86 protein-coding genes, 1 pseudogene and 1 riboswitch (2 of these 88 cut by a window edge) are annotated in these 115,343 nt (G+C 70.2%); of the genes and pseudogenes, 38 read left to right on the top strand and 49 right to left on the bottom strand.

Annotated elements, in window-relative coordinates; genetic code table 11:
• A protein-coding gene (locus tag ACFY36_RS01760) for a glycoside hydrolase family 6 protein (RefSeq protein WP_499743965.1) crosses the window boundary here: on the top strand, window positions 1-342 show its 3' end. It extends 1,029 nt beyond the left edge of the window; the window shows 342 of its 1,371 coding nt (coding positions 1,030-1,371); its start codon lies off the left edge, out of view; the stop codon is at window positions 340-342.
• A gap of 355 nt (window positions 343-697) precedes the next feature.
• Window positions 698-849, top strand: a riboswitch (cyclic di-AMP (ydaO/yuaA leader).
• Window positions 850-884: 35 nt separating this feature from the next.
• The gene (locus tag ACFY36_RS01755) at window positions 885-1,658 is read left to right on the top strand and encodes a C40 family peptidase (protein WP_499743964.1); all 774 of its coding nucleotides are present in this window, start codon (window positions 885-887) and stop codon (window positions 1,656-1,658) included.
• Here ACFY36_RS01755 and ACFY36_RS01750 read toward each other — a convergent pair.
• From ACFY36_RS01750 to ACFY36_RS01740, 3 genes are read right to left on the bottom strand one after another with little or no spacing between them, the layout of a single operon-like run.
• Window positions 1,655-1,939: a hypothetical protein gene (locus ACFY36_RS01750; protein WP_499743963.1), complete on the bottom strand. Its 285-nt coding sequence runs from the start codon at window positions 1,937-1,939 to the stop codon at window positions 1,655-1,657. The genes ACFY36_RS01755 and ACFY36_RS01750 overlap by 4 nt on opposite strands.
• Complete coding sequence (locus tag ACFY36_RS01745) at window positions 1,936-2,205, bottom strand: hypothetical protein (RefSeq protein WP_499743962.1); 270 nt, start codon at window positions 2,203-2,205, stop codon at window positions 1,936-1,938. The genes ACFY36_RS01750 and ACFY36_RS01745 overlap by 4 nt, the downstream gene beginning before the upstream one ends.
• A gap of 10 nt (window positions 2,206-2,215) precedes the next feature.
• Entirely contained in the window at window positions 2,216-3,301 is a 1,086-nt protein-coding gene (locus ACFY36_RS01740; RefSeq protein ID WP_499743961.1) for a hypothetical protein, read from the bottom strand.
• 135 nt (window positions 3,302-3,436) lie between these two features.
• Here ACFY36_RS01740 and ACFY36_RS01735 point away from each other — a divergent pair, with 135 nt between their 5' ends.
• Window positions 3,437-3,853, top strand: a complete 417-nt coding sequence (locus ACFY36_RS01735) for a redoxin domain-containing protein (RefSeq protein ID WP_499743960.1) — start codon at window positions 3,437-3,439, stop codon at window positions 3,851-3,853.
• Between the two features lie 146 nt (window positions 3,854-3,999).
• Here the strand turns inward: ACFY36_RS01735 and ACFY36_RS01730 are convergent, their stop codons facing one another.
• Both ACFY36_RS01730 and ACFY36_RS01725 read right to left on the bottom strand, forming a co-directional pair.
• Window positions 4,000-4,992: an MsnO8 family LLM class oxidoreductase gene (locus tag ACFY36_RS01730; protein ID WP_499743959.1), complete on the bottom strand. Its 993-nt coding sequence runs from the start codon at window positions 4,990-4,992 to the stop codon at window positions 4,000-4,002.
• Window positions 4,989-5,867 carry a DMT family transporter gene (locus tag ACFY36_RS01725; RefSeq protein ID WP_499743958.1) on the bottom strand — a complete coding sequence of 293 codons (879 nt, stop codon included), beginning with the start codon at window positions 5,865-5,867 and terminating at the stop codon, window positions 4,989-4,991. Before ACFY36_RS01725 ends, ACFY36_RS01730 begins: the two co-directional genes overlap by 4 nt.
• A gap of 81 nt (window positions 5,868-5,948) precedes the next feature.
• On the opposite strand from ACFY36_RS01725, the gene ACFY36_RS01720 reads away from it, so the two are divergent.
• Window positions 5,949-6,416, top strand: a complete 468-nt coding sequence (locus ACFY36_RS01720; RefSeq protein ID WP_499743957.1) for an Lrp/AsnC family transcriptional regulator — start codon at window positions 5,949-5,951, stop codon at window positions 6,414-6,416.
• Here the strand turns inward: ACFY36_RS01720 and ACFY36_RS01715 are convergent.
• From ACFY36_RS01715 to ACFY36_RS01705, 3 genes are all read right to left on the bottom strand, one after another.
• A complete protein-coding gene (locus tag ACFY36_RS01715) occupies window positions 6,376-9,276 on the bottom strand; it encodes a helix-turn-helix transcriptional regulator (protein WP_499743956.1) in 2,901 nt (966 codons plus the stop codon). The two genes, ACFY36_RS01720 and ACFY36_RS01715, sit on opposite strands and share 41 nt — an antisense overlap.
• Window positions 9,277-9,318: 42 nt before the next feature.
• Window positions 9,319-11,523, bottom strand: coding sequence for a CHAT domain-containing WD40 repeat protein (locus ACFY36_RS01710; protein ID WP_499743955.1), 2,205 nt, complete (start codon window positions 11,521-11,523; stop codon window positions 9,319-9,321).
• Window positions 11,524-11,646: 123 nt separating this feature from the next.
• Complete coding sequence (locus tag ACFY36_RS01705) at window positions 11,647-13,266, bottom strand: hypothetical protein (RefSeq protein ID WP_499743954.1); 1,620 nt, start codon at window positions 13,264-13,266, stop codon at window positions 11,647-11,649.
• A 225-nt stretch (window positions 13,267-13,491) separates the two neighbouring features.
• On the opposite strand from ACFY36_RS01705, the gene ACFY36_RS01700 reads away from it, so the two are divergent.
• From ACFY36_RS01700 to ACFY36_RS01685, 4 genes are all read left to right on the top strand, one after another.
• Window positions 13,492-13,872, top strand: coding sequence for a peptidase inhibitor family I36 protein (locus ACFY36_RS01700; protein ID WP_499743953.1), 381 nt, complete (start codon window positions 13,492-13,494; stop codon window positions 13,870-13,872).
• A gap of 48 nt (window positions 13,873-13,920) precedes the next feature.
• Window positions 13,921-14,568, top strand: a complete 648-nt coding sequence (locus ACFY36_RS01695; protein WP_499743952.1) for a helix-turn-helix transcriptional regulator — start codon at window positions 13,921-13,923, stop codon at window positions 14,566-14,568.
• Between the two features lie 40 nt (window positions 14,569-14,608).
• On the top strand, window positions 14,609-15,115 hold the full coding sequence (locus tag ACFY36_RS01690) for a DUF3291 domain-containing protein (RefSeq protein WP_499743951.1): 507 nt from the start codon (window positions 14,609-14,611) through the stop codon (window positions 15,113-15,115).
• A 113-nt stretch (window positions 15,116-15,228) separates the two neighbouring features.
• Window positions 15,229-15,699, top strand: a complete 471-nt coding sequence (locus ACFY36_RS01685; RefSeq protein WP_499743950.1) for a DoxX family protein — start codon at window positions 15,229-15,231, stop codon at window positions 15,697-15,699.
• Here the strand turns inward: ACFY36_RS01685 and ACFY36_RS01680 are convergent.
• From ACFY36_RS01680 to ACFY36_RS01645, 8 genes are all read right to left on the bottom strand, one after another.
• The gene (locus tag ACFY36_RS01680; RefSeq protein WP_499743949.1) at window positions 15,670-17,934 is read right to left on the bottom strand and encodes a discoidin domain-containing protein; all 2,265 of its coding nucleotides are present in this window, start codon (window positions 17,932-17,934) and stop codon (window positions 15,670-15,672) included. The two genes, ACFY36_RS01685 and ACFY36_RS01680, sit on opposite strands and share 30 nt — an antisense overlap.
• Window positions 17,931-18,848 (bottom strand): hypothetical protein, encoded by a 918-nt coding sequence (locus ACFY36_RS01675; protein WP_499743948.1) that lies wholly within the window; start codon window positions 18,846-18,848, stop codon window positions 17,931-17,933. The genes ACFY36_RS01680 and ACFY36_RS01675 overlap by 4 nt, the downstream gene beginning before the upstream one ends.
• Window positions 18,845-20,239 (bottom strand): alpha-L-fucosidase, encoded by a 1,395-nt coding sequence (locus ACFY36_RS01670; RefSeq protein ID WP_499743947.1) that lies wholly within the window; start codon window positions 20,237-20,239, stop codon window positions 18,845-18,847. Before ACFY36_RS01670 ends, ACFY36_RS01675 begins: the two co-directional genes overlap by 4 nt.
• A complete protein-coding gene (locus tag ACFY36_RS01665; protein WP_499743946.1) occupies window positions 20,236-20,400 on the bottom strand; it encodes a DUF6903 family protein in 165 nt (54 codons plus the stop codon). Before ACFY36_RS01665 ends, ACFY36_RS01670 begins: the two co-directional genes overlap by 4 nt.
• A 2-nt stretch (window positions 20,401-20,402) precedes the next feature.
• Window positions 20,403-21,266, bottom strand: coding sequence for a carbohydrate ABC transporter permease (locus ACFY36_RS01660; RefSeq protein WP_499743945.1), 864 nt, complete (start codon window positions 21,264-21,266; stop codon window positions 20,403-20,405).
• A 10-nt stretch (window positions 21,267-21,276) separates the two neighbouring features.
• Window positions 21,277-22,230, bottom strand: coding sequence for a carbohydrate ABC transporter permease (locus ACFY36_RS01655; RefSeq protein WP_499743944.1), 954 nt, complete (start codon window positions 22,228-22,230; stop codon window positions 21,277-21,279).
• Between the two features lie 4 nt (window positions 22,231-22,234).
• Window positions 22,235-23,527, bottom strand: coding sequence for a carbohydrate ABC transporter substrate-binding protein (locus tag ACFY36_RS01650; protein ID WP_499743943.1), 1,293 nt, complete (start codon window positions 23,525-23,527; stop codon window positions 22,235-22,237).
• A gap of 124 nt (window positions 23,528-23,651) precedes the next feature.
• Window positions 23,652-24,632 (bottom strand): LacI family DNA-binding transcriptional regulator, encoded by a 981-nt coding sequence (locus ACFY36_RS01645; RefSeq protein WP_499743942.1) that lies wholly within the window; start codon window positions 24,630-24,632, stop codon window positions 23,652-23,654.
• A 57-nt stretch (window positions 24,633-24,689) separates the two neighbouring features.
• Here ACFY36_RS01645 and ACFY36_RS01640 point away from each other — a divergent pair, with 57 nt between their 5' ends.
• Together ACFY36_RS01640 and ACFY36_RS01635 are read left to right on the top strand one after the other, a co-directional pair.
• The gene (locus ACFY36_RS01640) at window positions 24,690-26,495 is read left to right on the top strand and encodes a glycoside hydrolase family 35 protein (RefSeq protein ID WP_499743941.1); all 1,806 of its coding nucleotides are present in this window, start codon (window positions 24,690-24,692) and stop codon (window positions 26,493-26,495) included.
• 16 nt (window positions 26,496-26,511) lie between these two features.
• Window positions 26,512-27,750 (top strand): GNAT family N-acetyltransferase, encoded by a 1,239-nt coding sequence (locus ACFY36_RS01635; protein ID WP_499743940.1) that lies wholly within the window; start codon window positions 26,512-26,514, stop codon window positions 27,748-27,750.
• Between the two features lie 359 nt (window positions 27,751-28,109).
• Here the strand turns inward: ACFY36_RS01635 and ACFY36_RS01630 are convergent, their stop codons facing one another.
• From ACFY36_RS01630 to ACFY36_RS01605, 6 genes are read right to left on the bottom strand one after another with little or no spacing between them, the layout of a single operon-like run.
• Window positions 28,110-29,027 (bottom strand): hypothetical protein, encoded by a 918-nt coding sequence (locus ACFY36_RS01630; protein ID WP_499743939.1) that lies wholly within the window; start codon window positions 29,025-29,027, stop codon window positions 28,110-28,112.
• On the bottom strand, window positions 29,024-30,127 hold the full coding sequence (locus ACFY36_RS01625) for an ABC transporter ATP-binding protein (protein WP_499743938.1): 1,104 nt from the start codon (window positions 30,125-30,127) through the stop codon (window positions 29,024-29,026). Before ACFY36_RS01625 ends, ACFY36_RS01630 begins: the two co-directional genes overlap by 4 nt.
• Entirely contained in the window at window positions 30,124-31,104 is a 981-nt protein-coding gene (locus ACFY36_RS01620) for an ABC transporter ATP-binding protein (RefSeq protein ID WP_499744840.1), read from the bottom strand. The genes ACFY36_RS01625 and ACFY36_RS01620 overlap by 4 nt, the downstream gene beginning before the upstream one ends.
• A 5-nt stretch (window positions 31,105-31,109) precedes the next feature.
• Entirely contained in the window at window positions 31,110-32,051 is a 942-nt protein-coding gene (locus ACFY36_RS01615; RefSeq protein ID WP_499743937.1) for an ABC transporter permease, read from the bottom strand.
• A complete protein-coding gene (locus tag ACFY36_RS01610) occupies window positions 32,048-33,055 on the bottom strand; it encodes an ABC transporter permease (RefSeq protein ID WP_499743936.1) in 1,008 nt (335 codons plus the stop codon). The genes ACFY36_RS01615 and ACFY36_RS01610 overlap by 4 nt, the downstream gene beginning before the upstream one ends.
• Window positions 33,056-33,110: 55 nt before the next feature.
• Complete coding sequence (locus ACFY36_RS01605) at window positions 33,111-34,787, bottom strand: ABC transporter substrate-binding protein (RefSeq protein ID WP_499743935.1); 1,677 nt, start codon at window positions 34,785-34,787, stop codon at window positions 33,111-33,113.
• A 446-nt stretch (window positions 34,788-35,233) separates the two neighbouring features.
• Here ACFY36_RS01605 and ACFY36_RS01600 point away from each other — a divergent pair, with 446 nt between their 5' ends.
• From ACFY36_RS01600 to ACFY36_RS01580, 5 genes are all read left to right on the top strand, one after another.
• Entirely contained in the window at window positions 35,234-36,880 is a 1,647-nt protein-coding gene (locus ACFY36_RS01600) for a methyl-accepting chemotaxis protein (RefSeq protein ID WP_499743934.1), read from the top strand.
• 89 nt (window positions 36,881-36,969) lie between these two features.
• Window positions 36,970-37,434, top strand: a complete 465-nt coding sequence (locus tag ACFY36_RS01595; protein WP_499743933.1) for an anthrone oxygenase family protein — start codon at window positions 36,970-36,972, stop codon at window positions 37,432-37,434.
• Between the two features lie 69 nt (window positions 37,435-37,503).
• Complete coding sequence (locus ACFY36_RS01590; protein WP_499743932.1) at window positions 37,504-37,932, top strand: SMI1/KNR4 family protein; 429 nt, start codon at window positions 37,504-37,506, stop codon at window positions 37,930-37,932.
• A 74-nt stretch (window positions 37,933-38,006) separates the two neighbouring features.
• The gene (locus ACFY36_RS01585) at window positions 38,007-39,242 is read left to right on the top strand and encodes a family 16 glycosylhydrolase (protein ID WP_499743931.1); all 1,236 of its coding nucleotides are present in this window, start codon (window positions 38,007-38,009) and stop codon (window positions 39,240-39,242) included.
• 196 nt (window positions 39,243-39,438) lie between these two features.
• Entirely contained in the window at window positions 39,439-39,669 is a 231-nt protein-coding gene (locus ACFY36_RS01580; RefSeq protein WP_499743930.1) for a hypothetical protein, read from the top strand.
• On the opposite strand, the gene ACFY36_RS01575 is transcribed toward ACFY36_RS01580, so the two are convergent.
• Both ACFY36_RS01575 and ACFY36_RS01570 read right to left on the bottom strand, forming a co-directional pair.
• The gene (locus tag ACFY36_RS01575) at window positions 39,636-40,943 is read right to left on the bottom strand and encodes a TIGR02452 family protein (RefSeq protein WP_499743929.1); all 1,308 of its coding nucleotides are present in this window, start codon (window positions 40,941-40,943) and stop codon (window positions 39,636-39,638) included. The genes ACFY36_RS01580 and ACFY36_RS01575 overlap by 34 nt on opposite strands.
• Before the next feature lie 614 nt (window positions 40,944-41,557).
• Window positions 41,558-42,653 (bottom strand): annotated as a pseudogene (locus tag ACFY36_RS01570) (transposase).
• Window positions 42,654-43,003: 350 nt separating this feature from the next.
• Here ACFY36_RS01570 and ACFY36_RS01565 point away from each other — a divergent pair.
• Window positions 43,004-44,209: a pectate lyase gene (locus tag ACFY36_RS01565; RefSeq protein ID WP_499743928.1), complete on the top strand. Its 1,206-nt coding sequence runs from the start codon at window positions 43,004-43,006 to the stop codon at window positions 44,207-44,209.
• Here ACFY36_RS01565 and ACFY36_RS01560 read toward each other — a convergent pair.
• Window positions 44,206-45,495: a serine hydrolase domain-containing protein gene (locus ACFY36_RS01560; protein WP_499743927.1), complete on the bottom strand. Its 1,290-nt coding sequence runs from the start codon at window positions 45,493-45,495 to the stop codon at window positions 44,206-44,208. The two genes, ACFY36_RS01565 and ACFY36_RS01560, sit on opposite strands and share 4 nt — an antisense overlap.
• Window positions 45,496-45,621: 126 nt before the next feature.
• Here ACFY36_RS01560 and ACFY36_RS01555 point away from each other — a divergent pair, with 126 nt between their 5' ends.
• From ACFY36_RS01555 to ACFY36_RS01540, 4 genes are read left to right on the top strand one after another with little or no spacing between them, the layout of a single operon-like run.
• Entirely contained in the window at window positions 45,622-46,326 is a 705-nt protein-coding gene (locus ACFY36_RS01555) for an SDR family NAD(P)-dependent oxidoreductase (RefSeq protein WP_499743926.1), read from the top strand.
• Window positions 46,323-46,697 carry a YybH family protein gene (locus ACFY36_RS01550; RefSeq protein WP_499743925.1) on the top strand — a complete coding sequence of 125 codons (375 nt, stop codon included), beginning with the start codon at window positions 46,323-46,325 and terminating at the stop codon, window positions 46,695-46,697. The genes ACFY36_RS01555 and ACFY36_RS01550 overlap by 4 nt, the downstream gene beginning before the upstream one ends.
• Window positions 46,698-46,733: 36 nt before the next feature.
• Window positions 46,734-47,957 (top strand): MFS transporter, encoded by a 1,224-nt coding sequence (locus ACFY36_RS01545; protein ID WP_499743924.1) that lies wholly within the window; start codon window positions 46,734-46,736, stop codon window positions 47,955-47,957.
• Window positions 47,954-49,522: an FAD-dependent oxidoreductase gene (locus ACFY36_RS01540; RefSeq protein ID WP_499743923.1), complete on the top strand. Its 1,569-nt coding sequence runs from the start codon at window positions 47,954-47,956 to the stop codon at window positions 49,520-49,522. Before ACFY36_RS01545 ends, ACFY36_RS01540 begins: the two co-directional genes overlap by 4 nt.
• Window positions 49,523-49,570: 48 nt before the next feature.
• Here ACFY36_RS01540 and ACFY36_RS01535 read toward each other — a convergent pair whose 3' ends face one another.
• The 3 genes from ACFY36_RS01535 to ACFY36_RS01525 are packed head-to-tail and all read right to left on the bottom strand — an operon-like array spanning window position 49,571 to window position 53,498.
• The gene (locus ACFY36_RS01535; RefSeq protein WP_499743922.1) at window positions 49,571-50,362 is read right to left on the bottom strand and encodes an alpha/beta fold hydrolase; all 792 of its coding nucleotides are present in this window, start codon (window positions 50,360-50,362) and stop codon (window positions 49,571-49,573) included.
• Window positions 50,356-50,964: a class I SAM-dependent methyltransferase gene (locus tag ACFY36_RS01530; protein ID WP_499743921.1), complete on the bottom strand. Its 609-nt coding sequence runs from the start codon at window positions 50,962-50,964 to the stop codon at window positions 50,356-50,358. Before ACFY36_RS01530 ends, ACFY36_RS01535 begins: the two co-directional genes overlap by 7 nt.
• Window positions 50,961-53,498, bottom strand: a complete 2,538-nt coding sequence (locus ACFY36_RS01525; RefSeq protein ID WP_499743920.1) for a 2Fe-2S iron-sulfur cluster-binding protein — start codon at window positions 53,496-53,498, stop codon at window positions 50,961-50,963. The genes ACFY36_RS01530 and ACFY36_RS01525 overlap by 4 nt, the downstream gene beginning before the upstream one ends.
• A gap of 93 nt (window positions 53,499-53,591) precedes the next feature.
• On the opposite strand from ACFY36_RS01525, the gene ACFY36_RS01520 reads away from it, so the two are divergent.
• The 3 genes from ACFY36_RS01520 to ACFY36_RS01510 are packed head-to-tail and all read left to right on the top strand — an operon-like array spanning window position 53,592 to window position 59,220.
• Window positions 53,592-56,708 carry a BTAD domain-containing putative transcriptional regulator gene (locus ACFY36_RS01520; protein ID WP_499743919.1) on the top strand — a complete coding sequence of 1,039 codons (3,117 nt, stop codon included), beginning with the start codon at window positions 53,592-53,594 and terminating at the stop codon, window positions 56,706-56,708.
• On the top strand, window positions 56,705-57,862 hold the full coding sequence (locus ACFY36_RS01515; RefSeq protein WP_499743918.1) for an aminotransferase-like domain-containing protein: 1,158 nt from the start codon (window positions 56,705-56,707) through the stop codon (window positions 57,860-57,862). Before ACFY36_RS01520 ends, ACFY36_RS01515 begins: the two co-directional genes overlap by 4 nt.
• Entirely contained in the window at window positions 57,859-59,220 is a 1,362-nt protein-coding gene (locus ACFY36_RS01510) for an MFS transporter (protein WP_499743917.1), read from the top strand. The genes ACFY36_RS01515 and ACFY36_RS01510 overlap by 4 nt, the downstream gene beginning before the upstream one ends.
• Here ACFY36_RS01510 and ACFY36_RS01505 read toward each other — a convergent pair.
• From ACFY36_RS01505 to ACFY36_RS01495, 3 genes are read right to left on the bottom strand one after another with little or no spacing between them, the layout of a single operon-like run.
• Complete coding sequence (locus ACFY36_RS01505) at window positions 59,168-59,383, bottom strand: 2TM domain-containing protein (protein WP_499743916.1); 216 nt, start codon at window positions 59,381-59,383, stop codon at window positions 59,168-59,170. The genes ACFY36_RS01510 and ACFY36_RS01505 overlap by 53 nt on opposite strands.
• Complete coding sequence (locus tag ACFY36_RS01500; protein ID WP_499743915.1) at window positions 59,380-60,093, bottom strand: alpha/beta fold hydrolase; 714 nt, start codon at window positions 60,091-60,093, stop codon at window positions 59,380-59,382. Before ACFY36_RS01500 ends, ACFY36_RS01505 begins: the two co-directional genes overlap by 4 nt.
• Window positions 60,094-60,137: 44 nt before the next feature.
• The gene (locus ACFY36_RS01495; RefSeq protein WP_499743914.1) at window positions 60,138-60,539 is read right to left on the bottom strand and encodes a monooxygenase family protein; all 402 of its coding nucleotides are present in this window, start codon (window positions 60,537-60,539) and stop codon (window positions 60,138-60,140) included.
• A 112-nt stretch (window positions 60,540-60,651) separates the two neighbouring features.
• On the opposite strand from ACFY36_RS01495, the gene ACFY36_RS01490 reads away from it, so the two are divergent.
• A complete protein-coding gene (locus ACFY36_RS01490) occupies window positions 60,652-61,074 on the top strand; it encodes a hypothetical protein (RefSeq protein WP_499743913.1) in 423 nt (140 codons plus the stop codon).
• Here the strand turns inward: ACFY36_RS01490 and ACFY36_RS01485 are convergent.
• Window positions 61,069-62,235, bottom strand: a complete 1,167-nt coding sequence (locus ACFY36_RS01485) for an ROK family transcriptional regulator (protein WP_499743912.1) — start codon at window positions 62,233-62,235, stop codon at window positions 61,069-61,071. The genes ACFY36_RS01490 and ACFY36_RS01485 overlap by 6 nt on opposite strands.
• Before the next feature lie 19 nt (window positions 62,236-62,254).
• Here ACFY36_RS01485 and ACFY36_RS01480 point away from each other — a divergent pair, with 19 nt between their 5' ends.
• Both ACFY36_RS01480 and ACFY36_RS01475 read left to right on the top strand, forming a co-directional pair.
• A complete protein-coding gene (locus ACFY36_RS01480) occupies window positions 62,255-63,100 on the top strand; it encodes a LacI family DNA-binding transcriptional regulator (protein WP_499743911.1) in 846 nt (281 codons plus the stop codon).
• Between the two features lie 73 nt (window positions 63,101-63,173).
• Window positions 63,174-64,256: an ATP-binding protein gene (locus ACFY36_RS01475; RefSeq protein ID WP_499743910.1), complete on the top strand. Its 1,083-nt coding sequence runs from the start codon at window positions 63,174-63,176 to the stop codon at window positions 64,254-64,256.
• Between the two features lie 3 nt (window positions 64,257-64,259).
• Here ACFY36_RS01475 and ACFY36_RS01470 read toward each other — a convergent pair whose 3' ends face one another.
• The 4 genes from ACFY36_RS01470 to ACFY36_RS01455 are packed head-to-tail and all read right to left on the bottom strand — an operon-like array spanning window position 64,260 to window position 69,613.
• Entirely contained in the window at window positions 64,260-66,626 is a 2,367-nt protein-coding gene (locus ACFY36_RS01470; RefSeq protein WP_499743909.1) for a glycoside hydrolase family 2 protein, read from the bottom strand.
• Window positions 66,627-66,642: 16 nt separating this feature from the next.
• Window positions 66,643-67,455 (bottom strand): carbohydrate ABC transporter permease, encoded by an 813-nt coding sequence (locus tag ACFY36_RS01465; RefSeq protein ID WP_499743908.1) that lies wholly within the window; start codon window positions 67,453-67,455, stop codon window positions 66,643-66,645.
• Window positions 67,452-68,300 (bottom strand): carbohydrate ABC transporter permease, encoded by an 849-nt coding sequence (locus ACFY36_RS01460; protein ID WP_499743907.1) that lies wholly within the window; start codon window positions 68,298-68,300, stop codon window positions 67,452-67,454. The genes ACFY36_RS01465 and ACFY36_RS01460 overlap by 4 nt, the downstream gene beginning before the upstream one ends.
• Window positions 68,297-69,613: an ABC transporter substrate-binding protein gene (locus ACFY36_RS01455; protein ID WP_499743906.1), complete on the bottom strand. Its 1,317-nt coding sequence runs from the start codon at window positions 69,611-69,613 to the stop codon at window positions 68,297-68,299. Before ACFY36_RS01455 ends, ACFY36_RS01460 begins: the two co-directional genes overlap by 4 nt.
• 221 nt (window positions 69,614-69,834) lie before the next feature.
• Between ACFY36_RS01455 and ACFY36_RS01450 the strand changes: the two genes are divergently transcribed.
• On the top strand, window positions 69,835-70,827 hold the full coding sequence (locus ACFY36_RS01450; RefSeq protein ID WP_499743905.1) for a glycosyl hydrolase: 993 nt from the start codon (window positions 69,835-69,837) through the stop codon (window positions 70,825-70,827).
• A 91-nt stretch (window positions 70,828-70,918) separates the two neighbouring features.
• Complete coding sequence (locus ACFY36_RS01445) at window positions 70,919-73,393, top strand: ATP-binding protein (protein WP_499743904.1); 2,475 nt, start codon at window positions 70,919-70,921, stop codon at window positions 73,391-73,393.
• 1 nt (window position 73,394) lies between these two features.
• Here the strand turns inward: ACFY36_RS01445 and ACFY36_RS01440 are convergent, their stop codons facing one another.
• The 4 genes from ACFY36_RS01440 to ACFY36_RS01425 form a co-directional block, all read right to left on the bottom strand.
• Window positions 73,395-74,627 carry a S1 family peptidase gene (locus tag ACFY36_RS01440; RefSeq protein ID WP_499743903.1) on the bottom strand — a complete coding sequence of 411 codons (1,233 nt, stop codon included), beginning with the start codon at window positions 74,625-74,627 and terminating at the stop codon, window positions 73,395-73,397.
• Window positions 74,628-74,716: 89 nt separating this feature from the next.
• Complete coding sequence (locus ACFY36_RS01435) at window positions 74,717-76,048, bottom strand: FUSC family protein (RefSeq protein ID WP_499743902.1); 1,332 nt, start codon at window positions 76,046-76,048, stop codon at window positions 74,717-74,719.
• A 103-nt stretch (window positions 76,049-76,151) separates the two neighbouring features.
• Complete coding sequence (gene bla, locus ACFY36_RS01430) at window positions 76,152-77,123, bottom strand: class A beta-lactamase (protein WP_499743901.1); 972 nt, start codon at window positions 77,121-77,123, stop codon at window positions 76,152-76,154.
• A 30-nt stretch (window positions 77,124-77,153) separates the two neighbouring features.
• Window positions 77,154-78,215: a polyprenyl synthetase family protein gene (locus ACFY36_RS01425; protein WP_499743900.1), complete on the bottom strand. Its 1,062-nt coding sequence runs from the start codon at window positions 78,213-78,215 to the stop codon at window positions 77,154-77,156.
• Between the two features lie 59 nt (window positions 78,216-78,274).
• Between ACFY36_RS01425 and ACFY36_RS01420 the strand changes: the two genes are divergently transcribed.
• From ACFY36_RS01420 to ACFY36_RS01390, 7 genes are all read left to right on the top strand, one after another.
• Window positions 78,275-78,736, top strand: coding sequence for a MarR family winged helix-turn-helix transcriptional regulator (locus ACFY36_RS01420; protein ID WP_499743899.1), 462 nt, complete (start codon window positions 78,275-78,277; stop codon window positions 78,734-78,736).
• 3 nt (window positions 78,737-78,739) lie between these two features.
• Complete coding sequence (locus ACFY36_RS01415) at window positions 78,740-79,441, top strand: ThuA domain-containing protein (RefSeq protein ID WP_499743898.1); 702 nt, start codon at window positions 78,740-78,742, stop codon at window positions 79,439-79,441.
• Window positions 79,411-80,517, top strand: coding sequence for a Gfo/Idh/MocA family protein (locus tag ACFY36_RS01410; protein ID WP_499743897.1), 1,107 nt, complete (start codon window positions 79,411-79,413; stop codon window positions 80,515-80,517). Before ACFY36_RS01415 ends, ACFY36_RS01410 begins: the two co-directional genes overlap by 31 nt.
• Before the next feature lie 22 nt (window positions 80,518-80,539).
• On the top strand, window positions 80,540-82,513 hold the full coding sequence (locus tag ACFY36_RS01405; RefSeq protein WP_499743896.1) for an ABC1 kinase family protein: 1,974 nt from the start codon (window positions 80,540-80,542) through the stop codon (window positions 82,511-82,513).
• Window positions 82,514-82,598: 85 nt separating this feature from the next.
• On the top strand, window positions 82,599-83,807 hold the full coding sequence (locus ACFY36_RS01400) for an alpha/beta hydrolase (RefSeq protein ID WP_499743895.1): 1,209 nt from the start codon (window positions 82,599-82,601) through the stop codon (window positions 83,805-83,807).
• A gap of 93 nt (window positions 83,808-83,900) precedes the next feature.
• On the top strand, window positions 83,901-84,320 hold the full coding sequence (locus ACFY36_RS01395; protein WP_499743894.1) for a cupin domain-containing protein: 420 nt from the start codon (window positions 83,901-83,903) through the stop codon (window positions 84,318-84,320).
• Window positions 84,307-85,413: a mandelate racemase/muconate lactonizing enzyme family protein gene (locus ACFY36_RS01390; protein WP_499743893.1), complete on the top strand. Its 1,107-nt coding sequence runs from the start codon at window positions 84,307-84,309 to the stop codon at window positions 85,411-85,413. Before ACFY36_RS01395 ends, ACFY36_RS01390 begins: the two co-directional genes overlap by 14 nt.
• Here the strand turns inward: ACFY36_RS01390 and ACFY36_RS01385 are convergent.
• The 4 genes from ACFY36_RS01385 to ACFY36_RS01370 all read right to left on the bottom strand — a co-directional run bounded on the left by ACFY36_RS01385 (window position 85,392) and on the right by ACFY36_RS01370 (window position 89,238).
• Window positions 85,392-86,609 carry a hypothetical protein gene (locus tag ACFY36_RS01385; RefSeq protein WP_499743892.1) on the bottom strand — a complete coding sequence of 406 codons (1,218 nt, stop codon included), beginning with the start codon at window positions 86,607-86,609 and terminating at the stop codon, window positions 85,392-85,394. The two genes, ACFY36_RS01390 and ACFY36_RS01385, sit on opposite strands and share 22 nt — an antisense overlap.
• Before the next feature lie 10 nt (window positions 86,610-86,619).
• A complete protein-coding gene (locus tag ACFY36_RS01380) occupies window positions 86,620-87,306 on the bottom strand; it encodes a VanZ family protein (RefSeq protein WP_499743891.1) in 687 nt (228 codons plus the stop codon).
• Between the two features lie 58 nt (window positions 87,307-87,364).
• Complete coding sequence (locus ACFY36_RS01375; RefSeq protein WP_499743890.1) at window positions 87,365-87,805, bottom strand: DUF7144 family membrane protein; 441 nt, start codon at window positions 87,803-87,805, stop codon at window positions 87,365-87,367.
• Window positions 87,806-87,879: 74 nt separating this feature from the next.
• The gene (locus tag ACFY36_RS01370; protein ID WP_499743889.1) at window positions 87,880-89,238 is read right to left on the bottom strand and encodes a polysaccharide deacetylase family protein; all 1,359 of its coding nucleotides are present in this window, start codon (window positions 89,236-89,238) and stop codon (window positions 87,880-87,882) included.
• Between the two features lie 179 nt (window positions 89,239-89,417).
• On the opposite strand from ACFY36_RS01370, the gene ACFY36_RS01365 reads away from it, so the two are divergent.
• The gene (locus ACFY36_RS01365; RefSeq protein ID WP_499743888.1) at window positions 89,418-89,573 is read left to right on the top strand and encodes a hypothetical protein; all 156 of its coding nucleotides are present in this window, start codon (window positions 89,418-89,420) and stop codon (window positions 89,571-89,573) included.
• Window positions 89,574-89,660: 87 nt separating this feature from the next.
• Here the strand turns inward: ACFY36_RS01365 and ACFY36_RS01360 are convergent, their stop codons facing one another.
• Both ACFY36_RS01360 and ACFY36_RS01355 read right to left on the bottom strand, forming a co-directional pair.
• The gene (locus ACFY36_RS01360; protein WP_499743887.1) at window positions 89,661-91,907 is read right to left on the bottom strand and encodes an AfsR/SARP family transcriptional regulator; all 2,247 of its coding nucleotides are present in this window, start codon (window positions 91,905-91,907) and stop codon (window positions 89,661-89,663) included.
• A 10-nt stretch (window positions 91,908-91,917) separates the two neighbouring features.
• Window positions 91,918-93,018, bottom strand: a complete 1,101-nt coding sequence (locus ACFY36_RS01355) for a sugar ABC transporter substrate-binding protein (protein ID WP_499743886.1) — start codon at window positions 93,016-93,018, stop codon at window positions 91,918-91,920.
• Between the two features lie 233 nt (window positions 93,019-93,251).
• Between ACFY36_RS01355 and ACFY36_RS01350 the strand changes: the two genes are divergently transcribed.
• Entirely contained in the window at window positions 93,252-93,770 is a 519-nt protein-coding gene (locus ACFY36_RS01350) for a sigma-70 family RNA polymerase sigma factor (protein ID WP_499743885.1), read from the top strand.
• A gap of 5 nt (window positions 93,771-93,775) precedes the next feature.
• Here the strand turns inward: ACFY36_RS01350 and ACFY36_RS01345 are convergent, their stop codons facing one another.
• Complete coding sequence (locus ACFY36_RS01345) at window positions 93,776-94,114, bottom strand: hypothetical protein (RefSeq protein ID WP_499743884.1); 339 nt, start codon at window positions 94,112-94,114, stop codon at window positions 93,776-93,778.
• A 427-nt stretch (window positions 94,115-94,541) separates the two neighbouring features.
• Between ACFY36_RS01345 and ACFY36_RS01340 the strand changes: the two genes are divergently transcribed.
• Window positions 94,542-95,384 carry a MinD/ParA family ATP-binding protein gene (locus tag ACFY36_RS01340; protein ID WP_499743883.1) on the top strand — a complete coding sequence of 281 codons (843 nt, stop codon included), beginning with the start codon at window positions 94,542-94,544 and terminating at the stop codon, window positions 95,382-95,384.
• Window positions 95,385-95,431: 47 nt separating this feature from the next.
• On the opposite strand, the gene ACFY36_RS01335 is transcribed toward ACFY36_RS01340, so the two are convergent.
• Window positions 95,432-114,844 carry a hypothetical protein gene (locus ACFY36_RS01335; RefSeq protein ID WP_499743882.1) on the bottom strand — a complete coding sequence of 6,471 codons (19,413 nt, stop codon included), beginning with the start codon at window positions 114,842-114,844 and terminating at the stop codon, window positions 95,432-95,434.
• A gap of 84 nt (window positions 114,845-114,928) precedes the next feature.
• A protein-coding gene (locus tag ACFY36_RS01330; protein ID WP_499743881.1) for a hypothetical protein crosses the window boundary here: on the bottom strand, window positions 114,929-115,343 show its 3' portion. 11,309 nt of this gene lie beyond the right edge of the window; 415 of the gene's 11,724 nt are visible here — the last part of the coding sequence; its start codon lies beyond the right edge, outside the window — the gene reads right to left on this strand; its stop codon occupies window positions 114,929-114,931.

Here is a 115,343-nt window from a genome sequence, read left to right as displayed (position 1 = left end):
CCCACCACGACCCCTCCCACCACGGCGCCCCCGACCACTCCCCCGCCGGCCGGCGCGTGCGGCGCGACCTACGTGACGACGAGCTCCTGGCAGGGCGGCTTCCAGGGCAAGGTCACCGTCAAGGCCGGCGGCAGCGCGGTCACCAGCTGGTCGGTCTCCTGGACCCTGGCCTCCGGCCAGTCGATCAGCCAGGTCTGGAGTGGCAACCTCTCGATGAACGGCTCACTGGCGACCGTCCGCAACGCCGCCTGGAACGGCTCCCTCGCCCCGGGCGCCACCGCCGAGTTCGGATTCATCGCCTCCGGCCCCACCAGCACACCGTTCATCACCTGCACGGCTTAGCAGGTCCCCACCGCCCACCCCGGCCCGCGCGGCCGGGGTGGGCAATGCCCGCTCCTTTGCCATTTCGCCGAGTTCGGGAGGTTCGGCAACAGGTCAATGCCCGATGAAATTGTGTGCCCTAATTCACATTGCTAAATAAACGGAGAGTAGTCGTACGAATACAGAATGTTTCTGAAATTCTGAATGACCCCGCAAAAAGGACGCCGGCCAGCGTGCCAACTACTGCGAGTGATTCGGCCGCTCGCTGGACAGAATGAAAATCCGGTGTAGCAAGATGGTGCCGGCCACCACGCCGGCTCGTGACGATCGGTTCACGCCGAGCCCTGCCCGGGCCGATCGCCGCGACCGCGAGCAAGCAGGACCACCGCGAAGGCATCCGGGGCAGGGACGGGGGATCCACCATCGGCCCACTCCCCGTGGGCCTCGGGGTGAAGCCGCCCCTGGCGGCCGGGCAACCTTCCCGCCCGAACCCGACAGCTAACCTCGCAGGCGTGCCGGAAGGACTCTCTCCCGTGCACGAACGAAGTTCGGGCCGGTGCCGCATGTCTGCCGGCGCCGGCACCATCGCCCTGTCCCTGGCCGTCGGCCTGCTGATCGCGCCGTCCGGCGCCACCGCGAGCACGAGCACCGCGGTGCGGGTCGAGGCGGCGGCCAAGAAGAAAGTCTCGGTCCGCACCACGTTCACGCCCAGATCGCTGAAGCTGGGCCGGACGGTGAAGATCACGGTCACCTACCGCAACCCGGCCAACGGCGCCGCCGTCACCTCCGGCTCGGTACGGCTCCAGGCGCTTCGCGGCGGCAAGTGGGCCACCTGGGCCGTACGGAAACTGAACAGCAAGGGCACGGTCAGCTTCACCTCAGCGCCGAGGGTGACCGGGCACTTCCGTACGGCGTACACCGGCAATGGGGTTTTCGCCGGTCACACCGGCCGCGCCTTCAAGGTCACCGTGATCAAGCCGGCGCCGAACAAGGCCGGGCGGATCCTGGCCGAGGCGCGGAAACACGTCGGCAAGCTCTATCTGTACGGCGCCGCCGGCCCCAACCGGTTCGACTGCTCCGGCTACACGATGTACGTCTACCGCAAGTCGATCGGCGTCAAGCTGCCGCACAAGGCCGATTCGCAGCAGCGGTACGGCCGTGGGGTCAGCAAGAGCGCCAAGCAGCCCGGTGATCTGCTCATCTCGCGCCGGGGGTCGTACGGCTACCACGCCGCCATCTACGCCGGCAACGGCTACATGTACGACTCGCCCCACAGCGGCTCGCGCATCAGCAAGCGCAAGATCTTCAGCGCGAACTACGTCGTACGCCGGTTCTAAAGATTGCGGCGTACGACGGTGACGCCGCACGCCAGAAGGAAGAACAACGCCACTGTGCCCATCCGGAGCCAGGGTGTGTCGGTGATCTTGCGATCGGTGCCGATGGAGACGCTGATGGCGAGGTTGGCCGCGAACATGACACCGAGGAAGACGGTGATGAGCCGCTCGGCCGTGGTCCACCGTGACCAGTAGGCCCACGCGCCGAGCACGGTGCCGAACAGGAAGAGCGCCGAGACGAGGATGAACGGGATGGCCAGGCGCCATCGCATCATCGGGCTCATCGGCGCTCTTCCCCACCATCGGCCAGCCGGCGGGCCTCGCGCTCGTACCGGGCACGATCCTCGGCGGTCAGGTCCCGCTGCGACTTGGCGAAGGCGGCGGCCAGACCCTGCGCGTGCCACGGATTGTTCGCGGCCTCGCGCAGGCCGGCCTCGCCGGACAGCACGGTACGGGCGAGGGAGCCCATCGCGTCGTCCCTGCCCCGGGTGTCGGCCAGGTGGCGCAGGACCGCGCGGGCCAGGGGCTCGTCGGCGATGCCGCCGCTCATAGGATCCTCCTCAGTAGCCGGCGGGGTGATGGTACGGGGCGACGGACGGCAGGTCCTTCACGGCGATGTCGGCCTTCACCGCGCCGATCGAACCGGCGATCAGCTTGATCATGTCCTCGGTCTTGCCGTAGAAGTCCGAGATGTGCTTGTACAGGTCGTACGCCTGCCACGTGTAGTAGGCGGCGACGCTGTACCCGGCCAGCGCGCCGATCCCGGTCTCGATCAGCGCGGTGCCCACGGCCGAGGCCGCGTTGATGATGATGAGCAGGTCGATCAGATCGGTGATCAGCCCCGCGACCACGTCGACCAGTTTCTTCACCGCCTCGGCGGCCTGAAGGTAGAGCTGTTTGTACTGCCCGCAGGCGTCGTTGAGCGCGGCCGCCGCGAGCCCCAGCTGCAACTGGAACTCCTGCTCGGCCTCGGCCGCCCGCCCACGCCAGACACTGGGCACGTCCTGGGCCCCGGCGAGAAGGTTGGCGCCCAGATCACGCGAGGCGGCCCCGATGTGGCCCATCGCCATGGCACAGTGCGTGTACGCCTTCCAGTCCCCGCCGACGTCCTTGGCCCACCCTTCGAGCGGGTCGAAGCTGAACAGCCAGATGCTGATCTGCCGAAGCCACGCCGCCGGGCTGACCAGATCGGCCAGCGGATTGATCGACCACATCTCGATCCCGACCGCGTACTCCGGATTGGTCAGCCGCGCCGTGGGCTCCCCGACATCGGCGAAAGCGGCGTGCGCGTCGGGCCGCTGCCGGCCAAGCATTTCTCCGACGTACGCCACGTCCTTCGCCCCCGGATAGGAGGCGTCCACCCGCGCGGCCGCACCCTGATCGGCCCGCGCGTAGTCGTTCTGCGCCGCGTTCACTTGAGACCCGGCCCCACGGGTCAGCGAGTCGAGCCGCGCCAGGGCAGCGGTCAGCTCCTCGTACACCTCTTTGTGGGGCCCGATGACCATCATCAGAAAGCCCTCGGAGACCATCGGCAGATCACAGTGCCGCTTGGTGTAATCAAGCACGTCGACGGCATCCCCGGACGCCCGCGCGTACTGGTTGTAGAGACCGGTGAGCCCGGCCGGATCGACATAGAACTCGCTCATGCTCCCCCGCATCAGTCAATCGACAACTGTCGCAGCCGCGCGAAACTGAACACCCGACTAGGGCGCTTTTTGCAAATGGCTCATGGCCACATCGTCGCAACATATTCTATAAAACCGGTAGGTATTGTAGGTCGCATGTTTCCGATCACCGAGCGCCCGAGCCTCCGCGACGACGACGAGACCTTCCGGCTGCAACTCGAGAACAGCGCGATCCGCAGCCGGATGGTCGCCCGCGGCGACCGCCTGCCCGACATCCCGCTGGTCGAGGTCGACCTCGGGCCGATCCATCTCGACCGGCTGCGGCACACCGGGCCGGTCGTGCTGGCCTTCTTCCGGCACGCGAGCTCACCCGAGTGCGACGCCGCCCTGCGGCTCTACCAGTACACGCTCGCCCCGGCCCTGGCCGCGCTGGACGCGCACCTCGTGGCGGTCAGCCCGCAGGCGCCGGACCGGCTCGCAGCCGTCAAGAGACGGCACGACCTCAGCTACCTGGTCGCGTCCGATCCTCGGCACACCCTCATCGACGCGCTCAACATCGGCTTCGCCAGCTGAGGCGCCGAACGGACGCTCGGCACCGGCCGCGCCGTCCTGCCGTTCGCCACGGTCGTGGTCGCCGACCGCGCCGGCCTGGTCCGCCTGGCCGACGTGCGCGCCGACTGGACCTCGATCACCGCACCCGGAACCATCATCCGCGCCGTTCAGGCGCTCTGAAACAGCGCGGCCAGCGCCGCGTCCGAGGCGGCCAGGGCGTCCCGGTCGTACGTGCTGCCGGCGGCGACCAGCTCGGCCGCGCCCGTACGGTCGAACAGCTCGCCCAGCCGGCTTTCGACCTGCCCGGCCGTGCCGGCGATGGCCGCGGCGACGGTCTGCTCGAGATATTGCCGCTGGCGCGGGGTGCGGTCGGCGGCTTTGGCGACGGCAACCGGTTCGAGGGGCGGGAACACGCCGGTCGTACGGCTCTGCGCCATCGCCCACGCCTCCGGAAGAAGCAGATCGGCCGCCTCGGCGGCGGTGTCAGCGACCAGCACGTCGAGGCTGACCGCCACCCACGGCTCCGCCTGCCGGGGCGAGGGCCGGAATTCGCGGCGATAGCGGTCCAGCGCGCCCTTCCCGTCGTGAAGAAGCGGATCGTGAAGAAGCGGACCACCCACGATCACCGGCAGCCCGAGCGCCGCCGCGATCTCCAGCCCGCTGCCGGTGGCCAGGACGTACATCGGCACCTCCCCGTGCGGCCGCGGATGCAGCCCGACCTCCGACGTCCCGTCGAGGAACCCGCGCAGCTCCTCCAGATCGGCGGCGAAGTCCCGCTCGGCCTGCCGGAGCGCCCGCCGCACGGGCGGGGTGAACCCGGGCGACCGCCCCAGCCCCAGATCGACCCGCCCCGGCGCGAAGGCCGACAGCGTCGCGAACTGCTCGGCCACCACGAGCGGCTGGTGATGCGGCAACATCACCCCGGCCGAGCCGATCCGGATCGTCGCCGTCGCCCCGGCCACGGCGGCCAGCAGAACCGCCGGGGCCGACCCGGCGATCCCGGGCACCCCGTGATGCTCGGCCACCCAGAACCGTCCGTACCCGAGCCGTTCGGCGCTCACCGCCCGGGCCACCGTCCCCGCGAGCGCCCGCGCGCCGGGTTCGCCGGCGCGCGTACGGGATCGGTCGAGCAGCGAGACCTGAAACTGAGAGTCGATCACTGAGGTTCCAGCGCCTTCGGGCGGGAGCTTGTTCCGCGTATCGGCAGCTCCGACACGATGACGGCCACCACGATGAGCACACCTCCGGCCAGCGCGCCCGTGGTCAGGCGCTCACCGGCCAGGCGGCCGATCAGGGCGGCCCAGACCGGCTCGCCGGCGTAGATGACCGTGGCCCGGGTGGGCGAGACCGAGCGCTGGGCCCAGTTCATCGTGACCTGGATGAGCGCGCTGGCCACGCCGAGGCCACCGGCGATGGCGGCCAGGGTCCACGAGGGCGCGGGCAGCGGCTCGCCCACGACCGGCCGTACGGCGAAACAGATGACGGCACACACCGCGAGCTGCACGACGGTGACCCGGCGGGCGTCGACGCCGCCGGCGAAGCGGCCGATGAGCAGGATCTCGGCGGCGATCGCCACCGTGCCGAGCAGAGTGACCACCTCGCCCGTGCCCAGGCTCAGGCCGGCGGTGGTGGCGCCGGTGAGCAACAGCAGGCCGGCGAAGGCGCAACCGATGCCGGCCCAGGCGCCGGCCGCGGGCGTACGGCGGGTCATCGCCCACAGGCCCAGGGGCACCAGCGGGACGTACAGCGCGGTGAGAAAAGCCGACGTCGAGCTCGGAATCGTCTGAAGGCCCACGGTCTGCAGCCCGTACCCGCCGGCCAGCGCCACACCGACGACGGAGCCCACCGCCAGTTCGCGCCGGGTCAGCCGGCGCAGGGCGTGCGGGGCCAGCGCGGCCAGCGCGAGCGCGGCGACGCCGAAGCGCAGGCCGACGAACGACCACGGCCCGGCGACCGCGAGCCCTTTCTGCACCGTGAGGAAGGTGCCACCCCACACCGCGGTCACCGCGACAAGGGCCAATTCTTTTCTTCCCATGTACGCCACGGTGGCGAGCCCACCCTCGGTCAGCAACTTCCGGGAGGTAAATGGCCCATCTCGCACAACTATAGTAAGGACATGACCGCTCTGGACGAGAAAGATTGCGCGATCCTCGATCTGCTGCAACACGAGGGCGATCTGCCCAACATCGAGCTGGCCCGCCGGCTCCAGCTCTCGCCGGCGGCCACGCTCCGGCGTGTTCAGCGCTTGCGCGCCGAGGGCGTCATCACCGGCGTACGGGCCCTGGTCGATCCCGAGAAAGCGGGCGCCCGGGTCGAGGCGTTCGTGCTCGTCGCCCTCACCGAGCACTCCGACGAGGGCGACGCCCGCTTCGCCGAGGCCCTGGCCGGCATCCCGGCCGTGCTGCGCGCCGACGCGGTGACCGGGCCCGAGGACGTGCTGCTGCACATCGCCGCCGCCGACGCCCGCGAGTTGCAGCAGGTGCTCCGCTCCCTGACCCGGGTCGGCGCGCGCCGCCTGACCACGCTGCTGAGGCTGGAGGCGGTCAAGGAGCCGGCGCCGGTTCCGGCCCGTCGGGCCACGTAGCGGCCAGCTCCCGGCGCGAGCTCACGCCCAGCTTGGTGAAGATCTTGCGCATGTGCCATTCGACGGTGCGGGAACTGAGGAACAGCGCGGCGCCGATCTCCGGGTTGGTGCGCCCGGCCACGGCCAGGCGGATGATCGCCGTCTCCTGCGCGGTCAGGTCCTTGCGGGCGTCGGCCACCGGCTTCCGGACGTTCTCGCCGGTCAGGGCCAGCTCCCGCCGGGCCCGGTCGGCGAAGGCCTCGGCCCCCATGGCGGCGAACGCCTGGTGGGCGGCCCGCAGCTCGGTGCGGGCCTCCGGGTTGCGGTTCGCACGGCGCAGCCACTCGCCGTACAGCAATCGGGCCCTGAACGCCTCTGTGGTCGTCTCGGTGACCGACAGGTGCGCGATGGCCTGGCGGTAACTGTCCTCGGCGGCGGCGCCGGGGGTGGCGAGCGCGTCGGCGATCGCCTGAGTTCCCCACGCCCATCGCGTACGCAGGGTGGCCGTCCGCTCGGCGAGACGGTCCCGCGCCTCGGCCGCGACCTCGTGGTCGCCCAGCCGCGCCGCCGCCTCGGCCATCTCGCGCAAGGGAAAATGCGGAAGACCCAGGTCGGTGTACGCCGCGGCCTCCCGCGCCGCTTCGAGAGCGAGACGATGCTCGCCGAGCCCGTTGTAGAGGGCGGCCTTCACATGATGGGCCAGGGTGTGCAGCCGCCCGTCGCGGCGGGCGGACGCGTCCCGGAGCTTCGCCTCGATGAGCCGCAGGGCCGGCCGTTCCCGCCCACGGTAGGCGGCCAGGGCCAAACCTGACGACTGTTGCAGCGGGGCGGCGGTGGCCCGGGTCATGGCGTCGCCCTCGTCGAGCAGGTTCGCGGCGTCAGCGAACCGGCCGGCGTAGAGCAGGCTGCCGGAGCGCAGGGTGAGGGCGGCGGGCAGAAGCCGGAGCACACCGGTGCGCCGGGCCTGGGCGACGGCTTCGGCGCTGAGCTGATAGGCGAGGTCCATGCGGAACAGCTCGTGCACCATGGGCTGGATCAGCCACAGCAGGCCGATGTGCTCGGCCGGGTTGAGGGCGTCGAGGGCCCGTTCCATCAGTGGCCTGGAGGTCGCCCGATCGTCCAGCACCCAGGAGACGAGTGCGGCCAGGAGCAGGTCGGGAAACGACTGGGCAGCGTTTTGCCGGTCGCTGTCGGCGTTCGGGCCGCCGTCGGCGTTCGGGCCGCTGTCGGCGTTCGGGCCGCTGTCGGCGTTCGGGCCGCTGTCGGCGTTCGAGCCGCCGTCGGCGTTCGAGCCGCCGTCGGCGTTCGAGCCGCCGTCGACGGGAGCGGCCAGTCGGGCGCGGGCGGCGTTGGCCGCGACCCGCAGGTCGTCGCCGCCGAAGCGGCCCGCGTAGATGGCGGCGCCGATCGCGCTGAGGAAGGCGTCACGGGCGGCGGCCGGGTCGAGCGGCTCCAGCCGATGGGCGGCGGTCAGCAGCGGCGGCCCGGCCGCCCGTCCCGGCGTGAGCATGAACGTGACCTGGGCCCGGAGCCGCTCGACGCGGGCCTGCTGAAGCGGGTCGATCGGCCCCAGCTCGGCCGCGCCGAGCAGTTCCGGCACCCGCGCGTACGCCCCGGCGTCGAGCCGGGCCGAGGCGGCCGCCACGAGCAGGGCGCTGCGGCGGGCGCCGTCGAGGGTGAGCTCGGCCGCGCGTTCCAGGAAGGCGGCCGCGGCCGAGGGGCCACCCCGGGCCAGGGCACGGTCGGCCGACCGTTCGAGCTCGGCCGCGACCTGGTCGTCGGGCCCGGCGGCGGCGTGGGCGTGATGCCAGGCGCGGCGGTCGGGGTCGCGCTCCGGATCGGTGGCGTCGGCCAGGGCGGCGTGCACGGCCCGCAGTTCGGCGAGCTCCCCGCACCGCCAGGCGGCCGAGCGCACCAGCGGATGCCGGAACCGCACACGGGTGTCGAGGTCGATGAGCCGTTCGGCCTGGGCCGGCTCGGCGGCGTCACGGCCGACCCCGAGCCGTTCCAGGGCACGCCACAGCAGAGGCGCGTCCCCGACCGGTTCGACGGCGGCGGCGAGCAGCACGGTGCGGGTGTCGGCGGGCAGCGAGGCGATCCGCCGCTGGAAGCCTTCCTCGAGCCGGCTGGCCAGGGGCATCGGGTGATAGCCGCCGAACCCGAAGGCCAGCTCGGCCGGCGACATGTTGCGCGGAAGCTCGATCAGGGCCAGCGGGTTGCCGCGGGCCTCGGCGACGATCCGGTCCCGTACGCCCGGATCCACCGGCCCGGTCAGGGCGGAGTCGAGCAGGTCGCGCGCTTCAGCGTCGGGCAGCCCTTCGATGAGCAGTTCGGGCAGCCCACCGAGAGCAAGCCCGTCATCAGTGGTGCGGGCGGCGAAGACAAGAGCCACGGCTTCGGTGTCGAGACGCCGGGCAACAAAGCTGAGAATGACGGCAGACATGACATCGACCCACTGCACGTCATCGATGACACCGACCAGCGGCCGCTCAGCCGCGGCCTCGGCGAAGAGCCCGAGCACGGCCAGCCCCACAAGCAACTGGTCCGGGGCATGACCGCTGCTGAGCCCGAAGGCGGTGGAGAGAGCCTCCCGCTGAGGCGCCGGAAGCCGTTCCAGATCACCGAGCAGGGGCGCGCACAGTTGCTGCAGCCCCGAGTAGGCGATCTCCGACTCCGACTCGACCCCGGAGGCCCGCAACACCCGGGCAAAGGGCGCCTGCTCCACAAGATGATCGAGCAGAGCGGTCTTTCCGCTGCCGGCCTCCCCGCGCAACACGAGCGACCGGCTGCGCCCACCCCGCACGTCACGCAGCAGCCCTCCGAGAACATCGCGCTCCCGCCGACGACCATGCAGCTCGGCGTTGACGCTCCCTCCCGGCATACATCGAGCCTAACCCGCAGTTGATCAAAGCGTGCCGCGCGACTATGGCTGCTCGTCACCACCCCAGATCCGGATGGTGCGGTCGTCGCTCGCGCTGGCCAGCAGGCGCCCGTCGGGACTGAACGCCACCGACACCACCCACGTGGCGTGGCCAGTGAGGGGTGCGCCGACGGGTTGGCCGGTGTCCGGGTTCCACAACCGAACCGTCTTGTCGGCACCGGCGCTGGCCAGCAGGCGCCCGTTGGGACTGAACGCCACCGCGCTCACCCAGTTGGTGTGGCCGATGAGGGGTGCGCCGACGAGTTGGCCGGTGTCCGAATCGCAGAGCCGCACCGTCTCGTCGTTGCCGGCGGTGGCCAGCAGCCGTCCGTCCGGACTGAACGCCACCGCCCTCACCCGGTTGGTGTGGCCGGTGAGGGGTGCGCCGACCGGTTGGCCGGTGTCCGGACTCCACAACCGCACCGTCTTGTCGTCGCTGGCGGTGGCCAGCAGCCGTCCGTCCGGACTGAACGCCACCGCCCTCACCCGGTTGGTGTGGCCGGTGAGGGGTGCGCCGACCGGTTGGCCGGTGTCCGGACTCCACAACCGCACCGTCTTGTCGACGCTGGCGCTGGCCAGCAGGCGCCCGTTCGGACTGAACGCCACCGCGGTCACCCAGTTGGTGTGGCCGCTGAGGGGTGCGTGGGCGAGTTCGCCGATGTCCAGGCTCCATAGCCGCACCGTGTTGTCCTCGCCAGCGCTGGCCAGCAGGCGCCCGTCCGGACTGAACGCCACCGCGATCACCCAGCTGGTGTGGCCGCCGAGGGGTGCGCCGGCGAGTTGGCCGGTGTCCGGGTTCCACAGCCGCACGGTGTTGTGGGCACTCGCGCTGGCCAGCAGCCGCCCATCCGGGCTGAACACCACCGTGCAGACCGAGGTGCCGAGATTCTTTGTCCACCGGCTGACCTGTGGAGTTGTCGTGATGGTTCGCAGGTGACGTCCTGGAACAAGTGGCTGGGGCGCACGATCGCGTGACACCGCGGCCTCTTGATGGTCGTCCGGTCTCGGTGGCCGGGCGTGACGAGCCGTGACCGACGCCGGTTTTTCGGGAGCCGGGTGTGCCGGTTCAGCAGTGCCGACCGGCGGGTTTGCGGTGGTGCCGGGGCGGCGGGTGACGGTGAACAGTTGCGCGTCGTCGCCGCGTAGGTACAGCACGGGGGTGAGCCACTCGAGGGTCTGCCCGCCGGTGCCGAGGATGCCGACCCGGCCGCTGTGCACGGCGTCGTCGACGCCGCGGCCGTGGGCCAAGGCCGCGTAAAAAGCGTGCGAGAACGCGATAGCGGCGCGGTCGGTGATGGAGAACTGCATGGCGGCCACCGCGCGGACGCCGCTGCGGACCAGGGCGGCGGCGGTGCCGGAGAACAGATCGTCCGCACCGGACGTCGCCGAGGCGCACGAGTTCAGCACGACCAGCCGCGGCATGGGGCGGGCCTCGCGCAGCAGGTCGGCGAAGCGGTCGGCCGAGACCCGGTGAGCACGTCCCCGGTCGCCGACCAGCGCGAGGATCCCCTCGGCCTTGTCGGTGTCGAAGTCGCCGTGGCCGATGAAGTGCACCACGTGCCATCGCTCGCTGAGCAGCAGCTCGTGCACCGTCTCCCAGGTCGCCGCCGGCGCCCACGTCAGCTCTACGACGCCGGCGGCGATCGGAGCCCGTAACGCTGCCGCCAGCCGCTGCTGCTCCGCTTCGACGTCGAGAGCGGCCAGCCCGCGTGGCGCCGAGACGATCCCCAGGATGCGCATCGGCGCGGTCACCGCCAGCGGCGTCAGGGCGGCCGCGACCGGCACCCGCCGGACCAGCGGCTCGCTGCGGGAGACGTAGCCGCCGGCCTCCGTGTCGTACATCGCCTCCCATGGCAACGCCGCCAGCTCCGGTGCGTTGATCCGCAGGAGCACCCGCAACGACTCGCCCCGGTCTCTGGCCATCGCGAGGCTGGCCTGGTAGCGGCCCGACACACGAGGGGAGGAGAACAACGCCTCGAACAACGCCGTCCCCAGCTCCCGGACCGGCCTCTCCAACGGCGTCACCGACCCCCGTGTCGCGGCCGCCGAGGCCAGCAACGCCGCTTGGATCGGCTCGCGCCGAGCGAGCATCGCCTCCACATCCATGGTGAAGTCCGCCGAGGACTCGCCGGCGGCGGTGGTGTCCACCTGAACGCTGTACGACCCGGGCCCCGCACCCCGGTTGACGCTCAACGCGAAGACGTTCATCCGACTCACCTTCTGCGATCGCCTCCGACAGTATTGAGTCGTAGGCGTCGCGTGACGGCGTCGTCGCCACCCCGACAAAAGGGAAGCGGCGTTACTGGCAGCCTGCCGGGTGGTCGCCGCGGGTCAGGTTTTACGGACAACGCCGGTGAAACCGGCGATGAAGAGGGCGGCGAAGGCCCAGGCGAGGGCTTGCAGGAGCCAGCCGGCGGCGGTAAGGGCCCGTCCGACGGTCGTGGGGGTGGGAGCGCATTGGTCGCGGGCGCCGGTCTTGAGGAGAGGGGTGCCCAAGTCGAGGCCCACGCCGATGAGTTCGAGGGCGCTGCAGGCGGTGCCGTCGGTGGCCGTGCGGCCGGTGTGTGCGAGTCCACCGTGGTGGCCGGCGAAGAGGGCGGCGGTCACGGAGATCAGAAGCACAACGAGCAGCAGAAGGAGCGCACGCCAGGGTTGGTAGCCGAAGCCGAGGGTGAGGCCGGTGATTCGGGCCCAGGTACGGTCGGAACCGGTGATGGCGCCGCGGTGAATCTGGTCGCGGCGCTGGGCCATGAGGATGCCGCGGACTTCGTGGTCGTGGCCGGCGGCGCGGTCGGCGGCGGCTAGTTGCTGGTACGGCTGGGCGGCGTAGGCGGGGGTGTGCTCGCGTAGCAGCCTCAGCCACCGCTCCAGTGACCCTGGTTTCGGCATTCCGGTGTAGGTGGTGCCGTCGAGGTCGACCAACGTCTCATGCCGGGGGCCTGCCGAACGGGTGTTACCTGTATCGAGCCACAGTGTGCCGCCGATGCGGGCGCCGCCCAGTTGGATGACGCCCTGATCGCCGGCACCGGTGGCGGTGAACCCGTCGCGCAGGAACACGCTCCGATCAACCTGCAAGAGATCGGCGACCAGGGCAGCCCCGGCAGTGTTCTCCAACCGCGCCCCGCTGCAGTCCAATAGCCCGAGGCGGGCACCGCGCAGTTGGACGGTTCCGAGATCGCTGGTACCGATCGCGGTGAATCCGCCGCGAAGGAACAGGTCTTGGTCCACCTGCAGGCCGTCGGCGTGCAGGGCAGGCCCGGCGGCGTTCTCCAGCCATGCTCCGCTGCAGTCCAGGTGGCCGAGATGGGCGCCGCGCAGTTGAATTGTGCTGTCGTTGCTGGTGCCGATGGCAGTGAACCCGTCGCGCAGGACCATGCCCTGATCGACCCTCAGGAGATCGGCGTGCAGGGCGGGTCCGACGGTGTTTTCCAGCCGTGCCCCGGTGCAGGTCAGTAGCCCGAGATTGGCGCCGCTCAGGTCAATTGATCCGCGATCGCTGACGCTGGTGACCCTTACCCAGGCCAGAACCATCGCCTTGGCGGTAAGTCGAAGAGCATCGATCGCTGGGCTGCTCGAGCCGGGTGGCGGCGCGATCCACGATCCGCTCAAGACCAGGGTGGGCAGGCAAGTGTCGCGCAACAGCAATCCGCCGGGCAGGAAGCATTCCACTAGCTCGACGCGGAAATCGCGTGTGACGTTCTGCAAATCGATACGGCCGGCGACAAGGACACCGCGCAGGCGTAGCCCGCGCGGATCGGGTTCGGCGGCGAACCGGCCCAGCACGATGTCTCGAATGACCTCCGCACGGATGGTGCGGTCCGGGCTGTCCCATGACTGCATCACGGTCTCATCAACCGGGTCATCGCCGGCGAGGTCCAGCACGATTCCCTGCTCGACCGCGTCGATGAGACGCTGCTCCAGCACGCTTGGCACGATCTGCGATGCGGCCATCTACGCAGATTGGCTGTGGTGTGGCCGGTCGCCAAGCGAACAGCAGACACCCGACATGAGACTCAGCCTCTGAACAGGTTCTTGATCCCGTGACTCGGTCGTGAACAGTCCTTACAGAAGCGCCGGTTAGCTTCCTCAGGGAAATCATTTTCCAGCAATTCAGGAGGAACTGTGAACCCGTTCAACAGGCGCGCGACGACCGCGGCGGCGGGAATCGCCATTGCCGTGACCGGATCTCTTTTCGCGGTGTTCTCGCCCGCGTCGGCGGCCTATCAGTGCCCGGCTCGGCAGGTGTGCTTCTACGAGAACTACAACCGTGAGGGGTCGCCGGCCACGCTGGCCGGGCTGGCTCAGAACGGCGGCGGCGTGCGGGTCTTCTCGGACCACAAGTTTCACAACGGCGTGAACCTCAACGACAAGGCATCGTCGGTGCACAACAACACCAGTCAGTGGCTTCAGGTCTACGAGAACAACAACTACTCGGGCCGGTCGCAGTACGTCTCGCCCGGCGCCTGGAGCAACCTCAACGGCGCCAACGTCCGCAACGACAAGGCCTCCTCGGCCCAGTTCGTCGAGGAGCCCTGCTTCGAGGGCGAATGGTGCTGAACCCCGCCGGGTTCTAGCGCCAACCGGCGTTGGTAATAGGGTTGGGGTGTGACTACTCCGGAGGACCTGCGCGATCTCGACGCCGTGGCCAGCCTCGCCGATCCGGTGCGGCGGCGGGCGTACGACGCGGTCGCCGCCGCCGGTGGCGGGGCGGTCGGGCGGGACGAGGTCGCCCAGGCGCTCGGGGCGGGGCGCACCCTGGCCGCGTTCCATCTGGACAAGCTCGTGGCGGCGGGGCTTCTCGAGGTGTCGTACGCCCGGCGCTCGGGCCGGACCGGGCCCGGCGCCGGCCGTCCGGCCAAGCTTTACCGGCTCGCCGCGGCGGAGCACGCGGTGAGCGTGCCGCCGCGGGCCTATCGCGCCGCCGCCGAGTTGCTCGCCGAGGCGCTGGAGCAGGCCGGGGCCGAGGAGATTTTGTACGACGTCGCCCGGCGCCACGGCGAGGAAGGGCCGGCCCGCGAGGATGTCACCCAGCTGCTGACCGAGCACGGCTACGCGCCGGAAGCCGAAGAGGAGCACCTGGTGCTGCGCAACTGCCCGTTCCACCGGCTGGCCGAGCAGTTTCCGCCTCTGATCTGCGGGATGAACCTGGCCATGGTCGACGGACTGCTGACCGGGGCGGGGCTGGACGGCGAGTGGACCGCCCGGATGGACGCCGCCCCCGGCCGGTGCTGCGTGACGCTCTCTAAAAAGTAATCACGTTGACTTTAGACAGGCCAGCTGGTGAGCTGGGGTCATGGACGCCTTCCACCTGGCTCAGATCAACACCGCCCGGCTCCGCGCCCCACTGACCGACCCCTCGATGGCCGAGTTCGCCGAGGGGCTCACCCTGATGAACCAGCTCGCCGACCGCTCGGCCGGCTTCGTCTGGCGCCTCGAGGGCGAGAACGGCGACGGCACGATCGCCCGGCCCGACGACCCGAGCCGCATCTACACGCTGTCGGTCTGGCAAACCCCGGAACACCTGCGGGCGTACGCCTACCAGTCCGAACACCTGGATTATCTGCGCCGCCGCCGCGAGTGGTTCCACCCGAACGGCACCGAGGCCGCGCTCGTGCTGTGGTGGATCCCGGCCGGCACGATCCCCACCATGCGCCAGGGCATCTCCCGGCTCGGCCGCCTCCGGGGCGGCGGCCCCACGGCCGACGCGTTCATCTTCCGCCGGATGTTCCCCCCACCGGGAAAAAGGCCCGAGGTGACGAATTCCACAGACTCTGAGTTCCCTCTGAGACACGCCGTGTGATCAGGGCGCGTCATAAGCGTGCAATATGGCCGTACTCCATCCAATGGTGCAAAGCAGTCGCACAACCCATTAGCTTGTGTCGATCGATTGCTTGCGCCGACAAGGGAGTACGCATGGAGACGCAGAAATTCGCCGGGCCGGTCTGGTCGCTGTTCCGCATCGTCGTGGGGCTGCTGTTCGCGTTGCACGGGGCCAGCACGGTCCTCGGACTCTTCGGCGGCAACAAGGGCTCGGGCGACGCGCTGCCACTCGGCCAGTGGCCCGGATGGTGGGCCGGAATGATCCAGCTCGTCTGCGGCGTGCTGGTGCTGGCCGGCGTCTTCACCCGCCCGGCGGCCGTGCTGGCGTCCGGATCCATGGCCTACGCCTACTTCACCGTCCACCAGCCGCAGGGCCTGCTGCCCATCGAGAACGGCGGCGTCTCCCCCGCCCTCTACGCCTGGGCGTTCCTGGCCATCGCCGTCCTCGGCGCCGGGCCGTGGGCCCTCGAGTCGCTGTGGAAGCGCCAAGGGGCCCCCGCCGCGGTAAGCGGCGAGAGCCCCTCGACGAGCCCGTCAGGCGTACAGGGCAATCTCAGTCAGTGACGGCGTGTAGATCTCGGTGGCGATCTGCGAGGTCAGCGCCACCCGGACCTTGCTGGTCGTCACCGGGGCGAAGCCGGTCACCGTGCGGTCGTGGCCGATGCCGTCCTTTCCGGTGGCGAAGGTGACCCAGGCGCCGGTGGCGGCGTCCCAGCGCTGCAGGTCGAAGGTCTGCACCCTCGGGTTGGTGCCCGCGTCGGTGTACTCGTCCAGGTAGACCTGGGTGAACGTGGTGTCCGCGCCGAGGTCGATGTCGAGCGTGATCGGATATTTCGCGTCGTCGGCGGCGGCCCAGCGGGTGCTCAGGTCACCGTCGGTCAGCTTGTTCGCGGTCAGCGTGCCGTTCGCGCCGGGGTGGGTGGAACTGGCCGTGACCGGCTTGCCCTGTGCGAGGCTGACCTTGTTGTCGATCTCGTCCTCGATCGGGTTGGTGTCGACCGGGTGGGAGACCTTCCGGCCGGTCTTCGACTCGACCGTGCCGATGTCGGGGGCCTCGCCGTAGTAGATCTGCGAGCCGAGGATGTCCGACGAACCGAGGTGGATGTTGTAGCGCCCGGCGTCGATCAACGGGGAGTCCTTGCGGAGCGCGTACTGGGCCGCCGCCTTCCGGATGTCCGACACGACGCGACGGCCGGGGTCGCCCACGAAGCGCGGGTCGGCGCGCAGGCCGGCCGGGTCGGCCGGTTCCTGCGTGGAGTGCGTGCCCGAGGCCTCGTAGTAGTCGTTGTTCGCGAAGACCGCCTGCCGCAGGGCGCCCGTGCGGCGGTACCACGGCGTCGGCGTCGACGCCGAGTAGTTGTAGAAGATGTTGTTGAGGAAGTACACGCGGCTCAGGAACGTCTCGTCGTGCACGTAGTCGAGGTCGGCGCCGTCGTACACGAAGGTGTTGTTGACGAAGTACGTCGGTGAGTAGTTCGTCGACAGCATGTTCTTCACGAGCACGCCGTTGTCGTCGACCGACAGGTTGTAGCGGGCCACCGAGTTCGAGCTGTTGCCCATGTACGCCATCCAGCCGGCGGCGTTGTCGTGCGAGTAGTTGTACTCGTAGGTGACGTTGAAGTTGGTGTACTCCAGGTCCCACGGGGTGCCGTCGTACTCGTTGTCGGGACCGCCGTACACCTCGTTGAACCGCATCACCGAGTCGGCGCCGGCCCACAGGTAGAGCCCGCAGCTGACCGCGTCGTAGCGTTCGAGGAAGCCGTTCACCTCGTTGTACTCGACGACCATGTTCTTGGTGTTGGCGAGCTGGAACGCGCCCTGCCCGATGCTCTCGGCGTAGTTGTGGCCGATGTAGACGTCGCGGCTGTAGAGGTCACGGGTGCGGACCCACAGCTGCTCCCAGCCCTCGTGGAACTTGCCGGCCTCGTCGTACTGGCCCGCGTCCACGCCGTCGGCGTTGAACCAGTTGAAGGCGAACTGCACGGCGTGCAGCTCCACGTTCTCGAAGGTGTTGTCCTCGATGCGGACGTCCTTGAAGTACCAGCCGCCGGGCGCGTACGCCTTGTAGCTCTTCGAGCCGAACACCTGGAAGTTGACCGCGCCGTAGTGGATCTTCTGCCACGAGCTGGGGCCGTCCGTGTTGTGGACGTACATGTCGTGGATCCGGAAGTAGTCCATGATGTTGTCGGCGCCGGCCGGGAGCAGGTCGGCGTTGATCGACACCATGATGCCGTCGCGGACGTACGTGCCGGTGGTGATGTCGGTGGCGAAGTCGTCGTCGTTCGACAGCGCGATATCGCTGATGTCGAAGCCCTGCTGGTTGCGGAGCACGATCGCGCCGGTCAGGCCCACGGTGGCCGGATTCTTGGTGCCGTCCGCGTTGAACGGGCTGGGCACCTTGCCGTTCGTCGCGATATAGGGGCGAGGAGCTTTCCTGCTGCCGTACGCCGTGATGGTGATCGGTTTTCTCGACGTGCCCGAGCCCTTGGGCCACAGCTGCTGGTCCTGCCACACCGAGCCGGCCTTGAGCAGGATGCGGTCGCCGGGGCCGAAGGTGGTGGCGTTGACCTTGGCGAGGGTCTTCCAGGCCGCCTTGTCCGACCGGCCGGACGCCTTGTCGCTGCCCTTGACCGAGTCGATGTAGAAGTCGCGCCCGCCGGTCCTGTTGGGCGAGTTGCCGGGCCATGTCTTTTCCGCCGCGGGGGCGGCTTCGGCCGGGGAGCCGGAGAGCAGGGGCGCCACGAGCAGTCCGGCGGCCAGAGCCGCCGCCACCACCCGCAACCGGGAACCAGATCTCATTGCACTTCCTCGGGGTTGACGGCATCCACCGCCGAGCGATCGACATCCATGTCGGTGCCGTCCACGCGGCGCTGGAGGTACTGGGTGAACTTCTCGCCGATCAGCGACTGCCGGATCCGCGAGGAGTACGCGGTGAAGGCGGCGTCCTTGTCGACGGTCTCGCTGTCGAGCTGGTAGTAGGTGATCTGCCCGGCGCCGGCCACCGGGGCCGAGATCTGCCCCGGTGACAGCGTGCCGAGCACGGCGGCGACCTCCTGGTCGTGACCGTTGAGGCTGGTGGTCGCGCTGCCGTCGTAGGTGGCGGTCGCGAAGCGCGCACCGGCCACCTTGGACAGGGCCCGCAGCGAGCCGGTGGGTGCGATCCGGGCGGCCGAGGACGGGAGGATCAGCGTCGAATACTTGTAGACAGTCGCGTTCGCGCTCCACGCCGACGGGTCGGCGTCGAAGGCCTTGCGCGCCTCGGCGTCCGTCACGGCCAGCGGGCCGCCGGTGGCGCTGAGCTTCTTCCGGAGTGCGGTGGTCAGATCGGTCAGCCGGTGCGTGTAGTACTCCTCCGGCGAGAAGCTCTTCAGCCCGTAGACCGTGTCCGCACCGGCGCGGGAGTTGTTCTCGGAGTCCACCGAGGCGAGGAAGTCGTCGTGGTCGACGGAGTCGATCAGCCCCTGCTCCTTCGCCAGGATCAGCAGCGTCTTGTCGTGCTTGATCTCATCGAGCGCCCGCTGTCGCAGCGTGGCCGTGTCACCGTTCTCGTTCAGCACCGCGGGCGCGAGCCGCGCCATGTGAAAGGAGAGTTCGTCGCGTGTCACCGGATGGCCGGCCACGTCGGCGACCTGATCGGTGCGGGGAATCAGGAAGAAGACGATCGCCCCGAGCACCACCACGGCCGCCCCGCCCCACAGGAGGAGACGTCTCATGATTCGATCACCGCGACCCGGGCGATGACCGGGGTGTCCCGCCATGCCGCGATCTCGAAGCGCACCGCGTCCACCGCGATCGGCGGGAACGTCAGGATCCGCTGGTAGCCGACCGCGTTGGCCGTTCCGAGGGTGGTCCAGGTCCCGGCCGAGCGGCCGCTGACGATCACGTGCTCGACGCGCTGGCCGCGGCTGATGTCCTCGCCGATCACCGCCGCCTCGACGGTCCGGGGCGCGCCGAGGTCGAGCGTGACGGCGGGGCGTTCGTCGGCGGCGGCCGGTTCCCACGGCGTACGGCCGAAGCCCGGCCATTCCGAATCCACCCGGCCCGGCGTGCCGGAGGTGACGGTCGCGGACGCCTCGATGCGGCGCTCCTTGAACGCGGCGATCTTCGCGCCCAGCGCGGCCAGCACGGCCACGTCGACCGGCGAGACCAGGCCGTCGCGGGCCGGCGGGACGTTCAGCAGGAAGCAGGAGTTGCCGCCGACCGCGCGCAGGTAGTTGGCGAACAGCTCGTCCGCGCTCTTCACCTCGCCGTCCTCGGCCGGGTGGTGGAACCAGCCGGGGCGGATCGACGTGTTCACCTCGGCCGGATACCAGACCAGATCCTCCTGGCCTTTCAACGCGTCGCGGCTGCCCAGATCTTGGTCATCGCTGCGCACGAGCTTGGCGAAGGACGGTAAGTCGGCCTGCTGCGAGCGTGACGCGATCCGCTCGGCATCCCGCAACGCGCGCGGCACGACACTCCACTCGTCCGGGCGGGTCTCCCCCGCCTCGTTGCCGCACCAGCGCACGTCCGGACCGCACACGTTGATGACCGCGTCCGGCTGCAACGACCGGATGACCGCGTAATAACGCTCCCAGTCGTACTCCTGGCGCTTGCCGTTGGGCCCCTCGCCGTTGGCGCCGTCGAACCACACCGAGAAGACCGGGCCGTAACGGGTGAGCAGCTCGGTCAGCTGGGCCACGTAGAAGTCGTCGTAGCCGGCGCCGGTGCCGTACGAGGCCTCGGTGCGGTCCCACGGCGACAGGTAGACGCCGAACTTGAGCCCGTGGCGGCGCGCGGCCCGCGCGGTCTCCTCCACGATGTCGCGGGAGCAGGGCGAGGCGGCGACCGAGTACTTGGTGGCGTCGCTGGGCCAGAGGCAGAAGCCGTCGTGGTGCTTCGCGGTCAGGATGACGCCGGTCATGCCGGCCGCGGCCAACGAGCGTACCCACTGATCGGGGTCCAGGAGAGACGGGTCGAACAGGGCCGGATCGTCGTGACCCTCGCCCCACTCGCGATTCGTCATGGTGTTCATGCCGAAGTGGACGAAGCCGTAGAACTCCATGCGCTGCCAGGCGAGCTGACGGGCACTGGGGCGTACGGCCGCGAGGGCAACGCCGTTCATCGGAACCTCCGGTTGTACGACGCCAGGAGCGCCAGCAGGACGAGAAGGGCGCCGAGCATGACGGCGAGGCTGCCCCAGCCGACCGAGGGACGGACCACGATCACGGCGACGACGCAGGCCAGGGCGACGACGATCCGCAGGGTGACGAGCAGGATGTTCACGATCAACCCTTCACGCCGCCGGCCGCCATGCCCTCGATGAGGCGGCGCTGGACCAGGGCGTACACGATGAGGACGGGGACGATCACGATGACCATGCCGGCGTAGAGGCGCCCGTAGTCGGCCGCCGCCTTCTGCGCGGTGAACAGGTTGAGCAGGCCCACCTGCACGGTCTTGTTGTCGCCGGGCAGCAGCGTCAGCGAGATGATGAAGTCGTTCCAGTAGGCGAGGAAGTTGAACAGGATCACCGTGGTGACCGCGGGCCGGGCCATCGGCAGCATGATCCGGGTCATCACCGCGAAGCGGGACGCGCCGTCGAGCGAGGCCGCCTCCTCGTAGTCGGCCGGGATGGACCGGAAGTACGCGGTCAGCAGGTAGATCGTGAACGGGATGGACGTGGCCGCGTAGACCAGCGACAGCACGGCCGGGTTGTCGATGAAGAAGCCGTCCGGCAGGACGTCGACGAGCGCCCGGTCCCAGTCGACCAGCATCAGGAAGATCGGGACGACGATGTAGTTGACGTTGACGAACAGGCCGGCCAGCAGCGCCACCTCGACCAGGCTCTTACCCCGGAACTCATAACGGGCGATGACGTACGCCGCCGGAACGCTCACGGCCAGCACGAGGACCAGCCCGAGGACCGTCACCACCAGGGACAGCAGGAAGTACTGCCCGATCTTGGCGTCGACGAAGGCGTCCACGTAGTTCTGCCAGTGCAGGCCCTCGGGCAGCGTCCACGGGCTGCCGTAGAACTCGCCCTTCGTCTTGACCGACGCGAACAGCACCCAGCCGACCGGGATCGCGATGAGCAGGGCCAGGATGCCGACGAGCAGGTTGGTGAGGCCGCGGCGGGCCAGGATCGTACGCATGAGTCGGTCCTCAGAACTGGAGCGGTTCGCGCTTGGTGGCCCGGCTGACCAGCAGCGACACGAGGAAGGAGAAGGCGAAGATGACGACGCCGATGGCCATGCCGTAGCCGTACGACGAGTTCGTGTAGGCCTGCTTGTACATGTAGCTGAGCAGCACCTCGGAGGCGCCGTCGGGACCGCCGCCGGTCATGGCCCGGACCAGCACGAAGCTCAGGTTGACCGCGCTCATGATGAAGAAGGTCAGCGTGGTCCGCAGGTTCTGCCAGATCAGCGGCATCGTGATGGTGAAGAACTGCTTGGCCGCGGTGGCGCCGTCGAGCGACGAGGCCTCGTACAGCTCCTCGGGGATGCTGGCCATGCTCGACATGTAGAGGACCATGTAGTAGCCGAGCGACTGCCAGACCATGGCGATGGCGACCGACCAGATGACGACCTTCTGGTTGCCCAGCCACACCTGTTGCAGCCCGTCCAGCGACAGCAGCCGCAGCGTGCCGTTGATCAGGCCGTTCTGCTGGTCGTAGAGCGCCGAGAAGATGGCGGCGATGACCACGACCGAGAGCACGTTGGGGATGTAGAGCACGAACCGGTACAGGTTGCGGCCGCGCAGCTTCTGCCGCGTCATGATGGCCGCCAGGAACAGGCCGCTGCCCATCGTCACGATGGTGACCACGACCAGCAGCGCGACCGTGTTCTGGAAGGCCCGGATGAACTGCGGGTCGTCGAGGAGCTTGGTGAAGTTGTCCAGCCCCACGAAGCGCATGTTCGGGGAGAAGCCGCTCCACTGGTAGAGCGACATCCGGAACACGTTCACGGTCGGCCAGATCATGAAGACCGCGAACAGGATCAGCGCCGGCAGCAGGCAGGCGGCCACGAACTTGCCGTGGCCACGCTTCCTCGGCCGGGCCGGAGCCGGGGTGGTCACTTCTTCCCCGGCTCCGGTGGAGGGTGGCGAGAGTGTGGTCACCGCGTCAGGAGCCCGCCTGGCGCAGCTTCTCGCTGGCGTCGTTCAGGGCCGTCTGCCACTGTGCCTCGGTCTTGTCGCCGCTGATGATGCTGTTCGCGGTGTCGAACAGGGTGGCTTTGATGTCCACTCCCTCGACCGGGGCGGTGCTGGCGAAGCCGCCGACCAGCGCGGCGACGCCCGGCTGCTCGTACAGCTTGTAGAACGTCGCGTTGTCGCCGGTCAGGGTGTCGGCGATGCCCTTGACGGGCTGGATGGCGCTGGACCTGGCGAAGATCTTCGCGGCCTCGTCGGAGTAGAGGTAGGCGACGAACTCCTTGGCCGCGTCCTTGTTCTCGGCCGCGCTGGGCACCCACACCGACTCGACCGAGGTGGTCAGGTACTGCTTGTCGCCGGTCACCTTGGGCAGCGGGGTCAGGCCCCACGCGAAGCCCTTGGCCCGGGGCGCGTCCTTCATCTCGCCCACGATCCAGGTGCCGTTCGGCATGAACAGCGCCTTGTTGTCGAGGATCGACTGCTGGTTCTTGGTGAAGTCCTGCTCGTTGGCGTAGCCCACGGTGGTCGGGGCGGCGTACGAGAGAAGCTTGGTCGTGATGTCGAGGACCTGCTTGGCCTGCGGGGTCTGCCAGACGCCCTGCTTGTAGGTCATCACGTCGGTGTAGAACTGCTCGCCGCCGACGTCGGCCAGCAGGGCGAAGAAGTACGAGTCGAGGTAGCCCGCGGTCGGATAGGTGAACAGCGAGATCTTCTCGGCCTTGGCCTTGTCGCCCAGCGCCCACATCTCGTCCCAGGTGGCCGGGACGGTCCACTTCTTCTGCTCGAACAGGGCCTTGTTGTAGACCAGGCCGGTCGGCGCGTAGTACATCGGCATCAGATAGGTCTTGTCGTCGCCGTACGGGTTCGTGTTCAGGTTGCCCACGATGCCGTCGGTCAGGCGGTCCTTGACCTGGTCACGCACGCCGCTGAGGTCCTCGAGGCCCTTGTCCTTGATCAGGGTCTCGGTGAGGCCGGCCTTGCGGCCCTGCCCCAGCACGACGACGTCGGGGAACTTCCCGGCCTTCATGTTGGGGCTGATCTCGTCCTCGATGCTCTTCGAGATCTGCAGCTGGATGTCGAGGCCGGGGTGGCTCGCCTTGTAGGCGTTGATGACCTCGGTGTACATGTCCTTGCCGTAGCCGCCCTCGAGCGCGGCGACCTTCAGAACCTTGCTGTCGGAGGCGTCGTCGCCGCCGCCACCGCAACCGGCGAGCAGGCCGAGCGCGGCGATGGCGGCTCCCGCCCAAGCCAGGGTTTTTCTCATGTTATGGGGGTCCTTCCCGTGGAGCCGCAGCTCGTGCCCCGGCCATGGTTGCCGCCGGACGTTGTTACGGTGGCATCGATAACATCAGGAATCAAGAGTCGTTCACAAATTCGCAATGATGACGTCAACTGGGCGCGGCGGTCGACGCGCGCACGGACAGTGTCACCGCGGGCACCTTCGGTTCGCCCGAGTTCAGCAGCAGCGCGACCGCGGCCTCGCCGGAATGGTAGAAGTCCTGCCGCACGCTGGTCAGCGGCGGGTGGCAGTACTCGGCCAGCGCGATGTCGTCGACACTCACGATCGACACGTCCTCCGGCACCGACCGGCCACGCTCCCGCAGCGCCTTGATCAGCCCGAACGCCATCTCGTCGCTGGCCGCGAAGATCGCCGTGACGCCCGGGATCATGGCCAGGATCTGCCCCTGGCGATAGCCCGACTCGGGCGACCAGTCCCCCTCGAGCGGCGGCGGCGCCTCGATGCCGGCCTCGGCCAGGCACCCCTGCCAGCCCTGGCGGCGCTGCCGGGCCTCGATCCACTCGTCCGGCCCGGCCACGTGCCACACCTGGCGATGCCCCAGGTCGAGCAGGTGCCGGGTGGCCACCCGGCCCGCCTCCCGCTGGTCTATGCCCAGGACGCGGGCGCCCTCGGTGCGCGATCCGTCGAGCGTCACGGTCGGGATGTCGCGGGTGATGTCCTCCATCTTCTGGGTCACCGAGATCAGCGGGACGGCGATGACGATGCCGTCGACACCCTGGTCGGCCAGCTTGGTCAGGGACCGCTCCATGAGCGCGGTGTCGAGCTCGGCGATGGTCGCGATGCTCACCGCGTATCCGGCCCGGCCCGCCGCCGCCTCCACGCCGGCGGTCACCGCCGACCGTGAGTAGTAGCCGCCGGCCTGCAACAACACGAGCCCGAGGGTGTGGCTGCGCCCCGAGGACAACACCCGGGCGGCGTTGTTGAAGCGATAGCCGAGCTCGTCGACCGCCGCCAGCACCCGGCGCCGGGTCTCGGCGTTCACGTTGGGCGAGTCCCGCAGCGCGCGCGACACGGTCTGCGCCGACACCCCCGCGGTCCGGGCCACGTCGGCCATGCTCGGCTGCCTCATGGTGCTCCTTCGGTGGCCCCGTTGTTATCCATAGCATCCATAACATAGCCTCACATCGTGATCGAGTCCCCCGCGCCGGAGATCGCCCCGGCACCGCCGAGCACCGCCGCCCTCACCTGGCGCCACCGCCGCCTGCTGCGGCACGGCCGGGAGCACCGGATCCTCTCCGGCGCCCTGCACTACTTCCGGGTGCACCCGGAGCTGTGGACGGACCGGCTGCGGCGGCTGGCCGCGCTCGGCCTCAACACCGTCGACACGTACGTGGCCTGGAACTTCCACCAGCCCACCGCGGCCGCGCCCCGCTTCGACGGGTGGCGCGACATCGAACGGTTCATCACCCTCGCCGGCGACGAGGGCCTCGACGTGATCGTGCGGCCCGGGCCGTACATCTGCGCGGAATGGTCCAACGGCGGCCTGCCGAGCTGGCTCACCGCCCGCGACGTGGCCCTGCGCAGCGCCGACCCGGGCTTCACGGGCCCGGTGGCCGAGTGGTTCGACGAGCTCGTCCCCCGCCTGGCCGCCCTCCAGGCCGGCCACGGCGGCCCGATCGTCGCGGTGCAGATCGAGAACGAGTACGGCAGCTACGCCGACGACCACGAGTACGTCCGCTGGAACCACACGGCCCTGGCGTCGCGCGGCGTCACCGAGCTCATGTTCACCGCCGACGGCCCGACCGACCTGATGCTCGACGGCGGCGCCCTGCCCGGCACCCTCACCGCGGCCACCCTCGGCTCGAAGCCCGAGGCGGCCCGCGCGCTGCTCGCGTCCCGCCGTCCCGACGAGCCGTTCGTGGTGGCCGAGTACTGGAACGGCTGGTTCGACCACTGGGGCGAGAAGCACCACGTGCGCGGGGTGCCGAGCGCCGTGCGCACCCTGGAGGGGATCGTCGCCGACGGGGGCAGCGTCAGCCTCTACATGGCACACGGCGGCACGAACTTCGGCCTGTGGGCGGGCGCCAACGAGGAGGACGGCCGGTTCCAGCCCACGATCACCAGCTACGACTCGGACGCCCCGATCGCCGAGGACGGCACCCTGACCCCGAAGTTCCACGCCATGCGCGCGGTGCTCGGCGGCCACGGCCCGCTGCCCTCGCCGCGCCCCGTCCTGCCGCCGCTCACGGTGCCGCTGACGCCCCGGGCCGGGCTGATCGACGGCCTGCGGGCGGTGCCGGCCCCGGCCACCGGGGGGCCGCGGCCTCTCTCGTTCGAACAGCTCGGGCTCGACGCGGGGATGGTGCTCCTGACGGCGTACCCGTCAATCCCGAAGGGCGACCACAAACTCACCGTGACCGACGCGCGCGACCGTGCCGTGGTCCTGGCCGACGGGGTCGTGCTCGGCGTGGTGACGCCGCTGAGCCCCACGCTGCCGCTGACGGGCACCGGCGCCACGGTCCGCCTGGAGATCCTGGTGGAGAACCTGGGCCGGGTGAACTACGGCCCCGGCCTGGGCGGCCACAAGGGCGTGCTGGGGCCGGTGCTGATCGACCGCCGCATCGTGTACGGCTGGGAGAGCACCCCGATCGCGCTGCCCGACTGGACATCGGCCCACCTGGAACTGGCCACGGCCGCCACCGGCGCGTCGGCCACGGGCTTCGCGACGGCGTCCTTCGAGCTCTCCGCCCCGGCCGACACCTTCCTGGCCCTGCCCGGATCGGGCCACGGCCTGGTCTGGATCAACGGCTTCCTGCTGGGCCGCCACTGGGAGATCGGCCCGCAGGAGACCCTCTACTGCCCGTCCCCGCTGCTGCGGGCCGGGCGGAACACGGTGACCGTGCTCGAACTGGACCACCTCGGCCCCACCCTGGAGCTGCGGGAGGCGGCGTCCCTGGGCCCGGCCGAGGAGTACATCGAAGAGTTCGACTGAGCGATAGCCTGCGCTCGTGGACATCTCCGCGTTGGCGCTGCGGGCGCAGGTGGCGTGGCTGCGCGGCCTGGCCGGCGCCGGCTTCGCGCAGATCAGGGCCGGGGACGGATTCGCGGTGTCGACCGGGCTGGACTCCAACACGGAGAACGGCGCTGTCATCACCTCCTCAGTCCGCCCCGGCGACCTGGACGGGTTGCTCGGCTGGCTGCGCGAGAGGGCGGTGCCCGCCTCGGTGCTCGTCACCGGCCCGCCGTCACCGTCGTTGACCGCCCGGCTGATCGAGCGAGGGCTGGTACCGGAGCGCTCCGGGCACAACATGGGCCGCCTCGTGACGTCTTTCGACAGCGGCGTCGCGAGCCCGTGGATCGGGGAGGTGGCCGACATCGAGGAGCTGCGCCGGAACCAGCGTGTGTACGCCGATGACGGCTGGTGGCCGGATCCGGCCGAACTCGACCAGCGCGTCGAGGTCGCCGCCCGCCTCGGCTTCGGCCCCGCCCATCCGGTCCGCCACTGGACCGCCACCCACGAGGGCCTCCCCGTTGGCGCCGCCACGTCATTCCAGTTCGGCGACGCGGTCCTGCTGGTACACAGCTGCGTAGTCGAGGGCCGGCGCCGCCAGGGAATCGGGACCGCGCTCACCCGGGTCCGGCTGGCCGCCGCGATCGCCCGGGGCGCCGTCGAGGCCGTCGTCTTCCCCTCACCGGACGGCTACCACCTCCACCACTCCCTCGGGTTCGGCCTGGCCCCGGTCCACCCGGACCGCTGCTTCCACCTGCCCGTCGAGAATCGAGTGAGCCTCAGGGCGGTCGAAGTCGACGATCTTGATGTGTTCTATGAGCATCAGGCGGATCCGGGGGCGGCCGCGATGGCCGCGTTCCCCTCACGTGACCGGGAGCGGTTCGACGCCCACTGGGCGAAAATACTTCTCGACGATGCTGTTGTCGCGCGGACGGTTCTGGCCGACGGCGTCGTCGCCGGCGCCATCAGCAGTTGGCGGGCCGACGGCCGGCGGCTGGTCGGTTACTGGATCGGGCGTGAGCACTGGGGGCGTGCCGTCGCGACCCGAGCACTGGCCCAGTTCGTGCACGAAGTGCCGGAGCGGCCGCTCTTCGCTCACGTGGCCGTCCACAACGCCGGCTCGATCCGCGTGCTTCAGAAATCCGGCTTCCAGCGCGACCATGCGCGGGAAGCACTGACCCCCGATCCCGAGGAGTTCGTCTTCGTTCTCAGGGGCAGGAACTCCGGATCCGGATGAACCGGTGGAAACCACGAAGCGCCGAGCGTGAGGTCAGGTGGGCGTTGATCAAGCCCGTTCCGGTGCAGTGGCGCCAGGCGCGAGGTGGTCCGGGGATCCGGCCGCCGGTGCATGACCTGCGGGAGATCGTCAATGCGATCTTTGTATGTGGCGCGGACCGGCATGGCGCGGGAGTGGGAGAAAGACGGAACCACCGCGCGCATCCACGATCTTCTGCGGTCACGGCGCGGGCCTGGGCATCGACGTCGAGCGGGCGCCACGCCGTGCGGAGAAGGGTTTTCATGTCCTTCCGCGCGGTGGGTGGTCGAGCGGACGTTCGGGTGGTTGATGCAGCACCGATCAGCCGCGCCCGCCGTCTTCTACGACTCGGGCGGCTCGGACGGCTCGGGTCGTGGCCAGAAGCAAGCGACGAGGATGGCCAGGATCGGGAGCACGGACAGGATGGCCAAGGGCTCGGCGCCCCGGATCACGAAGCCGCCCCAGAACACCGATGGGCCCGCGCCGTTGCGGTCCGTGTTCGCCAGCAGGGAACCGGTCGCGGTCGGGATGTTGCCCAGGCAGGCCGGGGTCAACAACGCCAGCGTGGTCGCGCAGAGCCACACGTACACCCGCTGCCGGCGCGGGCCGTACCGGCGCATCCGCCTCGACGTGAACAAGCCCAGCAGCACGCCCAGCACGGCGCCGGCCACGCCTCCGATGATGGTGTCGCGCACGTGGCCGGGCGGCTCGGCCCACATCAGTTCCAGTCGCAGGGCCGACGGGTAGGCGGCGTCGGTGATCTGCACGGCGGCCAGGTAGCCGTCGCGGGTGCCGGTCACCTCGGCCGAGGACGGTGCCGACGACGACGCTGACGACGTGGAGACGACGGCGACGTCGTTCCAGCCCTGGGCGCGCATCCGCTGGTCGACGGCCGCGGTCGTCTGCTCGAAGCTCGTGCCCGGGGGCACGGTGCCGTTCACGCCGGCCCGGCCCGCCCTGACCCCGGTGCCGCCCCACAGGGTGTTCTTGCTGTACGGGTTCCAGAACGTGCTGCGCCCGTAATATTCCACCCGCTCCTCGAACGGGCCGGGCAGCACCGTTCGGGCCAGGCTGATCGCCGTGGCCTCGCCCGGTGTCTTCGACGGCACGTCGCGCCACGACAGCCAGGAGCCGAGCGCGATGCCGCTCAGGCCGCCGAGCACGGCCGCGAAGGCCGCCACGACGAACGCCCGGCGGCCGAACCTCGCGAGGGCCGCCGGGCCGGACCGGGCGGGGCGGGCGGTGTCGAGCATCGTCATGGGGCGGGCACGTCCGTTCGGGTCGGGATCAGCTCCGGGCCGACGCCCGGGGCCGCCTCGGCGTCCGGGCGGACGATCTCGGCCCGGACCTCGTGGGGCTTCAGGGCGCCGGTGCGGATCTCCTCGGCGAAATGGCAGGCTACCCGCTGGCCCGAGTCGTCGAACACCCGCAATTCCGGTCGCTCCGCGGCGCAACGCGTCTGTGACCAGGGGCAGCGGGTGCGGAAGCGGCATCCGCTGGGCGGGTTGGCCGGGGACGGCAGGTCGCCGGCGAGCAGGATGCGCTCGCGCTGGTCCTCCACGTACGGGTCAGGGATGGGCACGGCCGAGAGCAAGGCCCGGGTGTACGGGTGCAGGGGGCGCCCGTACAACTGGTCGCCGTCCGCCTCCTCGACCAGGGCGCCCAGGTACATCACGCCGATCGTGTCCGAGATGTGCCGGACGACGGCCAGGTCGTGGGCGATGACCAGATAGGTCAGGCCGAGCGACTCCTGCAGGTCGCCCAGCAGGTTGACGACCTGGGCCTGGATCGACACGTCGAGGGCGGACACCGGCTCGTCGGCCACGATCAGTTCCGGGCCGAGGACCAGCGCGCGGGCGATGCCGATGCGCTGCCGCTGGCCGCCGGAGAACTCGTGCGGATATTTGTTCAGCGCCGACGCCGGCAGGCCCACCGAGTCGAGGGTGGAGCGCAGCCTCGTACGCATGCCGGCCTTGTCCTTGTGCAGTCCGTGCGCCTTGAGGCCCTCGACGAGCAGGGACTCCACCGACTGGCGCGGGTCGAGGCTCGACATCGGGTCCTGGAAGACCATCTGCATGCGCCGCCGGAACCGGCGCATCTGCTCGCCCTCGAGCGCCCGGACGTCCGTACCGTCGAAGGTGATTTTCCCGTTCGTCGGTTCGACGAGGCGGAGCAGGCCGCGGCCCAGTGTGGATTTGCCGCAGCCGGACTCGCCGACCAGGCCGTACGTCTCGCCTCGCTCGATCTTCAGGGTGACGCCGTCGACGGCATAGACCCATCCGACCGTACGGTTGAGCAGCAGTCCGCTTTTGATCGGAAAGTGGACCTTGAGGTCGTCGATCTCGACCAGGGAGCTCACACCGGCACCTCCTGCGGTACGGGGTTCGTGCATCGCAGCGCGCCGCCGCGGAAGGTCGGCTCGAGGGGCACCGTCTCGCCGACGCAGGGGTCGACCACCCGGTCGCAGCGCGGAGCGAAGGCGCAGCCCTCCGACCACGGGATGTTGTCGCTCACCGAGCCCCGGATCTGGTGCAGCCGCCCGCCGCGCTCGACGTCGAGGCGGGGAACCGACTGCAGAAGACCATGGGTGTACGGATGTCGCGGCGCCCCGAAGAGATCGTGCCGGGCCGCCCGCTCGACCACCTTGCCCGCGTACAGCACGTTCACCGTGTCGCAGAGCCCGGCCACCACACCCAGATCGTGGGTGATCATGATCAGGGCCGTGCCGGAACCCTCGACCAGCTCCTTGAGCAGGGTGAGGATCTGCGCCTGGATGGTCACGTCCAGCGCCGTGGTCGGCTCGTCGGCGATCAGCAGCCGCGGCTTGCAGGCCAGCGCGATGGCGATCAGCGCCCGCTGCCGCATGCCGCCGGAGAGCTGGTGCGGGAACTCCTTGAGCCGCCGGGTCGGGTCGGGGATGCCGACCGCGTCGAGGAGCTTGCGAGCCTCGCGCAGCGCCTCCTGCCGTTTCTTGCCCTGGTGGCGTTCCAGCACCTCGGCCACCTGAAGTCCGAGAGGGATCACCGGGTTCAGCGAGGACAGCGGATCCTGGAAGATCATGCCGATGTCCCGGCCGCGCCGGTCCCGCAGCTCCTGAGGGCGCAGCTTCAGCAGGTCGGTGTCTTCGAAGAGGACCTCGCCGGTGACCTTGTTGCCGCGCCGGGGCAGCAGGCCCATGATGGCCAGGCTGGTCACCGACTTGCCGCAGCCGGACTCGCCGACCAGGCCGACCGCCTGGCCCGGCTCGACCGTGAAGCTGACGCCGTCCACCGCGGTGAACGGCTTGTTGTCACGCTGGAAGACCACCGACAGATCACGAACGTCGAGCAGGGGCATGCCGATCACCGCCGGTTCTTCGGGTCGAGCGCCTCACGCATGCCCTCACCGAGCAGCGTGAAGCCGAGGGCCACGAGAATGATCGCCAGGGCCGGGAAGTACGCCAGCTCCGGGCGTACCTCGAAATAGCGGACACCGTCCACGCCCAGCATCAGCCCCCACTCGGCCCGGTTGATGTCGGGGTCGCCCAGGCCGAGGAACGACAGCGCGGCGGCGTCGAGGATGGCCACCGCGAACGTGAGCGTGGCCTGCACGATGACCGCGGTGAGCGAGTTCGGCAGCATGTGCCGGGTGACGATGTCCCGTTTCTTCACGCCCAGCGCGCGGGCGGCCAGCACGTGATCGCTCTCCCGCTGGGCCAGCATCGACCCGCGGAGCAGCCGGGCGAAGATGGGCACGTTCACGATCGCCACCGCGATGATCACCGTCCACTGGGTGGACTCGCGGGCCAGGGCGACCAGCGTGATGGCCAGCAGCAGGCTGGGCAGGGCCAGCATGACGTCGGTGAACCGCATGATCAGCACGTCGATCCAGCCGCCGGCGGCGCCCGCGATCGCGCCCAGCAGCACCCCGAACAGCAGGCCGATCATCGTGGCCAGGACGCCCACGAACATCGTCTGCCGGGCGCCGTAGATCATCCGGGAGGCGAAGTCGCGGCCCAGCGGATCACTGCCGAGCGGATGTCCGGCCGTGGCGCCCGGGATGTTGTCGACGGTCAGGTCCTTGGTCAGCTCGGGGAACCGCTGGACCGGGTCGTGCGGCGCCACCAGCGGCGCGAAGATCGCGATGACCAGGAAGAGCAGGATGATGGTGGCGCCGACGATGGCGGTCGGGTTGCGCAGCAGCCGGCGGCCGGCGTCGCGGAACAGGCTGACCCCGCCCGCCTCGGCCGTGCGCGCGGTCAGCTCGTCGATCCTCTGGCGTTTGTGCTCGGCCAGCTTGTTCATCGCACACGCACCCGGGGGTCGATGATCGCGTACGAGAGGTCGACCACCAGGTTGACCACGATGAACACGACCGCGGCGAGCAGGATGAGGGCCTGGAGCACGGGGTAGTCGCGGCTGCCGCTGATCGAGTCGGTGATGAGCGTGCCCAGCCCGCCCCAGTTGTAGACCTTCTCGGTGAGCACCGCGCCGGCCAGCAGGGCGCCGGTCTGCAGTCCGATGATGGTGACCACCGGCAGCAGCGCGTTGCGCAGCACATGACGCTTGCGCACGGTCGGGTTTCTCAGACCTTTGGCTTCGGCCGTACGGATGTAGTCCGCGTCCAGGACGTCCAACACGCTCGCTCTCGTGATGCGGATGATGATGGCCAGCGGGATCGTGGCCAGCGTCAGGGCGGGCAGCACCAGATGCCAGAGCGCGTCCGCCGAGGCGTCGAACTCCCGGGTCAGCAGCCCGTCGAGGACGAAGAAGCCGGTCACGTCGGTGTTGTCCATGCCGGTGGTGATGCGGCCGGACGGCGGGAAGATGTGCACGCCCTGAGTCAGCCAGCCCTTGAGCAGGTAGCCCAGGAAGAAGATCGGGATCGAGATGCCGATCAGGGTGAGGATGATGGTGGAGTTGTCGAGCAGCCGCCCGCGGTGCCGGGCCGCGACATAGCCGAGCGGGACGCCCAGGCCGACGGCGATGATGATGGCCGCGATGGCCAGCTCGGCGGTGGCCGGGAAGGACCGGCTGATCACGTCCATCACCGGCTCGCCGGTGCGGATGGAGTTGCCGAAGTTGCCGGTCACCACGTTCTTGAGGAAATGGCCGTACTGGACCCAGATCGGCTCGTCGTAGCCGAGGGCCTCGATCAGCCGCGCCCGGGTCTCGGGCGTGGCGCGCTCGCCCAGCAGCGCGTCGACCGGACCACCCGGAAGGCTGCGCAGCCAGAAGAAGACGAGGGTCATGAGGGCGGTCAGGGTGATGACGAGCTGCACCAAGCGGCGCGAGACGACTCTGAGCATCGTTTTCCGATTCGCGTCGGACGGCCCGGACCGTTGCCGGTCCGGGCCGCGCGGCCTACTTGGTGATCGAGACGGTGTTGAACTCCTCGGCGGTGAGCGGACTCGGCACCAGGCCTTCGACGTTCTTCGCGGTGGCCAGGGCGGGCGGGGCGTGCCAGATCGGGACGGCCGGCAGCCACTTGCTGGCGATGTCGCGGTTGACCTGCTCCCACGCGGTCTTCTTGGCGGCCTGGTCGACGGTGGCGTCGGCCTTGCCGATGGCGGTGAACATCTCGGTCATGGCGCCGTCGCCGAACTCTTCCTTCTCCCGGCCGAAGAACGTGCCGACGAAGTTGCCCGGGTCGTTGTAGTCGCCGGTCCAGCCGAGAATGTGCAGGTCCTGCTTGCCGAACTGCTGCACGTCGTCCTTGAAGCCACCGTTCCACGGCCGCGGCACACCGTTGACCTTGATGCCGGCGGCCTGGAGGTCGTTGGCCAGGACCGTGAAGATCTCTTGAGGATTGGGCATGTATGGCCGGGAGACCTCAGTGGGGTAGTAGAAGTTCAGGGTCAGCCCGGTCGCGCCGGCCTCGGACAGCAGTTGCTTGGCCTTGTCCAGGTTGTAGTCGTACTTCTGCACGTCCGGCGCGTAGCCGAGCACCGTGTTCGGCAGGAACTCGTCGGCCACCGCGGCGCCGCCCGGCCCCTTGGTCTGCACCAATTGAGCGCGGTTCAGGGCGTAGGCGATCGCCTGGCGTACCCGCAAGTCTTTGAGCTTGGGGTTCTTCTGGTTGATGCCCAGGTAGAGGATGTTGAAGGCGGGCCGGTTGAGCACCTTGTAGCCCTCGTCGGCCAGCGCCTTGCGGTCGGCCGGGGCCGGGAAGTCGATGGCCTGGACGGTGCCGGCGCGCAGCTCCTGCTTGCGGGTGTTCTCGTCCTTGATGACCTTGATGATCATCTTGTCGACCTTGGCCTTGTCGCCCCAGTAGTCGGGGTTCTTGTTCAGAGTGATCTCACCGGTCGCCTTGTTCCAGCCGCCGTAGGTGAACGCGCCGGTGCCGGTCGGGTGCTCGTTGGCGAAGGCGCTGTAGGCGAACGAGTCGCCGTTCTGGGTCACCTTGTCGGCGTCGTACTGCTTCATGGCGGTCGGGCTGGCGATCGAGAAGGCGGTCAGCGCGAACGCGCCCGGGAAGGCGCCCTTGTACTTCTTCATCGTGACGACAGCGGTATTGGCGTCCTGCGCCTTGCAGTTGTCGTAGACGGCGTCGGGGCTGCCGGCGAACCCGCCGAACACGTCGGCGTAGTAGATCATCTGGGACTGGGCGGCCTCGCCCTTCATGTTGTACCAGCGGTCGAAGTTCGCGCAGACGGCCGTGGCGTCGAGGGCCGAGCCGTCGTGGAACTTGACCCCTTGGCGCAGCTTGAACGTCCACACCTTGCCGGTCGGGTCGTTCTCCCAGCTCTCGGCCAGGCCGCCGGTCAGCTCGGCCGTGCCCGGCTTGTGCGTGACGAGCGTGTCGTAGATCTGCCGGATCGGCCGGAACGACTCCCCGTCGTCGTTGAAGATCGGATCGAAGTTCTTCGGATCACCGGCCCCCGCGAAGATGAAGGTCCCCCCGGCGGCGGCCTTGTCCTCGTCGCCGCCGCCGCGCTCGCTCTCCGCGCAGCCGGCCGCGCCTATCGTCAGCGCGGCGACGGCCGCGACGGCGATGACCGTCCGGAGCCTGCGCGCCTGCATCCCCGATGCACGCATCGTATTCACCTCGTCCTGTGGGTACGGGCAAACGCGGTGACGGGCTGGTCACCGTTGGCGAGACCCTATCCACTTACGATGATCAATTCCTCGACTTGAAATCGGATCGTGTCCTTCGGCGTAGCCGGCGCGTCAACGACGGGGGTGCGCTCGTAGCCCGGCCGAGCGGGCGTCGCGGCAGACGGGAGCGCCGAGCACACAGCGGCAAGGTGCGCACCGGGACGACCCCGTGGCGCGGACCTCCACTCCCGCGCCACGGGGTCGAGCAGAGCGAGCGGAGCTATTGCCGGAACGGAGTGCCGAGAACGCCCTCCGTGCGATACGGCGGCGCTCGGTCCGTGCCGTCCGCGTCGACCCGCGCTGAGCCCCCGGATCGAGCCGCTCAGCAACTTCGCGAAACCGCCGACAAGGGGAATGTCGACCGAAACGGCGGTAGGAGGAGCCCGGTGGCAACAGTGGGCATGGCGGTGCCGGTGGTGGGCGGCGCGCCGCTGGCGCGGTGGTTCGACGATCTGCGGGTCGGTGTGAAGATCACGCTGGCTCTGCTGGTCGCCCTGCTGGCCGGTGGGGCGGTCGCCGCGCTCGGCGTGTCCGGGATGAGCACCGCGAACGCGAACGCCACCACCATCTACGAGGAGAACCTGAAGCCGTCGGGGGCGCTGGCGAACGCGCAGGGCTCGTTCGACGACGAGATCTTCGGGGTGGCGCTGATGAACATCGCCGGCACGGCCGCGACAACCGAGCGCTACCGCCAGGAAGCACTGACCGCGGCCGACCTGGTCGTCGCCGGCCTCGACGAGTACCGGGCGCTCGGACTGGATCCGGCACAACAGCAACCCGTGGACGAGCTGGATTCCGCACTACCCGCGCTGGACAAGGTGCGCGACAGTTCCCTGATCCCGGCCGCCACCAACAGCGACAACGCCGCCTTCGCGAAGGCCTACGACACCGAGGCGGCCCCGCTGGTCGATCAGATCAACGGCGCCTTCGACACCTTGACGGCGTTCGAGGCGGACAGCGCCCGGGACTCCGCCCAGGCCGCGAACAGCACCTATCGCACCAACCGCACCGTCATGCTCGGCAGTCTGGTGATCGGCTTCCTGGTAGCGGGCGCGCTGGGATGGATGACCGTACGGCGCATCACCGGCCCGCTCGGCGAAGTCAACGCCAGCCTCGCCCGCATGGCCGACCGCGACCTGACCGCCACCGTGACGAGCCGGTCCCGCGACGAGGTCGGCGCCATGGCCACGTCACTGAACCGGGCCACCGAGAGCATGCGTACCACCGTGCAGTCCCTCGGCTCGGCCTCCACCTCGCTCGCCGCCGCCGCCGAGGAGCTCTCGGCCACCAGCAATCAGATCGCCGGCAGCGCCGAGGAGGCCAGCAGCCAGGCCATCGCGGTCTCGGCCGCCACTGAGCAGATCCGCCGCAACGTGGATACGGTCGCGGCCGGCTCCGAGGAGATGGGCGCGTCCATCCGCGAGATCGCCCAGAACGCGAACCAGGCCGCGGAAGTGGCCGGCCAGGCGGTCAGCATGGCGCAGAGCACGAACACCACGGTGTCGAAGCTGGGAGAGTCGTCCACGGAGATCGGCAACGTCGTCAAACTGATCACGGCGATCGCCGAACAGACGAACCTGCTCGCGCTGAACGCCACCATCGAGGCGGCCCGGGCCGGCGACGCGGGCAAGGGCTTCGCGGTGGTCGCCTCCGAGGTCAAGGACCTGGCCCAGGAGACGGCCCGCGCCACCGAGGACATCAGCAGCCGGGTCACCGCGATCCAGGCCGACACCGGCATCGCCATCACCGCGATCGGTGACATCGGCGAGATCATCGCCCGGATCAGCGACTATCAGACCACGATCGCGGCGGCCGTCGAGGAGCAGACAGCCACCACGGGCGAGATGAACCGCGGCGTCAGCGAGGCCGCGAGCGGCGTCGGCGAGATCAGCACCGGCGTCGACACCCTGACCACCGCCGCCCGGCTCACCACGGAGAGCGTCACCGAGTCCCAGCGCGCCGCCGAGGAGCTCGCCCGCATGTCCAGCGACCTGCAGACCCTCGTCGGCACCTTCCGGGTCGAGAAGGTCTGATTCCCTGACGGCTCCCACCGGGACGCTCGCGTATGGAGCTGAGCGGTGACGGCATGGATCGCGGCGCCGAACCGCGGTGACATGGACGCATGACTCGCTTCTGGGATGTTCTCGCCGCGGCCACCGTTGTCGGGTCCGGCCTGATGGCCGGTGTCTTCTTCGCGTTCTCGGCGTTCGTGATGAGCGGCCTGCGGAGGCTGCCGGACCAGGCGGGCGCGGCCGCCATGCGCTCGCTCAACGTGACCGCCCAGCGGGCGCCGCTCATGATCGCGTTGTTCGGCGTGTCGGCACTGTGTGTCGCGGTGGCCGCGCGGGCACTGGGCACGTGGTCGCAGCCCGGCTCCGGCTGGCTGCTGGCCGGCGCGATCCTGACGTTCGCCGGAGCCCTGGGCGTCACGATCGTGGTCAACGTGCCCCTGAACAACCGCCTCAACGCGGAAACGATCGCCTGGTCCAGCTATCTGGCCGGCTGGAACCCGGCCAACCACGCCCGGACCGTCCTCTGCCTGGCCGGCTGCGCCGTCCTGCTGGTCGGCCTGCTCCGCCGCCTCTGAGACTGATCCGTGACTTTCTGATGCGGGGCGGTAACCGGTCGTTGGCATTTTGGGTGGAATTATCCGGGAATGGTCCTCGTTGATTGGCGCGATCTGGTTCGTGCGACCGACGGCTACCTGGCGCAGCCGGGTGTTCCCGCCGAAGAGTTGGACGCGTGCGCGAGCCTCACCCTCGATCTGCGGAAGCTGTACGAGGTCAGCGACGGTGTGCTCGAACAGGACGGACAGCGGTTCTTCCTGTGGCCGCTGGCCGAGCTGACCCCGCGCAACGAGCGGGAATGGGCCGACGCGGAGCCGGGACGGCGGGAGCTCGTCGCGATCGGTGACGACGGCACGGGGGCTCGCATCTGCGTACCCCGGGATGGGAACTCAGGGGTTTTCCTGTGGGATCCGGTGAGCGCGGCCCCACACTGGCTGGCCAACGACCTCGGTGACTTCTGGGTCGGATGGACACAGCGCAAGCTGACAACCATCGTGCCCGGAAGTCCCGGAACCTAGCTGTCCGCTTGACTGCTCGGGGGCAATTTTTAAGACTGTTACACATTAACCCCCTCTCCCCCGAGGAATCCCCAATGCGTAAGTCACGGTTTTTCATCGCGGCGGCTGCCGTCGTGGTGGCCCTGAGCGGCGGCCTGGCCGTCGGCTCCAGGAGCGACACGGCCGAGGCGGCCGTGGTCTGGAACGAGGACTTCAACGGCGCGGCCGGATCCGGCGTCGACACGTCGAAGTGGAACTTCGACGTGGGCGGCAACGGCTGGGGCAACCAGGAGCTCCAGTACTACACCAGCGGCACCAGCAACGTCGCCATGGACGGCCAGGGCCACCTGGTCATCACCGCCCGCAAGGGCAGCGGCGGGCACAACGACTGCTGGAACGGCACCTGCCAGTTCACCTCCGGCCGCATCCAGACGGCCGGCAAGTTCACCCAGCAGTACGGGCACGTCGAGGCCCGCATCCAGGTCCCCAACGGCTCCGGCCTCTGGCCCGCCTTCTGGATGCTCGGCGGCGGCAACTGGCCCACCGACGGCGAGATCGACATCATGGAGGTCGTCGGCCGGGACCCCAACCGGCTGTTCGGCACGCTCCACGGCCCCGGATACTCCGGCGGCAGCTCGTTCGGCGGCACCCTGGTCGCCGGCTCGCCGTGGTACCAGGCCTTCCACACGTACGCGGTGGACTGGTCGCCCAACCTGATCGTGTGGACCGTCGACGGCCGGGAGTTCTTCCGGGCCACCCCCGACTCGCTGCGCGCCGCCAAGGGCAACGTGAACTGGGTGTTCGACCACCCGTTCTTCATCATCCTCAACCTGGCCATCGGCGGTAACTTCGGCCAGGGCAACCCGGCCGGGCTGCCCAACGAGAGCAAGATGCTGATCGACTACGTGCACGTCAGCACGTCGACCACCACGCCGCCGCCGAGCGGTGGCGGCCAGGCGCTCAAGTCCAACCTGAACGGCCGCTGCGTCGACATCCCGAACGCCAACCCGGCCGACGGGGCCCGCCTGCAGATGTGGGACTGCAACGGCTCCGCCGCCCAGCAGTGGGCGGCCAACGGCGACGGCACCATGCGGGCGATGGGCAAGTGCATGGATCCGGCCGGCGGCGCCCTGGCCAACGGCACCCCGATCCAGCTCGTCACCTGCAACGGCAACCCGGTGCAGCGGTTCACCCTGTCGGCCGCGGGCGACCTGGTGAACGTCTCGGCCAACCGCTGCGTCGACATCAAGGACGTCAACCCGAACAACGGCGCCCAGCTCCAGCTGTGGGACTGCGGCGGCACCGCCAACCAGAAGTGGGCTCGCGCCTGACCCCTTCCTCGCGAAACGCCGGCCAACCCCTGGGGATGGCCGGCGTTTCTCTTGGGGAGCGATGAGTTCGGGCTCCGGGCTCGCGTCCATCACCACGTCGGTCGACGGCTACGTCACGGGCCCCGGCGACGGGCCGGGGTGGTGAGCGGCTGCACTACTCGGCCCGTGGACGTACGAGGGTGGCCACGACTTCGCCATGCACGGCACCGACAAGCAGTTCTACGAGGAGATGGTCTCGACGATCGGCGCCGGGGTCGTCGGCCGGGGCATGTACGACGCGGCCGGCTGGTTCGCCGCCGGCCTCGACGAGGCGCTGAGCCAGGCCACCGAGGCGGCGAAGGGAGGCGAGGATTCGACCGGGACATCGACCTCGAGGTGGTCAAGGTCCACAGCTCACCGTTCGCCACCCACGCCCGATACACCGTGAAGAAACAGCCTTTCAAAGGCGGCGTACGCCGGGGCGTCGCGCCCGCGGTCGAGGACGGCGAAAGTAACGTGCTCGAACCACGGACCCGCCTCCAGCGCCCCGGCGAAAGCGGCCGCCACCTCGACCGGATCATTGCCGAACACACCGCAGCCCCAGGCCCCCAGCACCAGCCGGCGGTGCCCGTTGGCGGCGGCCACCCGCAACACGCGCCGGGCCCGGCGGGCCAGGATCGCCGGGACTTCGGGCAGCCGCTCGGGCTGGCTACGCGCGATCGCCGCCCGGTTAGGAGCCGCGGCGGTCAGGAACGAAACCGGATAAGCGTCCGGAAGCAGGTCGCCGTGATCGTCCCGGAAGACCGGCACAGCCGGCGAGTAGATCACCCGGTCGCTGTAGGTCAACTCGGGACGGGCCCGGTGATGAGCGTAGAAGTCACCGGCCGCGAGCAGCGTCGGGTAGAGCGCCGAACTGCGGGCCACGCTCTCTTCCTGAGCCTTGGCCCCGTTGAGGAAACCGCCACCAGGGTTACGCGCCGACGCGAAGACCAGGCAGGCAAGGTCGCCGCCGAGCCGGCGGGTAGCCGCCAGCGTCGACTCGTTCGTCACCTCGATCACCGGCACACCGGCCACCGGCGGCGGCACGGCGATCACCTCATCCGGCCCGTAGAGCCGGGTGCCGGCCACCGACCGGCTCACCTGATCGCCGAGACTCACCCCGGCATAGCCACCGCGCTCCGCGATCGCCACGCTTTCACGGGCAATGGCCCGCAGCCTGCTGCTCACCCGAGCATCATGGCAGCGCGACCCCCAGGGCCGCGACCGATAAACAACGCACAAGTACGCCGGTAGACGCGCGCGAGATTTCGCCGACGAAATGCGCCGTCCATGGTTCCCTTCGTGACCGAAGCGAATAATCTCAGCGGTTTCTCGAGCGCCCCTCTTCGCGGAACCGCCTACAAAGCACGAAGACACACTGGGACCGCGCGACTCGAACCGCGTGATGACCGTGACCTCAGCCTGAACCCCCGCCTCCGCTCCCGCTACCGGCTCAGCCAGAACCATCGGCTCGACCTGCGCCACCACCTCAGCCTGGACCGCCGGATCGGGCGGCGCGGCTGCCTCGGCCTCTACCGGCACGTCCGCGCGCCCCGCAGGTGCCACCTGCGGCTGATCGGCGGATATCGCCTGGTCAACGGAACTGCCCGGACCCGGCCGCCGCGTACACGTGACCTCGTCATCCCAGATCAACGGCGGTATCCGCTCGATCGGATCATGCAAGCCCAACTCCCCGCACACCCGCGAACAACCATGCGACCGACACAACTTCAACGCATGACGCCGCCTGAGTCCCCACCGCCGCCGCTTCGCATGCTCACTTCGAAACTCCACCATGTCCGGTGAATGACTGGGCACGCCCGACCAATCCCGCATAGCAGCAATCTCATACCTCGAAAAGAACCCCAGCTGCGCCATAAACCATTGTCTCGCACCCCGAAGATCGAGAGTAAGCAAAGGATCATGCCAACGAATTTCCGGCCCACGAGATAAGAATTCTCATGCCACCGTCCGCGCACCCGGTCCCTGACAAGTCGGTCACTGGAGCCGACAGTCCCGGGTCGGCCACGCCGGTGGGCAACCCGCAAGTCTCCAGCACCGGCCTTCAGCCGTGGGACACCACCGACGACTGCGACACTGAGAGCCGTCACCTCGCTGCCGCCCGCCTGGGAGTCTCGCGGTCGATGGTCACCTTCGGCCGCGAACGCCGGCGTGTGGGCGATGTCGCTCCAACCTGTCGCTCTCGCGGGAACCACCGAGGCCGGCCCCATCGAGATTCCGATGACCTTCCGCTACGCGATCGGGTCCGCACCGTGATCGGTGTTTCCGGCACTTGGTCAGTAGGTCTCGGCGGCCGGCCAGCGGTCACCGAAGGTGACGGCGAAGGCGTTCAGCACGGGCTTCCAGCGCATCGTCCATCGGGCGCGGCCGGCCCCGGTCGGGTCCAGGCTGCGGGTCACAAGGTACAGGCATCTCAGAGCGGCCTGCTCACTTGGAAAATGCCCACGAGCGCGACGGTAGCGGGCGTTCAACGCGATGGCATTGGTCGAGCAGATCACTCGGCGGATTTCGATGTCGTAGTCGAGGAACGGAATGAACTCGTTCCACGCGTTACGCCATAGCCGGATCATCGCCCGGTACTTGCCACCCCATTTCTCTTCGAGGTTGTCCAGGGCGGCCAGTGCCGCGTCGGCGTTGACGGCGGTGTAGATAGGCTTGATGTCCGGTAGACCCTTCAGACCGTCGCAGACGACGAAGAACACGTCCCGCACGCCGCGGTTCTTCAGGTCGATCAGCACGCTCATCCAGAACTTGGCGCCCTCGCCGCCGGAACCGGCCCACAGGCCCAGGACGTCCTTGCGGCCGTCCACGGTGACGCCGATGGCCGCGTAGACGCGGCCCGCTGTCGAGTGGCCGGGTCGACCATTCGGTCATCTCCGCGACGACTTTGTCGGTGATCCGGGAGATGGTTTCTTTCGACACCGACGCCCCGTAGATTTCCGCGAAATGCGCGGAGATCTCCCCGGTCGTCATTCCTTTCGCATACAACGACAGGACGATTTCGTCGACCTCGATCAGCCGGCGTTGCCGTTTCTTCACGATCTGCGGCTCGAACGTCGCATCCCGATCCCGTGGCACGTCAATACGGACCTCGCCCGCCGCGTCCGAGATCACCGTCTTACCCCGGCCGCCGTTACGCACATTCGTCGACTCGCGGTCCGACTCCGCCTGGTTCTTCTCGTGGCCGAGGTGCTCGGTCATCTCCTCGTTCAACGCGGTCTCGAGAACATTCTTGGTGAACAGCTTCAACAAGCCGTTCGGGCCGGTCAGTTCCAGTCCGCGGGCCTTGGCCTCGGCCACCATCGCCGCCGCGGCGGCCTGCTCAGGCGACAGCTGCCGCCCGTCGCCCTCGGTCTTCTTCCGTGGACTCATGACGTTCGATGTCATCACTCACGGTGCCCATCCCGCCAGGTCTTCAGCCCGGCGTGTCGGGCCGGAAACACCACTCCTGGCACAGTCCCACGCGATCGGCGCGGCCGGCGCTCCGGGGTAGGGCGTGGTCGTGAAGAGGCGCCATTTCTTCGATCAAGACGCATTCATCAGGGATCACGGCTTCCCTGGGCCGGCTTCTCGGAGGCGTCGTGCTCGACGGAGCGTGACCGTCACTGCAAATCCTGCAACTCCTTGTGTTAATCATCGACACATATCTATCGTCGGCAGGCAAGCGCTTTCCTACGTGGGCGGTGGCGCGACGCACTCGAGACGACGAAAGCGAGACAAGGATGAAACGAGCACTCCGGGTCGCGGCCGTGGGCGCCACCGCGATCACGACCGCCGCGGTCATGACGGCGCTGGGCGCCTCGCCGGCCGCGGCCGCCGACAACCTCAGTTTGGGTGCCGGCGCCGACGGCTCCAGCAAGGCCAGTGGCACCAGCTACGGCAACGTCAAGGACGGCAACACCGGCACCTACTGGTCGCCCAACGGCTCGACCGGCTACGTCTCGGTCAAGTGGAGCAGCGCCACCACCGTTTCCTCCGCGGTCATCCGGCACGCCTCCGGCGGCGGCACGATCAGCGCCTGGCGGGTGCTCAACGCCGACACCGGCGCCGTCCTGACCAGCGGCAGCGGCACGCCGGGGACGATCTCCTTCGCCTCGACGTCGCTGAAGAAGCTGACCCTCGACATCACCAGCGCCTCCGCCGCACCGCGGATCGCCGAGTTCGAGACGTACGGCAGTGGCGGCGGCACGACTCCGACCACCCCGCCCACCACCACGCCGCCGACCACCACCCCGCCCACCAACCCGGGCACGCCGACCGGCTCGTGGCCGTCGTCAGCGGGCTCGGTCAGCATCTCCAGCACGGTGAACGTCTCGGGCACCTTCGACGGCGGCATGAAGACGTACTGCTGCATCGGTGACGGCTCGCAGAACGAGTCCCAGGACCCGATGTTCAAGATCGCCAATGGCGGCACGCTCCAGAACGTCATCCTCGGCTCGCCGGCCGGCGACGGCGTGCACTGCGAGGGCACCTGCACCATCCGCAACGTGTGGTGGAACGACATCGGCGAGGACGCCGCCACCTTCAAGGGGACCGGCGGCGGCACCAGCTACGTCATCGGCGGCGGCGCGCGGTCCGGCAGCGACAAGACGTTCCAGCACAACGGCAACGGCACGGTGAGCATCTCCGGCTTCTACCTGAGCGGCTCGGGCAAGCTCTACCGCGGCTGCGGCAACTGCACCAGCTCGTACCAGCGCCACGTGAAGATCGACAACGTGCTGCTGAACGACATCGACATGGTCGCCGGCATCAACAGCAACTGGGGCGACACCGCCACCATCACCCGGGTCACCCTGCGCAACAGCTCCAGCGCCACGGTCTGCGGCAAATACCAGGGCGTGGCCAAGGGCAGCGAGCCGAAGTACCTCGGCGAGGGCTGGAACGACGCCAACTGCAAGGTCAACCGCAGCGACATCACGTACGGCTAGAGATACTTCCCGAGCGTTGTGGCGACCTCGGCCCGCATCGGGTCGGGGTTCGCCCAGCTCCAGTTCGGATGGGCCCGGTTGGTCATCAGCGACACCACCAGCTTGCGCCGCGGGTCGACCAGCAGCGAGGTGCCGGTGAAGCCGGTGTGCCCGAACGTGGTGGGCGAGGACAGCGAGCCCATGAACCACGGCTGGCGCAGAACCACACCGAGGCCGTGGTCGGACGGGCGGCCGGGCCGCTCCGGGTCGACCGCGGCCAGGCCGGCGTTCTGGTTGGTGAGCATCTGCTTGACGATGGCCGCCGACAGCAGGCGCTTGCCGCCGTAGACGCCACCGGCCAGCAGCATCTGACCGGTCAGGGCGACGTCGCGGGCCGTGCCGAACAGCCCGGCGCTGCCGATCACCCCGCCCATCTGGGCGGCGATGTCGTCGTGCACGACACCGCGGAGCAGGCCGCGCGCCGTGCGGGCGTCGGTGGCGGCCAGCCGGGCCGCCTGCTCGGACGCCGAGAGCCACTTGCGCGGGTTGAACCCCATGTAGCGCAGGCCCATGGGCGTCGTGATGCCGTTCCGGATGGCGACGTCGAGGGTGGTGCCGGTGACCTTCTCGACGATCTGACCGGCCACCATCAGCCCGGCGCTCGAGTAGCGGAACGTCCGGCCCGGAACGGCGCCGCTGACCAGCGGCGTGGCCAGCACCTTGGCCCGCTGGGCGGCCGGCGTCAGGCCCTTGACCCCGGTGACGCCGACGGGCAGACCGCTCGTGTGCGCGAGCAGCATCCGTACGGTCACCTTGGCCTTGTTCGTCCCGGTGAACCCCGGCAGGTAGCGGGCGACCGGCGCGTTCAGGTCGACCTTGCCCCTGTCTACCTGCTGGAGCAGGGCGATCGCGACGTACACCTTGGTCAGCGAGGCCAAGTCGAAGATGGAGTCGGCCCGCATCGCGACCCGCTTGGCCGCGGGAAGCTCGACCGGCCCGGCGCCGTACCGCAGCGCGTGCCCGACGGCGATGGTCGCCGTGGTCGCGTTGTTCACCATCACGACCAGCGTGGCCCCGGCATAGGTCGGGTGCTTCGGGTTCGCCGTGGTCGGCTTCAAATACTTGTTGAGTACGCCCGTGAGCGGCGCCACATACGCAGGAGCGGCTGCCGCGGCGGCGGCTCCACCACCCGTACCACCGCTGTCCTGTCCTTTGACCCAGTCGTTCTTGTCGCGCCCACACCCGGCGACGGCGGCGCTGAGCGCGGCGGCTCCGGCACCCAGGACATGGCGGCGACTCAACGACATGGCTGAGATCATGCCCAACCCCTGGAATCCCCGCAACGCCACCCGGCCAGGGTGTTTGACCGGTCCCTACGGCCCCGCGCGCCGTCGATAGTCGAATTCTCACTACGCCGGATGCGAGGAGAAGTCATGTCGAAGGTCGCAGTGGTGACCGGGGCCTCCCAGGGGATCGGCGCCGCCACGGTCGCCGCGTACCGGAAACTGGGCTATCGGGTCGTGGCCAATTCGCGGGGCATCACCGCGCCCGACGACCCGGGGGTGCTGGCCGTGCCGGGCGACATCGCCGATCCCGAGGTCGGCGCCCGGGTGATAGAAGCCGCGCGAACCGAGTTCGGGCGCGTCGACACGCTGGTCAACAACGCCGGTGTCTTCGTCGCCAAGCCGTTCACCGACTACACGGCCGAGGACATCGACCTGGTGGTCGGCGTGAACCTGCGCGGCTTCGTCACGATCACCCAGCACGCCGTGGCCGCGATGCTCGAGCGGGGCGGCGGGCACGTCGTCACCATCACCACGACCCTCACCGACCATTCACACAGCGACGAGCCGGCGGCCCTCACCCCGCTGACCAAGGGCGGTCTCAATTCCGCGACCAAAGCCCTTGCCATCGAGTACGCCTCCCGTGGCCTCCGCTTCAACGCGGTGTCCCTGGGCGTCATCAAGACCGGGATGCATCCGCCCGAGACGTACGACACCCTGGCCGGACTGCACCCGCTCGGCCGCATGGGCGAGATCGGCGACGTCACCGACGCCATCCTCTACCTGGAGAACGCGCATTTCGTGACGGGCGAGATCCTGCACGTCGACGGCGGCCAGAGCGCGGGTGGACGATGAGCGGGACCGTGCTCCGCGAGGTCCTCGACGCCTGGCGGGACGCCATCGGCCGGCACCTCCCGGACCGGGTGGCCGCCCTCTTCACCGACGACGCCGTCTTCCAGGGCCTGCACCCGTACACCGTGGGCCGGCCCGGAGTGGAGACCTACTACGCGAGCCAGCCGCTGGGCATGGCCGTCACCTACGACATCATGCAGGCCCGCCGGCTCGCCGGCGACGTGGTGCTGGGCTGGGTGGCCGTCGAGTTCACCTTCGCCCCCGGGACCCGGCCGCCGCTCCCCCTCAACCTCACGATCGTCGTCCGCCGCGCCGGCGAGAGCTGGCAGATCGCCCACTACCACGTGTCCCATCTCATCGATGTTCATGAATAAAGGTCACGTCAAGCCGCCGCCACCAGCATCCGGCCCATGCATCAACAAGCTTTCGAAAGCCAATGCGCCGCCGAGGAGAGCCGCCACGACGCGGCCGCTCCGATCCGCCGTCCCCGGCTGACGCTGGTCGCGCTCGCCCTGGGCACCTTCGCGATCGGCACCGGCGAGTTCGGCAGCAACGGCATCATCCAGTTGTTCTCGGCCGACCTCGACGTGTCGGTCCCGGTGGCGACGTACGCCATCACCGCGTACGCGTTCGGGGTGGTGATCGGCTCACCGGCGATCACCCTGCTCGCGGCCCGGGTCAACCGGCGTTCCCTGCTGCTCGGCCTGATCGTGTTGTTCCTGGCCGGGAACGGGCTGTCGGCGGTCGCGCCGACCATCGAACTGCTCGTCCTCTTCCGGTTCCTGGCCGGGAGTGTGCAGGGCGCCTTCTTCGGGGCGGGTGCGGTCGTGGCGGCGTACGTCTATGGGCCCGGCCGTGGCGGCAAAGCCTTCGCGACCGTGATGGGCGGGCTCACCGTGGCCACCATCATCGGCTCCCCGCTGGGCACCTTCATCGGCCAGGAGGCCGGCTGGCGGGCCATGTACTGGACCGTCGCCGGCCTCGGCCTGGCGGCCGGGGTCGCGCTGGTGGCCTGGCTGCCCCGTACCAGCGCCCTGCACGGCGGCTCGATCGCGAACGAGCTCGGCGCGCTGCGCCGGGTGAACGTCTGGCTGATGGTGGCGGTGGCGGCGCTCGGCATCTCCAGCATCTTCGCGGTGTACACCTTCATCGGCCCGTTCATCACCGACGCCGTACGGCGGGACGCCTCGCTGATCCCGATCGCGCTGGCCGTCTTCGGCCTGGGCATGGCGGCCGGCAACTACCTGGGCGGGCGCACGGCCGACCGTCATCCGGACCGGGCGCTGATCCAGGGATACGGCGCGGTCCTCGTGCTGCTCGTGCTGATCGGCGTCGCCGGGAGCAGCCTGACGGTCCTGCTGCCCTGCCTGTTCGGTGTCGGCGCCACCATGATGTACGCCATCCCGGCCATCCAGGTGCGGCTCACCGGCTTCGCCCCCGACGCGCCGGCGCTGATGGGCGCGCTCAACCTGGCCGCCCTGAACTTGGCCAACTCCCTCGGCGCGATCGGCGGGGCCATCACACTGAACGCCGGATGGGGCCCTTTGTCCACGGTCTGGGCGGGCTTCCTGCTGACCACGGCGGGCCTGGCGCTCTTCCTGACCACGATCGCCCGCCGGGGCGAACCGCGGTGAGGCTCGACGACGAACAGTTCCGGCGGCTCGCCGCGGCCGGCACCGACAAGCACGCCGAGGCGGGCCACGCGCTCTACACGGCCGGCGACGACACGTACGACCTCTTCCTGCTCCGCTCGGCGACGGTGGACATCGTCCGGGAGGCGACCGCGCTGGAACCGGAACGCCGGATCTACCAGGGCCGGCCGGGCGACTTCCTCGGCGAGTTGAGCCTGCTCACCGGGCAGCACGTCTACCTGACCGCCCGCGTCGTCACCGCCGGCACGGTCGTGCGGATCACCGCGACGGCGCTGCGGCGAGTCCTGGCCGAGGAGGTCGACATCGCCGACGTCCTGATCGCCGCGTTCCGGGCCCGCCGCGACACGATCCGCGCCTCGGCCGGCAACGCCCTGGAAATCGTCGGGCATCCCGGCGACCCGGCCGCGCGGGACCTGCGCACGTACGTCACCCAGCTGCTGCTGCCGCACGCCTTTCTCGACGCGGGATCGGCGCCGGGCCACACGTTGATGCGCCGGGCCGGGATCGGCGACGCGGACCTGCCCGCCGCGACGGTCACCGGCCGAGTCCTGCGCGGCGCGACCCCCGGGACGCTGGCCGAGGCGCTCGGCCTCACCTACCGCACCGGCGGGCGACCGGCCGACCTCGTCGTGGTCGGCGGCGGGCCGGCCGGGCTGGCCGCGGCCGTGTACGCGGCGTCCGAAGGCCTCACGACCGTGCTGCTGGACGCGGCGGGCATCGGCGGGCAGGCCGCCAAGAGCGCCCGGATCGAGAACTACCTCGGCTTCCCGCAGGGCGTCAGCGGGGAGCATCTGACCCGGCTCGCGATGGTGCAGGCGCTCAAGTTCGGCGTCCGGATCTTCTCGCCGTGCGCGGCGGCCGGCCTCGACCTGTCCGACGAACGCCGCCCGGTGGTGCTGCTGGCCGACGGCTCGCGCATCGAGACCCGCTCGGTGATCGCGGCGACCGGGGCGCAGTACCGGCGCCTCGACATCGCGCATTGGGACCGCTTCGAGAAGGGCGGGCGCATTCGGTACGCCGCCTCCGAACTGGACGTCCGTGACTGTGCGGGCCGGCCGGTCACCGTCGTCGGGGGCGCCAACTCGGCCGGGCAGGCGGCGCTGTCCCTGGCCGCCCGGGGCGCGTCGGTGGACCTGATCGTCCGCTCCGGCGACCTGGGTGCGCGCATGTCGTCCTATCTGACCGACCGGATCCGCAAACACCCGGCGATCCGGCCGCACACGGGCGCCGCCGTGCGCGGCCTCGACGGCGACGGCGAACTGACGTCCATCGTCGTCGAACGGTCCGATGGCGCCCGGGACCGGCTCGACTGCCGCGCGTTGTTCTGCTTCATCGGCGCCGAACCGGTCTCCGATTGGATGACCGGCGTGGCCCGGGACGACAAGGGCTTCATCCTCACCGACGGCCAGTTGCCGTTCGGCACCAGCGCGCCCCGGGTGTTCGCCGTCGGCGACATGCGCTCCAGCTCAATCAAACGGGTGGCCACCGCGGTGGGCGAGGGCGCCAGCGCCGTCTCCTCGGTCCATGCCGCGCTCGCCCGGGACTGAAGCCGGTCCGGCCCCGGCCGCCGCGGGCCGGGGCCGGACCGGAGCGGATCAGCGGGCCGTCTCCCGGGCCGCCTTCTCGATGAAGGCCGTGGTCGTGCCGGGCTGCGAGACGAACACCAGATGTGAGGCGCCCCGGACGACCTGGGTCTTCGCGTTCGACCGTTCGGCCATGAAGCGCTGGGCGGCGGGCGGGATGATCCGGTCGGCGCCGGCGATCAGGTTGTAGGACGGGATGGTGTGCCAGGCCGGCGTGCCCGCGGTGGGCTCGCCCAGCGCCGTGCCGGTGGCCGGGCGCTGCGTGATCGCGTAGACGGCGGCGTCGCGCGCGGGCACGTCGGCCGCGAAGTTGGCGTGGTAGAGCGCCGGGTTGATGTAGAGGTCGACCTGGCCGCCGGGCAGCGGGACCGGCTTGAGCGACTGGCCCACGGTGCTGCCCGGGAACCGGTTGGCCAGGGCCTCGGCCGATTCGCCGGCCTCGGGCACGAACGCGGCCAGATAGACCAGCGCCCGCACGTCCGGGTCGCCGGTGGCGGCCGTGGAGATGACCGCGCCGCCGTACGAGTGCCCGACCAGCACGATCGGCCCGTCGATGCTCGCCAGCAGCGCCTTCACCGCCGCCGCGTCGGAGGTGAGCCCGCGCAGCGGGTTGGCCGCGGCGACCACCGGGTAGCCGTCCGCGAGCAGCCGCCGGGTCACCGCGGCGAAGCCGCTGCTGTCGGCGAACGCGCCGTGCACCAGCACGACCGTCGGCTTGCGGGCGGCGTGCCCGCCGGCGTGGGCCGCGGCGCCGGTCAGCGCGATGAGGCTCGACGCGGCGACGGCCAGGAGAGATTTCAGCATGTCAACTCCATCGGTAGGGGTAGGTTCGGGCGGCGGCAGTGGTAGACCAGCGCCGGTGGCACGTTCGCCCACACGGTGCGGCCGATGACGACCTCGTCGAAGCGGGACTCCAGCGAGCGCAGCAGGCGCCGCGCCGGTGGCGCCCATCGGGCGTGGACATACGCGAAGGTGGTGAGGACGGCGTCCGGCGCCATGGCGGCGACCACCGCGGAGAGCACGTCGCGCTGCTGCCCCTCGGCGAACGCCGCCCACGGGAGGCCGCTGACGACGACGTCGATGGGCCCGATCCCCCGGTTCTCCAGCACTTCGGCGAGCGCCGTCGCGTCGGCGTTGACCACCTCGACGTGCGGGTACCGTTCCGCCAGCCGTTCGGCGAACCGGGGGTTGACCTCGATCGCCAGATGCCGGCCCCGGCCGGCCAGGCGGTGCTGGACGGCGCCGGTGAACGCCCCCGTGCCCGGTCCCAGCTCGACGACGACGGGCGAGCCGGTGCTGGGCACCACCGCCGTCGCCACCTGGGCCAGCGCGGTGCTGCTCGGGGCCACCGCGCCGACCGTCAGGGGATCGCGGACGAACTCGGTGAAGAACGACACGTAGTTCACTGGCTGACCGCCAGGTCCTCGGTGGGCAGGGTCTGGCAGGCGAGCCGCCAGCCCTGGTCCAGTTCCGCGGCCGAGAACATGCCGCGGTCGTCGGTCTCGTACGAGCCGGAGAGGATCCGCACCCGGCAGGTGCCGCAGACGCCCTCGTCGCAGTCCTGCGGGAGCGGCACCGCGGCGGCGTTGGCCGCGGCGAGCAGGGTCTGTCCGGGCCGGCAGGGGAACGAGGCGTCCCCGATCCGGATCGTGTACGCCGAGGTCCCCGCGGCGAGCGCGACGGCGTGCGCCCGTTCCTGACGGGTCTGCCGGCCGCGCTCGGAGGCAAAGGCTTCGGTGTGTACGACTTCCCGGGGCACACCGAGGTCGGCCAGGGCACCCAGCACGTCGCGCATCATCGGCGCCGGCCCGCACAGATGGACACGTCGCACTCCGGCGACGTGCGGGCGCAGCGCCTCGACGTCGATGCGGCCGCGCCCGCCGGCCTCGGTGAGGAACAGCTCCGTGCGCAGGCCCGGCAGCCGGGCCTCGAGCTCCTTCAGCTCCCGCGCGAACGGCACCTCGGCCCGGCTCCGGCACCCCAGCAGCAGGGTGATCGGGCCGGAATGGCCGTCGTCCGCGGCCGCCGTGAGCACGCTGATCAGCGGCGTGATCCCGATGCCGCCGGCGATCAGCAGCAGCGGGCCGTCCCGGTCGGCCCAGGTGAACTCGCCGTACGGGCCGGACACCCGCAGCGCCAGGCCGCCGGTCAGCTCGTCGTGCAGGAACACCGACCCGAGGCCGAGCGGCTCCCGCTTCACCCCGATCTCCAGGTGGCCGGTCGTGCCGGGACCGCTGGCGATCGAGTACGACCGTTCGATCGGCTCCACACCGACCGGCAGGTCGATCTTCAGGTACTGGCCGGCCTCGAAGGTGAACGGCAGGGCGCCGCCGCCGAGCGGTTCGAGCCGGATCCTCCGTACGGCCGCGGTCAGCTCCTCGACGCCGGCCACCCGCAGGAATCCCCGCCACGGCCCGGTGCGCTCCGGCCGCGGCCCCCGGATCGTGCGCCACATCGTCGACAGCCGCGACGGGCGCAGCACCGCGTTGGCGGCCATGATGCCGCCGGCCAGGGCCGCGTTCACCCCGGGGCCCCAGGCGTCCTGCCCGGCCACGAACAGGCCCTTCACCGGCGTACGGCATCCGGCCAGCCCCGACCGCAGCCGGGCCGGCGTCGCCGGCAGCCCGTAGAAGGAGCCGCGGACGCTGTGCTGATAGTTCTCGTACGTCAGCGGGGTGGCCGCTTCGGCGTACACAATGGCGTCCTTGATGCCGGGCCATTGGACGTCCAGCCGGTCGATCAGCCGGCGGGCCGCCTCGGCCTTGAACGCCTCGTAGCTCTCGGGCCGCTTCCCCTCGGTGGTGCCGCGCCACCGCTCCACGACCGCCGGGTCGACCAGCTCCAGCACCTCGATGGTGTGGAAGCGGGCCGCCGGGTTGTTCAGTGACGCGAACGAGACGTAAAGAGTGCCGGTCTGGTCGTCCAGTCCGGGCATGAACCAGTGATTCTCGCCACCGGCGCCGAACGCGGCCGGCGACCGGTCGAGCCCGAGGAACAGCATCAGCGCCGACGGTTCCCCGGACAGGCTCTCCAGCTCCCGGTTCCATTCGGGCCGGGACTGCGGGCCGAGCAGCGCGTACGTGTTCCGTACCCCACCCGCCGAGACGACCGTCCCGGCCCGCACCCGGTAGCGGCGGCCGGTGGCGCGTTCGGCCACCTCCACACCGGACACCCGGCCGCGCTCGACCTCGATGCTCCGGACCTCCTGGTTGAGGCGCACCTCGACGCCGTGCCGGGCCAGGCCCTCCAGGGCGATGTCACCGATCTCCTTGGGCCCGCCGACCGGATGCGAGGTGCCCTCGAGGAAGAAGGTCAGCGGCACCGAGGCGTGATAGCCGAACGCGCTCGACGACGGCGGCTGCCCGTACAGGCCCCAGCGCGCGGCGACGATCGCGCGCAGCCGTGGATCGGTGAAGGAACGGCAGACCTGGTCCCACAGCGAGCGGTACGTCGAGGGGAACATCCGCCGGATGACCGGGAACCCCATCGCCCGCACCGGCGCCGGGAACGACGAGAAGACGTTGCGGGTGATGAGCCCGGCCAGCGCCCACCGCATCGTACGGAAGAATCGGTCTATCGCCGCGGCCTCGCCGGGAAACTCCGCCTTGAGGCTCGCGCGGAACTTCTCCCCCGACGCCGGGACCGGAAAATCAAAATCCGGGAAATGGAGTACGTCGTACGCCTCGGGAAGCGCGGTCAGCTGCACCCGCCCGTCGGTGAGATAGTCGAGGAACGGACCGGCGTCCGCGCTCATGTAATGCAGCCCGGTGCCGAACAGGAATCGGCCCTCCCGGGAGAACTCGTGCGTCATGCCGCCGGGCAGATAGTGCTGTTCCAGGATCAGGACCCGCTTGCCGCCGAACTCCGCGATCGCCCGGGCCGCGGCCAACCCGCCGACGCCCGACCCGATGACGACGACGTCGTAGTGCTCTTCCGTCATGCGGCGAAAGCTAGGAACGGGGACTTGACGAAGACTGAACGTCCCGGCTTCGCGTAACCGCGCGGACGTGCTGGTCAGGTAGATTCCGCTGCTGTGCCAGGTCCCACCCCTCCGCCGCTGTGGCTACAGCTCCTGGGCCCGTTGCGCGTGTGGCGTGACGGGGCCGAGCTCGACGCCGGGCCGCCGCAGCAGGCCTACCTGCTGGCCCTGTTGCTGGCCGAGGCCGGACGGCCGATCAGCACGAGCGAGCTCATCGACCTGATGTGGGGCGATGAGGTGCCGCCGAGCGCTCTCAACGTCATTCAGAAGTACGTCGGCGCGTTGCGGCGCCTGCTCGAGCCGGCCGTGCCGGCCCGCGAGAACGGCGCCTTCCTGCACCGGCGCGGCAACTCCTACCTGTTCACGGCCGATCCCGAGGTGCTCGACCTGGTCGCCTTCCGCCGGCTCGTCGACGCCGCCCGGGCCGGTGGCCGCAGCCCGGCCGCGCTCGACGACTACGCCGAGGCCCTCGCTCTGTGGCGTGGACCGGCCGGCGCCGGCATCGCCGACCGGACCGGGCCGGCCGCCCTGTTCACCGCGCTCGACAACGAGTTCTACGACGCGTGCTCGGCCGCGGCCGAGCTGGCCGTGGCCCTCGGCCGGCCCGAGAGCGTGACCGCCCCACTGCACCTGGCCGCGTCGATGGCCCCGTTCCACGAGCCGGTGCAGGCCGCTCTCGTCCGGGTCCTGGGCGCGGCCGGGCGTCAGGCCGAGGCGCTGGCGGTGTACCGCGCGGTCCGCGAGCGCCTCGCCGACGAGCTCGGCATCGACCCCGGCCCGGCCCTGGCCGAGGCTCAGCGCCAGGTGCTGGCCCAGCCCCAGGTACTGGCCCAGCCCTCGCCGCCGGCCGAGCCCGGCCCGGTCCCGCGCCTCACCGGTCTGGTCGGCCGCGCCGGCGAGGTGGCCGTGCTGCGGCGTGCCGTCGACAGCGCCGCCGCCGGCGGCACGGCGATCACCATCGTCGAGGGCGAGCCGGGCGCCGGAAAGACCCGTCTGCTCGAGGAGGCGGCCGCGCTGGCCGCCGGGCACGACGCGCTCGTCGTCTGGGGCGCGTGCCTCGAGGGCGACGGCACGCCGTCGATGTGGCCGTGGGAGCAGGCGCTCGGCGCGGTCGTCGACGATCTGCCCGCCCCGGCCCGGGAGAAGTGGCTGGCCGGCGAGCTCGGCCTGCTCCTCGGGCCGGGCACCGGCACGGAACGGACGCTGCCCGACGGCAACGCCCAGTTCCGGCTGTTCGAGCAGGTGGTCGACCTGGTCGGGCAGGCCGCCGGGCAGCGGCCGGTGCTGCTGATCCTCGACGACCTCCAGTGGGCCGACATGGCCTCGCTGCGGTTGTTCGCCCATCTGGTGGGCCGGCTCCCGGCCGGCGCCGCGATCGTCGGCGCGCTGCGCAACCGGGCCCCCGTCGTCGGCTCCGACCTGGCCCGGGTGCTGGCCGCGGCCGGACGGCAGCCCGGCCACCGCCGGATCCGGCTCGGCCCGCTCGGCCTGAGCGACGTGACCGCCCTGGTGCGCACCGAGTCGGGCCACGATCCAGGCGAGGCCGTGGCCCGGGCGATCCACGACCGTACGGGCGGAAATCCGTTCTTCGTCCGGGAGTTGTCCCGGCTCCTCAGCGAGGCCGGCGACGGTGAGGTGCCCGTGCCGGCCACCGTCCGCGACGTCGTGCGCGACCGGATGGCCGGCCTCGACGACCGGGCCCGGGAACTGCTGCACGTGGCCGCGGTCATCGGCCGCGACGTCGACCTGCGGCTGCTCTCCAGCGCGGCCGGCGTGGGCATCGCCGACTGCCTGCGCAGCCTCGAACCGTTGCAGGCGCTCGGACTGCTCGATCCGGGACCGGAGGACCCGTCCTCGCTGCGCTTCGCGCACGACCTGGTCCGCGAGTCGGTGTCCGAGACCACGACCCGGCAGCAGATCATCGGTCTGCACCTGGCCGTCGCGGACGCGCTCGAACGGATCCACGCCGACGACGAGGACGTCGCCGAACGCTTCGCCTATCACCTGTGGAGCGCGGGCCCGCTGGCTGAGCCGGCCCGCACCGCTCAGGCGCTGATCCGCGCCGGGCGCCGGGCGGCGTACAAGCTGGCCTTCGAATCGGCCAACCGGCAGCTGCGGTCGGCCGTCCAGATCACCCGGGCCGCCGGGCTCATGGAGCTGGAGCTGTCCGCGCTCACCCTGCTCGCCATCGTCGTCCGGCGCCACGCCGAGTACGACGCCTCCATGTTCGGCCTGCTCGACCGGGCCGAATATCTGGCCCGCACCCTCGGCCGGGACGCCGAGGCGGCCGACTTCCTCTTCATCCGGGTGATGGGCGCCTTCACCGCGCTCGACAAGGACCGGGGACGGCTGGCCGAGCGCATGCACGAGCTGGCCGAGTCGTCGTCCGATCCGGCCGTCCGGCGCTACGGCCGCAGCACGTGGGGCCTGCACCAGTGGGACATCGGCAACGTCGGCGAGGCGTACCGGATCCTGACCGGTGACGATCCGGCCGGGCCCGAGGTGACCACACCGATGCGCCGGGACGGCCGCATCCCCGGGGAGGGGCCGGGGTGGCGGGCGGTGATGACCGCGCTGCACGGCGACGTCCCGGCGGCGCTGGCCTTCGTCGACACCTGGGACACGCCGAACGATCCGTACGCGGCCTCGGTGTGGGTCTACTACACGGCCATGATCGCTTCGATGGACGGCGACCCGGTCCGGGCCCTCGCCGCCGGGGAACGATGGTTCGCGGCCGGGCTCGAACGGCTCGGATCCCAGCTGGAGCACTACATCCAGCAGTACTGGTGCTGGGCGCGCGCCCTCACCGGGGACAGCCAGGCCGCGGCCGACGCCGAACGACTCCTCGCCGCCAGCCTGCTCGACCCTCCGCAGTGGGGCATCGCCTATCAGTACGGGCTGATCGCCGAGATGTGGCTGGCGACCGGGCGGCCGGACGACGCGGCCCGGGCCCTCGACCGGGCCGACCAGGCCGTCTGGGACCACGGCCAGCGGTACGCCGAGGGGCTGCTCCTGCTGATCAGGGCACGCCTGCTTCAGACGCGCGGTGAGCCGGTGGCCGCGGTCCGGGCTGCCGCCGAGCGGGCCCGGTCGCGGTCCGCCGCAAGCGGGTCCTTCCTGTTCGCCCGGCGCGCCGAACGCTTTCTCGCGGAGTTGGGAGCCGACGCATGACCGACCTGACCGCCCTCTCGCGGGGGCTGAACGCGCCGAAGGGCTTCGTGCGGGCCAGTTTCGCTCCGCCGCCCGGCGCGATCCGGCTGCTCGGCGGCGTCCCCGCTCTCGAAGCCCTGCCGGCCGAAGCCTTCGCCCAGGTGTCGGCGGACGTGTGGAAGGATTCGGCCGCCCTCCAATACTCGCCGGCACACGGTTTCCCGGCGCTGCGCGACTGGATCGCCCGGCGCGAGGGCGTCGACCCGGCCCGGGTGGTGGTGACCAACGGCGGCATGCACGGGCTCACCCTGGCCGTGCTGACCGTCGTCGAGCGCGGCGCCACGGTCGCCGTGGACGATCCGGTCTTCCCCGGTTTCCTGTGGGCGCTGGAGATCGCCACGACGCGGCTGCTGCCGGTGCCGGTGGTCGCCGACGGCTTCGACGTCGAGCACCTCGCCGCGCGGCTCAAGGCCGGCGACCGGATCGCGGCCGCCTACACGGTTCCCGACTTCCACAACCCGGCCCAGGTCAGCCTGTCCGCGGAGAAGCGCCGGGCCCTGGTCGAGCTCGCGGAGCGGTACGGCTTCTATGTGATCGCCGACAACCCGTACAGGGAACTGCGTTTCGCCGGTGAAGATCTTGACGTTGCGGCCTTCAACGCCTCGGACCGGGTGATCCACGTCAACACCTTCACCAAGACCCTCGGACCGGGCTGGCGGGTGGGGTGGATGGTGCTGCCCGAGCACCTCGTCGACCCGGTGATCCGGCTGCGGAACCGCCTGGACGTACACACCTCGTCGGTGACCCAGGCGATCGTCGAGCGTTTCGTCACGGCCGGCCTGTACGACCAGGTCGTCCGGGACGCCACCACCTTGTACCGGCAGCGCGCCGGCGTCCTGGTCGACGCCCTGCGCGAGCACCTGCCGGACGCTCTCGACATCCGGGCGCCCGAGGGTGGCCTGTTCCTCTGGCCACGGCTGACCGACGACAGCATCGACCCCGCCGGCCTGTTCCGGCGGGCGGCCGCCAACGGCGTCGTCTACCAGCAGGGCGAGTTCTTCGCGGCCGGCCCGGACCAGCGTTCGGCCGCGCGGCATCTGCGTTTCTCCTACAGCGACCGCACCCCCGCGGAGCTGCGGGAGGCCGTACGGCGATTGGCGGTGGCCTTCAGATGACAGCTTCCCGGCTTCCACTGCGGGCCCTGGTGCCGTTCGCCGCCGGCTCGATCGGTATGGGCGTCTGGGTCACCGTGCCCGGCATCTTCCTGCTCTACTTCCTGACCGACATCCTGGCCGTGCCGCCGCTCGTCGCGGGCCTGACCCTGCTCCTGCCGAACATCATCGACGTCGTCCTGCACCCGTGGGTGGGGCGGCTCTCCGACTCCGATCGCGCCCGCAACGGCCACCGGCTGCGCCTGATGGCCGTCGGCTGCCTGGTCGTGGTCACCTTCGTGGCGCTGTTCGCGGTGCCCGCGGGTCTGCGCGGCACCGCCGCCGCCGTCTGGGTCGGCGTGGTGTTCGTCGCCGGCAACCTGCTCTACGCCTGCTATCAGGTCTCGTACCTGGCCACGCCGGCCGACCTCGGGATCAGCTATCACGAGCGGACCCGCCTGATGGGCTACCGCAACGTGGTCATCACGGTCGGCGTGCTGGTCGCCGGGGTGGTCGCGCCGCTGCTCGCGGACGGCGACGGCTACGCCCGGATGTCGCTGGTGTTCGGGGCCGTCATGCTGGCGGCGATGCTGGCCGGCATCGGCGGGGTGGCCCGCCTCAACCGGGCCGCGCCGGGCGTCCCGGCCGAGCCCGGTCATCGCGGCGGGCTGCTGGTGGCGCTGCGGGACCGGCATTTCCGGGCGCTGACCGCGTCCTACCTGACCGTGGCCATCACGATGAACATGGTGCTGGCCGCGATGCCGTACTTCGCCAAGTACGAGCTGGGCCGCCCCGGCTCCACCTCGCTGCTCGTCGGCGCGTTCATGGCGCCGGCCGTGCTGACCACGCCGTTGTGGGTGCTGGTGGCCCGCCGGTTCGGCAAGCAGCGCGGCCTGCTCGCGGCGCAGGCCGCGTTCGTGGCCGGTTCGGTGGTGCTGGCCCTGGGCGCCGGGGCCGGGCTGCCGGTGGTCATCGGCGCGGTGGCCGTGCTGGGCGTCGCGTTCGCCGCCATGCAGCTGATGCCGCTGTCGATGGTGCCCGACGTGATCGCCGCGGCCGGCCCCGGCGGCGCGGCCAGCGCCGGCAGCTACACCGGCGTGTGGACGACGGCCGAGGCGACCGGAGGGGCGATCGGGCCGTACGTCTTCTCGGCCCTGCTGGCCGTCGGTGGCTTCGTGGCGACGGGCGCCGGCGAGGAGGTCGCGCAGTCCCCCGCCGCCCTGAACGCGGTCCGGTACGGCTTCACGCTCGTACCGGCCGCGCTCATGACCGTCGCGATCCTGTTGCAGCGGCGCTACACCCTGGATCGGAGCGCCCGCGCCGAGGCGGTCAGCTCGCCGCGCGCAGACGCAGGGTCCGCTGTGCCGCCCAGACGTGGATGAGCAACCCGATCCCCCAGCCCACGATGGACCACAGGGGCCAGAAGAACTTGCCGGGCGTGGCGTAGTACCAGGTGAAGACCTGGCCGACGTTGGCCAGGACGTACCAGGTGATGTGCGACCAGAGGCCCCATCGGATGGCGGTGTCGCTCTGCTTCGCCGTCACATCGACTCCCGGGCCGCGGTCTCGATGAGGGCCACGGTCTCGTCCGGATGCGAGACGAAGACCATGTGGGAGGCGCCCACGACCACCTGAGCGGTGGCCCCCGAACGCTCGGCCATGAACTCCTGCGCCGCGGCCGGGATGATCTTGTCGGATCCGCTGATCAGGTTGTAGCTCCGGATGGTGTGCCAGGCCTGCGGAGCCGAGGCGGGCTCACCCAGCGCGGCCCCGGCGGCCGGGCGCTGGGTGACGGCGTACATCGCGGCGTCCCGCGCGGGCAGATCCGCGGCGAAATTCGGGTGGAAGACGCGCGGGTCGATGTACAGGTCGACCTGGCCGTCGCCCAGCGGCACCGGCTTGAGCGACTCGTCCACCGTGCTGCCGGGGAACTTCTCCACCAGCGACTGCGCGCTCTCGCCCACCTCGGGCACGAACGCCGCCAGATAGACCAGCGCCTTCACCCGCTCGTCGCCGGTCGCCGCGGTCGAGATCACGGCCCCGCCGTACGAGTGGCCGACGAGCACGATCGGCCCGTCGATGCTCGCCAGCAGCGCTTTCAGTTGTGCGGCGTCGGAGGTGAGCCCTCGTAGCGGATTCGCCGCCGCCACCACCGGATAGCCGTCGGCGATGAGCCGCCGGGCGATCTCGGTGAACCCACTGCCGTCGGCGAAGGCGCCGTGCACCAGGACAATTGTTGGACTGTCAGTAGTCATGGGCCGGAAGGTATGGCCGCGCACTGACCAGCGACTGAATGCGCTCAGCCGTACAAATCATCCTCGGCGACGACCGGCGTGGTGTCATCGTGGGGCCGCCCGACCCGGGCCGCCGAGCCGAACATGGCGCCGCGCGCCGGATGAACGGGGGCGAAGGCGGCGAAGCCCCGGTGCTGCGGAATGTCGTCGTACACCGCCTCCATGCCGCCGCGCAGCAGATACGTCTCGTGCCAGAAGCCGGTGCCGCCGCTGTCCCGCAGGAAGTTCCGCCACCAGAGCCGGTGCGGTTCGGAGCGCGTGTCGTCGGCCGACTTCCCGATCTGCGGCCCGTAGCCCATCAGGGTGCGCAGCCCGTAGAGCCGGTTCACGCGCATCCCCAGATAGACCACGGCCAGATCGGGATAGGACGACAGATCGACGGTCTGCCGATTGACGCGGGTCGCCATCGCCAGGCCTCCTTTCGAAGAGATTTCGAGTCACGCTAGGAAGCGAGACTGACCTCACGCTGAACGTCCGTCTATGCTGCCCTTTCCCCCCGCATCGGCACCAAGGTCGGACATGTCCCGCACATCGCCCTCGTCTCAGCGCCTGGCCCGATTGATCACTGTGGTGCACTCCCAGCGCCGCGTGCCGCTGCTGGTCATCCTGCTCTCCACGGCGCTCGGAACCGCTGCCCTGGCCCTGGTCGGAGCGCCGAGGGAGCTGCTCGCCCTGATCGCCTCGATGGTGGCCGCCCTGCTTGTCGCCGTGCCGATCACCGTTCTCGCGCGGTGGGGCATCTCGCTGCACGCGCTGATCGCGGCCGGGGCCATCGCCGCGCTCACCGTCATCTACGGTCCCGCCGTGTCACCCGCCTGGCTCCTCGTCGCCGCGGTCGGCTGGGCGCGGGTCCGGCTGAAGGAGCACACCCCGGGCCAGGTGGTCGCGGGCGCCGCGGTCGGGGCCGCCGCCACCGGGGTGCTGTTTCCCCTGCTGTTATGAGCCGCGCATGCCCGGCGTGTGGCCCGGGGCGATCGACGCCTGGACGACCAGGGCGGCAGCGCCGATGCCGGCGGCGTTGCGGGGCTGGGCGGAGAGCTCGACCTGGACCTCGTGGCGGCCACGGGCGTGGGCCGTGCGGGCCAGGTGGGTGCGCAGGCGGCGGGCGTAGATGGAGCCGGCCACGGCCACGCCGGGGCCGGTCAGGACGATGCGGCCCAGGTCGAGCAGGTTCACCATCGACGTCACGGCGACGCTGAGATAGCCGGCCGCCTCCTCGATCACCTCATGCGCGTCCGGGTCGCCGCTGACCGCGGCCCGGGCGATGGCGTCGTACGCCGACGAGACCGTGCCGTCCAGGCTCAGGCGGGCCGACAGGGCGGGGTGGGCGCGGGCCGTGTCGACGGTCGCGGTCATCGAGGCGTACCTCTCCACGCAGCCCTGGTTTCCGCACGGGCACGGCCTTCCGTCGTACGCGATCGAAAGGTGTCCCAGCTCGCCCGCGTCGAAGCTGGCGCCGCGGAACAGCGCGCCACCGAAGACCATGCCGGCGCCGATGCCCGTGGAGAGGTAGACGCAGCCGAACGACTGCTCGCGGGAGACCCGGCGGCTCCAGAACTCGCCCAGGGCGGCCGCCGCCGCGTCGTTCTCGACCAGGACCGGCAGCTTGAGCCGCTCGGACAGCCGGTCGGCGATCGTGCCCCACTCGGTGAAGGGGCCGGTGGCCGGCGCCACCACGGCCAGGCCCTCCACCCGGTGGCGGGGCAGGTCGAGGCCGGCGATGAAGTCGTCGAAGCGGGCGGCCAGCTGGCCCGGCAGGTCGCCCGGCTCGAGCGGCACCGCCTCGCGGCCCACCACACCGCCCGTCAGGTCGATGGCCACGCAGGTCACCGAGTCGGTGCCCAGCTCGAAGCCGACCCCGAAGTGGTCGGCCGGGTTGATGGCGAGCAGCTTGCGGGGCTTGCCGCGCAGCGAGCCGGCCGAGCCGGTCTCGTGCACGATGCCGTCGGCGATCAGGTCGCGCACGATGTTGGAGATCGACGGCTGGGTCAGGCCGGTCACCTCGGCCAGCTCGACCCGGCTGATCCGCTCGGCCGACCGGATCACGTCCACGATCAGGGCACGGCTGCCCGGGCCGCCCGCGGGCGCTTCTCGACGTGCCATGGCGGTACCGTAGCGCGTGATGAACGGGAACCGGAGGGTGACACCGGCGCGGAGGCGGGTCGGCCTGGTGCTCGCGCGCGCGGGCCGCGTCCTCGGCGAGGAGCCGTATTACCACGAGTTCATCGAGGGCCTGGAGCGCGTGCTGACGCCGGCCGGGGTCTCGGTCCTCGTCAAGGTCGTCACCGACCGGGCGGCCGAGGCCGAGACGTACGACCGATGGGCCGCCGAGGGCAGGGTCGACGGTGTGGTGCTGGTCGACCTCGCCCCCGACGACGACCGGGTCGGCCTGGTCGGCGCGCTGGGCCTGACGGCGGTCGTGCTGGGCGCCCCGTCGACCGCCTCCGGCCTGCCCACGGTCTGGACCGACGACGCCGGGTTCGCCCGCGAGGCGATCCGGTTCCTGGCCGAGCGGGGCCACGAGGTGATCGGCCACATCAGCGGCCCGACGACGTTCGCGCACACCCAGCTGCGCCAGGCCGGCGCCGAGGCGGAGGCCGAGGCCCGGGGCGTGCGGCTGGTGGGCACGGTCGGCGATTATTCGTACGACTCGGGCCGCGCCGCCGTCGCCGAGCTCATCCCGGCCGAGCCGACCGCGATCGTCTGCGACAACGACGTGATGGCCCTGGCCGCCCTGGACGCCCTGGCCGAGCACGGCTTGTCCGTGCCCGGCGACGTCTCGGTGGTGGCCTGGGACGATTCGGCCCAGTGCCAGCTGGCCGTCCCGGCCCTGTCCGCGATGAGCCACGACGTGGGCCGCATAGGCGAGCTGGCCGCGGGCGCCCTGCTGGAGGCGATGGCCGGCTCACCCCCCGAGGTGTACGAGGCCCCAGCCGCCCACATCGTGGCCCGCGCCACCACCCGCTGAAAGCTTCAGGCGCCGGGCAATGCTCGACGTGCAATTGGAAGACTAAGTTCAGTGCACGTGGAAGACTAGAGAGATGTCTCGCCTGCCGGGGCCGGTGCTGGTGGACGAGTGGCAGCGTTTCCCCGAGGTATGGGACCAGGTTCGCCGCGCGGTAGATTCCGGCTCACCGCCTGGGCATTTCATCATCGCCGGCAGTTCGGCGCCTCGCGGCGCGGTGATCCACTCGGGCGCAGGACGGATCGTCCCGATGCGGATGCGCCCGCTTAGCGTGGCGGAACGAGACATCGAGACGTCCAGCGTCAGCCTCTCCGCGCTCCTGGCCGGCAATCGCGACGTCGGCGGGAGCACCGCGCTACGGCTGACCGACTACGTCGAGGAGATCACCGCGTCAGGTTTCCCCGCCATCCGGGGGCTGCCGCCGCGTGTCCGCCGGGCCGAGTTGGACGCCTATCTGGACAACGTCGTAGAGCGGGAATTCCCTGAGCAGGGCTACCCGGTCCGCCGTCCGGCTGTATTACGAGCCTGGCTTGCCGCATATGCCGCCGCGACATCCACGACAACGACCTACTCGAAGATCCTCGACGCGGCTACCGCTGGGTTAGCCAACAAACCGGCCAAGGAAACCACACTCGCCTACCGCGATGCTTTGTCCTCCTTGTGGCTGCTCGACGATCTGCCACCGTGGATTCCCGGCCATAACCACCTTGATCGGCTCGGCCAATCGGCCAGGCATCACCTGGCCGACCCGGCGTTGGCCGCGCGCTTGCTGGGGCTCGACGCCCCTGCGCTGTTACGGGCCGAACAAGGAAGTACCAACCTGTCCGAAGGCACGATTCTGGGCGCTCTGTTCGAGCACCTCGTGGCGCTCAGCGTCCACACCTACGCCGAGGCGGCCGAAGGCCGGGTGAGCCACTTGCGGACCCGCAACAACACCCACGAAGTGGATCTCATAGTTCAGCACGCCGACGGGAGAGTGCTGGGCATTGAGATCAAGCTGGCTGACCGCGTCGAGGACGCCGACACCAAGCACCTCCATTGGCTGCGCAGCCGGATCGGCGAAGACTTGATCGACTCCGTCGTCATCTACGCCGGCGAGCACGCGTACCGGCGCCGCGACGATGTCGCCGTCGTCCCTCTGGCGTTGCTCGGGCCCTGAGATTCATCGCAGGACCTCCGGCAGGGACGTCAGGACCCAGGGTGCTTTGACCGAGCCGGGGTCCAGGTCGACGGGTGCGCGGACCTGGAACGCGACCGATTCGCCGGGCAGCAACGTGACGAAGCCCCGGTCGACCGTGGCCGTCGGGTGCACGCGGTCGGGCTGGAGCAGGATGTCCCGGGCCAGGCCGTCCGCCCGCACGTGGACGTCGAGTCCGCCCTGGACCGTCGCCACGTCCACCGTCAGGCCCGGGTCGTTGTGGCTGAAGTCCAGGTCCTCGACCCCGAACCACAGGGCCCTCGTGTCACCCACCCGGGCGACCAGCAGCTCGGCCGCCGGGTCGCCGAACTCGGCCACGCCGGCCGGGATCGGGACCAGGGTCACCGACCGCGCGCCCACGGTGACCTGCCGGGTCGTGGTGGCCAGGACCGTGCCGCTCGTGTCCTGCCGTTCGACGAGCAGGGTTCCGGTCCACTCGGCCGGGTGGTCGTTGAGGACGGCCACGACCAGACGGCCGTCGCGGGGCTGGATGGTGAGCGCGCGCTCGGCGTACATCTCCTTCATGGCGAAGTAGAGCGGCTTGTGCCGGCCCGCCCCGTCGATCGCCGCCCACGACGTGACCGGCCACAGGTCGTTGAGCTGCCACAGGATCGTGCCGCCGGTGTGCGGCCACGACGTGCGCCAGTGCTCGACCCCCGTACGTACGGCCCGAACCTGGTTGAGCTGGGTCAGGAAGTGCCAGGCCTCGGTGCTGTTCCCAACGCCGAAGTGCGGGGCGAGGCCGCGGGCCAGCTTGCCGTTGCCGTCCTCGGCCTTCTGGTGGTGCAGCACGCCGGGCGAGTCCGGCCGCATCGGGTCGTCGGAGACCGCCTCGCGCAGCGTCGTCCACGCCGGGGGCGCCTGCCAGCCGAACTCGGCCACGAACCGCGGCTCCGAGGCTCGGTAGTTCAGGTAGTCCTCCCGGTTCCAGACCTCCCAGGAGTGGAAGGTGCCGTACCCCGGATCGTTCGGCAGGTGTTCCCAGCTGCCCGACCACGGGCTGCCCGCCTGGTACGGCCGGCTCGGGTCGAGCTCGGCCACGATGCCCGGCAGGGTCTCCAGGTAGTACCTCTCACCCCAGGTCACGTCGCCGGACGGCTCGTGCAGCCACAGGTTCTCGTTGTTGCCGCTCCAGGTGATCAGACTCGGGTGCGGGGCCAGCCGGGTCACGTTCTCCCGCGCCTCGGCCACCACCTCCGAATACAGCGGTTCCTCCTCGGGATAGTCGGCGCAGGCGAACAGGAAGTCCTGCCACACCATCAGGCCGAGCTCGTCGCAGACCTCGTAGAAGTCGCGGCTCTCGTAGATGCCGCCGCCCCACACCCGGATCAGGTTGATGCCCGCGTCGGCCGCCTCGCGCAGCCGGAGCTCGTAGCGTTCGCGGGTCATCCGGGCCGGGAAGATGTCGTCCGGGATCCAGTTGACGCCCTTGATCTGCACCGGCGATCCGTTGACGTGGAACACGAATCCGCCGCCGGCCTGGTCGAGCTCGACCGTCCGGAAGCCGGTGCGCCGCTGCCACCGGTCGAGCACCTCGTCGCCGTCGAGCAGTTCGACGGTCAGCTCGTAGAGCGCCGCTTCGCCGTAGCCGCGCGGGTTCCACGGTTCCACCTCGACGTCGATGACCGCGCGGGCCGAGGAGCCCCGCAGGTCGAACGTGGCGATCTCCGCGGAGGACAGCAACACGCGGACCCGCAGATCACGCTCACGTGTGCGCTCGACGTCGACGGTCAGATCGAGCCGCCCTCCGCCGTCGTGTGTCGCTAGTGGACGGACGGAGGCTAGCCGGGCCGTGTTCCAGCCTTCGAGCCGCACCGGCCGCCAGATGCCCGCGGTGACCAGCGTCGGCCCCCAGTCCCAGCCGAAGGAACAGGCCATCTTACGGATGAAATTGAACGGTTCGGGGTACGCGTTGGCGCGCGGCCCGAGCAGATCGCGCACCCTCTCGGCTTCGGTGTAGGCCGACTCGAAACGCACGACGAGCTCGCCCTCGGGCCGCGCCGTCACGTCGTACCGATAGCTCCGGTGCATATTGCGGGACGACCCGAGAACGACACCGTCCAGCTCGACCGACGCGACCGTGTCAAGGCCTTCGAAGACCAGATCGATGCGGTCGTACGCCGGTCCGTCCCACCCGATGTCCCGGCTGTACCGCCAATCCGTGCGCCCGATCCAGGCCACCTTGTTCTCGTTGTCGTCGAGGAAGGGGTCCGGGATCCGGCCGTCGTTCAGCAGATCGAGGTGTACGCATCCGGGAACGCTGGCCGGAAGCGGATCCACCGCGTCGGCCCGCAGTTCCCACGCGCCGCCGAGGTCCTGTGCGTGCAGCATGTGCGGCACGTCCTTTCTACTTGGTCGCTCCGGCGGTGACGCCGTTGTAGATGAAGCGCTGCAACAACAGGAAGACCACGACGGTCGGAATGATGACGATCATCGTGCAGGCCGCGATCGTCTCCCATTGCGCGCCGTACGGCCCCTTGAAGCGGAACAGCGCCGTCGAGATGACGTTCAGCTCGGGTGAGCGCAGATAGAGGAACGGGATGTAGAACTCGTTGTAGACCGCGATCCCCTTGATGATCACGACGGTGGCGATGGCCGGCTTCATCAGCGGCAGGATCACCCGGCGATAGACCGTGAACCGGGACGCCCCGTCGATCACGGCGGCCTCGTCGAGGCTCCTCGGAATGGACTGGATGAACTGGATGAAGATGTAGATGGACACGATGTCGGTGCCCAGGAACAGGACGATGGCCGAGCCGAGCGTGTCGACCAGGCCCATCGACTTCACGATCTGATAGGTCGCGACCTGGGTGGTGACCCCGGGCACCAGCGCCGCCACCAGGAACAGCCCCAGCACGAGCCGTTTGAAGGGGAAGGAGAAACGGCTTATGGCGTACGCGGCCAGGGTGCCCACGGCGATCGTGCCCGTCAGCGACACCACGAGGATGATCGCGGTGTTCACGAATCCGCGCAGCATGTGCCCTTTGGACCAGGCCGTCGCGAAGTTGTCGAAGTTGAACCAGTTCTCAGGCGGGGTGAGCGGGCCGGTGCTGCCGTATTCGGCGTGCGTCTTGAACGAGGCGAACAGCACGACCACGAGCGGGACGAGAACGACCAGCGCGGCCGCGACCAACGAGACGTACTTGGCAAATTTGCTCATGAAAGGGTGACCTCCTCGTCCGGGACGATGCGGCGCTGGATCCCCGTGACGAGCAGGACGATGAGCAGCAGCACGACCGCCATGGCCGAGGCGAGCCCGATCTTCCGGAACCCGAAGGCGGTCTGATAGGCCTGGATGACGAACGTCGTGGTGCCGTTGGCGCCGCCGGTCATGATGAACGGGATCTCGAAGGCCGACAGGCTGCCCGAGATGGCCAGGATGAACGACAGGCTGATGATGCGCTTGATACCGGGCGCGATGATGTGCCGGAACTGGTGCCAGCGGTTCGCGCCGTCGATTTCCGCGGCCTCGTAGATCTCCCCGGGAATGCTCTGGATGGCGCCGAGGAACAGCACGAAGGTGAGCCCGGTGAACCGCCACACCGAGGTGCCGGCGAGCGAGAAGTTGGCGACGTCCGGATCTCCCAGCCAGAGCGGCGTGTGCCCGCCGAGAAGCGTGTCGAGCGTGCCGCCCGGCTGGAAGAAGTAGAGGAAGACGAAGCCGACGGCGACGCCGTTGAGAAGGTACGGAAAGAAGATGACGCCCTTCCACAGATTGCGCCACCGGGTGCTGAACGACAGGATCACCGCGAAGTAGAGGGCGATGGCGATCTGTACGAACGACGCCGCGAAGTAGTAGAGGCTGATCAGGAAGACCCGCCAGTACTGCTCGTCGGTGAAGACACGGACGTAGTTGTCGAGACCAACCGGTTCCATCGCCGGTTTCAGACCGTCCCAGCTGTGGAAGCTGTACCAGATCATGTTGCCGACCGGCACGTACGTGAAGGTGATGAGCAGGATCAGCGCTGGTGCCAGGTACAGCCAGGGGCTGTGCCTACGGGTCACTTCATCACCTTGGACTGGGCCGCGCCCCACCGCTTGTTCAGGTCGGCGAAGTACGAGTTCTTGTCGCCCTTGGCCGCGCCGCGCGCGATGTCGACCAGCTTCTGCCGGTAGATGTTGCCGGTCAGGTCGATCTCGGACTCCTTGATGATCTCGTCCTCCTTGCCGCTGTTCGTGGTCGCGGCCGGGAGGCTGAGCAGCTCGACCCCGGTGTCCTCGAAGTCCTTGATGACCTTCGGCATGGGCTGGCTGATCGCGGTCGGGATGGCCTGCTGGCCGGCCGCGAAGCCGGACTCGTTGACGAACCAGTCGAGGAAGGCCTTGGCGGTCGCCTTGTTGCCGGAGTTCTTGCTGACCGCGGCCGAGTAGTCGCCGGTGATCTGCGCGTGGAACCTGCCGTCCTTCTGATAGGGGAACGGCCAGAGCGCGATGTCGTCCGGGTTCGTGCCGGCGGCCTTGGCGGCGGCCTGCATCTGCGGCACCGCCCACGATCCGAGCAGCATGGCCGCCGTCTTGCCGGTGGCCAGCATCGGCTTGGAGTTCTCCCAGTTGGTCGTCAGCGGGTCCTTCTCACTGAGACCGTCGTGGACGATGTCGTAGAGCAGGCCGTCCGTGACGTACTGAATCTTGCCGTCCTGCCAGGGCGACGCGTCCGCGGGGAACGTCTCGTTGATGTCGGGCTGGTTGAGCACGCCGCGCTGGTTGTTGAACTCGCTGAGCGGCCAGCCGTCCTTGTAGTTCGTGTAGTACGGGTCCACGCCGCTCTTCTGCTTGACGGCCCGGAGGCCGGCGATGAACTCCTCCGGCGTCTTGGGCGGCGCGGTGACGCCGGCGTCGGCCCACACCTTCTTGTTCACGACGAGCCCCTTGGCGATGCCACCCAAGGACAAGCCATAGACCTGTCCGTCGTACGCCTTCTCGTCGGTGAACCGGTACGTCTTGCTCAGCTCGCCGACCGTGCCCAGCGGCTCGAAGAACTGGCTGAACTCGGGCCGGGCGACGCTGTTGGGTATCAGCAGCACATCGCCGTAGTCGCCGCCGCTGAGCTGGGTGGTGACGTCGCCCTCGTAGTTGGTCAGGCCCTGGAACTTCACGGTCGTGCCGGGATATTTGGCGGTGAACTTCTTCGCGTACTCCGGCAGCACGGTGTCGGCCAGGTCGGTCCGGTTGGTCAGAACGGTGATCGATCCCTTGACGTCGCCGGAGAAGTCACCGGCCGCGCCGGTGTCGTCGTCCCCGGCCCCGCCGGTGCAGCCGGTGACGAGGGCGAGCGCGGTGGCGGCGCCGAGACCGAGGAGGTGCCGTCTATTGATCATGCTGATGTCCGTCCACTGGGAGGTGAGCGCCCAGCATGAGACGGCCATTACAGCGCTGTCAAGATTAGATTACTAATTAATTTTACGTCTGCGCTGGTAGCAGCCTTACCGCGTTCCTTAAATTAGTTACGTAAAGGTTGACAGGGGCGAAACCTCGACGCTAGACATGGGTTGCCGCCGATCCCCCCGCGGCATCCCCGTCCCCAGGAGGCGTACTCCCCATGAAAGTCCCCCGAATCCCCGCCGCCGTGCTGACGGCGGCGCTCGTGGCCGCCGCCGCGATGACGCCGGCCGGCCCGGCCGGCGCCTTCCCCGCCACCCCCAGATCGACCGTGATCAACTACCTGAAGGCGATCACCGGGAACCACGTCGTCAGCGGCCAGCACAACAAGGAGCCGGCCACGTCACCCGGCCAGTACACCCAGCAGGTACACGACATCACCGGTCAGTGGCCCGGGCTCTGGGGCGGCGACATGATGTTCACGTCGAACGACATCGCCAACCGGCAGAGCGTCGTCAACCAGGCCAAGACCGAGTGGGCCAACGGGTCACTGGTCGCCCTGACCTGGCACGCCTGCTCCCCCACGGTCGGCGCCACCTGCAACTTCGACGGCGGCGTCAAGACCACCATCAGCGACGCCCAGTTCCAGCAGGTCGTCACCGGCGGCACCGCGCTGAGCAACACCTGGCGCAGCCGCATGGCCGCCGTCGTCCCCTATCTCCGGCAGCTCAAGGACGCCGGCGTGCCCGTGCTGTGGCGCCCCTTCCACGAGATGAACGAAAGCTGGAACTGGTGGGGCCACCGCCCCGGCGCCAACGGCTCGCTGAAGCTCTTCCAGCAGATGAAGGACTACTTCGACAGTCAGGGCCTGACCAACCTGATCTGGGTCTGGAACGTGCAGGACAACCCGGCCGGCGGCTGGGCGAGCTACTACCCCGGCGGCGGCTACGTCGACGTGGTCAGCCTCGACGCCTGGTACAAGAACTACCCGTCGAGCGGCGACTACGCGCAGATCCAGTCGATCGCCGGCACGAAGCCCATGGCGATCGCCGAGATGGGCAAGGTGCCCACGGCGGCCCTGCTCGACAGCCAGCCCAGGTGGACGTACTTCATGCTCTGGTCCGAACAGCTGCGAGGCAACAACACCAACGCCGAGATCCAGAACGCGTACTTCCTCCCCCGCGTCTACAACCAGGGCGAGATCAGGTTCTAGCTCTAGCGCCCCGGCTCCCCGGCCGGCGTGCCCCGCTGCCAGATCAAGGACATTTACCGTGATCGTTGTGTGTGGCTGACACACTGGCGCCATGTTCGGGCACCTGGTCGGGGAGCACCGGCGTCGTCTGGGGCTCACCCAGGAGGAACTGGCCGCGCGCACCGGCGTCAGCGTGCGCACGATCCGCGAGATGGAGGCGGACCGGCGCCGTGCGCCCCGGGCCGCCTCCGTGCGGTTGCTCGCCGACGCGTTCTCCTTGCAGGGCGCCCAGCGCGAGACGTTCCTCCTGGCCGCGAGCGCCCCGGCGACGACGACGGCACCGGCCGTCGCGGTCACACCGTCGCCGGGGCCGGTTCCGGCTCAGCTCCCGGCCGACGTCACCGGGTTCACCGGGCGGGCGGCCGAACTCGCCCGGCTCGACGAATTGGTGCCGGGCGGTGGGGTCACCACCGTCATCTGCGCGGTGGCCGGCACGGCCGGGGTGGGCAAGACCGCTCTGGCCGTACGGTGGGGTCACCGCACCCGGGAACGTTTTCCCGACGGGCAGCTCTATGTGGACCTGCGCGGCTACGATCCGGGCCGCCCGGTCGAGCCCGGTGACGCGCTGGCCCATTTCCTGGCCGCTCTCGGCGTGCCGCCGGCCGAGATTCCGCTCGGGCTGAACGAGCAGGCCGCCCGCTATCGCACCCAGCTGTCCCAGCGGCGCATGCTGGTGCTGCTCGACAACGCGGGCACGGTCGAGCAGGTGCGCCCGCTGCTGCCCGGGGCCGGTGACTGCGTCACCCTGGTCACGAGCCGGGACAGCCTGGCCGGACTGGTCGCGCGCGACGGGGCGTACCGCCTCGATCTCGATCTTCTGCCCGTCCCGGACGCGACCGCGCTGCTGCGCCGGCTGATCGGGCGGCGGGTCGACGATGAGCCGAGGGCCGTGGCGACGCTGATCGAGCAGTGCGCCCGCCTGCCGCTGGCCCTGCGGGTCGCCGCCGAACTGGCCGCCGGGCGGCCCGGCAGCACGCTGGCCGAGCTGGTCACCGAGCTGGCCGACCAGCGGCAGCGGCTCGGCCTGCTGGATCCGGGCGGCGATCAGCGGTCGGCCGTGGCCGCCGTGTTCTCCTGGTCGCTGCGCTCGCTGCCGCCCGAAGCGGCCACGACCTTCCGGCGGCTGGGCCTGCATCCGGGTCCCGACTTCGACGCGTACGCGGCGGCCGCGCTGGCCGGGCTCGACCCGCCGGCGGCCCGGCGCGCGCTGCGCGAACTCACCCGCGCCCATCTGGTCGGGCCGTCCGGCGAGGGCCGCTGGGCGATGCACGACCTGTTGCGGGCGTACGCCTCCGGGCTCACCACCGAGTCCGGCGACGATCCCGGCGCGATCCGGCGACGGCTGTTCGACCACTATCTGGGGTGCGCCGTCGCCGCCGCCGACCTGCTCTATCCGGAGGAGGCGGCCCGGCTTCCGCGGGTCGCGCCCCCACCGTCGCCCGTACCCGATCTGACCGATCCGGCCTCCGCCCGCGACTGGCTCGACGCCGAGCGGTCCTGCCTCGTGGCGGTGGCCACGCGCGGCGGGCCACGCTACTCGGTTCCGCTGGCCACGGCGCTGTTCCGCTATCTGCTGGGCGGTCACTATCCGGAGGCGCTCGCCGTGCACGGGCAGGCGCGGGCCGACGCCCGCGCGGCCGGCGACCCGGCCGGGGAGGCGGCGGCGCTGCTCGGCACGGGCACCGTGCACAGCCGCTTGTGCCGGCACCGCGAGGCGGCGGCCGACCTGGGCGCCGCGCTGGAGCTGTTCGAACGGCTCGGCGACGCCGTCGGGCTGGGCCGCACGCTGGGCAACCTCGGTGCCGTCGAGCAGCGTTCCGGCCGATATCCGCAGGCCCTGGTCTTCCACGAGCGGGCCCGGGCGACCTTCCGGCGGGCGGGTGACCTGGTCGGTGAGGCGCGGGCGGTGAACAACCTGGGCGAGATCGAGTCGCGGCTCGGGCACTACCCGGCCGCGGCCCGGTGGCATCGGGAGGCGCTCGCGCTGCACGAGCGCACCGGTGACCGGACCGGCCTGGCCGCCGCGCTGACCAATCTCGGCGAGATCGAGGAGAAGCTGGGCAACTTCGACGCCGCCGCCGAGCATCAACTGCGGGCGCTGGAGCTGTTCCGCGCGCTCGGCCACCGCTCCGGTGAGGCGTGGACGACGGATGGCATCGGCGTGGCGTACACCGGTCTGGGCCGTCCGCATGACGCCTCCGCCTTTCACGAGTCCGCCCTGGAGCTGTTCCGCGAGATCGGTGAACGGGACGGCGAGTCGTCCGCGCTCAACGGCCTCGGCGAGGCCGCCCGCGCCGCGGGCCGTCCCGCCGAGGCCGTCGCCCAGCACACCGCCGCCCTGACCGTCGCCGTGGAGACCGACGTACCGGACCAGCTGGCCCGGGCCCATCGGGGCCTGGGGCGGTCATGGCGCGACCTGGGCCGCCCCGAACCGGCCCGCTCGCACCTGCGCCACGCGCTGGACAGCTACACCGTGCTGGGCAGTCCCGAAGCCGACGACATCCGCGAGGCCCTGGCCGCCCTGTGAGCTAGCCGTAGCGGACGTCGCCCGGGAAGGCGTTGTACGCGTGCCAGATGTCGGTGAAGAACTCGATGCAGGGCCCGTTGATCGTCGATCCGCTGTGCACGCCCTTCGGCACGGCCGTGCCGTCGGAGCGGATCGTGTAGACCGGCCCGCCGGAGTCGCCCGCGGAGTTGCAGTTGCCCCACCGCTGACCTTGCACGGCGTTGCGGATCTCGCCCATGTTCCAGTAGTCGAAGTTGATGCCGGTGAGGAGGACCGAGTAGCCGCAGATCTCGCCGGACGCGAAGCCGGCCGCGCAGTACTCGTCGCCCAGCGCGGCCCAACGGGACCACTTCGACCGGACAGTCGTGTACGACGTGTTGCTGCGCCAGACGTACGGCTGCACCGAATACGCCGGCTTGACCTCGATCAGACCGATGTCGCCCCGGTAGTACGCCGACCCGTTGATCTTGACGGTACCGACCTCGTTCCAGTTCTCCCGCGTGCCCGCGTTCACCGTGCCCATGTCGTACGCGGGTGTGCTGACAGTGCCGCCGTTGCGGACGCAGTGGCCGGCGGTGAGCATGCCGTGCACCCCAGCGGCGATCGCCCACGGGAAGGCGGTCGTGCAGGTGCCGCCGCCCGGAATGTAGATCTTCGACCCGCCGTAGAACGGGCTGGTGTCGTTGTCGCGGGTGTTCGCGTATGCCTTGATCCGGGGCCGGATCCGCACCGCGAGGTCGGTGGTGCCGAACCGCTCGGCCAGGGCGGCCGCGAGCTCGTCGCTGAGCCGCTCGACCGACACGATGACCCGGTTGTTGATCGCGTCCGGCTCGGTCATCCAGATGCTGTCCGCGCCCGGGATCGACGAGTCCTTGAGGTCGAACGCCTCGTCCTTGACCGTCTCCAGCCGCGCGAACGTGGCCGGCGCCTTCTCCGTGGCCTTGCCCGCGACGGCCCGCTGACCGGCCACGGTCGCGACCCGGATGCGCACCTTCGGGCCGCCCGCGGCCGCCCGGTCGACGGCCGGATATCCGAAGTCGGCCGGCCGTTTCATGGCCAGGTCGTAGGCGTCGCTCCACGCCTTGGCCACGCTCTCGGGCAGCGGCGGAGGCGGTCCCGGCACCGCACCCGTGAGCACCTGAAGGCCACTCGCGTGCCGGTGGTCCCCGCCGCCGGGAGCGGCGTGGGCCGGCGGCGCGACGAGCCCCACCGCCACGAGCCCGGCTATCACGGCCCCTTTCCTGATGAGCTGCATTCCCCCTCCAATGCGTTGACGTGACCTCAGTCAACGCACCGGCGGGACCGCGCAACAGAACGACAACCGGCCGTTCACCGGCAGCTTCGCTACCTGACCTTCTTCTCCCAGAAGCTGCGCACCACGGGCACGACCTCGGAGACCGCCGGGATGCCCGGGCCCTTCTCCCGTTCGCCGACGGCGAGGGCGGGCGCCGACCGCTCCAGCGACCCGGCCATCCGGTCGATGTCGGTGATGATCGAGCCGGTGAGCACCAGCACCCCGGTGTCCTCGATCCCCGTGCGCACCTTGTGCAGCGTCTGCCGTCGCGCCTCGCGCAGATCGTCGAGCAGGTCCTCGAGGTCGCCGGCGTCCTGGGTGGTGTCGGCCTCCGGGTCCGTCTCCAGGGTGGCGTGCGCGGCGAACGCCTCCGAGGCGGCGGTGAGCAGCGGGCCGATGTCGTCCGGCACGCCCGGGCAGTGCGGCGTCGCGGCGGCGTCGAACATCGTGCGGGCCACCGAGTTCACCTGGTGCACCCCGTGCTCGAGGACGCGGAACGTGTGGTGCACCGGCGCCACCTCGGTCAGCGGCGTCGTCAGCGACCAGCGGGCCTGCCGGTCCAGGTCCTCGACCGCGTCGACCGCCTCGCCGAGGGTCTCGCCGAGCTCGCGGGACCGGGCCAGCCACTGCGCGGCCTGGTCACGGCCGTATCCGCGGGCGGCGCCGGCGCCGAGGTCGCCCAGCAGGCGCGCGATCTCGGTGGACAGGTGGGCCAGCTTGCAGTGGGCCCGTTCCAGCGGCGTCATCCCGCCGACCAGCGGCGACAGGATGGCGCCGACCACGATGCCGAGCGCGGTCGCACCGACCCGCTCCCAGACGAAGGTCTCGGCCACGGCGCTGCCCGCGACCAGCACACCCAGCGAGGTGGCGGGCACGGTGACCGAGCCGTCGCCCAGGCGCAGCACCCGGCCGACGATGAGCCCGCACCCGGCGATCACCGCGATCGACACCGGGCTCGGGCCGAACACGCCCCACACGCCCACCGCTCCCCCGACGCCCGCGAGCGTGCCGATCAGGCGTTTCGTCCCGTCCCGGACCGAGGCGTGCGCGCTGAGGTGCACCGACAGGATCGCGGAGATCGAGGCGGTGACCGCGCCGACCACGTGCAGGGTGGAGGCCAGCGACCAGGCGATGCCGGCGGCGATCGCCGCCACCAGGATGGAACGGACCGTGGCCGGGTCGATCCGCTCGTACCACCGGACCGCCACGCGGCGCAGGCCCTCGGGCAGGTGCGGTTCCACCCGGGCCAGCACGTCGCGGCCGGCGGCCTCGACGACCGGCTTGACCTTGCGGCGCAGCACCACCACGGCCAGCGCGCAGAGCATGAGGCTCGCGGCGACGATCGTGATCGGGTTCGCGGACTCGACGAGCGACTGGGACAACGCTGCGGCTTCCTCTGTGACGAGCGGTTGATCCGGTCGCAAAAAGTATCCTCAACCGCGGAAGCATATATCCCAAATGTTGAAATTGTGACGGCGGATACGGTCAGCGCAGCTCGGCCACGACCGCCTTCGCCGCCTCGGCGATCAAGGCATCGTCCGAGGCCGCACCGCGAACGCCACGATCCGACTGGATGGCGATGACCAGGGGGCTTCCGGTGGGCGGCCAGACGACCGCGATGTCGTTACGGGTGCCGTAGCCGCCGCTGCCGGTCTTGTCGCCGACCGTCCAGCCGTCCGGCACGCCGGCCCGGATGAAGGTGTCACCGGTCGTGTTGCCGATCAGCAGGCCGGCCAGCTTCTGCCGGCGGGGTGCGGGCAGCTCGTCGCCGAGCACGAGCCGGCGCAGGCCGGTGCCGAGCGCCCGCGGCGTGCTGGTGTCCCGCTGGTCACCGGGCGTGGCCTCGTTCAGCGACGGTTCGGTCCGGCTGACGTACGTCACGCTGTCGTTGATCTTCCGCAGTTCCCGTTGCAGCCCGGCCGGGCCGCCCACCTCGCGCAGCAGCAGATTGGCGGCCGTGTTGTCGCTGTGGCGCACGGCCGCGTCGATCAGGGCCTCGACCGTCATCCCCTCGGCCACGTGACGTTCGGTCACGGGCGCCCATTCCAGCAGATCCGTCTGGGTGTACGTCACCACGCGCCCCAGATCGGCGTCGGTGAGATCCCGGAGCAGCACCCCGGCCAGCAGGGCCTTGAACGTGGAGGCGTGGGCGAACCGCTCGTCGGCGCGGTGGGCGACCGTGCGCCCGTTGCCCGTGTCGACGGCGTACACCCCCAATCGGGCCTTGAACCGGCGCTCGAGCTCACCGAACCGCCGGTTGCCGGCGACCTTCGCCGGCGACGAGATCGAGGCGGCCGGGCTGGGCGACGCTGCCGGGCTGGGCGACGCGGCCGGGCTGGGCGACGCGGCCGGGCTGGGCGACGCGGCCGGGCTGGGCGAGGCCGGTTTCCCGCCGCAGCCGCTCAGCAGAGCACCGGCGAGCAGAAGCGAGGAGGCCGCGACGGCGGAACGAGTCACGCGCTCGATCATGCACAGGGCGGTCCACGGTCAGGCCACCCGGTCGGTGGCCGCCTGGGCCAGGCCCTCCAGCGCCGACCGGCTCGCCCGGTCGATCGGCGCGGCGGTCAGGGCGGCCAGCGAGCGCTCCAGCAGGCCGGAGATCATGTCCTCGACGGCGCCCAGCGCGCCGGTGTCCACGATGATCTCGCGCAGGGCGCCGACGCCACGCTCGTCGAGGGCGGGCGAGCCGAGCAACTCGTCGACGAGGGCCCTCTGCGGCGCGCCGGCCCGCTCCAGGGCCAGCGCGACCAGGACCGTGCGCTTGCCCTCGCGCAGGTCGTCCCCGGCCGGCTTGCCGGTGCGGGCCGGGTCGCCGAAGACGCCCAGGATGTCGTCGCGCAGCTGGAACGCCTCGCCCAGGGGCAGGCCGAAAGCGGAGAGGCAGGCCAGCAGATCGTCCCCGGCCCCGGCGAGCCGGGCGCCGAGCAACAGCGGATGCTCGACGGTGTACTTGGCGCTCTTGTAGTGGACGACCCGGCGGGCCCGTTCCAGGGCGCCCCGTTCACGGCCACCGGCGATCGCCTGCTCCAGCAGGTCGAGATATTGGCCGCCCATCAGCTGCGTACGCATGCTGTTGAAGACGGCCCGGCCCCGGGCCAGCGCCAGCGGGTGCAGTCCGCTGGCCGTGTAGAGCTCGTCGCTCCAGACCAGGCACAGGTCGCCGGCGAGGACGGCGGCCGACTCGCCGAAGCGGCCGGGCTCACCGCGCCAGCCGTGCCCGCGGTGCAGGGCGGCGAACCGGCGGTGCATGGCCGGAGCGCCGCGCCGGGTCTCGGAGGCGTCCATGACGTCGTCGTGGATCAGCGCGGCCGCCTGGAAGAACTCGAGCGCGGCGGACGCGCGGACGATGCCCGGCCCGTCGGCGCCGCCCGCGGCCCGCCAGGCCCAGTAGCAGAAGGCGGCCCGCAGCCGCTTGCCGCCGCTCATGAAGCCGGTCAGATAGCCCACGAGCGGAGCGCAGTCCCCGTGGACGTCGGCCAGGATCGTCGCCTGCCCGGCCAGGAAGTCGTCGACCTCTCGCTGCACGCGGGCAATTATCTCACCAGTCATGAATCTCGTTATAGGTGTAGTTAGAAAATCTTGCTACCTCTCAGCCGTATGATGTCGCCGTGACCACCTCGCGACAGCCGCTGCGCAGCGACCTGGCCCGCGCGGTCCGGGAGGTGCTCCAGGCCAACGGGGAGGCCTCGCACAGCCTGGCCCGCCGGCTCGAGGTCGGCATCACCGACGCCGTCGCGCTCGACCACCTGATGAGCAGCCCCGAGGGGCTCGGGCCGACCGAGCTCGGGCAGCGTCTCGGCATCCGCTCGGCCTCGGCCACCACCCTCGTCGACCGGCTGGACGCGGCCGGGCACGCGCGCCGGGTGCCCCACCCGTCCGACCGGCGACGGCAGACCGTGGTCGCGACCCCCACCGCGTACGAGGAGGTGCTGGCCGCTCTCACCCCGCTGCTGGAGCGGATCGACGAGGCCGCCGCCCGGCTCAGTCCCGAGCAGGCGGCCGCGGCCACCGGATTCCTGCACGAGGTGGCCGCGGCCATGCGCGACTACGCCGAATCTGATAATCGTTGATGGATGAGAGCTCTGGTGGTTCGCGGCGGATGGGAGGGGCATCAGCCGGTCGCGGCCACCGAGCTCTTCCTGCCCTTCCTGGCGTCGAGCGGCTTCGAGGTCCGGGTCTCCGACTCGACAGCCGTCTACAGTGACCGGTCGGTGATGGCCGGGGCCGACCTGATCGTGCAGTGCGTGACCATGTCCTCCATCGAGCCTGACGAGGTCGCCGGGCTGCGGGCGGCCGTCGCGGCCGGCACCGGGTTCACCGGCTGGCACGGCGGCATCGCCGACTCGTTCCGCGCCTCCTCCGACTATCTGCAACTGGTCGGCGGCCAGTTCGCCACCCATCCCGGCAAGGAGCCCGGCGCCCGCCGCGGCGACGAGACCGACAACTTCCTGCCCCACCGGATCGAGCTGACTCAGCTGGGCCGGGAACACCCGATCACGGCCGGCCTCGACGACTTCGAGCTCACCACCGAGCAGTACTGGGTGCTGCACGACGATCTGAACGACGTGCTCGCCACCACCACCCATCCGGTGCGGCCATGGCATCCGTGGCGGCGGCCGATCGTCTCCCCGGCCGTCTGGACCCGGCAGTGGGGCGACGGCCGGGTGGTGGTCAGCACGCCGGGGCACAGCGTCGGCGTCCTCCAAGACCCGAACGTACGGACCATCGTCGAGAGGGGGATGCTGTGGGCCGCCCGCACCGCGTCGGCATCGTAGGCACCGGGTACATCTCCGGGGCGTACCTCTCCACCCTGGCCGGCCATCCCGGCGTGGCCATCGCCGCGGTCGCCGACCTCGACACCGCCCGGGCCGCGGCGGTCGCCGACGGCATCGACGGGTGCCACGCCCTCGAAGTCGGGCAGCTGCTGCGGGACGAGCGCGTCGACACGGTTCTCAACCTCACCACGCCCGCGGCGCACGCCTCGGTCGCGCTGGGTGCCATCGGTCACCGCAAGCAGGTGTACGGCGAGAAGCCGCTCGCCGCCGATCTGCCGGCCGCCCGCTCGGTGCTCGACCGGGCGGCCACCGCCGGCGTGGCGGTGGGCTGCGCCCCCGACACCGTGCTCGGCACCGGCGTGCAGACCGCAAGGGCCGCCGTCGACGCCGGGCTGATCGGCCGCCCGCTGTCGGCGGTGGCGGTGATGGCGACGCCCGGCCACGAGCGCTGGCACCCCAACCCCGGCTTCTACTACGCGCCCGGCGGCGGCCCGCTGCTCGACATGGGCCCGTACTACCTTTCCGCCCTCGTCCACCTTCTCGGCCCGATCGTCGCGGTCACCGGCGCCGCCTCCCGCCTGCGCGACACCCGGGTGATCGGCTCCGGCCCGCGGGCCGGCGAGCGGATCGGCGTCGCGGTCGACACCCACGTGACCGGCGTCCTGCACCACGCCGGCGGCGCCCTGTCCACCATCACCACCAGCTTCGACGCGGTGCGGACCACGGCCGCCCCGATCGAGGTCCACGGCGAGACCGGCTCCCTCGCCGTGCCCGATCCCAACCACTTCGACGGCGACGTACGCCTTTTCGAGCTGGGCGCCGGCGACTGGCGCACGCTCGGCCCGTCGGCCGGTTACCTCGGCGCGGCCCGTGGCATCGGCCTGCTCGACATGATCACCACCGGGGCGCCCCGGGCCGGCGGCGCGCTCGCCCTGCACATCCTCGACGCCATGACGTCCCTGCTCCGCGCGGCCGAGCAGGGCCACCGCATCGACCTCACCACCACCGCCGAACGCCCGGCCCCGGTACCGCTCACCCCACCCGAGACCTGGCGAGCGGTCACCTACGCAGCCTGAGTCGCCGTTATCGTCAGTTCTCGTGGAGCGAGCTCTGTCGATATTGCTGATCGTGCCCGTCGTCGTCGTGACCGTGCTGGCCTTCGCCGCGGTCATCCGGCGGCTCCTCGGCGTCCGGGTCGGACTGGTTCGCGTCCTGCTGGCGGCCGTGCTGGCCATGCTCGTGACGGCGCCGATCCTGTCGGCGTTCGCGCCACCCGATCCGGCCACGGTCAGCGGTGGCGAGGCCTTCCTGCTGGCCGCGTCCTCGCTCGTCATCGCCGCCCTGCTCGCCATGGCGGCGCTGGTCGTCCTCGAGGTGCTGCTGCCGACCGGTTCGCTGCCCGGGCCCGTGGAGGCCGCCCGGAGCGCCCGGCGACGGATCGAACGCGCCCGGCGCTACTCGACGATCGTCCGGATCGCGCTGCGGCACGGCCTCGGCGGCTTCCTGCGCGGCCGGCCCCAGTCGGGACCCACATCGGCGGCGTCGCGGCGGCGGCTGGCCCGTTCGCTGCGGGCCGCCCTCGACGAGGGCGGCGTGACCTTCGTCAAGATCGGGCAGCTGCTGTCGACCCGGCGTGACCTGCTGCCGGCCGAGGTCGTCGACGAGCTGACCGCGTTGCAGGACAGGGCCACCCCGGTGCCGTGGCCCGAGATCGAGGCGGTCCTCGCCGCCGAGCTGGGCCGGCCGGCCGGCGAGGTCTTCCGCGAGATCGACCCCGAGCCGATGGCCGCCGCGTCGGTGGCCCAGGTCCACGCGGCCCGGCTGTCCGACGGCACCGAGGTGGTCGTGAAGGTGCAGCGGCCGGGCATCGCCCGGATCGTCGAGCGCGACCTGGACATCCTGCTGCGCCTGGCCGACATGCTGGAGGAACGGACGGCCTGGGGGCGGTCCTTCGGCGTACGCGGCCTGGCCGACGGTTTCGCGGCCGCCCTGCGCGAGGAGCTCGACTTCACCGTCGAGCGCGACAACCTGCTGGCCATGGCGGCGGCCCTGGCCGGATCGCCCGAGCGCGGGGTGCGCGTCCCGGTCCCGTACCCCGGTCTGGGCTCCGAACGCGTCCTGGTGATGGACCGCCGCCCCGGCACACCGCTGGGCGCGGCGGCCCCGGTCCTCGACGGCCTCGACACCGGCCGGCGGGCGGAGATCGCGGCCGGCCTGCTCGACAGCATGCTCGACCAGATCCTCACCCACGGCCTCTTCCACGTCGACCTGCATCCGGGCAACCTGCTGCTGACCGCCGACGGCGCGCTGAGCATGCTCGACCTGGGCTCGGTGGGCCGCATCGACGCGGTGACCCGGACCGCGATCGGCCGCCTGCTGCTGGCCGTCGGCCGCGGCGACTCGGTGGCGGTCACGGACGCGCTGCTGCAACTGCTCGACCGCCCCGAGGAGGTGGACGAGCGGGAGCTCCAGCGGGTGGTCGGCGCGCTCATCGTCCGCTACGCCGGCCCGGGCCGCACGGTCGGCGTCACGGCGGTGACCGCCCTGCTGAGCACCTTCACCGCGCACGGCCTCGGCGTGCCGGCGCCGGTCGCGGCCGTGTTCCGGGCCGTCACCACATTGGAGGGAACGCTCTCCCTCGTACACCCGCAATTCGATCTTGTCGGTCAGGCCCGGGCGTCAGCCGGTCGCCGGATCGCCGACACGCTCACCCCGGACAACCTCCGTGACGCCTTCGAGCAGGAGCTGAGCGCCCTCCTGCCGATGCTGCGAGGGCTCCCCCGCCGCATCGACCGGATCGGCGACGCGGTCGAGCACGGACGGCTGCGGTTCAACGTACGCCTGTTCGCCGACGACCAGGACCGGCGGCTGGTCACCGGCCTGCTCCACCAGGTGCTGCTCACGGTCATCGGCGCCACCGCGGGCCTGATGGCCACGCTCCTGCTCGGCACCGACGGCGGCCCGCGGATCAGCACCGGCGTCGCCCTGTTCCCGCTGCTGGGCTACGGCCTGCTGGTCGTCTCGGCCGTCCTCGTGCTCCGCGTGCTGGTCACGGTCTTCCGCCAGGACTGACCCGCCGGAGGTACAGCCTGCTGTACCGAAGATCGGGTAGTCAGCCGGATCGATGTCGGGGCCGTCCGAAAATAGCGTTCTCCGTATGACAACGACGAGGAAGCACCGCCGTCTGACCGTCGCTCTGACCGCCGCCGCCGTCCTGGCCGGAGGTGTGGGAGTCGCCCACGCCGAGCCGTCCACCGTCGCCGCCGCCGCACAGCAGGTGGGGTGGGCCGGGGTCGTGCGCGAGCCGGTCCGCATCGACTTCGGGCGGGGATGGGTGACCGAGGCCGAGCTGACCTATCCGCGGGGGGCCAAGGGCCGCCTGCCGCTGGTCGTCATGCTGCACGGCAGCGGGCACAACGACATGAACCAGACGCTGCCCGACGGCAAGGGGTCGACCTTCGTCCCGTTGGCGCAGGGCGCGTCCCGCGAGGGGTTCGCCACGCTGCGGTTCAACAAGCGGGGCGTCACCGGGGTCGGCCCGGTCGAGAGCACCGATCCGGCCCAGCTGAACCCGAAGAACCCGTACGCGCAGATCCAGCGTGACGCCGCCGCGGCCATCCGCTTCGGGGCCGCGTCACCCCGGATCGACGCGTCGAAGATCTTCCTGCTGGGGCACAGCGAGGGCACGAACGTGGCCGCGAACCTGGCCGCCACCCCCAAGGCGTACGGCATCCCCAAGCCCGCCGGTGTCATCGCGATGGGCGTCGTCGGTCAGGACATCAAGGAACTGCTTACCCTGCAACTCTTCGGCCGGCTCCTGCTGCAGATGCACGACGAGTTCGACGTGGACGCCGACGGCGAGCTGACGGCGACCGAGGCCACCGACGGCCTGATCGGCCAGCCGGCCGAGCTCGCCGGCCAGATCCGCCCGGTCCTGCTCGACGGCCGCAAGGTGCGGGCGAGCACCGACACCGACGGCGACGGCCGGATCGCCATCGACGCCGAGGCCGGAGCGGTGCTGCGCAAGGCCACCGGCATCGACAACTACCCGGATGTCCCCGGGCTGGAGGGCCTGCGCGACTACGTCACCGACATCGCCCGCTTCCCGACGGTGACCGAAGCCCTGCCCAAGTTCACCGGGCCGACGCTGCTGCTCAACGGCGAGAACGATCTGCAGACCCCGGCCCGGGTCGCGCTGACCGCCGACGCCGCCGTCGCCGCGGCCGGAAACAAGGACCACAAGATCGTCATTTACCCGGGGATGGCGCACACCATGAACATCACCCCGAAATTCGTCCCGCAATTCGGCGAGCCCGACCGCCAGGTCGTCACCGACATTCGTGAGTGGCTTCGGTCTCATCGGTGAACCACCTCCGCGACGTGAGCCGCCTCTCGTTGTGCGGCCACTCGCGGCGGGGTGAGAATCCATTTATCGGACGCCTAGAAAGGCGGTACCAGAATGGGCACTCACCATATCGGTCAGGATGCCTTCCGGCCGATTCTGCCGCAGGACGTCGACTGGCAGCCGTTCGCCGGCTTCCCGCCGGCGGCCCGCCTCGCCGTCGTGGTCGGCGACATCAAGAGCTCAGAACCCTTCGTGGTACGGGTCAAGCTGCCCGCCGGCGAGAAGCTGATGCCGCACCGGCATCACGAGGATCGGGTCTACACGGTCATCTCCGGTGTGTTCTACATCGGACTGGGTGACGTCTTCGACGAGGAGAAACTGCGGGCCTATCCGCCGGGCGCCGTGATCGTGCTGCCCGGCGGGACGTCCCATTTCCATTGGGCGAGATCCGGTAAATACATCACGCAGGTCACCGCGATCGGCCCGATCTCCCTGGAGTACGTCGAAAGGAGTGATCACCATGGCGATAGCTGAGATCAAGACCTTTCCGCTCCGCATTCCGTTCAAGCCCGGCGCCGAGTCCGCGGCCTCCGCCTGGGGCCCGAAGGGCCTGCACGCGGTGGACACCCTGCTGGTCCGGGTGACCACCGACGAGGGTGTCGAGGGCTGGGGCGAATCCTTCGGGTTCACCGGCCTCCCGGTCACGCGCACGGCGATCGACGAGGTCATCGCGCCGCTGTGCCTCGGCCGCGATCCGGCCGGGATCGTCCCGCTCATGCTCGACGTGCAGCGGAAACTGCACGTCTTCGGGCGGGGCGGCCCACTGACCCACGCCCTGTCCGCCGTGGACATCGCGCTGTGGGACATCGCCGGCAAGTCGGCCGGCGTCCCGCTCCACCGGCTGCTGGGCGGCGCCCGGGTGACCGATCTGCCGTGTTACGCGAGCATGGACGCGTACGGGCGGGCCGACCTGGTCCGCGACGCCGTCCGGCGGGCGGTCGGCGCCGGGTTCACCGGCGTCAAGCTGCACGAGAAGCTGCTCCCGGTGATCACCGCGGCTCGCGAGGAAGCCGGGCCGGCCGTGGATCTGATGGTCGACGTGAACTGTGCCTGGACGGTCGAGCAGGCCTTGACGTACGCCAAGGAACTGCTGCCTCTCCAGCTGAAATGGCTAGAGGAGCCGGTCTGGCCGCCCGAGAACCACAGCGGTCTGGCCCGGGTGCGCCAGGCCGGGGTGCCGATCGCGGCCGGCGAGAACGTGGGCACGCTCATGGACTTCGACCGTCTGCTCGACGCGGGCGCGGTCGACTACGTCCAGCCGAGCCCGGCCAAGGTGGGCGGCGTGACCGAGCTGGGCAAGGCCTTCACGCTGGCCTCGCTGCGCAACATCCCGGTCATGCCGCACACCTTCTACGACGGTCCCGGCCTGCTGGCCGGGCTCCACGCGGCGGCCGCGCTGGGCACCACCGACACGATGATCGAGTGGCGTTATTTCGATCTCGAGGCCCAGGTGTACGGCGACCGGCTCACCGTGCGGCACGGCCGGGTCGACGTGCCCCAGGGCCCCGGCCTGGGCATGGACCCCGACCCGGACGTGATCGCCGCCTACGAGGCCAAGGTCCGGTAGAAACCGGCCCGGGTCGGCTTCCCCGCGCACTCATAGGCGAACGCGACACCTTTCAGGGCCTCGATCGCGTGGCCGCCGAGGCGAGGATCGGCCCGGGCCAGCTTTCGGAGCATTCGCCACGTACGCCGGGCGGCCGCGATCGCCTCGTCATGCCGCCCGAGGTGTGACAGCACCATCGCGCGGCAACTGATCGCCAAGGCCGGCGCCACCGGGTCGCCGCTCTGCCCGGCGGCCCGGACCACGTCGTCGGCCACGGCCAGAGCCTCGTCACCCTGCCGGAGCGCGCACAGCGATTCGCAGAGCACGGACGCGGCGATGGGCCGATCCCGCGGGAGAACGGCCGCTTCGAACGCTTCCCGGGCGGTGGCGACCGACTCGGCGAGCAGGCCCTGCTCCCGCAGCTCCACGGACCGGTCGAGAAGCAGGCGCACCAGGGTCCGGCGCCGCGCGGCGCCGGGGGCCGCCTCGGCCAGCTCGCGCCGAAGCGTGGTGGTCGTGGCGAGATCGTCGCGCGCGACCGCCTGGATCGCGGGGCCGGACAGCAGATCGCGCGCGAGGCCGGCCGCCGCGTACCGGTGGTACGCCATCAGAGACTCATGGAGTGAGGCCAGATCGTCGGCGGTCCGCGGCCCCCGCGGGGACGAGGAGAGCCGGTGGATCGTGTTCGCCTCGTCCGGCTTCAACGCGAACCGCGCGCTCAGCCGCAGCACGATCGTCAGCGCGGCCGCCACCTCGAGAAGGTCGTCGTGCTCGCGCAACATACCCAGCGCCTCCGCCATGTCGGGCCCGCCGTCGGCCTCCCGTTGGAGGTCGAGCACGGCCGACCGCACGAGAAGCGACCGGGCCAGCGCGAGCCCCTCATGCCGCCGGCGGATCTCCACCGCCTCGTCGATGAGCGGCCGGGCCTGCTCGGCGGTCACCGGCCCGGTGGCGAGCGCGGCCGCCGCGCTCTCCAGCGCCGAGGCGAGATCCGCCTCGACGGTGGGATCGGCGGCCACGAGCCTACGGCCGATCTCGATGGCCTCCACGGCCCGCCGGTAGGCCATGTTGTAGCGCCGCCCGGCGTCATGGGCGATGCCATGGTGACGGGCGGCGGCGACCAGCGCCCGCAACAGCATCCGCTCGTCGGACCGGGAGCTCTCCACCAGCTTCTCCACCGGCGACTCCTCCCAGGGCGCCACGTCCGCATCAGTCACGATCCCGAATCTATGTCACCTGTACGGACGGACGGGCCCGGCGCTCACCCCTGACCCGCCACCAATGCCGCGACGCCAGCCCGGCCAGCACCGCGCCCGCGGCGTTGACCAGCACATCGTCGACCGATGACACCCGGTCCAGCCGGAGAACGTACTGGGCGATCTCGATCAGGGCCGAACAACCGGCGCCGAGCGCCAGGATCCGCGGCACGGTGCCCAGCGCCGCGAAGCGGATCGGGGCGAAGAAGCCCAGGGCCGCCAAGATCAGCAGATTGCCGCCGACCCCGAGCGGCCCCATCGTCGCCAGATCCCGCAACGGGACCAGGCTCACCCGGCCGTCGACCACGCCGGCGCCCGGCCCCGGCATCAAAGTGAGCCACACGAGCGGCACCGTCCCGTAGACCATGCCCACCTCGGCCAGCGACATCCGCCACGCCGACGGGCCCGGCCGCCGGGCGCGCGCCAGCATCCACGCGGCCAGGACGGCCACCGGCGTCCCCAGCAGCGTCATCAGCACGACGCCGTTCTCCGTGTCGTAGCAGCCGTGCCAATGCCCGGTCAGGCATCGCGGGGCGGCCATGAGAAAGAGCCGGCGCAGGGCGTACACGACGCCGGCCAGGCCGAGGATCATCAGGCCGGCCAGCACGATCCCGCGCTTGTCACGGGGCGGCGCGGCCGGGGTGGTGGTGTGGTTCATGCGCCCATTCAACGGAACGCGCTGTATCGGCGGCATAAGCGCCGTACGGGTCGCCCGTTCAGCGCGCGCGGGCCGCGCGCACCTCCTGACCGTGCGCCACCAGCGCGTAGATGATCACGATGTCGAAGATGACCGCGACGATGCCCCAGATCGGGTACGCCGGCATGAACACCATGGCGGCCAGGGCGCTGACCGCGGCGACCACCACGCCGGCCACCCGTGCCCAGAGGGCGCCCGTGAAGATCCCGACTCCGGCGGCCAGCGCGAGCACCCCGAGCACGAGGTGCAGCCAGCCCCACACCGTGTAGTTCAGGGCCAGCACCAGGTCGCCCTCGCGCGCGATGTAGAAGCTGTCGTCGGCGAGGGCCACGATGCCCTGGATCAGATGGAACATGCCCAGCAGGACGAGAATCACCCCGCCGTAGGCGATGACGCCCAGCCAGGCGGTCGTCCTCGGCACATCGGGCTCGTCCGTCGCGTAACTGCTCCGATTGGACATGCGGCCATCGTGCGGCACGCCCACCGCGGGCACGCCATCCGCGGCGGATGATGCTCGGACCGGAAGACCGGGCGCTAGAGCGCCACGAATCGGAGACCGCGCGCTTTGAGGGCCGGAAGGACGGCACTGAGGGCCTTGTACGTCTGTGAGCGGTCCCCGCCGCCGTCATGGCACAGGATGATCTGGCCCGGGCGGGCCGCCAGCATGGTGTGCTCGATCTTGTTGACGCCGGGCCGCGACCAGTCACGCGGGTCGACGGTCCAGTCCAGGGGCAGCAGACCGGCCTGGGCGACCTCGCGAAGAAGCTGCGGCGACCAGTCGCCGCCGGGCGAACGGAACAGTTTGGGGGCGTACCCCGTGGTGTTCTTGATCTTCACTTGGGCCTTGGCGATCTGTTTCCGGACGAGAGGTCCCGGCTTGCCGGCCAGCTTCGTGGGATGACTCCAGGTGTGGTTGGCCAGCTGATGCCCGGCCCGGGTGACGGTCTGCGCGACGGCCTCGTGGCCCAGCACCTGGTTGCCGATCATGCAGAACATGGCCGGCACGTCGTACTTGTCCAGGAGCCGCAGAATCTTCGGCGTCCAGACCGGATGCGGACCATCGTCGATGGTCAGCGCGATCGCGTCAGCCGGGAAGGCGGCCGCACCGGTGGCCTGCCGATATTCCGCGAGGGTGGAGATGGCGCGGTGCTGGACCGGCGCCGGGGAAACGCTGACGACGGTGCTCTCCGGAGTCCGCGGCCGCGTGACGGCGACGCTCGGGGGCGACGAGGTGGCCGGCGCGGCGCCGGAGTCACCGGTCGCGGACCGAATGGCGACGGCACCGCCCACGAGAGCCGCACCGGCCACCCCGGACACACCGATCAGCAGTTGCCGCCGGGTCAGGGCGGGGCGATGGGGCAGGGGCACAGGGTTCTCGAGGCTCACCGGAGCCGGCGCCACATCGGCATCGTCCAGGGGAGTTCGCGGACGGACGACAACGGCGGGCACGGTGGCTTCCTCGCCCTCACGACGAGGCTCCGTTACAGCGGCGGCGCCGGCGGATCGGACCACGGTCGTCTCATCGGAGCCCGGAGCCCTCTCGTCGGCCGCCGCAGAGGCCGGCAGCGCCACGGTCTCCTCATCCGGCGCCGCGGAGCCCGCAATCGCCGCGGTCTCCTCATCCGGCGCCGCAGAGGCCGCAATCGCCGCGGTCTCCTCATCCGGCATCGCAGAGCCAGGCGCCGCGGCCGCTTCCGCTGCGGGCAGGACCAGCGCCGTGGTCTCCTCCTCGCCCGGCCCCTCCGCGACGGGCAGTGCCGTGGTCGCCTCGTCCGCGGTGGGGCTGATCGGCGCGCTGACGGCCGGAGCCTCCGGGTTCTTGCCGGCGGCGGGCGGCGGGGCCGCAGCGCCGGATGTGACCGGAGGCACCGCGGCGGTGGGCTCGTCGGACACAGGCACCTCCGCTTCGGGTAGGCGACCGACCCGACGTGACCTGCGGTGCCGGCCGTCAGAGATTGATCTTCAAGCCAGCGGGCGACGCTAGCACAGGGGCGCCAACCTCCCGAACAGCGTCATGGCCCTCGATTTCCACCCGGCCCCCGTAGAACAAATGTTCGATGTAGAGTAAACGCATGGCCCAACCAGACCCCGACGCCGCGTCCACTTCCTCCGCCGGCGCACCGGTGCCGCCGGTGATCTTCTCCAGCCCCGGCGCCGTGGACGATCCGAAGCCGATGCCCAGCCGGCCGCCCGTTCGCCGCTCGGCGACGCCCCGGCGGAGAGACTGACACGACGGCACAGATCCGGCCGGTCCGGACGCCGCATGGGTGCGACGACGGCTCATTGGCGGGCCGGCACCGCGAGCCGGCGACGGCTTACTGCCGGGGCTCGCCGCTGTGGGCGCCGGCCAGGCTCCGGAGCATCCGTTCCTCGCCGGTTCGGTCGCCTCGCTTGCGCGCGGCTGCCAGTGCCGTCCGCGCGACGTCCTGGCCGTCGTGGAGATAGCCACGCATGCGGAGGTACGGCTCGACGGCGGCGGCGAGATGCCACGGCTCGATGCCGTAGCCGAGGTCGGCCGACCAGCGGATCGCCTCGCGCAGGATCGGGTGCTCGGTGGCGAACCACTGCCGCGCCTGGTCGGGTGTGGCTGGACGTTCCGGCACGACGCCCGGCCGCGGGGGCGGCAGGACCGGCGCCGGTTCGTCGGTGTCTTCCGGTCCGAGGACGGCGCGGGCCTCGAGACTGCTGTAGAGGTAGTACTGCAGCATTCGGCCGATCGCCTCCCGTCGTTCGGCTTCGGTCTCCGTGGCGCGGAACAGCTCCGCCGCGTACGCCCTGATGAGAACGTGGGCCGTGAAACGGCCCTGGTTGTCCTCGACCACAAGCGCGGCCTCGGTGAGTTCCCCCAGCTGATCGCGCGCCGCCGCCAATGGCTCCCCGGTCAGCGCGGCGCACGCCCCGGCCGAGACGCCGTCGGCCAGCGGCACCGAGAAGAGCCGGAACATGCGGGCCGCGCCGGCTGAGAGCTGCCGGTAGGACCAGATGAACGCGTTGCGCGGGTCGCCGCTCTCCCCCACGGGGAACGCGTCCAGCCGGCTTTCACTGTTCCTCAGCTCCTCCGCCACCGTGGCCAGGGAGAGCCCGGGGCGGGCGCCGAGCCTCGCCGCGAGAATGGACAGCGCCAGCGGCAGCCGCCCGCAGCTGTCGAGGATCTCCTCCAGGGCCGCGGACTCGGCGTCGTCCCTCGCGGCGATCCGGTTCGGCGCCGTGGCCAGCCGGCGGCGGAGCAGCTCGCGCGCGGACGCCGGGTCGGGTGGGTCGACGTGCAGCTGTCGCGCCCCGTGCAGCGCGGCCAGCGCGATCAGCGGACGCCGGCTGGTCACCAGCACCAGACTGCCGGCCGAGGCGGGCAGCAGAGGCCGCACCTGCTCGGCGCCGCGCACGTTGTCGAGCAGCACCAGGATCCGTTTCCCGGCGGTGAGACTGCGGTAGGTGCCGACCTGGGCCTCGAACGAGGCCGGGATGTCCGCGTCGGCCACGCAGAGCCCGTGGAGCAGGGCGACCACGGCGTCCCCGGGCGGCATACTCTCGGCGTCGAGCTGGTGGCCGCGCAGGTCGAGGTAGAGCTGCCCGTCGGGGAACCGGTCGGCCGTGCTGTGCGCGAAGTGCACGGCCAGGGTCGACTTGCCCACCCCGGCCATGCCGTCCAGCACCACGACGAGCGGTCCGCCGGCGGCCCCGTCACTCGTCAGGCGCCGGAGGGTGCCGAGCTCGGACACCCGTCCGGTGAACAGCGCCAGATCGGGGGGCAACTGCGCGGGCTGGCCGACCAGCGGCGGCCGGGGCCCGGCGTCGGCCTCCTCCTCGGCCTCGACGAGCACGCCCCGCTGCGCACGCCGCAGATCCGGACCCGGGTCGAGGCCGAGATCGTCGCGCAGCCGCGCACGGATCGACTGGTAGGTGCCCAGCGCCTCGGCACGGTGTCCGGCGGCGGCCAGCACCGCGATCAGGCTCGCGTGCACCGCCTCGTTGAATTCGTTTGTCGACGCCGCCCGGCGCAGCGGGTGCAGGACGACGTCGGGCTTGCCCCGTTCGATCGCGAGGAAGGCGGCCGCCGACACCGCGTCGAGGAACTCGCCGTGCAGCCCGGCGAAGACTGCCGTGGCGGCGGCGCTGTCGGCCAGGTCGCCGCCGGCCGGGCCGCGCCAGAGAGCAAGCGCCTGGACGTACCGGTCGAGGTCGTTCTCCCGGCGGGCCTCGGCCACGAGCGCGCGGAACTCGATGAGGTCCAGCTCGCCTGGGCCGACGGACAACCGGTAACCATGGCCGTCGCGCCGCAGCCGCGATCCGGCCGCCCGGGCCGGCAGACCGGGCTCCAGCAGGCGGCGCAGGGCACCGACGTACTTGTGAATGACGTTGGAAGCGGTCGCCGGAGCGTCGTCGCCCCACACCAGCGCGATCAACTCGGTCATGCTGACCGGGCGGTCGTGCAGGGCGAGCAGGACGCCGAGCAGGCACCGCTGCTGTCGCGGCCCGGCGTCCACCTCGCCGCCGCCGCGCGTCACCCGCAACGGGCCCAGGACTTGCAGCCGGAGCACGTCCTGGGCATCGGGCACGGTCATCCGGCCTACCCTACGGGCCCACCCCGTACTTCTTGCAGTAGGGCACGTATTTGCCCTGGCAGAGGGCGCTCCGCGCGACGAACTTGTCCTCCACCACGACCTTGTTGATGTTCTTGACGGTGATCGCGAGGGGTTCGAGCTTGACGAACGGCACGTACGCGCCGGACTCGGGGTCCTTCAGCCGGTCGGGGATGATCGGTTTGCCGCCGTTGAAGAGCTCGGTCGCCAGCCGGGCCGCGCTCAGCGCCTGCGGCTTGATCGCCTTGTAGACCGTCATGCACTGATCGCCGGTGAGGATGTTCCGCAGGCCCTCCAGGGTGGCGTCCTGTCCGGTGACGGGCACGACGCCGTTCAGGTCGCGCTGGCGCAGCACCGTAATGACCGAGCCGGCGATGCCGTCGTTGGCGGCGAGCACTCCGCGGATGTTGGGCGCCTGGTCCATCATCTGCTCGAAGATCACGGCGGCCTGGCCCGGGTCCCAGCCGGGCACCCACTGCTCGGGTCCCTTGCGCATCTGGACGGCGTCGTACCTGGTGTCCAGCGGGGCGTCGTATCCCGTCTTGAACAGGCTGGCGTTGTTGTCGGAGCGCGAGCCGTTCAGTTGCGCGACGACCGGATTGACGGCCTTTCGAACCTTCAGGCACTCGATGAGGCCGTACGCCTGAAGCTCGCCGACCTTGACGTTGTCAAAACTCACGTAGTAGTCGGCGCCGCCGTTCAGCGTGAGCCGGTCGTAGTCGATCGTCGGGATGCTCTTCTTCCGGGCGAGGTCGAGGACCTCCTTGCCGCTGGCCGAGTCGATGTTCGCGATGATCAGCACCTTCACCCCGCTGTCGACCATCGCCCGGCCGATCTGGACGAACCGCTGACGGTCGCCCTCGGCGTTCTGGATGTCGACCGGGATGCGAGCCTGACCGAACGCCGCCGTCAGGTATTTGGAGTCCTCGGCGGCCCAGCGTGTGGTGGTCCGGTCGGGCATGATGACGCCCACCCGGGCCGGGCCGTCGCCGCCGCCGGCATCGCCGTCGCGCGGATCGCCGGCGTCGGAGCAGGCTGTCAGACCGGCCGCCAGTAGGCCGGCAGCGGCGTACGACAGCAGTTTGGTGCGCATGCCGGTCCTTTCGAGAAGAGCCGGTCAGGGCGCGGTTGTACGGGGGGATCGGCCGCACCCTGACCGGGGTCGTGGCGGGACCAGCGTGACGGACCGCGCTGGAAGAAATCTTGACGAGGACCGCGCGCGCTCGGCCGGCGTCCGTTCTGATCAAGTTTTTGTCCGGTCGCCGCTTCTAGGGTTCGGTGCCTGACCCGCCGATAGGCAAAGCACTGAACGATCAGGGAGACAAGGTGGCCCGCCCGAAAGAGGCCCCCGGCGACGCACCGGGGCACCTGAGAGAACTCATCACGGAACAGCGGCCGGTACTCACGCGCTACGCCCTCAGCCTCACCTCGGGCAACCACGCGATGGCCGAGGACCTCGTGCAGGAGGCCATCGTGCGCGCCTGGCGAAGCCTCAAGAGCGTGCCCCGCGACGAGACCGGCTCACGCCGCTGGCTTTTCACGGTCGTACGCCGGTTGTTCGTCGACGATTTCCGCCGCCGGCAGGTGAGGCCGGCCGAGATCGGTGAGGTCGACATCGCGGCGACCGTCGCGGAGGAGGACTCCACCCTCATGGTGGTCGCGAGCCACACGCTCCGCGACGCCGTGGACCGGCTGAGCGAGGTGCAGCGCGAGGTGCTCTACGAGGTCTTCTTCGAGAACCGGCCGGTCGACGAGGTGGCCCGCAGACTCGGCGTCCCGGAGGGCACCGTCCGGTCGCGGATGCACTACGCCCTTCGCTTCCTGCGCGAGGCGGTCACCGGTTGAGCGCCTCACTTGGACGAGTTGCCGCTGCTACCGGAGCCGCCGGCCAGGTTGACCCGGTCCTCCTCGCTGGCCGCGAACCCGTCCGCCATCTCTTTGACGCTGCTGTGGTCTTTTGTGATCAGGGCGCGCACGGCCGCGAGGACCCCGTCGACCGACGCCCCGGTGTTCTCGACGAGCTTGGTCGCGCTCCGGTCGATCTCGCCGCGCGCTTTGTGCCGCAGCGGGTCCCCGATCTCGGTGATCCGGCCGCGGTAGGAATTCTCCATGGCGTTGACCCGGCCCACGTAGTGGTCGAGCGCCGGGTTCTTCAGCGCGTCCGGATCCGCCGCAATGATCTCCCCCACCGAACCTCCTCGATCAGCCTCTCTGTCGGGGACAACGCGCACGGTGGCGAGTTCTTCACACAGTCCACATCGGATATTTGAAAAGAGTTCTGTCATGGAGACCACGAGCGGATCCGCCGCTGTCTGGCGAGCGCCAGGTGACGCCACCGACGGCGATCGGCGGCCACCCACGCCTACGCCCACCCCCGCGCCTTCGCCGCCGCCCACTTCCGCGCCTTCGCCGCCGCCCACTTCCGCGTCTACGCCGCCGCCCACTCCTGCCCCTTCGCCGCCGCCCATTCCTGCCCCTTCGCCGCCACCCGCTCCCGCGCCTTCGCCGCCGCCCACTCCCGCGGCCGCGGCCCTTCCCCTCACGGAGCTGGCGCCGGCGGCCAAGCCGTCGCCGGCCGCCTGGGGCTGGCGGGGCCGGGTCAACCGCCTGGCCCATGTGAGCCTGCCGGCCGGCCAGTCCGAGCTCGCCCATCGCGCCGCCCGCAAACGGCTGCTGCGCCCGTTCGGCCGGAGCATGACGATCGTCGTGGCCAACCCGAAGGGCGGCGCCGGCAAGACACCCACCGCGCTGCTCGCCGCGGCCACGCTCGGCTTCTACCGCGGCGGATATTCACTGGCCTGGGACAACAACGAGACCCGGGGCACCCTCGGCATGCGGGCCGAGTCGACCGACCATCAGCGTACGGTCGTCGACCTGCTCGACCACGCCGACGAGTTCTCGACCGGCGACGCCGGCGCCGGCACCCTCAGCCGTTTCCTGCGCCCGCAGACCGCCCGCTTCGACGTGCTCGCCTCCGACGAGGCGCCCGGCGGCATGGACGTGATCGACGACGCCGCCTTCGGACGCTTGTGGAAGGCGCTGAGCCGCTACTACCGCACGCTCGTGGTCGACACCGGCAACAACGTCCGGGCTCCGAACTGGCAGGCCGCGATCAAGCGCGCCGACTGTGTCATCGTGCCGACCACGGTCGCCCCCGACGTCGCCGACAGCGGCCTGTGGATGCTCGACCACCTCGACCGCAACGGCCACGCCGACCTGACCCGCAACGCGGTCGCCGTGGTGTCGTGCGCCGACCCGCGAACCGACCCGGCCCTGCTCGACAAGATCGTGACGGCCTACCGCGCGCGGGTCGCCCACGTCGTCGTGGTCCCCCACGACCCGTACATCCGCACCGGCGGCCGCATCGAGTACGACCGCCTGACCGACGAGAGCCGCCGCGCCTGGCTCTTCGTGTGCACCGCCGTCGTCGAATCCCTGGCGCAGCGCGACAGGCCCTGACGAGCCGGCGCCCGGACCGACCGGCCCGGGCGCCACCGTCACCGCGGTCAGCGGACGAAGTCACCGCAGCTGTTGAATCCGATCGCATACCGCCGCGGTCCGGGACGATCATCGAACGTGCCCGGGCCACCCCACCGTTCTGGCCGGTACACACCGGAGGCGTCCGCTGTGAAGTGCCAGACCTCGCCGTCGGTCCTCATGTACACCTCGGGCCGGCCCTGCTCACCGAACAACAGCACCACACCACGATCCCCCGACTGGTGGAACAAGCCCTCCAAGTCGGCACCGGAATCGATCTTCCGTACACCCTCGAGCCCTTGATCCTTGAATCGCTTCCGAACCCACGCACCCGCCGGCGTCCGATCAGCGCCCTCCGCCGGATGCAAACGCAAGCCCTCCGGCGCCAAGTTGTCCGCCAGCACCGCCGGCAGATCACCGTCACTGCTCCCGACATCCAGCACCGCGGTCATCATCGCCACCGATTCCGGCAACACGTCGACATCGGACCCGTAAGCCCGCCCCCACAACAGTTGGGAAAACGCCTCCAGCTGGGTCGGCGTGAGCGCGGCCACATCCAGCGAGTCCGGATCAAAATCACCCAGAACATTCGGGCGATCGGATTTCACCCGATGATCCGGCATGCCCAGGGCATGCCAGAATTCATGCAATGCCTGGGCCGGGCCACCATTCGCCCGCAGATTGAACTGATTCATCGGCGCCGAATCGGGAACCACCGAGGCCACCCAGGTGGCATCCTCCTCCAGCTCGACCCGTTCCACCCGCAGAACGAGCCGGCTGCCATCCCGCAGAATGTTGCCGTCCGCCCGGTTGAAAGCATCCAGGCCGACCCGCAGGTCGGCAAAGACATTGTTCACCCAAACCCGCGACCGCGGCCCCTCGCCGGTCAACAACAACCGCACGGTCACCTCGGTCACCGCCCTGTTCCGCACCGTGAAACGCCGCACATCAAAACGCGCGACATAAACATTCGGATCGTGCGGGACCTGCCGCGTATGACTGACCACCTCGGCCTTGGCACCGGCCCGCGCCGCCTCGAACTTCCGGTCCACCTTCGGCACCGGATGGACAACCCGGCGCACCCCTGGCAAACGCCCGCGGATCGACATCGCGGGAACCGCCGGCGCCCATGCCAGCAACGCCCGGACGCCATCCTCATCGAGCGAAAGAACGGGTTCCGCGAGGGCGGCCGTGATGAGGTTTGGCGTCTGCATCTGCCAACCCGACTCCGACCGGGCGGCTCGATCCCCCAGCCGCCGAAATGTCCCGGGAACCCGTGGGAAGAGCAGATGCAGACCACGAGCGGCCGCCCGCACCGCCTGGAATCCCGGGTCCGCGACGTCCTCGGCCGGAAGGACAACGAACCCCTTCGTATCCCACCTTCCTGGCGCATTGGCGACCGTCTCGATCATCCTGATCAGTAAATCTGGTTCAACACCGTCGTTGACGATGAACACGGGGACCGGTGCGCCGGTCCGATCGGTCCAGACATCGTGACGAACGTACAAGTCCGTGCCGGCCGGAGCCGGGCGGAACCCACGGGGAAGGACGCGGAGCAGCGCCTCTCGTCCATGTGTCAAGAACGCCAGATCCCGAGCTCGGACGGCCGCGGGGTCAACCGCGAGCCCGTCTGAGGTCAGCAGTATCGGCTGGTCCGGACGGCCGGACCCGATGACCAGCAAAGAATCGTCAACCGAATCATCCAGCCCGGGCCCGACCAGAACCGGCGTGATCGCCCCCTCTTCCAGGCCGGCCAGAGAGTTGAGGTCACCGGACACGATCGCCGCCCCCCGCGCCGAGGCATAGTCCACGATGTCGCCACCGCCGGGTTCGACCTCGCCGGCAAGGCGCTCCAGGGCCCGTATCAAACGCCGCTGGCCGAGTTCCGCACTGTTCTCGCGTAGCACCCGCTCGACAGCACCACGGCTTTCCTGCGCGCTAGGTTGCGGACGGCGTGTCAAGTGACCAGCTTCGGAAAGGTAGGCGCCATCACTCAGGAGCGCGCGCAGGTCGACTACCCGGAGCCATCCATCGTCAGACGGCACAGCACCGACGTATCGAGCTTCGACACTTACCGGGACCGATCTTCGCTGAGGCTGCGACTCGGCCGGCCACAACGGGAGCAAGCCACGTGAGTCGGGCCCGAACACCTCGTCGACAGGTCCGGAGGACGGCGCTGAGGAGGCGATCGGTATCCGACCTCGGACAAGAGGATCGTCTGACAGCCGGTGTGCAGCCACTGCTCGCCGAACGCGCACGGCCGAGCCACCCAACCCCAATACTGTCGCACCCAGGTTCAAGTGAACCAGCGCTTCGGGGAGAGGGACGTCCGGAGCGCTCGGCTCGGCCATGACAGAGGCGAACTCCGCCGGGGTTCTGACGGATATCCCGAGCCCGTGAGTTTTGTACACGGTCCAGTTTCTTCTTCCGAACTCGTCAATCCGGTTTGTCAGCACATTGGCCGTCACCAGCAATCCTTCGACGAACGGCGTCACGTTGCCGGCCGGTTCGGGCTGCACCAGCACGACGATCGGCCGCCGAAAACGACGAGCCCGCGGCGGCAGCAAAGTCGAATACTCCACGGCGGTCATCGATTCTCCGTCGACTGTGAGCGCCTGCGGCGTGCGCTGACCGGGTTCGATACGCAGGCGGCCGATCACGTCAGGGGGCAGCTCGTCCAGGAAGGACCAGTCCACGACGGTACGATCCAGCGGCACGGCTTTCCAACGCTCGCCTTCGCTGCCGAGGGATCGGTTCACCCACACTGCCGTCCTCGCCGCCACACCATCGACCGGCCGCACCATCACGGCCCCGGCCGCCGGCATCTCGGGGATGGCCGAAAGATCGAGGACCTCGGCCCGCAATCCGGCGCCGATCTCGACCGGCACCGTCCAGCCCGGTCGATCCGGCACCAGGTTCCGCAGCACTCCGGGCGTCAGCCATGACCTGGCGGCGTCGATCGTCTCCACGAGGCCTGCTCCCGGGCGGACCATCACGTTCAGGACGCTGACATCCTGGTGAATCGGGCCGTGCGGCCGGACTTGCCTTGCCACTTCGGCCAGGAGAAGGTCTTTCACCACGTCGAACAAGTCGCCGGACGGCAAGTGCGGATCAGCGGTGTACCTCGCGATCCGAGAGCGCAACTCGACGATCGGATCCGGGAACGGAGGACGTTGTCTGATCATTGCCACCGCGGCACCGGGCGAGCTCACCTCGACCAGGCCATCGCCGTACCGCTCGACAACATGGAACGTCGACTGTCCGAGATATGAATCGTGGAGAACGAGTACGGTCCCCTCCAGCGCCAGCCGGCCGCTCATCACGCCACGAGCGGCCAGTGATTGCAACCGCTGCGCGAACGCCCGGCCCGCACCGGCATCCCCCGCCAGGTCAAGCTCCACGACCGATGAGGTGATCTGCGGGATCAGATCCTCCGGGGTGAAAGGTCTCAGAGGATCACCGATGACCGGCTGCCCGTGCTCGAAACGGGTCAGCCCGGATATCTTGTGGACGCCCCCACCGACAGCACCAGCATCCTCTTGGACGGCGGGCTCCGAGCCGCGCGTCAAGTGACCGGTCCTGGAGAGGTAGGCGCCCTCGTCCACGAGCGCGAGAGCGTCGATCACCCACAATGCGCCACCGTCCGCATCGACGTACGGCAGCTCGCCGACGTATCGGGCCTCAACGGTCACCGGGACCACTTTTCGACCAGCCGCCACCGGCTCGGCCGGCCACAGTCTGACCAGATCCGCCTCCTTACGGTCGAGCACGTCGTCGAGAGGCCCGAAAGAAGGCGCCGATTCCGGGACCACCATCCAGCCGTGTACCAAAGGGCCCGCGGAATACCGAGACGGGTCCAGAGCCCGCCGAATCCGCTTCCCTATATTCACGAAGCGGTCGAGCGCCGTACCAGTCTCCAGCGCTTCGAGCGCATCCCGAAGACTGATCGTCCGTGAGGGACCGGAGAGGATACCGGGGAGCTCGCCGAGTGATTCGATGCGCGAGATCTCTCTTTTTCTGACGAAGAACCAGCTTCTGTCCCCAGAATCGTCGACGCGATTGAACACCACGTTGGCGACCTGCCGCAAAGACTGAACGAAAGCCGAGAGGAGGAGGACGCCAGGCGAGGGATGCTGAAGTATGACGATCGGGCGCCGATCCCGATCTGGATCCGGAAGAGTGCCCCGATAAGAGATGGCATCAGTAGATCTGCCATCGACATCGAGCGCATCGTTGCGAAGTGTGCCGGGCTCGATGATCAGGCCGGATATCACGGCGGGATGCAGTTCGTCCAGGAAGGACCAGTCCAGCAGGTCTTGACGCAGTGGCACGGCCAGTAAACGCGTGGCATCCCCAGTCTCGTACCGGTTGACCCACACCCCGCCGACCGCCAAGCCGGGGACGGGACGGACCATCGAGGCGCTGAGCGCCGGCATGTCCTCGGTAGCCGGAACACTGATGACTTCGGCTCGCAACAGAGGTCCGATCTCGACCTCCACTGTTCGGCCCGGGACCGGCGGAAGCACCTCGCGTAACACGCCTGGCGTCAGCCACGACCGAGCAGCTTCGATCTCCTCCACCCGGCCGGCACCTCCACCGACCATGACGTTCAGCACGTCGACGCCATAGTGAACTGGCCCGGCAGCCTGGCCCAGCCGGCCGGCCGCCGTAAGAAGCAGATCTTTGCCCATGTCGAACAGATCGGCCGACAGCATCTGCGGGTGGCTGGTGTACCCGTCGATCCGGGCGCGCAACTCGGCGATCGGGTCCGGGTACGGAGGTCGTTGTCTGATCATCGCTACCGCGTCGCCGGCCGAATCCACCTCGACCAGACCGTCGCCGTACCGCTCGACAACGTGGAACATCGCCTGCCCGAGATCCGGATCGTAAAGAACGAGAGAGATTCCCTCCGGTGCCCGCCGGCCGGTCATCACGGCACGTTCGGCCAGTGACTGCAATCGCTGTGCGAACGCCCGGCTTGTATCGGCGTCGCCGGTCAGATGGAGTTCCACGACCGATGATCCGATCTCCCCTATCAGCTCATCTGCGGTGAGAACACTCGATGGACCGCCGATGACCGGCCGCGCCTGCTCGAGACGGCTCAGGCCCAGCACCTTGGAGACATCCCCTTCGGGATACCGGTGAACCTCGCCCTCGAAGATTGGCCAGAACCTCGCCCACTCCTCGACATCACGCTCGATCTCGGTCAGGCCTTCCGGAGTGCGCGCCTCGCCGTGAATCTGCTGAGCCAGCTCCGACTGCGGGCCGAAGTCCGTCTCCACCGTCGACCAGGCCACATCGACCCGGTCCAGGGGAAGGACCCGGCCGTGATCGTCGAGAAGCCGGATCTCGATCGCATCGGGGCTGTCCGGGGACTGGACCGCCACGGTTGAAGGCCCCGGCGCGTCGAACCCGAGATCGATCAACCCGGCGCCCATGATCTCGTGCAATGCGCCGGCAAGCCTTGCCTCTGCCTCTCGCATCAGGAACTGGCCGGCCGCGGGAGCGCGGTAGCTCGCCGTCAGCCAGTCCTCCTCGGGGCGTCGAACCAGTCGGCCGAGGATCTCGGCGGGTCTCGGCCGGAGCTCGAGGGGCGCGGGACCACCCATGGCGGAGAACAGCGCGGCCATCACAGCGAATTGGGAGAACCCCTCGACGAGGTCGGCCGACTCGAAGCGCGGGAAGCGGTCCCGGTGCTCCGGCCCGGGCGCCGTCGGCCAGATCGATCGGGCGAAGAGGGCTCTCATCTCGGCGCCGAACCGCTGAGCGACCGCACGCACCGCACCGGCCCCCGGTATCGAAGCCCAGACGACGTCCTGCCGCAGCAACCGGGGAAGCTCCGTCAGGGCAACCTTGACGTGGTCGGCGTGGCTGACGCCTCCTCGCAGCCCGACCCGGTGTCCCGCCACCAGATAGCGGAAGATGGCGTCGACCTTGTCACGGTCGACGAAACGCTTCCCGCCGGGACCGAGCGCCGGCCCCATCACGGCGGCGATCTCCGCCGGCAAGCGTTCGGCCTTTCCGGCCCCGTGAAGCTGCCGGTTCACGTCATCGGCCAACGCCCGGGCCTCCATGGACACCGGCTCGCGGCGACTCAACAGATCGGCCAGTGTGGTGAGCTGGGCCGGGCTGAGTGCCGCCGTGTCGAGGGCGCCCGTCAGGCCGAGGCCACGCAACCACTGCTCGGCGTACCCCGCTGGTGGGATGTTCGGCAACCAACGGTCCTGCCCCATGTCCTGATCCCTCGGGACCAGCGTCACCGGCACATGCGCGTCCTGGTCCGATGCGGCCTTCTCGACCCGGAAACGCAGCCGATCACCATCCAGCCGGTTGGCCGGGTCGGCGTTGTAGCGCTCGAGACCGGCCCGCAGAGCCGTGAGCTCACGGTGGCCTCCATCGGCGGTGAGGCCGTACGGATCGGTGATCAGCACCCGGGTGGTGATCTCGGTGATCCACTCACCGTTCACGGCGAACCGGCGCACCTCGAAACGCGGTGCCGGGGTGACGGGGACGAAGGGCTCCGCGCCGGCTCGGGCCCGGTCGAGATCCCCATCAGGCTCAGGGCCGGGATAGAGCTCCAGGTCGAGCGGCCACGTACGCCGAAGGGCCGATCCGCCGTGGCGGCGCGCCGCGTCCACGGAGCGCACGCCGGGGAAAGACCGGCCGGACACCGCGGGCAACAGCGGCCGCAGCGGGCGCCGGCCGGCGACGGTCTGGCCGGTCAGCGGCATGAGCTGAGCGTGCCCGCTGAGTAGCTCCACCTCGATGAGGCCGGTGACCACCCTGTCATGTCCCGAGGCTGAGGGACGTACGGTGATGGACCGGGCTTTCGCCAAGATGCCAACGGTGACCGGGCGGGGATGCAGGAACTTGCCGACCGCGGCCGCCACCTCGCTGTCGAACCTCGAACCCGGGCCGTTCAGGAACTCATGGATCGGCCCGTCCGGGCCGTTGACCAGTCCGTCGAGGACGTCGGACAGCGGCAGCACCGAGCGCAACGGCACGTGCTCGAAGCTGCCCGTCAGCGACGCCACGGCCTGCAGGAAGGCCAGGGTCGCCAAACCGCGCACTGCCGCTTTCTGCGAACCGTTCCGGTCCGGCCCCGATTTGGCGAACCTGTCGGCTGTCCTGGCGCCGAAACGCTTGGCCCTCGCCGCGAGCTGAACTCGGTGAAAGGTGACCGGCCCGGGCATCGTCGACTGGCGCGCGGCCAGCAACACCGGCAGATCGCTGGGGGCGACGGAGATGATGCCCTCATCGGCCGGGGCCGTCTGGCTGGTTGCCACCTCGCCGACAGAGTGCGCCCGGCCGGCGCCGGGCAGACGGGCTACATCACCGGTTCGCAGGACGGTCATGACGCCGTCGATCTCATCGCGCGACACGACGCGGGGATTGACGCTCCGCACTGTCGTGCGGGCCTCGAGGATCTCGCCGGGCGGCCACGGCGCCTCCGACTGTCCCCGCCGGCGGCGATTGACCTCGTCGATCAGTTGGTCATCTCCCCACGGCAACTCCGCGATCGTGGGCGAAGGGGGAATCACCGGTCCCTCCGGGTCGGACGATGCCCGGGCCGAGGTGGCCGCCCGCCGGCGGAGATCGACCTGCCCGAGGGCCAGGCCGGAGTCCAGCAGCAGCTCGAACCTGCCCGAATCGACGGTCTGCACCCATGATCCGTTCAGGTCCCGAACGATCGGATGTCGCGGATCATCGGTGCCGATGGCCACCCAGAGCTTCCGCCCCACCCGGATCGGGGTGATCGCGCCGGCCGCCAGAGACGACAGATGCGCCGGAGAGGCCACGGCGAAGCGGCTGTCGAGAGAGCCAGCGAGTTCTGCCAGCGACGCGCCGCCGTCCGGGGCCGAGATGCGGCCCAACTCCTGGAGCAGCACCGCCATCTTGTGGTCATCGGTCGACGCGCCCCCTTCGGCCAGGATGCTCGTGACCAGGTCATCGACGTCACCCGCATCCAGCAGCCCGGGTGTGGTGACGTGGCCGTCGCCGGCGATGACAGCCTCGTTCCGGATCAGTTCCCACGCGTCGACAAGGACGTAGAGGGCGTCGCCTTCGGCCACCGGCACGCCGACATGACGTCCAGGCACGATCAGCGGAATGTACGCGAAGCCTTCGCGACTCGTGGGCGGCAGTTCGCCGAGCCGCACGGGGACGACGCCGGCCGGATAGACCCCCACCAGGTCCGTGGCGGCCCGGAGGTCCCGGCCTTCGGGCCACGCGACCCACCCTTCGGTCGATCGCTCAGCGTCGAGGCTGCCGGCTTCCTCGGTACGGGTGTCAAGGCTCTCCGTGTTGGCGAACCGGCGGATCACTCGGGCGGCGTCGCTGCCGGCTGCCGGTTCCAGATATCCGCTCACGTAATCGGCGACCGCCTCGACGGCGTCAACGGGCTCGAGGAAGCTCCTTTCCAGAACGGCATCCAGAACGCCGTGGCCGAACGGAACGACATCGACCGGTTCTCCGCCTTCCCAGACCGACCACTCGCGGTACCCCCCGACCCGCTCCTGGAGCAACACCGTGGCCGACTGCGACAGATCGCGAACGAAGCCCTTGTCGTCGTTCTTCGGCGATTTGATCAACAGCACGAACGGCGGCCCAGCGGTAGCGGGCAGCCGTTCCAGATATTCGACGACGCTGAGACGCTCACCGCCCACCTCGAGGCGCCCCTCGCTGTGCTCGCCCGGCTCGATGCTGATCCGCTCGATCAGGATGCCCGGGAACTGGTCCAGAAGATGCCAGTCCGCTCCGAAAGGCGCCAGCGACACAGCGGTGTACCGGAACTCGTCGGCGCCCTCGGACGCGACCTGACGGTTCACCCACAGCCGGTATGCCTTCCTCTGGGCTTCCTGCACGGGCCGGACGATCGACGCGTGAATCGTGGGGGTCCGGCCGTTCAGGTCAGGCCGGCCGGAGTCGTCGCGGAACGCGCCCCCCGGCCGTCGCACCGTGCGAGCCTCCAGACCGGGCCCGATCTCGATCAGGACGCTGGGGTGTTCCGGGTCGCGCTCAACGACCGGCCGCACCACCTGGAATTGCAGCCAGGACCGGGCCGCCTCCACGATGTCGGCCGGAGTCGCGAACGGGGGAACGGGGACACGGACGAAACGGTCCGCCCTGATCTCCGGTCCTTCCGGCCGATCGGCGCCCCGCCTGATCTCACGTTCGTAGAGCGGCAGCGCAGGCCGCACCGACCGTTCGGCGAGCTCGAAAACCTCGGCGGAACTCAACATGCCCACGATGGCCCGGTGATCGACCCGCGCCTGCAACTCACTCGGCAGATCGATCGAGATCGGATCGCGGTCGAGCACGACCTGAACCGCCTCATTCATATCCGCCGACGCGCGCGTGCCGCGCCGGAGCGGTTCGACCACGTGCCAGGTCGTCTGGTGTGTGATGGCACCCAGTTTGGCCAGCACTGTGCCGCGGAAGGTCGTGCTGCCGAACAGCATCGCCCGGTCGAAATGATGCTGGAACTCCGCCACGAAGGAGTCGATCAATGCGGTTTCACCCGCCAGCCGGAGAACGAGGACCGTCGGCGGGTCGTCCTTGACGGGCGGACGCGACTCAGAGATCACGTGGTTGAGAAAGCCGTCGGCGTCCAGCGAAGCCGGCTGTGTTCCGGTCTCGACGGTCTCCCGAGCGGGGACGCCGATCAGAGGGTAGGTCGTGTCGCCACCGACGGAGGCGCTGACGACGAGGGAATCACCACGCCGCTTCATCGTGATCGTGCCGGTCCGGGTACTCCACAGTTCCCGTTGCAGGTCCAGGTGCTCCTGCAGAGCCTGGAGCTGGACATCGTCGCGCGCCTCGTCGTGGAGCATCCGGCCGTTGGCCGGGCCGCCCGGGCCGTAGATCGCCGCTACCGACGTGTACACCTGGTCGTCCTGCGCGATCACCTGGATCGGGTAGGCGCCACCCAGCATCTGGAGACGGATCACAGCGGGACCGTCGAGCGGAGCTGATCCGGCCGCCGTGGCGCCCGGTGGGGTCACCGTCGCCGGCAGGACGAACGACAGGTCCCGCGTTTCCGTGAGCGGGCCGATCCGCGAGATGGCGGAGGCCAACCGCGTCATGAACTCGGTCGCCGGGTCCTGCAGGAACAGGCGGGCGCCGCCGGCCCGGATACGAGCCGGCCCTTCGAACACCTCACCGGCGCCCGGATCCAGCTCGGCGATCACCTCGGACAACGGCCGCAGCGACCGCCACCGCAGGACCTGCACAAAGCCGGTCACCCGGGAGAACTCCTGGATGAAGGCCAGCATCGAAACCCCGGTCACCACCCTGACCGACTCGAGAACGTCGAACACCCACGCCTCATCGGGCGTGACCACTCCACCGACGAGGGCGCTCGCGTAGCGCTGAGCGATCCCGGCGGCAAAGGTCCGCGCGGCTTCGAGAACCGCGTGGACCGCGTCGAACTCAGCGCCCGCCCGGATCAGCGGTTCCCCGAGCAGATCATCGAGCTCGCTCAGAGGGATGGGGAACGATGGCTCGTCGACGCTCGCCGTCCCGCTCGTGGCTGTGATCGACTCCCTGATCTCATCGGGTACGTGGCGGCTCCGCATATGCGCGACGAAGCCGACGTACTTGATCCTGGAACGCCACCGCTGGAGATGCGCGACGCTGGAGACCGTCTCGTGAAGGGGATCGGCAGCCGGGCCCGATGGCAGGACCGAGAGGACCCGGAAGAAGTCCGGGGACTCGCGCAGGACCGGACGAGGACTCCCCTCGCCGTCGAGCAACTGCACCTCGACGGCGAGGGGACGCAGTGGAGTTCCGGCGGGTGTCAGGGAGGTCCGAGCCAGGATCAGTTCGCCGGGACGAACCAGCCGGCCGGGCAGCGCCGCCGACAACGCGAAAGCCAGCTCAACGAGAAATGATGTCTCTGGATCTTCGAGATAGATGCGTACGGCGCCGGCCCGGAAGCGGGCATCTTTCCGGAGCGCGTCGCCGGCCCCCGGGTCGAGCCCCGCGATCACCTCGAAGAGCGGGCGCACGGGGCGCACCGGCAGCAATCCGGCCAGCCCGGTCACATGCGCCGCTTCCTGCCGGAACGCCAGGGTTGCGATCGTTTGAACCATGCGGACCGAGGGCGTGTCCGAGAAATGCGAGAGGTCCACCGCGTCGGCAGGGGCGACCGCAGCGAGTACGCCGACGAAGTGCCTGGCTGTCCTCTGACCGAAATCGTCAGCGGATCTCGCCAGCCATTGCTGGACGGGACTCGGTTCGGCCGTGAGCCACGTCGTGTCACGCATCAACAGGTCGATGTTGGTCAATGACATGAATACCGATGACGGGCCGCTGTCGAGGTCCGCCGCCTGCCCTTCGGCCCAGGATCTACCTCCGTCGTTGTCACCGAGCTCCAACAGCTCCGCCGCCGCGGGCCATGTTTCGGCCAAACGCTCCAGACTTTGCCGGCCGACCCCGGTCCGAGCAGTCATGTGCAAGAACCAACCGACCTCGGACACGGCCGGACCGAACCGCTGCGCGACCGCCGACCAGGCGTCATCCTCTGCCGGCAACAATCCCGATCGGGACCTCCCGTCGAGCAGCTGTACGTCGATGGCGGTCGATTCAGACAGCTGATCCGGCGCGGCCGGGTCATCGAAAAGGCCCGTGGTTGTCGGGACGATGCTGTTCAGGTCCACCGACCGGCCCGGCAACGCCTCCGCGAGCGCTGCGGCGAGCTCCTCCCGGAACCCAGTCCGGGGGTCCTGCAGAAACATCCGAGCGCCGCCGGCACGCAGCCGAGCGGCACCGGTGAAGAAGTCTCCGGCCGCCGGATCAAGGTTGGCTATCAGTACGGCCAGTGAACGCGCCGGGCGTACCGGCAGGAGGTCGGCGATGCCGGTCAGGCGCGCCGCTTCCACGCGGAACGCCAGCCGCGCCAGGCGCCCGCTCACCTGAACCGACTCGACGTTCGCCAAGGCCGGAAGGTCCATGGGACGGACCGTGTCACCGACCAGACGGGCGGCCAGTTGCGCCGCCACCCGGTCGCCGAACCTGGACGCGGCCGCACCCAGCCAGACGTGGACGGGTGATTCCGCGGCCGCCATCCAGCCCGGCCGGTCCAGGAGGACGTCCAGGTCGGCCGGCGAAACGGCGACCGTCGGGAATGCTTCCGGCAGGTCCCGCCCGATGCCGGCGACCCAATCCGGGACATCGTCCGGTCCCGGGCCTTCGGCCAGGCTGGTCCAGGCGGTGGCCAACGCCTCCATCGACTGCTGAAACGTCTCGTCGCGGGCCTCGCGGTGAAGGTCGCGGGCGCGCACGTCCTCCGGCCCGAAGTCGGCGCTGATCCGCGCCCAGGCCGAGTGCTCCGCATCGAGGGGGCCGGGTTGGGGCTGCCCGCCGATCAGCACCACCTCGATCGCGGCCGGGGCGTCTTCGCCGGTCGGGGCTGTCCGGGCGAGGATCGGCCGGTGGCCGGGGCGCGGCAGGACCCGGGACAGGGCGGTGACGTCCACCGTCACATCTGCCCGGCGACTGAGCGCCGCCGCCAGCATCCCCAGGAAGGTTTCGGCGTGATCGCGCAGGTACAACCGCGCTCCGCCGGCGCGCCAGCGGGCTGCGCCCGTGAAGCCCTCTCCGGCGGCTGGATCGAGCCGCGCGATCACCACTGACAGCGGGAGCGCCGACCGGACGTGCGGCAGGTCGGGCCGGCCGGCCGCCTGGGACGCCGCGTCCAGGAAGATGAGCGTGGCCAGCGAACCGATGACTCGCACCGACTCCACGTACCGTAATCCGGACCCGCCGATCTGATCAGGCGCCACCCTGGCACCGACGAGAACCCCGGCGAACGCGGCGGCAGCTTCCCGTCCGAACTCGGCGCCGGCCCGAAGAAGGTCGGCCAGGTCCGGCCGGTCCTCGGCCGGGATCCAGCCGTGCTCGCGAACCAGCAGGGTGGCAAGCTCGCTCAGCGAAACCGAGACGGACTTCTGAGACCTCCAGGAGCCGGCGGCCGACGCACTCGCCCACCCGAGGATCTGTATGCGAAGTCCTCGGCGAGCCGCCTCGGTCCGCGCATCGCGGTGGGCCGACTCAGCGGCATGGGACCGATGGTCGACACCGTACAGAGCTTCGGCCGTCAGCCATGCCGGATCACGCGGTGCCAACGGCACGGCTCGGGCGTGGCCGGCCAGGAGCTCCACCTCGATGACGGCCAGCGGATCCGCCTGATGCTCCACCACCTCCTGCATGCCGATCGGTGCCGAGAGGTTCATGCCCAGCTCGATGAGATCGATCGGCCCGCCGCGTTCCAGGAATTCACCGACCGCCTCGGCCAGGGCGCTGTCGAACCAGCCATCGGACCGGGTCAGGAACTGACGGGCGCCACCGGCCCGATACGCAGCCTCTGTACCGTCGAGCTGATCGGCGTACGGGTCGAGGCTCCTCACCACCTGGGCAAGCGGCACCTTCGAGCGCAATGCCAGCTGTGCGAGACTTCCCGACGCCAGGGCCGCCGTTTCCTGGAAATACAGGTTCGCCATCCCGGCCAGCACACGACGCGCCTCGAACTCGGGAAAGCCGGGACGCCCCGCTTCCACCGATCGCCCGGTGAACTCTTCGGCGTGCCGGGCGACGACGACACTCGCGAAGTCGGCCGCGGCCGACGCGAGGGCCGAGCGACCTGCTCCCCCGCCGCTGACGGGTCGGTGAAGCGACGCCAGCAGATCGGCCAGTTCGACCATCGGGACGGTCAACGTGCGTTCGGGAGCCGCGGCCTCCGGCGTCGGTGAACGGAGGGTGCCGATGAGATCGTCGTCGCGGAGAAGGTCCGGTCCGGCCTGGTCGGGAACCACCACCTGGCCCGACCTCAGCAGAACAGCGACGTCGCCCATCGCGTGCAGATCGACAACACGGAACGAGCCGCGATCCCCCGTCCCCGGCCAGTCGGGACTGGCATAACGGGCGGGAACCGACATGAGCATACTGATCTGCCCCGGGGGAACCGGCACCGGATTCGTCGACCACAATGGCACCAGACCGGCCGCGTGATGGCCGAAGAGCTCGTGGACCCGTCCGGATCTCGGTGAGCCCGCACGCCTCGACACCCAGCCCTCGACGTGGGAGGACGCCGCAACGGGGGTGGTCGCCGAGAATCGCCGGATCTGCAGGGCAGCCTCGCTGTCCGGCCGGAGCGGCCGGCCCCACTGCAACTCCCGCAGCGCCTGGGCCAGATCGGGGCCGGAGCGGTTGCTTTGCGCCGCCAGGAACCGGCCGAACAGGTCCTGGGAAAGCGTTGTGCTCTGTGGGTCGCCGTTCGGGTAGACCCGCCACCGTCCGTTGTCGGTCCCGTCGTAGTCGATGACGAGGACTGTTGCCTTCTCGGCCAGGTCCTCGACGAATCGCAGGTCACGGCGTTCAGCCGGGAAGGGCGTCTGAAGGATCACGATCGGATGAGCGTCACCGGTGTCCGGCAGCCGCTCCCGATAGACCGGCGCGGACAGATCCTCGCCGTGAACGGTGAGCACGGCACCGACGTGCCGGCCCGGTTCGATGATCAGCCGGTCGATCACGTCGCCCGGCAGCGAGTCCAGAACACTCCAATCGGCGACGTCAGGGTCCAGAGGCACGGCCACCAGTCGCGGCGGTCCCACCTCGGCTGCGGCCCTGTACCGGTTGACCCACACGCCGGTCCCGCCGGGCCGGCCGGCCGCCGGCCGGACGATGGAGGCGCGAACCGCGTGGGCCCCGGCGACAGCGGGCAGGTGGACGATCTGAGCTCGCAGCCCCGGGTCGACACGGACCGCCACCGTGGGGCGGCCGGGCCCGGGGACGACCACCTCGCGGACCGTCCCGGCCCGTAACCACAATCGCACGGCGTCGACCACCTCGGCCGCGGTGGCGCCGTCACGGATCGGCACTCGCAGTTCGGTCTCCGCGGAGACCCCCGGGCGCTGATCGTCGGGCCAGGACCCGCTCGGCCCGCTCGGCCCCTTCCCGGCGGACACTTTTTCACCGAAGAGCCCGTGATGGGGCGCCGTGAGTGGCTCGAACCTCCACGCATCGGCCGGGTCCTTCTCGACCTGGGCGAAGCGACCGGGCGCGACCTGTTCGTAGCCGGACGCCGGTGGGAGCAATGACTGTTCCAGCGCCTCGAAGATCTCGGTCGTGGTCCGCTCAGGATGGTGGCTGTGCCCGTTGATCCGGGCGCGCAGCTCGGTCACCGGATCGATCAACCGGCCGCGAGCCTCGATGATGGTGGAGGCGGTGTCCAGATCCAGCGCGCGAACGAAGCCCTGACCGTGCCGATGGACCACCTGGAAGATGTCCTGGCCGGTGTTCGCGTCGAACAGGACGAGTACGACCCCCCAAGGAGCCGGCTCGCCGCGCAAGGCGTTGCTGTCAGCGAGATACTGCAGCTCCTGGGCGAAAGCCTTGCCGGAGCCGGCCGAGCCGGCCAGCCGGAGAACGACCCGCCGGTGGTCGCCGGTAAGCAGTCTCGCCGGGGTGAGACCCTGCTCACCCGCTCCGATGTAGGGCCGGCCCCCGCGCACCCCGCTCAACCCGGAAACGACCAGCGTCCTCCGCACCGTGCGTGACTCGACCGCGCCGTCGAGGAATGGCCTCCAATCCCTCCACGAGCCGAAGACCTTCTCGTATTCGCCCAGATCCATGCTCCGGGCCTGACCGTGGAGGTCCACGGCGAGCTGCGAGTCCGGTCCGAACTCGGCATTGACCGACGACCAAGCACTGTGCGTCAGCGCCAGCGGCACGAACCCGCGATCACCGTCGAGCAGTTGCAGATCGATGATGGGGGATGCACCACGATCGGCTGAGCCGACCGGGTTCGGGACCGGCGATCCCGGGCCGAACACTTCGGGTCCAGCGACGGCGGACTCGTCGATGAGAGTGAACAACGAGTTGAGCCTGGAGGCGAGTTGCCGAGAGAAATCGAGCTTGGGATCGAGCAGGAACCGGCCCGCCTCGCCGGCACGGAAACGCGCCGTGCGCCGGTCAGCGTCGGCCTGGCTCGCCAGCCCCAGGACGGCCTCGTACACCCCTGGCCGGACCGAGAACGGCAACGGTCCGACAACATCACTCACCGACGAGGCTCCGAGGAGGAAGGCCGCCGTGGCCAGCCCCTGAACCACCTCGGCGGATTCGATCCGTCGCAGCTGGTACATCTGGGCGGGGGCCGTCGGCATCCCGGACAGGGAGCTGATGAAGAGGGCCTTCATCTCGTTGCCGAACGACAACGCGAACTCTCGCGCCAGCAGACCATCTTCGGTATTGACCCGTGCCGACTTCCAGAGGAGGTCGGACCCGAACAATCGGGCAAGCTCGGTCAGAGCTACCGAGACGAACTTCTCCGATGCCGGCTCACGGAAGGCCCCGCTCGGGCCTGATCGGCTCGCGACCGGCACACCGTCATCGGCAGGCGCCGCGGCGGCGGACCCGCCGACCAGCCTGCCGACCTGACGGTTGCTGCGCAGATAGTCGCTGATCCGGATCGCCAGCTGAGTCACCCGGCTTCCGGCGATCAGAGGGTGCTGCCGCCGGGCGTCCAGAATCTCCCGGGTCGTGACCGGCCCGCGATCGCGGAGCCGCCAATTCACCTCGGCCACCAGAGCAGCCTCGTCATCGGACAATCCCGCCGGCGGCCGCGCACCGCGGTGCAGCGCATCCAGATGTGCCCAGGACAGAGCGCCCCGGTGATCGTCCCTGACCTCACGATCGAGACCCGACGTCCGCCACCCCGACGGCGAGATCAGGTGATCCCCGGTCTGTACCACCGGTTCCGGCCCGGCGGAAGTCAACGTCCCCAGACCGTAACCCCGGGCCACCGCTCGGAAGATCGTCAGCCGCGGATCGTCACCGGGCAGTCCCTCCACCACCACGAAGCCGGAAGTCGCCGTCACATCACGCAAACGGTCGATCAGGTCGGCCACGTCATCGACCGCGGCGTTCACCCGGACCACGGCAACGCCCCGTTCGACTGTCACCGGCTCGATCGCCGGGGGCGCCCAGCCCGAGGGCGTGACCGGGAGGACATCGGTCTCCACCACCGCACCGGGTTCCAGCCCGAGGATCCGGGCGCCGGCCCCGACCAGAGCCCGCACCGGACCGTCCATCACCGCCAGCGCCTGAACCTCGTCCGACGGCTGGTAGATCCGGGCTCCGGCCCGCCCGCCGACCGTCTCGACCACCGTCAGCCCGAACTGGGAGCGCTGCACCAGCAGCAGGTGCTCAGGATCGTCGGCGCGCTGCGCCCACACCAATGACACCGTGCCGTTCGGCAGCTCGAACAGGCTCCCGACCATGATCTGCCGCCACCGGCCCGAGAACTCCGTCGCCAGCGCCGGGGCAGTCCAATCCGTACGGGGCCGGCGCGCCACCCGCGCCATGCTCAGGACCTCACCGACCCGCTGGGCACTGTTGTCGCGTATCACCCCGCGTGGCAACGCCGCCAGCGCCGGCGCCAGCCACCTCTGCACCGCCCGCCGGAACAGCCCCTTCGACGCCTCCCGGACCAGCGCGTCCAGCGCCGCGTGACGTGCCCGGAGCTGGTCCAGCAGGTCCCGGAAATCGCCGACCGCATCCGGATCGGTCAGATCCCGCGACACCGCCTCTACCCGCTCCGGACCGTCCGGTGTGGTGTCGATCGCGGTGAGCAGCGCCGCGGCCAGGCGCGCGGTGGTGGCGGTCTCCTCGATGCCGGGACGGCCCTCACCCGCCAGCCACAACCCGACCTGCGGCAGATGCCATGACCCGACGGGCGGCTCGGCCGCCGAGGACCCGGGGACCGCTTGGCCGGGCGCGCCCCGGCCCGGCGCGAGCAACCCGTGGAGCATCGCCCTGGCGGTCGTCGGCGCATCGCCGACCATGACGGGCCTGTCCCACAGCGAACCGTCACTCGTCGGGCCGAGCCTTTCCGCCAGCACCACACGGATGAGACCCTCGTGGCTGGACGTGAAGCTGAGCACGTTCGGATCGGCCACCGCGATGAGGGCCGCCGCCGAGTCCCGGGCGTTGGCGATCGTGACGGGGGCGCCGGGATCAAGTACCCGCGCCACCGCCTCGTACGCCAACGCGACCAACCCGAGCAGGCCGGCGACCTGACTGTCGACGCCGGCGGCCTGGGCCACATCGGCATCGTCGACGTCGGCGCCGATGCGGTCGCGCTGGAAATGCGCGGCGACCGCGAAGGCCGACCGCACGGCCGGCGAATCCTCGCCCAGCACTTTCTCCAGGACGATATGGATGCCCGCGCCGAGGGGAACGCTGACGGCCGTTCCGGTGGTGACCTCCTCGATCGCGATCGTCGCCGGGAGGTCGGCCGGCTCGGCATCGAACATGGCGCCGAGCAGGGCACCGGCATCGACGCCCAGCGCGTCGAGGTGCTCAGCCACCTGATTCCGCAGTCCGGGAAGGTCACGGTGAACGGCGGCGGACGGCACCGTCAGGCCCTGTGCGACCGCGTCGGCCGCGCTCTCCGCCAGATGGACGGCGAGGCCTTCCGGCCTCATCGGCTCGGTGACAGCGTCGTCGACCAGCAACAAGCCCGTACGGTTGAAGTCCGCACCCCGCCGCCCGATGTCACCGGCGAAGATATGCCGGCTGGTCGCGCCGTAGAGCCGGCGAACCTGGCCAGGCATCGTCCGCCAGTCGCCAGTGACCGGGTCGCGGTGCAGATCGACGACCCACTCGACGCCACCCAACTCGGGACGGTGCAACCGCATCAGGGCCGACCACAACACGCCCGGACGCTCCGACGCGGCCAACGCCTTCTGCGACGTCACCAGGTCCAGCGTCTTCCCCGACGCCGTCAACCCCTCGGTGGCCGCTTCGTCGAGCAGGCGCAGGGTCTCAGCACGGTTCTCCGACGGCACCGGAGCTCCGGCCGGAAGCGGATCACCCTTCGCGTACGGGAAACTCTTCTGGCGCGCCCGGATCAGCTCATAACTCAGGGCGAAGTCGTGCGTCGGCGTCGGTTTCCCGTGGATGTCCCAGTGACCACCGTCGGTGATGGCGAGGGGCCCCTCCGACCGCAGCGTGGTCGACGCCTCGTAGACCCGAACCGGATGACCCGCTCCGGCCAGCGCCGCCTGCAGTTCCCGGCCCTGCTTGCCCGAGGTCAGCAGCGTGATCGAGTCAATCGGATCCCCCTCGCGCGTCAGTTCGTTCGTGAACTCCTCCATGCTCAGCAGGCGTCGCGCCAGTTCGGCACCGGTGTCGCGGTCATCCGCCCGGACCGGGAACGTTCGCCGGTCACCCGCCCACGGGCCGGTGACGTCGAGGTGCCGGCGACCGCTCTCCAACCTCGTCTTCGTCTGATCGCACTCGCGGAACCGGCCCGCCAGATCCGGCGAGATCGGGCGTCCGTCGAACGACAACCCGATGGCCCGGCCGCTCGGCTCGCGTGTCACCTCACCCCCCGCCGTCGGACGTGACGTGGTCGGATCCGATCCGAAGGTGCCGGTCACAGCGGTCTCCTGAGCGCTAGGTGGAACAGCGGAAACGGACTGTGGCGCTCGTATCCGAAGGGCCGAACGCCACCCTCACCGCGGTCAGCCGACGAAATCGCCGCAACTGTTCAGGCCGATCGCGTGACGCGGGGAGTTGTCGCTGGTCTGGTCGTCCATGAAGGTGCCGGGGCCGCCCCATTTCTCCGGCCGGTAGGTGCCGGAGCTGTCGGCGATGAAATGCCAGACCTCGCCGCCGGCCCTCATGTAGACCTCCGGCTGGCCCTTCTCGCCGAACAGGAGCACGACGCCGCGATCTCCGGATTGCCGGAACAATCCGTCAAGGTCGGCTCCGGACCTGATCTGCCGTACACCTGGAAGGCTCGGATCGGATATCCGCTTCCTGATCCACGCACCGGCCGGTGTCCGGTCGGCCCCCTCGGCCGGCGCGAGCCGCAGGCCGTCCGGAGCCAGGTTGTCGGCCAGGGTCCCCGCCAGGTCGCCCTCCCGCTGCACGACC

The sequence above is a fragment of the Actinoplanes sp. NPDC000266 genome, from assembly GCF_042899005.1.
Classification (GTDB): Bacteria; Actinomycetota; Actinomycetes; order Mycobacteriales; family Micromonosporaceae; genus Actinoplanes.
The sequence above is the reverse complement of the archived record's forward strand: the minus strand, read 5'-3'. Positions and strand labels throughout refer to the sequence as shown.

What these genes read in the sequence shown, in the direction of transcription:
- ACFY36_RS01675 (WP_499743948.1), bottom strand. Translation starts at nt 18,848, where the DNA reads ATGAGACGTCTCCTCCTGTGGGGCGGGGCGGCCGTGGTGGTGCTCGGG.
- ACFY36_RS01390 (WP_499743893.1), top strand. Translation starts at nt 84,307, where the DNA reads ATGGCGATAGCTGAGATCAAGACCTTTCCGCTCCGCATTCCGTTCAAG.
- ACFY36_RS01560 (WP_499743927.1), bottom strand. Translation starts at nt 45,495, where the DNA reads ATGTCGTTGAGTCGCCGCCATGTCCTGGGTGCCGGAGCCGCCGCGCTC.
- ACFY36_RS01735 (WP_499743960.1), top strand. Translation starts at nt 3,437, where the DNA reads ATGTTTCCGATCACCGAGCGCCCGAGCCTCCGCGACGACGACGAGACC.
- ACFY36_RS01515 (WP_499743918.1), top strand. Translation starts at nt 56,705, where the DNA reads ATGACCGACCTGACCGCCCTCTCGCGGGGGCTGAACGCGCCGAAGGGC.
- ACFY36_RS01545 (WP_499743924.1), top strand. Translation starts at nt 46,734, where the DNA reads ATGCATCAACAAGCTTTCGAAAGCCAATGCGCCGCCGAGGAGAGCCGC.
- ACFY36_RS01610 (WP_499743936.1), bottom strand. Translation starts at nt 33,055, where the DNA reads ATGCTCAGAGTCGTCTCGCGCCGCTTGGTGCAGCTCGTCATCACCCTG.
- ACFY36_RS01365 (WP_499743888.1), top strand. Translation starts at nt 89,418, where the DNA reads ATGGCCCAACCAGACCCCGACGCCGCGTCCACTTCCTCCGCCGGCGCA.
- ACFY36_RS01705 (WP_499743954.1), bottom strand. Translation starts at nt 13,266, where the DNA reads ATGGCCGCATCGCAGATCGTGCCAAGCGTGCTGGAGCAGCGTCTCATC.
- ACFY36_RS01455 (WP_499743906.1), bottom strand. Translation starts at nt 69,613, where the DNA reads ATGATCAATAGACGGCACCTCCTCGGTCTCGGCGCCGCCACCGCGCTC.
- ACFY36_RS01620 (WP_499744840.1), bottom strand. Translation starts at nt 31,104, where the DNA reads ATGCCCCTGCTCGACGTTCGTGATCTGTCGGTGGTCTTCCAGCGTGAC.
- ACFY36_RS01440 (WP_499743903.1), bottom strand. Translation starts at nt 74,627, where the DNA reads ATGCAGCTCATCAGGAAAGGGGCCGTGATAGCCGGGCTCGTGGCGGTG.
- ACFY36_RS01395 (WP_499743894.1), top strand. Translation starts at nt 83,901, where the DNA reads ATGGGCACTCACCATATCGGTCAGGATGCCTTCCGGCCGATTCTGCCG.
- ACFY36_RS01745 (WP_499743962.1), bottom strand. Translation starts at nt 2,205, where the DNA reads ATGAGCGGCGGCATCGCCGACGAGCCCCTGGCCCGCGCGGTCCTGCGC.
- ACFY36_RS01525 (WP_499743920.1), bottom strand. Translation starts at nt 53,498, where the DNA reads ATGACGGAAGAGCACTACGACGTCGTCGTCATCGGGTCGGGCGTCGGC.
- ACFY36_RS01650 (WP_499743943.1), bottom strand. Translation starts at nt 23,527, where the DNA reads ATGAGAAAAACCCTGGCTTGGGCGGGAGCCGCCATCGCCGCGCTCGGC.
- ACFY36_RS01445 (WP_499743904.1), top strand. Translation starts at nt 70,919, where the DNA reads ATGTTCGGGCACCTGGTCGGGGAGCACCGGCGTCGTCTGGGGCTCACC.
- ACFY36_RS01630 (WP_499743939.1), bottom strand. Translation starts at nt 29,027, where the DNA reads ATGACGATGCTCGACACCGCCCGCCCCGCCCGGTCCGGCCCGGCGGCC.
- ACFY36_RS01590 (WP_499743932.1), top strand. Translation starts at nt 37,504, where the DNA reads ATGGTCCTCGTTGATTGGCGCGATCTGGTTCGTGCGACCGACGGCTAC.
- ACFY36_RS01360 (WP_499743887.1), bottom strand. Translation starts at nt 91,907, where the DNA reads ATGACCGTGCCCGATGCCCAGGACGTGCTCCGGCTGCAAGTCCTGGGC.
- ACFY36_RS01565 (WP_499743928.1), top strand. Translation starts at nt 43,004, where the DNA reads ATGAAACGAGCACTCCGGGTCGCGGCCGTGGGCGCCACCGCGATCACG.
- ACFY36_RS01680 (WP_499743949.1), bottom strand. Translation starts at nt 17,934, where the DNA reads ATGAGATCTGGTTCCCGGTTGCGGGTGGTGGCGGCGGCTCTGGCCGCC.
- ACFY36_RS01710 (WP_499743955.1), bottom strand. Translation starts at nt 11,523, where the DNA reads ATGAACGTCTTCGCGTTGAGCGTCAACCGGGGTGCGGGGCCCGGGTCG.
- ACFY36_RS01645 (WP_499743942.1), bottom strand. Translation starts at nt 24,632, where the DNA reads ATGAGGCAGCCGAGCATGGCCGACGTGGCCCGGACCGCGGGGGTGTCG.
- ACFY36_RS01585 (WP_499743931.1), top strand. Translation starts at nt 38,007, where the DNA reads ATGCGTAAGTCACGGTTTTTCATCGCGGCGGCTGCCGTCGTGGTGGCC.
- ACFY36_RS01500 (WP_499743915.1), bottom strand. Translation starts at nt 60,093, where the DNA reads ATGACTACTGACAGTCCAACAATTGTCCTGGTGCACGGCGCCTTCGCC.
- ACFY36_RS01685 (WP_499743950.1), top strand. Translation starts at nt 15,229, where the DNA reads ATGGAGACGCAGAAATTCGCCGGGCCGGTCTGGTCGCTGTTCCGCATC.
- ACFY36_RS01715 (WP_499743956.1), bottom strand. Translation starts at nt 9,276, where the DNA reads ATGCCGGGAGGGAGCGTCAACGCCGAGCTGCATGGTCGTCGGCGGGAG.
- ACFY36_RS01750 (WP_499743963.1), bottom strand. Translation starts at nt 1,939, where the DNA reads ATGAGCCCGATGATGCGATGGCGCCTGGCCATCCCGTTCATCCTCGTC.
- ACFY36_RS01605 (WP_499743935.1), bottom strand. Translation starts at nt 34,787, where the DNA reads ATGCGTGCATCGGGGATGCAGGCGCGCAGGCTCCGGACGGTCATCGCC.
- ACFY36_RS01690 (WP_499743951.1), top strand. Translation starts at nt 14,609, where the DNA reads ATGGACGCCTTCCACCTGGCTCAGATCAACACCGCCCGGCTCCGCGCC.
- ACFY36_RS01425 (WP_499743900.1), bottom strand. Translation starts at nt 78,215, where the DNA reads ATGACTGGTGAGATAATTGCCCGCGTGCAGCGAGAGGTCGACGACTTC.
- ACFY36_RS01580 (WP_499743930.1), top strand. Translation starts at nt 39,439, where the DNA reads ATGCACGGCACCGACAAGCAGTTCTACGAGGAGATGGTCTCGACGATC.
- ACFY36_RS01450 (WP_499743905.1), top strand. Translation starts at nt 69,835, where the DNA reads ATGAAAGTCCCCCGAATCCCCGCCGCCGTGCTGACGGCGGCGCTCGTG.
- ACFY36_RS01740 (WP_499743961.1), bottom strand. Translation starts at nt 3,301, where the DNA reads ATGAGCGAGTTCTATGTCGATCCGGCCGGGCTCACCGGTCTCTACAAC.
- ACFY36_RS01480 (WP_499743911.1), top strand. Translation starts at nt 62,255, where the DNA reads ATGAACGGGAACCGGAGGGTGACACCGGCGCGGAGGCGGGTCGGCCTG.
- ACFY36_RS01490 (WP_499743913.1), top strand. Translation starts at nt 60,652, where the DNA reads ATGTCCCGCACATCGCCCTCGTCTCAGCGCCTGGCCCGATTGATCACT.
- ACFY36_RS01720 (WP_499743957.1), top strand. Translation starts at nt 5,949, where the DNA reads ATGACCGCTCTGGACGAGAAAGATTGCGCGATCCTCGATCTGCTGCAA.
- ACFY36_RS01725 (WP_499743958.1), bottom strand. Translation starts at nt 5,867, where the DNA reads ATGGGAAGAAAAGAATTGGCCCTTGTCGCGGTGACCGCGGTGTGGGGT.
- ACFY36_RS01595 (WP_499743933.1), top strand. Translation starts at nt 36,970, where the DNA reads ATGACTCGCTTCTGGGATGTTCTCGCCGCGGCCACCGTTGTCGGGTCC.
- ACFY36_RS01470 (WP_499743909.1), bottom strand. Translation starts at nt 66,626, where the DNA reads ATGCTGCACGCACAGGACCTCGGCGGCGCGTGGGAACTGCGGGCCGAC.
- ACFY36_RS01380 (WP_499743891.1), bottom strand. Translation starts at nt 87,306, where the DNA reads ATGAACCACACCACCACCCCGGCCGCGCCGCCCCGTGACAAGCGCGGG.
- ACFY36_RS01755 (WP_499743964.1), top strand. Translation starts at nt 885, where the DNA reads ATGTCTGCCGGCGCCGGCACCATCGCCCTGTCCCTGGCCGTCGGCCTG.
- ACFY36_RS01615 (WP_499743937.1), bottom strand. Translation starts at nt 32,051, where the DNA reads ATGAACAAGCTGGCCGAGCACAAACGCCAGAGGATCGACGAGCTGACC.
- ACFY36_RS01400 (WP_499743895.1), top strand. Translation starts at nt 82,599, where the DNA reads ATGACAACGACGAGGAAGCACCGCCGTCTGACCGTCGCTCTGACCGCC.
- ACFY36_RS01670 (WP_499743947.1), bottom strand. Translation starts at nt 20,239, where the DNA reads ATGAACGGCGTTGCCCTCGCGGCCGTACGCCCCAGTGCCCGTCAGCTC.
- ACFY36_RS01510 (WP_499743917.1), top strand. Translation starts at nt 57,859, where the DNA reads ATGACAGCTTCCCGGCTTCCACTGCGGGCCCTGGTGCCGTTCGCCGCC.
- ACFY36_RS01535 (WP_499743922.1), bottom strand. Translation starts at nt 50,362, where the DNA reads ATGCTGAAATCTCTCCTGGCCGTCGCCGCGTCGAGCCTCATCGCGCTG.
- ACFY36_RS01660 (WP_499743945.1), bottom strand. Translation starts at nt 21,266, where the DNA reads ATGCGTACGATCCTGGCCCGCCGCGGCCTCACCAACCTGCTCGTCGGC.
- ACFY36_RS01485 (WP_499743912.1), bottom strand. Translation starts at nt 62,235, where the DNA reads ATGGCACGTCGAGAAGCGCCCGCGGGCGGCCCGGGCAGCCGTGCCCTG.
- ACFY36_RS01495 (WP_499743914.1), bottom strand. Translation starts at nt 60,539, where the DNA reads ATGGCGACCCGCGTCAATCGGCAGACCGTCGATCTGTCGTCCTATCCC.
- ACFY36_RS01555 (WP_499743926.1), top strand. Translation starts at nt 45,622, where the DNA reads ATGTCGAAGGTCGCAGTGGTGACCGGGGCCTCCCAGGGGATCGGCGCC.
- ACFY36_RS01415 (WP_499743898.1), top strand. Translation starts at nt 78,740, where the DNA reads ATGAGAGCTCTGGTGGTTCGCGGCGGATGGGAGGGGCATCAGCCGGTC.
- ACFY36_RS01475 (WP_499743910.1), top strand. Translation starts at nt 63,174, where the DNA reads ATGTCTCGCCTGCCGGGGCCGGTGCTGGTGGACGAGTGGCAGCGTTTC.
- ACFY36_RS01355 (WP_499743886.1), bottom strand. Translation starts at nt 93,018, where the DNA reads ATGCGCACCAAACTGCTGTCGTACGCCGCTGCCGGCCTACTGGCGGCC.
- ACFY36_RS01550 (WP_499743925.1), top strand. Translation starts at nt 46,323, where the DNA reads ATGAGCGGGACCGTGCTCCGCGAGGTCCTCGACGCCTGGCGGGACGCC.
- ACFY36_RS01375 (WP_499743890.1), bottom strand. Translation starts at nt 87,805, where the DNA reads ATGTCCAATCGGAGCAGTTACGCGACGGACGAGCCCGATGTGCCGAGG.
- ACFY36_RS01465 (WP_499743908.1), bottom strand. Translation starts at nt 67,455, where the DNA reads ATGAGCAAATTTGCCAAGTACGTCTCGTTGGTCGCGGCCGCGCTGGTC.